At 72.3% G+C, this 112,274-nt stretch carries 103 protein-coding genes, 2 pseudogenes and 1 riboswitch (1 of these 106 running past the window's edge); of the genes and pseudogenes, 60 read left to right on the top strand and 45 right to left on the bottom strand.

The features are described from left to right. Positions 1-437: the 3' portion of a 3'-5' exonuclease gene (locus ACFWJW_RS05735; RefSeq protein WP_387235397.1), read on the top strand. The gene continues 283 nt to the left of window position 1, outside the view; only the last 437 of its 720 coding nucleotides appear in the window; its start codon lies beyond the left edge, outside the window; its stop codon occupies positions 435-437. Between the two features lie 50 nt (positions 438-487). Here the strand turns inward: ACFWJW_RS05735 and ACFWJW_RS05730 are convergent, their stop codons facing one another. Further along, entirely contained in the window at positions 488-1,378 is an 891-nt protein-coding gene (locus ACFWJW_RS05730; RefSeq protein ID WP_387235395.1) for an aminoglycoside phosphotransferase family protein, read from the bottom strand. A gap of 243 nt (positions 1,379-1,621) precedes the next feature. Between ACFWJW_RS05730 and ACFWJW_RS05725 the strand changes: the two genes are divergently transcribed. From ACFWJW_RS05725 to ACFWJW_RS05700, 6 genes are all read left to right on the top strand, one after another. After that, a complete protein-coding gene (locus ACFWJW_RS05725) occupies positions 1,622-2,563 on the top strand; it encodes a carbohydrate ABC transporter permease (RefSeq protein ID WP_387235392.1) in 942 nt (313 codons plus the stop codon). Next, complete coding sequence (locus tag ACFWJW_RS05720) at positions 2,560-3,498, top strand: carbohydrate ABC transporter permease (protein ID WP_387235389.1); 939 nt, start codon at positions 2,560-2,562, stop codon at positions 3,496-3,498. Before ACFWJW_RS05725 ends, ACFWJW_RS05720 begins: the two co-directional genes overlap by 4 nt. Further along, positions 3,498-4,817, top strand: a complete 1,320-nt coding sequence (locus tag ACFWJW_RS05715) for an ABC transporter substrate-binding protein (protein ID WP_387235386.1) — start codon at positions 3,498-3,500, stop codon at positions 4,815-4,817. Before ACFWJW_RS05720 ends, ACFWJW_RS05715 begins: the two co-directional genes overlap by 1 nt. A gap of 450 nt (positions 4,818-5,267) precedes the next feature. Then, a complete protein-coding gene (locus tag ACFWJW_RS05710; RefSeq protein WP_387235384.1) occupies positions 5,268-6,467 on the top strand; it encodes a S8 family serine peptidase in 1,200 nt (399 codons plus the stop codon). Positions 6,468-6,678: 211 nt separating this feature from the next. Next, positions 6,679-7,266 carry a TetR/AcrR family transcriptional regulator gene (locus ACFWJW_RS05705; protein ID WP_387235382.1) on the top strand — a complete coding sequence of 196 codons (588 nt, stop codon included), beginning with the start codon at positions 6,679-6,681 and terminating at the stop codon, positions 7,264-7,266. After that, a complete protein-coding gene (locus ACFWJW_RS05700) occupies positions 7,263-8,789 on the top strand; it encodes an MFS transporter (RefSeq protein ID WP_387235381.1) in 1,527 nt (508 codons plus the stop codon). Before ACFWJW_RS05705 ends, ACFWJW_RS05700 begins: the two co-directional genes overlap by 4 nt. Positions 8,790-8,899: 110 nt before the next feature. On the opposite strand, the gene ACFWJW_RS05695 is transcribed toward ACFWJW_RS05700, so the two are convergent. Then, complete coding sequence (locus ACFWJW_RS05695) at positions 8,900-9,982, bottom strand: glycosyltransferase family 2 protein (protein ID WP_387235379.1); 1,083 nt, start codon at positions 9,980-9,982, stop codon at positions 8,900-8,902. Between the two features lie 245 nt (positions 9,983-10,227). Here ACFWJW_RS05695 and ACFWJW_RS05690 point away from each other — a divergent pair, with 245 nt between their 5' ends. After that, positions 10,228-10,821 (top strand): DinB family protein, encoded by a 594-nt coding sequence (locus ACFWJW_RS05690; RefSeq protein WP_387235378.1) that lies wholly within the window; start codon positions 10,228-10,230, stop codon positions 10,819-10,821. A 174-nt stretch (positions 10,822-10,995) separates the two neighbouring features. Here the strand turns inward: ACFWJW_RS05690 and bla are convergent, their stop codons facing one another. Next, complete coding sequence (gene bla, locus ACFWJW_RS05685; RefSeq protein WP_387235376.1) at positions 10,996-11,904, bottom strand: class A beta-lactamase; 909 nt, start codon at positions 11,902-11,904, stop codon at positions 10,996-10,998. A 140-nt stretch (positions 11,905-12,044) separates the two neighbouring features. On the opposite strand from bla, the gene ACFWJW_RS05680 reads away from it, so the two are divergent. Next, positions 12,045-12,974, top strand: coding sequence for a LysR family transcriptional regulator (locus tag ACFWJW_RS05680; protein WP_387235373.1), 930 nt, complete (start codon positions 12,045-12,047; stop codon positions 12,972-12,974). Further along, positions 12,971-13,873 carry a serine hydrolase gene (locus ACFWJW_RS05675; RefSeq protein ID WP_387235370.1) on the top strand — a complete coding sequence of 301 codons (903 nt, stop codon included), beginning with the start codon at positions 12,971-12,973 and terminating at the stop codon, positions 13,871-13,873. The genes ACFWJW_RS05680 and ACFWJW_RS05675 overlap by 4 nt, the downstream gene beginning before the upstream one ends. A gap of 42 nt (positions 13,874-13,915) precedes the next feature. On the opposite strand, the gene ACFWJW_RS05670 is transcribed toward ACFWJW_RS05675, so the two are convergent. Beyond that, positions 13,916-14,392: a DUF1453 domain-containing protein gene (locus ACFWJW_RS05670; RefSeq protein ID WP_387235367.1), complete on the bottom strand. Its 477-nt coding sequence runs from the start codon at positions 14,390-14,392 to the stop codon at positions 13,916-13,918. Between the two features lie 70 nt (positions 14,393-14,462). On the opposite strand from ACFWJW_RS05670, the gene ACFWJW_RS05665 reads away from it, so the two are divergent. Beyond that, the gene (locus ACFWJW_RS05665) at positions 14,463-15,080 is read left to right on the top strand and encodes a TetR/AcrR family transcriptional regulator (RefSeq protein WP_387235364.1); all 618 of its coding nucleotides are present in this window, start codon (positions 14,463-14,465) and stop codon (positions 15,078-15,080) included. A gap of 138 nt (positions 15,081-15,218) precedes the next feature. Here ACFWJW_RS05665 and ACFWJW_RS05660 read toward each other — a convergent pair whose 3' ends face one another. Then, positions 15,219-17,714 carry a SpoIIE family protein phosphatase gene (locus ACFWJW_RS05660; RefSeq protein WP_387235362.1) on the bottom strand — a complete coding sequence of 832 codons (2,496 nt, stop codon included), beginning with the start codon at positions 17,712-17,714 and terminating at the stop codon, positions 15,219-15,221. 241 nt (positions 17,715-17,955) lie between these two features. Here ACFWJW_RS05660 and ACFWJW_RS05655 point away from each other — a divergent pair, with 241 nt between their 5' ends. The 3 genes from ACFWJW_RS05655 to ACFWJW_RS05645 all read left to right on the top strand — a co-directional run bounded on the left by ACFWJW_RS05655 (position 17,956) and on the right by ACFWJW_RS05645 (position 21,032). Beyond that, on the top strand, positions 17,956-19,659 hold the full coding sequence (locus ACFWJW_RS05655) for a sensor histidine kinase (RefSeq protein ID WP_387235359.1): 1,704 nt from the start codon (positions 17,956-17,958) through the stop codon (positions 19,657-19,659). Continuing rightward, positions 19,652-20,338: a response regulator gene (locus tag ACFWJW_RS05650; protein WP_387235357.1), complete on the top strand. Its 687-nt coding sequence runs from the start codon at positions 19,652-19,654 to the stop codon at positions 20,336-20,338. Before ACFWJW_RS05655 ends, ACFWJW_RS05650 begins: the two co-directional genes overlap by 8 nt. A gap of 217 nt (positions 20,339-20,555) precedes the next feature. Next, positions 20,556-21,032 (top strand): zinc-binding dehydrogenase, encoded by a 477-nt coding sequence (locus ACFWJW_RS05645; RefSeq protein ID WP_387235354.1) that lies wholly within the window; start codon positions 20,556-20,558, stop codon positions 21,030-21,032. A 170-nt stretch (positions 21,033-21,202) separates the two neighbouring features. On the opposite strand, the gene ACFWJW_RS05640 is transcribed toward ACFWJW_RS05645, so the two are convergent. Both ACFWJW_RS05640 and ACFWJW_RS05635 read right to left on the bottom strand, forming a co-directional pair. Beyond that, the gene (locus ACFWJW_RS05640; RefSeq protein WP_387235351.1) at positions 21,203-21,679 is read right to left on the bottom strand and encodes a hypothetical protein; all 477 of its coding nucleotides are present in this window, start codon (positions 21,677-21,679) and stop codon (positions 21,203-21,205) included. A gap of 60 nt (positions 21,680-21,739) precedes the next feature. Then, positions 21,740-21,868: a hypothetical protein gene (locus ACFWJW_RS05635; RefSeq protein WP_387235349.1), complete on the bottom strand. Its 129-nt coding sequence runs from the start codon at positions 21,866-21,868 to the stop codon at positions 21,740-21,742. Positions 21,869-22,122: 254 nt separating this feature from the next. Between ACFWJW_RS05635 and ACFWJW_RS05630 the strand changes: the two genes are divergently transcribed. Further along, the gene (locus ACFWJW_RS05630) at positions 22,123-22,734 is read left to right on the top strand and encodes an ATP-binding cassette domain-containing protein (protein WP_387235346.1); all 612 of its coding nucleotides are present in this window, start codon (positions 22,123-22,125) and stop codon (positions 22,732-22,734) included. Continuing rightward, positions 22,731-24,674: a YhgE/Pip family protein gene (locus ACFWJW_RS05625; protein ID WP_387235344.1), complete on the top strand. Its 1,944-nt coding sequence runs from the start codon at positions 22,731-22,733 to the stop codon at positions 24,672-24,674. The genes ACFWJW_RS05630 and ACFWJW_RS05625 overlap by 4 nt, the downstream gene beginning before the upstream one ends. Before the next feature lie 91 nt (positions 24,675-24,765). On the opposite strand, the gene ACFWJW_RS05620 is transcribed toward ACFWJW_RS05625, so the two are convergent. From ACFWJW_RS05620 to ACFWJW_RS05600, 5 genes are all read right to left on the bottom strand, one after another. Then, a complete protein-coding gene (locus ACFWJW_RS05620) occupies positions 24,766-25,473 on the bottom strand; it encodes a hypothetical protein (RefSeq protein WP_387235341.1) in 708 nt (235 codons plus the stop codon). Between the two features lie 49 nt (positions 25,474-25,522). Continuing rightward, the gene (locus tag ACFWJW_RS05615; protein WP_387235338.1) at positions 25,523-25,894 is read right to left on the bottom strand and encodes a hypothetical protein; all 372 of its coding nucleotides are present in this window, start codon (positions 25,892-25,894) and stop codon (positions 25,523-25,525) included. A gap of 27 nt (positions 25,895-25,921) precedes the next feature. Further along, complete coding sequence (locus ACFWJW_RS05610) at positions 25,922-27,415, bottom strand: zinc ribbon domain-containing protein (protein ID WP_387235335.1); 1,494 nt, start codon at positions 27,413-27,415, stop codon at positions 25,922-25,924. Between the two features lie 285 nt (positions 27,416-27,700). Then, the gene (locus ACFWJW_RS05605; RefSeq protein ID WP_387235332.1) at positions 27,701-28,447 is read right to left on the bottom strand and encodes a MerR family transcriptional regulator; all 747 of its coding nucleotides are present in this window, start codon (positions 28,445-28,447) and stop codon (positions 27,701-27,703) included. Positions 28,448-28,550: 103 nt separating this feature from the next. After that, positions 28,551-29,777 carry a cytochrome P450 gene (locus ACFWJW_RS05600; protein ID WP_387235330.1) on the bottom strand — a complete coding sequence of 409 codons (1,227 nt, stop codon included), beginning with the start codon at positions 29,775-29,777 and terminating at the stop codon, positions 28,551-28,553. A gap of 211 nt (positions 29,778-29,988) precedes the next feature. Here ACFWJW_RS05600 and ACFWJW_RS05595 point away from each other — a divergent pair, with 211 nt between their 5' ends. The 3 genes from ACFWJW_RS05595 (at position 29,989) to ACFWJW_RS05585 (ending at position 33,748) form a co-directional block, all read left to right on the top strand. Then, entirely contained in the window at positions 29,989-30,861 is an 873-nt protein-coding gene (locus ACFWJW_RS05595) for a dienelactone hydrolase family protein (RefSeq protein ID WP_387235327.1), read from the top strand. 373 nt (positions 30,862-31,234) lie between these two features. Then, positions 31,235-32,419, top strand: a complete 1,185-nt coding sequence (locus ACFWJW_RS05590) for a CaiB/BaiF CoA transferase family protein (protein ID WP_387235325.1) — start codon at positions 31,235-31,237, stop codon at positions 32,417-32,419. Positions 32,420-32,878: 459 nt separating this feature from the next. Further along, positions 32,879-33,748 (top strand): LysR family transcriptional regulator, encoded by an 870-nt coding sequence (locus ACFWJW_RS05585; RefSeq protein ID WP_387235322.1) that lies wholly within the window; start codon positions 32,879-32,881, stop codon positions 33,746-33,748. Between the two features lie 85 nt (positions 33,749-33,833). Here ACFWJW_RS05585 and ACFWJW_RS05580 read toward each other — a convergent pair whose 3' ends face one another. The 4 genes from ACFWJW_RS05580 to ACFWJW_RS05565 are packed head-to-tail and all read right to left on the bottom strand — an operon-like array spanning position 33,834 to position 37,399. Beyond that, entirely contained in the window at positions 33,834-35,069 is a 1,236-nt protein-coding gene (locus tag ACFWJW_RS05580; protein ID WP_387235319.1) for an FAD-dependent monooxygenase, read from the bottom strand. Continuing rightward, complete coding sequence (locus ACFWJW_RS05575) at positions 35,066-35,320, bottom strand: hypothetical protein (protein ID WP_387235316.1); 255 nt, start codon at positions 35,318-35,320, stop codon at positions 35,066-35,068. Before ACFWJW_RS05575 ends, ACFWJW_RS05580 begins: the two co-directional genes overlap by 4 nt. Then, on the bottom strand, positions 35,317-35,925 hold the full coding sequence (locus ACFWJW_RS05570) for a VOC family protein (protein WP_387235313.1): 609 nt from the start codon (positions 35,923-35,925) through the stop codon (positions 35,317-35,319). The genes ACFWJW_RS05575 and ACFWJW_RS05570 overlap by 4 nt, the downstream gene beginning before the upstream one ends. A 52-nt stretch (positions 35,926-35,977) precedes the next feature. Continuing rightward, on the bottom strand, positions 35,978-37,399 hold the full coding sequence (locus tag ACFWJW_RS05565) for an MFS transporter (RefSeq protein ID WP_387235310.1): 1,422 nt from the start codon (positions 37,397-37,399) through the stop codon (positions 35,978-35,980). A gap of 144 nt (positions 37,400-37,543) precedes the next feature. Here ACFWJW_RS05565 and ACFWJW_RS05560 point away from each other — a divergent pair, with 144 nt between their 5' ends. After that, the gene (locus tag ACFWJW_RS05560) at positions 37,544-38,446 is read left to right on the top strand and encodes a LysR family transcriptional regulator (RefSeq protein WP_387235307.1); all 903 of its coding nucleotides are present in this window, start codon (positions 37,544-37,546) and stop codon (positions 38,444-38,446) included. Between the two features lie 23 nt (positions 38,447-38,469). Here the strand turns inward: ACFWJW_RS05560 and ACFWJW_RS05555 are convergent, their stop codons facing one another. After that, positions 38,470-40,194 carry a class I adenylate-forming enzyme family protein gene (locus tag ACFWJW_RS05555; protein ID WP_387235304.1) on the bottom strand — a complete coding sequence of 575 codons (1,725 nt, stop codon included), beginning with the start codon at positions 40,192-40,194 and terminating at the stop codon, positions 38,470-38,472. A 571-nt stretch (positions 40,195-40,765) separates the two neighbouring features. Between ACFWJW_RS05555 and ACFWJW_RS05550 the strand changes: the two genes are divergently transcribed. The 4 genes from ACFWJW_RS05550 (at position 40,766) to ACFWJW_RS05535 (ending at position 44,073) form a co-directional block, all read left to right on the top strand. Continuing rightward, on the top strand, positions 40,766-41,575 hold the full coding sequence (locus ACFWJW_RS05550) for a hypothetical protein (protein ID WP_387235301.1): 810 nt from the start codon (positions 40,766-40,768) through the stop codon (positions 41,573-41,575). 57 nt (positions 41,576-41,632) lie between these two features. Continuing rightward, positions 41,633-42,331 carry an O-methyltransferase gene (locus ACFWJW_RS05545; RefSeq protein WP_387235299.1) on the top strand — a complete coding sequence of 233 codons (699 nt, stop codon included), beginning with the start codon at positions 41,633-41,635 and terminating at the stop codon, positions 42,329-42,331. Positions 42,332-42,393: 62 nt separating this feature from the next. Beyond that, a complete protein-coding gene (locus tag ACFWJW_RS05540) occupies positions 42,394-43,692 on the top strand; it encodes a 3-deoxy-7-phosphoheptulonate synthase (RefSeq protein ID WP_387235297.1) in 1,299 nt (432 codons plus the stop codon). A gap of 48 nt (positions 43,693-43,740) precedes the next feature. Further along, positions 43,741-44,073 carry a putative quinol monooxygenase gene (locus tag ACFWJW_RS05535; protein WP_386680971.1) on the top strand — a complete coding sequence of 111 codons (333 nt, stop codon included), beginning with the start codon at positions 43,741-43,743 and terminating at the stop codon, positions 44,071-44,073. Between the two features lie 73 nt (positions 44,074-44,146). Here ACFWJW_RS05535 and ACFWJW_RS05530 read toward each other — a convergent pair whose 3' ends face one another. Both ACFWJW_RS05530 and ACFWJW_RS05525 read right to left on the bottom strand, forming a co-directional pair. Then, positions 44,147-45,394: a DegT/DnrJ/EryC1/StrS family aminotransferase gene (locus ACFWJW_RS05530; RefSeq protein WP_387235294.1), complete on the bottom strand. Its 1,248-nt coding sequence runs from the start codon at positions 45,392-45,394 to the stop codon at positions 44,147-44,149. 147 nt (positions 45,395-45,541) lie between these two features. After that, positions 45,542-46,573 (bottom strand): LacI family DNA-binding transcriptional regulator, encoded by a 1,032-nt coding sequence (locus ACFWJW_RS05525; protein ID WP_387235292.1) that lies wholly within the window; start codon positions 46,571-46,573, stop codon positions 45,542-45,544. 149 nt (positions 46,574-46,722) lie between these two features. Here ACFWJW_RS05525 and ACFWJW_RS05520 point away from each other — a divergent pair, with 149 nt between their 5' ends. The 4 genes from ACFWJW_RS05520 to ACFWJW_RS05505 all read left to right on the top strand — a co-directional run bounded on the left by ACFWJW_RS05520 (position 46,723) and on the right by ACFWJW_RS05505 (position 51,731). Continuing rightward, positions 46,723-48,048 carry an extracellular solute-binding protein gene (locus ACFWJW_RS05520; protein ID WP_387235289.1) on the top strand — a complete coding sequence of 442 codons (1,326 nt, stop codon included), beginning with the start codon at positions 46,723-46,725 and terminating at the stop codon, positions 48,046-48,048. Beyond that, positions 48,045-49,046: a carbohydrate ABC transporter permease gene (locus tag ACFWJW_RS05515; protein ID WP_387235286.1), complete on the top strand. Its 1,002-nt coding sequence runs from the start codon at positions 48,045-48,047 to the stop codon at positions 49,044-49,046. Before ACFWJW_RS05520 ends, ACFWJW_RS05515 begins: the two co-directional genes overlap by 4 nt. Beyond that, entirely contained in the window at positions 49,043-49,891 is an 849-nt protein-coding gene (locus ACFWJW_RS05510; RefSeq protein ID WP_387235284.1) for a carbohydrate ABC transporter permease, read from the top strand. Before ACFWJW_RS05515 ends, ACFWJW_RS05510 begins: the two co-directional genes overlap by 4 nt. A gap of 178 nt (positions 49,892-50,069) precedes the next feature. Continuing rightward, positions 50,070-51,731: a glycoside hydrolase family 13 protein gene (locus ACFWJW_RS05505; protein ID WP_387235281.1), complete on the top strand. Its 1,662-nt coding sequence runs from the start codon at positions 50,070-50,072 to the stop codon at positions 51,729-51,731. An 80-nt stretch (positions 51,732-51,811) separates the two neighbouring features. On the opposite strand, the gene ACFWJW_RS05500 is transcribed toward ACFWJW_RS05505, so the two are convergent. From ACFWJW_RS05500 to ACFWJW_RS05430, 15 genes are all read right to left on the bottom strand, one after another. Further along, positions 51,812-52,582: a sirohydrochlorin chelatase gene (locus tag ACFWJW_RS05500; protein WP_387235278.1), complete on the bottom strand. Its 771-nt coding sequence runs from the start codon at positions 52,580-52,582 to the stop codon at positions 51,812-51,814. Between the two features lie 3 nt (positions 52,583-52,585). After that, a complete protein-coding gene (locus ACFWJW_RS05495; RefSeq protein ID WP_387235275.1) occupies positions 52,586-53,494 on the bottom strand; it encodes an ABC transporter permease in 909 nt (302 codons plus the stop codon). Further along, entirely contained in the window at positions 53,481-54,290 is an 810-nt protein-coding gene (locus ACFWJW_RS05490; protein WP_387235272.1) for an ABC transporter ATP-binding protein, read from the bottom strand. Before ACFWJW_RS05490 ends, ACFWJW_RS05495 begins: the two co-directional genes overlap by 14 nt. Positions 54,291-54,332: 42 nt before the next feature. Beyond that, a complete protein-coding gene (locus tag ACFWJW_RS05485; protein ID WP_387235269.1) occupies positions 54,333-55,442 on the bottom strand; it encodes an aliphatic sulfonate ABC transporter substrate-binding protein in 1,110 nt (369 codons plus the stop codon). Positions 55,443-55,654: 212 nt separating this feature from the next. After that, complete coding sequence (locus tag ACFWJW_RS05480; protein WP_387235266.1) at positions 55,655-57,010, bottom strand: sulfate adenylyltransferase subunit 1; 1,356 nt, start codon at positions 57,008-57,010, stop codon at positions 55,655-55,657. A gap of 2 nt (positions 57,011-57,012) precedes the next feature. Beyond that, positions 57,013-57,948 carry a sulfate adenylyltransferase subunit CysD gene (gene cysD, locus ACFWJW_RS05475; protein ID WP_387235263.1) on the bottom strand — a complete coding sequence of 312 codons (936 nt, stop codon included), beginning with the start codon at positions 57,946-57,948 and terminating at the stop codon, positions 57,013-57,015. Then, positions 57,945-58,478 carry an adenylyl-sulfate kinase gene (gene cysC, locus ACFWJW_RS05470; RefSeq protein WP_387235261.1) on the bottom strand — a complete coding sequence of 178 codons (534 nt, stop codon included), beginning with the start codon at positions 58,476-58,478 and terminating at the stop codon, positions 57,945-57,947. The genes cysD and cysC overlap by 4 nt, the downstream gene beginning before the upstream one ends. Before the next feature lie 20 nt (positions 58,479-58,498). After that, positions 58,499-59,200, bottom strand: a complete 702-nt coding sequence (locus ACFWJW_RS05465) for a phosphoadenylyl-sulfate reductase (protein WP_387235258.1) — start codon at positions 59,198-59,200, stop codon at positions 58,499-58,501. Continuing rightward, positions 59,197-59,385: a hypothetical protein gene (locus ACFWJW_RS05460; RefSeq protein ID WP_387235255.1), complete on the bottom strand. Its 189-nt coding sequence runs from the start codon at positions 59,383-59,385 to the stop codon at positions 59,197-59,199. The genes ACFWJW_RS05465 and ACFWJW_RS05460 overlap by 4 nt, the downstream gene beginning before the upstream one ends. Continuing rightward, entirely contained in the window at positions 59,382-61,079 is a 1,698-nt protein-coding gene (locus ACFWJW_RS05455) for a nitrite/sulfite reductase (RefSeq protein WP_387235252.1), read from the bottom strand. The genes ACFWJW_RS05460 and ACFWJW_RS05455 overlap by 4 nt, the downstream gene beginning before the upstream one ends. Before the next feature lie 214 nt (positions 61,080-61,293). Continuing rightward, complete coding sequence (locus tag ACFWJW_RS05450; RefSeq protein ID WP_350257049.1) at positions 61,294-61,377, bottom strand: putative leader peptide; 84 nt, start codon at positions 61,375-61,377, stop codon at positions 61,294-61,296. Positions 61,378-61,469: 92 nt separating this feature from the next. Then, positions 61,470-62,069, bottom strand: a complete 600-nt coding sequence (locus ACFWJW_RS05445; RefSeq protein ID WP_387235250.1) for a GNAT family N-acetyltransferase — start codon at positions 62,067-62,069, stop codon at positions 61,470-61,472. Positions 62,070-62,242: 173 nt separating this feature from the next. Beyond that, complete coding sequence (locus ACFWJW_RS05440; RefSeq protein WP_387235248.1) at positions 62,243-62,935, bottom strand: class F sortase; 693 nt, start codon at positions 62,933-62,935, stop codon at positions 62,243-62,245. Between the two features lie 261 nt (positions 62,936-63,196). Beyond that, positions 63,197-64,057 (bottom strand): LLM class flavin-dependent oxidoreductase, encoded by an 861-nt coding sequence (locus ACFWJW_RS05435; protein ID WP_387235245.1) that lies wholly within the window; start codon positions 64,055-64,057, stop codon positions 63,197-63,199. A gap of 219 nt (positions 64,058-64,276) precedes the next feature. Further along, positions 64,277-65,383, bottom strand: coding sequence for a helix-turn-helix domain-containing protein (locus tag ACFWJW_RS05430; RefSeq protein WP_387235242.1), 1,107 nt, complete (start codon positions 65,381-65,383; stop codon positions 64,277-64,279). Between the two features lie 153 nt (positions 65,384-65,536). Between ACFWJW_RS05430 and ACFWJW_RS05425 the strand changes: the two genes are divergently transcribed. The 4 genes from ACFWJW_RS05425 (at position 65,537) to ACFWJW_RS05410 (ending at position 68,210) form a co-directional block, all read left to right on the top strand. After that, positions 65,537-65,731, top strand: a complete 195-nt coding sequence (locus ACFWJW_RS05425) for a hypothetical protein (protein ID WP_386435562.1) — start codon at positions 65,537-65,539, stop codon at positions 65,729-65,731. A 783-nt stretch (positions 65,732-66,514) separates the two neighbouring features. After that, positions 66,515-66,868, top strand: a complete 354-nt coding sequence (locus tag ACFWJW_RS05420; RefSeq protein ID WP_387235239.1) for a radical SAM protein — start codon at positions 66,515-66,517, stop codon at positions 66,866-66,868. Further along, positions 66,838-67,425 carry an SPASM domain-containing protein gene (locus ACFWJW_RS05415; protein WP_387235236.1) on the top strand — a complete coding sequence of 196 codons (588 nt, stop codon included), beginning with the start codon at positions 66,838-66,840 and terminating at the stop codon, positions 67,423-67,425. The genes ACFWJW_RS05420 and ACFWJW_RS05415 overlap by 31 nt, the downstream gene beginning before the upstream one ends. After that, positions 67,422-68,210 (top strand): phosphotransferase, encoded by a 789-nt coding sequence (locus tag ACFWJW_RS05410; protein WP_387235233.1) that lies wholly within the window; start codon positions 67,422-67,424, stop codon positions 68,208-68,210. Before ACFWJW_RS05415 ends, ACFWJW_RS05410 begins: the two co-directional genes overlap by 4 nt. Positions 68,211-68,468: 258 nt before the next feature. On the opposite strand, the gene ACFWJW_RS05405 is transcribed toward ACFWJW_RS05410, so the two are convergent. Continuing rightward, positions 68,469-69,758, bottom strand: coding sequence for a GAF domain-containing protein (locus ACFWJW_RS05405; protein WP_387235230.1), 1,290 nt, complete (start codon positions 69,756-69,758; stop codon positions 68,469-68,471). A 271-nt stretch (positions 69,759-70,029) separates the two neighbouring features. Between ACFWJW_RS05405 and ACFWJW_RS05400 the strand changes: the two genes are divergently transcribed. Beyond that, complete coding sequence (locus tag ACFWJW_RS05400; RefSeq protein ID WP_387235227.1) at positions 70,030-70,452, top strand: hypothetical protein; 423 nt, start codon at positions 70,030-70,032, stop codon at positions 70,450-70,452. A gap of 203 nt (positions 70,453-70,655) precedes the next feature. Here ACFWJW_RS05400 and ACFWJW_RS05395 read toward each other — a convergent pair whose 3' ends face one another. After that, on the bottom strand, positions 70,656-72,299 hold the full coding sequence (locus ACFWJW_RS05395; protein WP_387235225.1) for an acyl-CoA dehydrogenase family protein: 1,644 nt from the start codon (positions 72,297-72,299) through the stop codon (positions 70,656-70,658). A gap of 18 nt (positions 72,300-72,317) precedes the next feature. Between ACFWJW_RS05395 and ACFWJW_RS05390 the strand changes: the two genes are divergently transcribed. Beyond that, on the top strand, positions 72,318-73,445 hold the full coding sequence (locus ACFWJW_RS05390) for a YihY/virulence factor BrkB family protein (RefSeq protein ID WP_387235222.1): 1,128 nt from the start codon (positions 72,318-72,320) through the stop codon (positions 73,443-73,445). Between the two features lie 198 nt (positions 73,446-73,643). Beyond that, entirely contained in the window at positions 73,644-75,035 is a 1,392-nt protein-coding gene (locus ACFWJW_RS05385; RefSeq protein WP_387235219.1) for an MFS transporter, read from the top strand. A 95-nt stretch (positions 75,036-75,130) separates the two neighbouring features. On the opposite strand, the gene ACFWJW_RS05380 is transcribed toward ACFWJW_RS05385, so the two are convergent. Then, the gene (locus tag ACFWJW_RS05380; RefSeq protein WP_387235216.1) at positions 75,131-76,102 is read right to left on the bottom strand and encodes a helix-turn-helix transcriptional regulator; all 972 of its coding nucleotides are present in this window, start codon (positions 76,100-76,102) and stop codon (positions 75,131-75,133) included. A gap of 102 nt (positions 76,103-76,204) precedes the next feature. Here ACFWJW_RS05380 and ACFWJW_RS05375 point away from each other — a divergent pair, with 102 nt between their 5' ends. Continuing rightward, positions 76,205-76,612 (top strand): DUF3224 domain-containing protein, encoded by a 408-nt coding sequence (locus tag ACFWJW_RS05375; protein ID WP_387235213.1) that lies wholly within the window; start codon positions 76,205-76,207, stop codon positions 76,610-76,612. Between the two features lie 137 nt (positions 76,613-76,749). After that, a complete protein-coding gene (locus tag ACFWJW_RS05370) occupies positions 76,750-78,426 on the top strand; it encodes a CocE/NonD family hydrolase (protein WP_387235211.1) in 1,677 nt (558 codons plus the stop codon). A gap of 42 nt (positions 78,427-78,468) precedes the next feature. Here ACFWJW_RS05370 and ACFWJW_RS05365 read toward each other — a convergent pair whose 3' ends face one another. Then, complete coding sequence (locus tag ACFWJW_RS05365; RefSeq protein ID WP_387235209.1) at positions 78,469-80,160, bottom strand: IclR family transcriptional regulator C-terminal domain-containing protein; 1,692 nt, start codon at positions 80,158-80,160, stop codon at positions 78,469-78,471. A gap of 175 nt (positions 80,161-80,335) precedes the next feature. Here ACFWJW_RS05365 and ACFWJW_RS05360 point away from each other — a divergent pair. From ACFWJW_RS05360 to ACFWJW_RS05330, 7 genes and pseudogenes are all read left to right on the top strand, one after another. After that, positions 80,336-81,136 (top strand): annotated as a pseudogene (locus ACFWJW_RS05360) (CoA transferase subunit A); the annotation flags it as partial. A gap of 231 nt (positions 81,137-81,367) precedes the next feature. Then, positions 81,368-82,129: a CoA-transferase subunit beta gene (locus tag ACFWJW_RS05355; protein WP_387235825.1), complete on the top strand. Its 762-nt coding sequence runs from the start codon at positions 81,368-81,370 to the stop codon at positions 82,127-82,129. Beyond that, positions 82,129-82,944: a protocatechuate 3,4-dioxygenase subunit beta gene (pcaH, locus tag ACFWJW_RS05350; protein WP_387235206.1), complete on the top strand. Its 816-nt coding sequence runs from the start codon at positions 82,129-82,131 to the stop codon at positions 82,942-82,944. Before ACFWJW_RS05355 ends, pcaH begins: the two co-directional genes overlap by 1 nt. Then, positions 82,944-83,591 carry a protocatechuate 3,4-dioxygenase subunit alpha gene (pcaG, locus tag ACFWJW_RS05345; protein WP_387235204.1) on the top strand — a complete coding sequence of 216 codons (648 nt, stop codon included), beginning with the start codon at positions 82,944-82,946 and terminating at the stop codon, positions 83,589-83,591. Before pcaH ends, pcaG begins: the two co-directional genes overlap by 1 nt. 55 nt (positions 83,592-83,646) lie before the next feature. Further along, positions 83,647-85,095, top strand: a complete 1,449-nt coding sequence (gene pcaB, locus ACFWJW_RS05340) for a 3-carboxy-cis,cis-muconate cycloisomerase (protein WP_387235822.1) — start codon at positions 83,647-83,649, stop codon at positions 85,093-85,095. After that, a complete protein-coding gene (gene pcaD, locus ACFWJW_RS05335) occupies positions 85,092-85,964 on the top strand; it encodes a 3-oxoadipate enol-lactonase (protein ID WP_387235202.1) in 873 nt (290 codons plus the stop codon). The genes pcaB and pcaD overlap by 4 nt, the downstream gene beginning before the upstream one ends. Further along, on the top strand, positions 85,961-87,148 hold the full coding sequence (locus ACFWJW_RS05330) for a 4-hydroxybenzoate 3-monooxygenase (RefSeq protein ID WP_387235199.1): 1,188 nt from the start codon (positions 85,961-85,963) through the stop codon (positions 87,146-87,148). The genes pcaD and ACFWJW_RS05330 overlap by 4 nt, the downstream gene beginning before the upstream one ends. 16 nt (positions 87,149-87,164) lie before the next feature. On the opposite strand, the gene ACFWJW_RS05325 is transcribed toward ACFWJW_RS05330, so the two are convergent. Beyond that, positions 87,165-88,160, bottom strand: coding sequence for a PP2C family protein-serine/threonine phosphatase (locus ACFWJW_RS05325; protein WP_387235819.1), 996 nt, complete (start codon positions 88,158-88,160; stop codon positions 87,165-87,167). 330 nt (positions 88,161-88,490) lie between these two features. Between ACFWJW_RS05325 and ACFWJW_RS05320 the strand changes: the two genes are divergently transcribed. The 6 genes from ACFWJW_RS05320 (at position 88,491) to ACFWJW_RS05295 (ending at position 93,809) form a co-directional block, all read left to right on the top strand. Then, complete coding sequence (locus ACFWJW_RS05320; protein WP_387235197.1) at positions 88,491-89,552, top strand: NAD-dependent epimerase/dehydratase family protein; 1,062 nt, start codon at positions 88,491-88,493, stop codon at positions 89,550-89,552. 79 nt (positions 89,553-89,631) lie between these two features. Next, positions 89,632-90,351: a glycosyltransferase family 2 protein gene (locus ACFWJW_RS05315; RefSeq protein WP_387235194.1), complete on the top strand. Its 720-nt coding sequence runs from the start codon at positions 89,632-89,634 to the stop codon at positions 90,349-90,351. Next, positions 90,348-91,016, top strand: a complete 669-nt coding sequence (locus ACFWJW_RS05310) for a DUF2064 domain-containing protein (RefSeq protein ID WP_387235192.1) — start codon at positions 90,348-90,350, stop codon at positions 91,014-91,016. Before ACFWJW_RS05315 ends, ACFWJW_RS05310 begins: the two co-directional genes overlap by 4 nt. Continuing rightward, entirely contained in the window at positions 91,013-91,783 is a 771-nt protein-coding gene (locus ACFWJW_RS05305) for a class I SAM-dependent methyltransferase (protein WP_387235189.1), read from the top strand. Before ACFWJW_RS05310 ends, ACFWJW_RS05305 begins: the two co-directional genes overlap by 4 nt. A gap of 25 nt (positions 91,784-91,808) precedes the next feature. Then, positions 91,809-92,243 carry a VOC family protein gene (locus ACFWJW_RS05300; protein ID WP_387235186.1) on the top strand — a complete coding sequence of 145 codons (435 nt, stop codon included), beginning with the start codon at positions 91,809-91,811 and terminating at the stop codon, positions 92,241-92,243. A gap of 147 nt (positions 92,244-92,390) precedes the next feature. After that, entirely contained in the window at positions 92,391-93,809 is a 1,419-nt protein-coding gene (locus tag ACFWJW_RS05295; RefSeq protein WP_387235183.1) for a hypothetical protein, read from the top strand. Between the two features lie 27 nt (positions 93,810-93,836). Here the strand turns inward: ACFWJW_RS05295 and ACFWJW_RS05290 are convergent, their stop codons facing one another. Next, the gene (locus ACFWJW_RS05290) at positions 93,837-94,088 is read right to left on the bottom strand and encodes a hypothetical protein (protein WP_042160019.1); all 252 of its coding nucleotides are present in this window, start codon (positions 94,086-94,088) and stop codon (positions 93,837-93,839) included. Positions 94,089-94,306: 218 nt separating this feature from the next. Beyond that, a complete protein-coding gene (locus tag ACFWJW_RS05285; protein WP_387235180.1) occupies positions 94,307-95,500 on the bottom strand; it encodes a serine hydrolase domain-containing protein in 1,194 nt (397 codons plus the stop codon). Positions 95,501-96,036: 536 nt separating this feature from the next. Between ACFWJW_RS05285 and ACFWJW_RS05280 the strand changes: the two genes are divergently transcribed. Together ACFWJW_RS05280 and ACFWJW_RS05275 are read left to right on the top strand one after the other, a co-directional pair. Beyond that, positions 96,037-96,654 carry an isochorismatase family protein gene (locus ACFWJW_RS05280; RefSeq protein ID WP_387235816.1) on the top strand — a complete coding sequence of 206 codons (618 nt, stop codon included), beginning with the start codon at positions 96,037-96,039 and terminating at the stop codon, positions 96,652-96,654. A 132-nt stretch (positions 96,655-96,786) separates the two neighbouring features. Beyond that, the gene (locus ACFWJW_RS05275; protein ID WP_387235177.1) at positions 96,787-97,170 is read left to right on the top strand and encodes a VOC family protein; all 384 of its coding nucleotides are present in this window, start codon (positions 96,787-96,789) and stop codon (positions 97,168-97,170) included. A gap of 55 nt (positions 97,171-97,225) precedes the next feature. On the opposite strand, the gene ACFWJW_RS05270 is transcribed toward ACFWJW_RS05275, so the two are convergent. Further along, a complete protein-coding gene (locus tag ACFWJW_RS05270) occupies positions 97,226-98,044 on the bottom strand; it encodes a lipase family protein (protein WP_387235174.1) in 819 nt (272 codons plus the stop codon). A gap of 239 nt (positions 98,045-98,283) precedes the next feature. Here ACFWJW_RS05270 and ACFWJW_RS05265 point away from each other — a divergent pair, with 239 nt between their 5' ends. The 6 genes and pseudogenes from ACFWJW_RS05265 to ACFWJW_RS05240 all read left to right on the top strand — a co-directional run. Continuing rightward, a complete protein-coding gene (locus ACFWJW_RS05265) occupies positions 98,284-98,670 on the top strand; it encodes a hypothetical protein (RefSeq protein WP_387235171.1) in 387 nt (128 codons plus the stop codon). A 108-nt stretch (positions 98,671-98,778) separates the two neighbouring features. After that, entirely contained in the window at positions 98,779-99,345 is a 567-nt protein-coding gene (locus tag ACFWJW_RS05260) for a (2Fe-2S)-binding protein (protein ID WP_387235168.1), read from the top strand. Then, positions 99,342-100,337: an FAD binding domain-containing protein gene (locus ACFWJW_RS05255; RefSeq protein ID WP_387235165.1), complete on the top strand. Its 996-nt coding sequence runs from the start codon at positions 99,342-99,344 to the stop codon at positions 100,335-100,337. Before ACFWJW_RS05260 ends, ACFWJW_RS05255 begins: the two co-directional genes overlap by 4 nt. 66 nt (positions 100,338-100,403) lie before the next feature. Beyond that, entirely contained in the window at positions 100,404-102,554 is a 2,151-nt protein-coding gene (locus ACFWJW_RS05250; protein ID WP_387235162.1) for a xanthine dehydrogenase family protein molybdopterin-binding subunit, read from the top strand. A gap of 140 nt (positions 102,555-102,694) precedes the next feature. Beyond that, positions 102,695-103,249 carry an ATP-binding protein gene (locus ACFWJW_RS05245; RefSeq protein ID WP_387235159.1) on the top strand — a complete coding sequence of 185 codons (555 nt, stop codon included), beginning with the start codon at positions 102,695-102,697 and terminating at the stop codon, positions 103,247-103,249. Between the two features lie 70 nt (positions 103,250-103,319). Then, a pseudogene (locus ACFWJW_RS05240) lies at positions 103,320-103,472 on the top strand (MFS transporter); the annotation flags it as partial. Positions 103,473-103,516: 44 nt separating this feature from the next. On the opposite strand, the gene ACFWJW_RS05235 reads toward ACFWJW_RS05240, so the two are convergent. Then, a complete protein-coding gene (locus ACFWJW_RS05235; RefSeq protein WP_387235156.1) occupies positions 103,517-104,419 on the bottom strand; it encodes a class I SAM-dependent methyltransferase in 903 nt (300 codons plus the stop codon). Positions 104,420-104,645: 226 nt separating this feature from the next. Between ACFWJW_RS05235 and ACFWJW_RS05230 the strand changes: the two genes are divergently transcribed. Beyond that, a complete protein-coding gene (locus ACFWJW_RS05230) occupies positions 104,646-106,703 on the top strand; it encodes a phosphocholine-specific phospholipase C (protein ID WP_387235153.1) in 2,058 nt (685 codons plus the stop codon). A 60-nt stretch (positions 106,704-106,763) separates the two neighbouring features. Here ACFWJW_RS05230 and metE read toward each other — a convergent pair whose 3' ends face one another. Further along, positions 106,764-109,088 carry a 5-methyltetrahydropteroyltriglutamate--homocysteine S-methyltransferase gene (gene metE / locus ACFWJW_RS05225; protein WP_387235150.1) on the bottom strand — a complete coding sequence of 775 codons (2,325 nt, stop codon included), beginning with the start codon at positions 109,086-109,088 and terminating at the stop codon, positions 106,764-106,766. 172 nt (positions 109,089-109,260) lie between these two features. Further along, positions 109,261-109,448, bottom strand: a riboswitch (cobalamin riboswitch). A 186-nt stretch (positions 109,449-109,634) separates the two neighbouring features. On the opposite strand from metE, the gene ACFWJW_RS05220 reads away from it, so the two are divergent. Beyond that, positions 109,635-110,693, top strand: a complete 1,059-nt coding sequence (locus ACFWJW_RS05220; RefSeq protein WP_387235147.1) for an aldo/keto reductase — start codon at positions 109,635-109,637, stop codon at positions 110,691-110,693. Between the two features lie 97 nt (positions 110,694-110,790). On the opposite strand, the gene ACFWJW_RS05215 is transcribed toward ACFWJW_RS05220, so the two are convergent. Further along, entirely contained in the window at positions 110,791-111,921 is a 1,131-nt protein-coding gene (locus tag ACFWJW_RS05215) for an Ig-like domain-containing protein (RefSeq protein WP_387235144.1), read from the bottom strand. Positions 111,922-112,274 lie beyond the last annotated feature (353 nt).

Genomic DNA, 112,274 nt, shown 5'->3' with positions numbered 1-112,274 from the left:
CGCTGGTGGTGATGAATGCGCGCTATGACCTCTCGCTGCTGGACCGCGAGTGCCGCCGCCACGGCCTGCGCACCCTGACCGAACGCCTCGGACACGCGCCCGCACCGGTCATCGACCCGCTCGTCCTGGACAAGCATGTGGACCGCTACCGCAAGGGGAAGCGCGCCCTCCAGGCACTCTGCGGTCACTACGGCGTCCCGCTGGACGGCGCACACGAGGCGGGCGCCGACGCGGCGGCCGCGGCCGGCGTCGCCCGGCGCATCGGGGAGAAGTACCCGGCCGTCGCCCTCCCGTCGCCCCGTGCGCTGCACACCCTCCAGGAGCAGGCGGCCGCCGAACAAGCCACCTCGTTCCAGGCGTATTTGCGGCGCTCCGGCGACCCCCGGGCGATAGTCGAGCCGGCCTGGCCGCTGATCCCGTACCAGGCCGGCGTCTGAGCGAGAGCGGCCCGGCCGGGCCGCAGGGCGGGCCCGTCAGGCCGCCCCCCTCAGAAGGGATACCACCGCACCGTCGCATCCTTGTCGCGCAGTGAGGCGATTCGGCGCCGGAACTCCTTGGCGGCCGCCGGGTTTCCGGGCGCGTGCTGGGAGACCCAGGCGCAGCTGGCAGTTTCCCGCGATCCGCGCAGCACGGCGCAGCCCTCCCAGTCCCGTACGTCCCAGCCGTAGACGGACACGAAGGTGTCGTAGGCGTCGGCGGGCAGGCCGTAGCGGTCCCGGCTGAGCGCCATCACGACCAGATCGTGTTCCCGCAGATCGGAGGAGAAGGTTTCCAGGTCGACCAGCACGGGGCCGGCGGGCCCGACATGAATGTTGCGGGCCAGGGCGTCGCCGTGGATGGGGCCGCGGGGCAGATGCGGTTCCAGGGCCGTGGCGGCGGCCGCGAAGGCATCCCGCCGCCCGCGCAGATACTCCGCGTCCGATGCCGGCACGGCGTCGCCGGCCAGCCGCAGCCAGCGCTCGACACCGCCGAGCAGTTCGCGGCGGGGGAGCGCGAACGGCGGCTCCGGCAGCGCGTGCACCAGCTTCAGCAGCGCGGCGAGATCGTCCGGACCGGCGGGGCGGACGGCCTCCGGCAACCGCTGCCAGTAGGTCACGGGATGTCCGTCCGCCAAGGTCGCCACGGGCTCCGCGGCCCGTACGGCCGGTACGCCCTCGGCGGCCAGCCATTGCGCCACGCCCAGTTCCCGCTCGGCCCGCTCCAGGAGTTCGGCGCTGCGGCCCACCCGGACGACCGGTCCGTGGTCGCCGAGGGCGAAGACGGCGTTCTCGCCGAGGGAGAGCAGTGCGGCGTCGGCGGCGGCCTCGGGGTGCCCGGCCGCGGCCAGCACGTCCCGGGCGCGCGCCTCCGTGAAGGCGGCGGGGCTCGGTTCGGTCATCGGGATGCCTCCTGGTGCATGGACGCGACCAGTGTCGCAGGTAGGGGCCGCGGCCCCGGAAGGTATCCCGCGGGGGGCCGTGCCGGAATCGGCCGGGGACCTTGACGGGGGTGCGGGCCGTCACGACGATGACGGCGGCCGGGCACGGCCGACGGGGGGAAGAGGGGGAGCGATGGCAGCAGTGTCCACGGCGGGGGCATCCGGCACCGGACCGTCCGCGCCGCGTCGTGCGGAGCCGCTCCCATGACCCTGGCGACCACACCCCGGCGGCCCACCGCACCGGCCGCGGACCGCGCCGCCCGGCCCCGGCGCGGCCTCGGCGCCTGGTTCCTCGTGCTGCCCGCGCTGCTCCCGATCCTGGTGCTGAGCGTGGGACCGCTGCTGTACGGCATCGGGCTGGCGTTCACCGACGCCCAGTCGGGCCGGACCCAGGCCACCCGCTTCGTGGGGCTGCTGAACTTCTCCGATCTCTTACAGGACTCGCTGTTCTGGGACTCGTTCCGGATCGGCCTGATATGGGCCTTCGGCGTCACCGTCCCGCAGTTCCTCCTCGCCCTCGGCCTGGCCCTGCTGCTCCATCTCGATCTGCGGCTGCGCTGGCTGGCCCGGGCGCTCGCGATCATCCCGTGGGCGATGCCCGAGGTCGTCGTCGGCATCATGTGGCGGCTGGTCTACCACCCGGACGCCGGCATCCTGAACGAGACCCTGCGCGGCCTGGGACTGTCCGGCGCCGGCGACGGCCGGGACTGGCTGAGCGGACTGGCCACCGCGCTGCCCGCGGTCCTCGTCGTCGGCGTCTGGGCCGGGATGCCACAGACCACTGTCACGCTGCTGGCCGGTCTCCAGAACGTGCCCCGCGAACTGCACGAGGCCGCGGCCATGGACGGCGCGGGCGCCTGGCGCCGCTTCCGCACCGTCACCTGGCCCGCCCTCCGGCCCATCGCCCTCGCCGTCACCGCGCTCAACTTCATCTGGAACTTCAACTCCTTCGCCCTGGTCTTCGTCCTGACCGACGGCGGCCCCGGCGGCCGGACCAGACTGCCGATGCTGTTCGCCTACGAAGAAGCCTTCCGCTACGGGCAGTTCGGATACGCCGCCACGATGGGCCTGGCGATGGTCGCGGTGATCTCGGTCCTGCTGGCCGTCTATCTGGCCGGCCGGCTGAAGGGGGACGACGACCGGTGAGCGCCCCCGAACGGGCCGACGGCAGCCGCGGCAGCAGCGTCCCGCGCGACGCGGGAAGCGTCCGTACCCGACGACGCAACGGCGGCCCGCCGCGGCGCCGCACTCCACGCCGCACCGCCACCCGCACCGGCCAGTACGCCGCCCTCCTCGGCTATCTCGCCTTCCTCGCCTTCCCCTTCCTCTGGCTGCTCTCCACCGCCTTCAAGCCACCGCGGGAACTGGGCAGCCCGCACCCCACCTGGATCCCTGAGGCGCCGACCCTGGAGAACTTCCGGCAGGCTTTCGCACAGCAGCCGCTGTCGGCGGCCGCGGGCAACAGCCTGCTGGCCGCGGCGGTCTCCGCGCTGCTGGCCATCCTGCTGGCGACCCCGATGGCCTATGTCCTGGCCCGCGTCCGCAACCGCCTCTCGCGGGCGGCCACCGGCTGGGTCGTGATCAGCCAGGCATTCCCGCTGGTGCTGGTGATCATCCCGCTGTTCCTGATCCTGAAGGGGCTCCATCTGGTGGACTCCCGGATCGGTCTGATCATGGTCTATGTGGTGTGGTCGCTGCCGTTCGCCCTGTGGATGCTGACCGGCTATGTCCGGGCCGTCCCAAGGGAGTTGGAGGAGGCGGCGGCGATGGACGGCGCCGGCCGGCTCCGTACGCTCGTCTCGGTCACCGCACCGCTCCTCGCGCCCGGCATCGTCGCCACCGCGCTGTTCGCCTTCATCACCGCCTGGAACGAGTTCTTCTTCGCCCTGGTCCTGCTCAAGTCCCCGGAGAAACAGACGCTGCCGGTCGTGCTGACCCACTTCCTGGGCGCCGAGGGCGTCGCCGACCTCGGCCCGCTCGCCGCCGCCGCGCTTCTGGCCACCCTTCCGAGCCTGCTGCTCTTCGCCGTCATCCAGCGGCGGATCACCGGTGGGATGCTCGCCGGGGCGGTGAAGAGCTGATGCGTCACGACCCTCCGCCCGGACGCCGTGTCACCCGGCGGGGCCTGCTCGCCGCGGCCGCCGCGCTGCCGGCCGCGGCCCTGCTGCCGGGCTGTTCCGACGACCGCCGGCGGTCGGCCGGCGGCCCGATCACCCTGCGCTTCCAGTCGCTGGCCTGGCAGCAGGACTCACTCAAGGTCAACAAACAGCTGGTCGCCGAATGGAACCGGCAACGCCCCGACATCCAAGTGCAGTACGTCCAGGGCGCCTGGCCCACCGTCCACGACCAGCTGCTGACCTCCTTCGAGGGCGGCGAGGCCCCGGACATCATCCATGACGCCTCCGACGACCTCGCGGACTTCGCCTACGGCGGGGACCTCGCCGACCTCACCGCCCTCCTCCCGCCGCGCCTCAAGCGCGACATCCCGCAGCGGAGCTGGGAGACCGGCACCTTCGACGGCCGCATCCACGGCGTCCCGTTCCTCCAGGAACCACGGGTGCTGATCGCCAACCGCACCAAGCTGCACCGGTCCGGCGTCCGCATCCCCACCCCCGAACACCCCTGGACCTGGCCGGAGTTCGAGGAAGCGGCCCGGCGGCTGACCCGCGGCACCACCTACGGCGTCGCCTGGCCGCTGAAGGAACCCGTCTCCGCCACCCTCAACCTCGCCCTGTCCACGGATGGCCGGATCTTCCACCGCCGCCGCGACGGCACGGTGGAGGTGCGCTTCGACGCCGTCGACCAGAGGGTGCCGCGCACCCTCCATGACCAGGTCAACGTCGCCCGCAGCGCCTCCCGTTCGACGCTGGGCATGGGCGGTTCCGACACCCTCCCGGGCTTCTTCGCCGGACGCTATGCGATGGTGCCGCTCGGCTTCTCCTACCGTCAGCAGATCGTCCAGCAGGCACCCAAGGGCTTCGACTGGACGGTGCTGCCCGCTCCCAAGGGCACCGCCCTGGACCAGGGCGTGAGCCCGCAGACCCTGTCGATCGCCGAGGACTGCCCGTACAAGGAGGAGGCGATGGCCTTCATCGACTTCTTCCTCAGCCCGCCGAACATGGTCCGGCTCGCCCTGGGCGACTGGCTGCTGCCGACGGGTCAGGAGGCGCTGAGGGATCCGGCGCTACGGGTCGCCCGATATGACTGGGCGACCGGCACCGCACTGGCGGACTCGCTGCGTTCCGCCCCGGCCCAGTCCGTCCGTGGATATCCGGAATGGAAGGACAAGATCGCCACCCCGGGCCTCCAGGAGTACTACAGCGGCGCCATTGGCCTGGACACCCTGCGGAAGCGGCTCGTCGAGGACGGCAATCTGGTGCTCGCCCGCTACCAGCGCTGAGCGCATGCGGAGAGGTATATCGGCGCACGGCCCTGAGTGCGCCGTGGCGGCTTGCCGGCGCTGCCGTTCCGCCCCAACTGGTCCTGCCGCACTCCGTATTGGGAGTGACGCGCCTCTCGTGCCCACCGGAGCAAGCGGCACCGGGTATCTGCACGCCGCCCCGGCACACCGTTCACCGCTCCGCCGCACCGTTCACCGTCCCGCCACTCTCTATTGCGTGAACGTAAACGGAGTTGAGTCCCTCCGGTTCAACTCCTGGGCCACTTTGACCACTTCTGAAACATTTCCCATTTCAGGGCCCTTGTTGCTTATCTCACACGCCCCGGCTGGCCTTGAATTGAACTCATCAATCAGACAGGGTTTCGAGCCAGTCCGACGCAGATCTTCCGGTCTCTTCGGGCTATTGCGCAACGCTTTCCCCCCACACCACGAACGAGGAGAATCCTCGCAATGGCTCACAAGCGTTCCAGCAAGAAGCGGCTCATCACGGCGATATCCGCCGCAGTTGCCGCCACTGGTATCGCCGCCGTCACCGCGGTCACCGCGGGCGCGTCCCCGGCCGCCGAAGGCAAGATCTACGGAGCCGAGGCCAAGGGCGCCGTGGACGGCAGCTACATCGTCATGATGAAGAAGTCGATCCGTACGACGCAGAGCGGCGACCTGGCCGACAAGTACGGCGGCAAGGTCAAGCGGAACTACTCCTCCGCCATCGACGGCTTCTCGGCGACCGGTCTCAGCACCGAGGAGGCCAAGCAGCTCGCCGCCGACCCGGCCGTCGACAAGGTCGTCCAGAACAAGAAGTTCCACATCAGCGAAGCCCAGGCCAACCCGCCGTCGTGGGGCCTGGACCGCATCGACCAGGAAGACACCAAGGGCGACAAGAAGTACAACTACCCCGACAGCGCGGGTGAGGGCGTCACCGCCTACGTCATCGACACCGGCGTCCACATCAAGCACAAGGACTTCGGCGGCCGGGCGTCGTACGGCTTCAACGCCGTTGACGGCAGCGACAAGGCCGAGGACGACAACGGCCACGGCACGCACGTCGCGGGCACCATCGGCGGTACCGAGCACGGCGTCGCGAAGAAGGCCAAGATCGTCGGCGTCAAGGTCCTGGACGGTCAGGGCTCCGGCACCACCGAGCAGGTCGTCGCGGGCATCGACTGGGTCACCAAGAACCACAAGGGCCCCTCGGTCGCCAACATGTCGCTCGGCGGCGGCGCGGACGAGGCGCTCGACGCGGCCGTGAAGAAGGCCATCGACGCCGGTGTCACCTTCGCCGTCGCGGCGGGCAACGAGTCCTCCGACGCGGGCCAGGGCTCCCCGTCGCGGGTGAAGGAAGCCATCACCGTGGCCTCCAGCACCAAGGAGGACGAGCAGTCCGACTTCTCCAACTTCGGCAAGGTGGTCGACCTTTACGCCCCCGGCTCCGACATCACCTCGGACTGGAACGACGGCGCCACCAAGACCATCTCCGGTACGTCCATGGCGACCCCGCATGTCGTCGGTGCCGCCGCGGTCTACCTGGCCGGTCACAAGGACGCCAAGCCGGCCGACGTGGCGAAGGCCCTGACCGACGGTGCCACGCCCGACAAGATCACGAACCCGAGCGAGGGTACGCCCAACAAGCTGCTGAAGGTCGTCGAGTAATCATCTGACTTCCTCAGCTCCACCCGCCGGCCGTCGCGCTCGCCCCCACGGGGCGCGGCGGCCGGCGTCGTTGTGTCTTCCGTGACGCGATGCGCGGGCGGTTCCGGTGGGGCGGGTGCGGCGACGGGGTCCCCTCCCCGGCCCCCCGACCCCGGCCGCCGTCGCCGAGCCCGCGTAGACAGTGTCTACTACCATACGGTAGACAGTGTCTATGAGTGATCAAGACGCGGCGGGCCTGCGCGCCCGTTTGGTGCAGGCCGGAGTCGACCTGCTGGCCGAAGAGGGCGTGCAGGCACTGTCGTTGCGGGAGATCGCCCGCCGGGCCGGGGTCTCCCATGGGGCTCCACGGCGCCATTTCCCGACCCATCTGTCCCTGCTGTCCGCCATCGCCCGCCAGGGATTCGCCGATCTGGCCGACAAGGTCGCAGCGGAGGTCGACGGCCACCGGACGGACCCCCGCGCCCAGCTCATGGCCCTGGGGCGCGGCTACCTCGACTTCGCGCTGACCCACCCCGGCATGTTCGAGCTGATGTTCCGTCACGACCTGCTGGAGAGCAACCATCTCGGCCTCCGGGAAACCAGCCTGCCGCTCTTCCAGACCCTCGTCGACCTCGTCTCCCGGGCGCAGCCACAGTCCGATCTGCCGCCACCGGTGATCGCGGGCGCCCTCTGGAGCAACCTGCACGGCATCGCCCAACTGTGGCGATGGGGCAGCCTCCCACTCGCCACGGGGGCCGACGATGTCGAGCCGCTGCTCCGGGCCGCCCTGGACGCGCACCTCGGGCCGGCGGGCCGATGACCACCCGACGCCTGCAACGCCTCGTCCTCACCGGCAGTATCACCGGGGCCGTGATCGTCGCCCTGGACGGCACCGCACTGACCGTGGCGCAGCCCGCCCTCCAACGGGATCTGCACGCCTCGTTCGGGCAGGTCCAGTGGACCAGCACCGGCTATCTCATCGCCGTGGCGAGCCTGCTGGTCTTCGCCGGCCGGCTCGGCGACCGCTACGGCCACCAACAGCTCTTCGCCCTCGGAATCCTGGGCTTCGGCGCCACCTCGGCGGGAATCGGCCTGGCACCCGGCGTCGGCTGGGTGATCGGACTACGGGTGGCCCAGGGCATCTTCGGCGCACTGCTGCAACCCGCCACCCTGGGAATGCTCCGGGCCACCTATCCACCCGACCAACTCGGCATGCCCCTCGCCCTGCGCACCAGCGCCATCGGCCTGGCAGCCGCCACCGGGCCGGTGCTGGGCGGCGCGCTGGTCGCACATTGGGGGTGGCGGGCGGTCTTCTTCCTCAATGTGGTGCCGGCGTGTCTGATCGGGGGGCTGGCGTGGGCTGTTCGGCGGGCTGTCCCTGTCCCTGTCCCTGTCCCTGCCGCCGTGACCTCAAGGGCCGTGACCGTCAACACCGCCGGGCCCACTGCCGCCGGAACTACCGCAACTGGCGGCGTCCGTACCGCAGATGGCACCGCAGATGGCCTCGACCTGCCGGGTGCCTGTCTCCTCGCACTGGCTCTGGTGAGCCTTGTGCACACCCTTGTCGCCCTTCCGGAATCCGGCTGGACGGTGGTCACCGCACTGGGCGGGGCCGCGGCCGCGTTCGCCTGCGGCGCCTTCATCCGGCACGAACGCCGCACCGCGAGCCCCCTGGTCCCCCTCTCCGTGGTCGGTTCGGCCACCATCGCCTCGGCTCTCGCCGTCCTGCTCTCCGCCTCGGCGGCGCTTTTCGGCACGCTCTTCGTCAGCACCTACTTCCTTCAGGACGTCCTCGCGATGGACCCGATGGAGAGCGGTCTGCGAGTGCTGCCCCTGGCCGTGCTCATGGTGCTGAGCGCCCCGGCCTCGGCCGTACTACAGCGCCGGTACGGCCCCCGCCGGACGACCGTGACGGCGATGACGCTCCTCACGCTCGGGGTCTTCGTGCTGTCCCAACTCGACCGGACCTCGACGGCACCGGCCATCGGCGCGGGATTCCTCCTACTGGGCGCCGGCTTCGGCACGGTGATGGTCACGGCCACGGCCGTCATCGTGCGCCATGTGTCCACGGCCCACGCCGGAGTAGCGGGCGGACTCCAGCAGACCGCGATGAACATCGGCCCGACACTGGGTGTCGCCACCGCCACCATGCTGGTGACCCTCATGACCCCCGCCACGGGCGACCACTCACCCGGCGGACCGCACTGGACCGCCGAAGCCTTCCGCTCCGCGATGGGCCCCACCCTTCTGACCCTGGCGGCCGTCGCCGCAATCGGCGGCCTGGCCGCGGCCAGACTCCCGCGACGCCCGGCCGACGGCGATTCCCGGCAGCGGCCCGCGTAAGCATCGCCAGTGTGTCGTCGGCGGCGGGCGCGTTGCCCAGCTTCACGGGCCGGCGGGTGGAGGCGGCGTCGTCCGGAGCTCGGCCGGCGGGCGGCCTCGACGCACTGGGCCTATGCGAGCGCCGCCCGAACTGGCGCGGTGTCGGCCCGGCCTTTCTCGTAGACCGTGAGGCCCCGTGACAGGTGGAGCGGCACCAGGAGTAGTTCCACGATGAGGGCCTTCCAGGCGTAGACGAGGTTGACGGCCTTGGTGGCGTAGACGCAGGGGATGTTCAACAGGACGGTGGCGAGCGGGAGTTTGCGGCGGTGGGCGGCGTAGAGGAGTGGTGGTGTTGTCAGCAGGAGTTCGGCTCCGGCCCACCAGAGGAAGGCGAGCGCCGGTGGTTGATCGGTTGTCGCGGTGAGGACGAACGGCGTCGCCCACCACAGGGGTGCGGTGAGGATCTCCAGGAGGGCGAGGAGGACCCAGAGCGCCAGCAGGGGTTTGTGGAGGATCAGTTGGCCGAGGTGGAGCCGGACGTTCTGGCAGAAGCCGGCCATCCAGCGCCAGACCTGTTTGCGGAGATAGGTGAGGTCTTCCGGATCGGCGGCCAGGGCGACGGCGTCGGAGACGTAGACCGCGCGTCTGCCCGCGATCTGCTGGGACCACGTGAAATCCATGTCTTCGACGATGGTTCGTTCCGGGAAGCCGCCGAAGGCCATCAGATCGTCGCGCCGGAAGATGGAGCAGCAACCCGAGCAGACCATGGGGCTGTTGGCGCGGGCCTGGATGGGGCGGTGCCAATGGAAGCCGAAGAGATATTCGGTGGAGCGTCCGCGTTCCCAGAGTGTGCGGGTGTGGCGGGTGCGGACCGTGCCCGCGGCGACCGCGACGCCGGGGTCGTCGAAGACGGGTAGGACGGTTTCGATGTAGTCCGGCGCGAGGACGGTGTCCGCGTCGACGGCCAGGACGAGGTCGGTGGTGCATTGGGGCAGGGCGTAGTTCTGTGCCTTGGCCTTGCTGCCGAGGTTGCGGGGCGGGCGGAGCACACTCACTCCGTGTGCCGCGGCCACCTCCCCCGTACGGTCCGTGGAGGCGTCGTCCACGACCAGGACCCGGTCAGGCGGGACCGTTTGAGAGGCGAGGGACTCCAGCGTGGCCGGGAGCCCTTCCTCCTCGTTGTGCGCGGGCACGATGACGGTGATGGTGTGCATGTCGTTCTCCCCCTGTCTTGCGGATCGCGCTGACTACGACCGTGAGCAGTCCGATCACGCCGTAGACGATGGTGCTGATGCCGATGAACGGCAGTCCTCCGTGCATGTCGCCGACGGTAGGGGAGGTGGTGCCCGGCGTGGTTCCGGAGGCACCCTCCTGTGGATAACTCGCGCAGGGGGATGGGGCGTCGCGGGATTCCGCCGCGAGCGGTGGATGGCGAGCGTGCGAGCGGCAGACTGGGCCCATGAATCCATCGGATGCCAAGGCTGACCTTCGCTTCTATCTTCAGTCCGCCCGCGATGCCCTGTTGTGGAAGCTCGACGGGCTCTCGGAGTACGACATCCGCCGCCCGTTGACCCCGACCGGCACCAATCTCCTGGGCATGGTGAAGCACGTGGCCAGTGTGGAGCTGGGCTACCTCGGCGACACCTTCGGACGGCCGGCCGGCGAGCCGCTGCCCTGGCTCGAAGACGGTGCCGAGACCAACGCGGATATGTGGGTCACCGCCGACGAGTCACGCGAGTACATCGTCGAGCTCTACCGCCGGGCGTGGGTGCACGCGGACGCGACGATCGACGCGCTGGAGCTGGACACGATAGGCAAGGTGCCGTGGTGGCCCGACGGCAAGGACGAGGTGACGCTGCATCATGCTGTGGTGCGGGTGATTGCCGATACGCACCGGCACGCCGGCCATGCCGACATCCTCCGGGAACTCATGGATGGTGCCGTGGGGATGAACGAGGGCAACGACAGCATGGCGTCGGGTGATTCGGCCTGGTGGGAGAACTACCGAAGCCGACTGGAGCGGGCGGCCAAGGAAGCCGACCGGGACGCGTAAGTTCAGGGCGGGGGCTCCTGGGTGACGCCGCGCGCCGGCCGGCCCGAACCCTCGTCACGGCCGTCCCGGCGCCCGCACGCCACAGCCGTCCCCGCACCCGGCGTCCGGGCCCGCGCCCCGCAGCCGTCCCCGGCGCCCGCGCCCCACACCCGCTCCCGGCGTCCCCCGGCCCCCCTACGACACCCTCTCCGCCACCACCGACGCCGCCTGCGCGATCAACGCGTCGTCATGGTCCGCGTTCTTCTGGGTGCGGTTGGACATGATCGCTACGACGATGGGGGCGGCGTGCGGTGGCCAGACCACGGCGATGTCGTTGCGGGTGCCGTAGGTGCTGCCGGCGCCGGTCTTGTCGCCGACGAGCCAGGTCTTGGGCATGCCGGCCTTGATGAGCTTCGCTCCGGTGGTGTTGGTCTGGAGCCACTTCGCGAGCTGTGCGCGTTCGCGCCCGGGCAGGGTGTCCCCGAGGACGAAGGCGCGCAGGTCCTTGGCGAATGCCCGGGGGGTGGTCGTGTCCCGGGTGTCGTTCGGGGCCCAGTCGTTCAGTTCCGGCTCGCGGCGGACCATCCGGGTGGTGTGGTCACCCAGCTTCTCCAGTACGGCGTCGAGGCCCTTGGGGCCGCCGATCGAGTCGAACAGCAGGTTGGCGGCGGTGTTGTCGCTGTAGCGGACGGCGGCGTCACACAGGGCGCGCAGGGTCATCCCGGTGTCGACGTGCTTCTCGGTGATGGGGGAGTTGGGGACCAGATCGTCGCGGGAGTAGGTGATCACCTTGTCCATGCCGGGCAGTGAGTACTTTTGCAGCACCGCGCCGGCGGCCATCGCCTTGAAGGTGGAGGCGTGGGCGAAGCGTTCGTCCTGGTGGTAGGCGATCTCGCGGCCGGTGCCGGTGTTGATCGCGTACACCCCGAGCCGGGCGTCGAACTTTCGCTCAAGGTCCTTGAATGCCTGGGCGGATGACTTCGGTGTCGCGCTCGCGTGCGCTGCTTTGGTGGTCGGGGAGGGGGCGCCGCAGGCGGTGAGCGGGACGAGGCTGAGGGCGGCGAGCGCGCCGATGAGGAGGCGCCGGGCTCGGGTGTGGGGCATGTCAGATCCTTTGGAAGTCCCGGGCGCGCAAGGCGCACGGGGAAAGGGTGGCGGCCGGCCCTGCGCCGGGTGGCCGCCGTTGCCGTGACCACCCTCGCGTTCCGGCATCTATGCAGTCCAATGCGCTCATGAGGGTTTCCATGCCGAAATCGCATAGGGTGTGGCGCGTGGATCTGGTGGGAGCGTGCCGTGCGTTTGTCAGCGTGAGCGAGCGCGGCAGTTTCACCGTCGGAGCGGCCGCCGCGCGGATGTCGCAGTCGGTGGCCAGCCGTCGTGTCGCCGCCCTGGAGGAACGCTTCGGTGAGCGGCTCTTCGAGCGAACGGCGCGGCGGGCCGTGCTCACGCCCTTCGGCCGGGACATGCTGCCGGCCGCCAGACAGCTGGTGCTCGCGGCCGATGTCCTTCAGCATGAGGCGGAGACCGCCAAGCTCAAGCCGTGGCGGCTCGCGGTGCCCGACATCTGCTCCACCGCTGGTCTCGCCCGCCTCATCGCCGACGCACGAGGTCACGGCGTCACCCTCGATCTCCGCGCCGCGGCACCGGCGGAGCGGGCCGAGCTGCTGCACTCCCAGCAGGTGCGGGCCGCCCTGCTCGCCGTCCCGCGGGACGAGGCGACCTGGTCCGTGCCGCTCGGGCTCGCCGGTGCGCAGGATCCGGGAGGCAAGCGCCTCTACGTCGAGACGCTGCGCTTGGGGCGCGCCGCGCTCGGCGAGCCCCGCCGTATCTGGATCCAGCCGGAGGACGATGTGCCGCATATCCGTGACCCGTTGACGCGACTGCGCGATGCCGTCGGTCTGCGGCCCGCCCAGCTCGTCGTCGCGGCGGACCACACGACCGCCGCGGCCGAGGTGCTGTGCTCGCGCGATGTGCTGCTCTGCTCGCCCGCCCAGGCCCGGGAACTCGCCCTGCACTGGCGTCCCCTCGGCGAGATCACCCTCACCCGGGGGTTCGCCCTTGCCACTGCCGTGGCCGGCCACCCGGACCATATCCGTGCGCGTCTGGGCGACGAGATCGCCCGCTGTCTCGGCGCCGACGAGGGCGTCGGGGCGCCGGGCGCGGTGGTGACATGAGCACCGAGGCACTGCTTCGCGAGATGCGTCAGCGGCTGCGCGACGGCGGCCTGCACGGCTGCTTCCTCGTCCGGGACCTGCATACGGGACAGGAGCTGGGCATCGAGCCGGACACCCAGCTGCCCGCCGCTTCCCTGGTGAAGATCCCGCTGGCGCTGGCGACACTGGAACGCATCCGGCGCGGCGAGCTCGACGGATCGACGATGCTGACGGTGGAACCCGGGCGGATCACCTCGCCCGGTCCGACCGGGCTGAGCCGCTTCCGTCATCCGGTCCGGATCGCGATCGATGACCTGCTCTACCTCAGCACCTGCGTGAGCGACGGGACGGCCGCGGACGCGTTGTTCGCCCTCACCCCGCCTGCTCAAGTCGCCGGGATCATACGGGAGTTCGGGATCCAGGGCGTCTCCGTCCGGCACACCACGCGCGAGCTGACCGAGACCCCCGTGGAACGCTTCGGTGCCGCGGAGGCGCATCTCGCCTACGCGCTCGCCATTGAGGCCGGCACGAGCGGGCGCGGCCACCGGGTGCCGCAGCTCGATGTGACCCGTGCGAACTCCGGCAGCGCGCGCTCGTACGTCGAACTCCTCCAGGCGCTGTGGACACCGTCGGCGATCCCCCCGGAGGTGGCCGGGCGCGTCCGCGGCCTCATGGCGGACAATCTGCTGCGGCAGCGCATCGCCCCGGACTTCAGCTCGGACGCCTCCACTTGGTCCTCCAAGACGGGCACCCTCCTCAACCTCCGCCACGAAGTCGGGGTCGTCGAGCACTCCGACGGCCAGACCTTCGCCATCGCCGCCCTCACCGAGTCCCTCGTCCCGGCCGGCACCCAGCCCGATGCCGATGCCCTCATGGCTCATGTCGCCCGCACCCTGCGTGATCACCTCCGGCAGCTCTAGGTGTGTTGTCCGGCAGATGCGGGCGCGGGGTACGGCGATGAGTCAGCGTGTACGTGGTGGGGCGAAGGGGATCCCCGAAGCCATGCCGCGATGGCCGACCATGAGGGACTCGCCGAGGAAGCTCAGGCCGATCGAGAGCTGGATGGAGCGTGCGTTCTCGTGCATGCCCATCTTCACTGCCAGGACGCTGAAGCCGGCCGTGAGTGCCAGGGTGCCGATCACGGTGAGGAAGGTGCGGCCGGTGTATCGCTGCCACAGGACGCCTCCCTTGTCGACGAGCTGAACGGTGGCGCCGCGGAGTGCGCCGAGTGCCGCACCGAGGAGGCCGCCCGTGAGGACCCAGGTGAGGTCGGTGCCGGTCAGATCCGTCTTCTTGACGAGGGACAGGATGCCGATCCCGATCAGGATCGCCGGGGCCACGAAGAGGTCCTTTGCGTTGACCGGTTCACCGGTCAGCCGTTTGATCACGACGGCGATCACGACCACCGCGACGATCGCGGCGAGCAGCCAGGGGTTCACGCGGATACCACCCAATCTTTATAGCACGACTGAGTTAAAAAATTTAGCTCAGTCGTGCTATAAAGGCAATGTGCCAAAGATCGTCGATCCCGTGGCCCGTCGTAGGGCGGTGGCGCAGGCGGCCCTGTCCGTCGCCGCCCGGCAGGGGCTGGAGCATGCGTCGCTGCGCAACGTCGCCGATGAAGCCGGACTCGCCATCGGCTCGGTCCGCCACTACTTCGCCGACCACGACGAGTTGATGACCTTCACGATGAGGGAGCTCAGCCGGCGCATCGGCGACCGCATCCGCACCCACGCCGAGCGGCTGCTGGATCCCGACGGCGGCATGGACCGCCGGGCCGGAACGGAAGAGCTCCTGGCCGAGTTCCTCCCCCTGGACGAGGCCCGCCGCCGGGAGTCCGCGCTCTGGCTCGCCTTCACCACCGCCGCACTCACCCGCCCCGAACTACGGCCCTGCGCCGCCGAGATGCAGGCCAACCTGCACGCCCTGATGTCGCGCGTGCTGCACGAAGCCCGGTGCGCCGGTGGACTGCCGGACGGCATGGACGTCGAACTGGAAAGCACGCGACTGGCCGCCCTCCTCGACGGCCTCAATCTCCAGGCGACGCTGCTGCCGGACCGCTATTCGCCGAAGCTGCTCCGGCAGGTACTGCGACGGCACTTGGACGCGCTCAGGGCCGGCAGCTGAGCTCCGGCCAACGTGTTCAGCCCGTACTTCCGCATGCTTCGGAGGCGTCAACGGTTCGCCGATCACCCCGTCGGCGCTTCCTCACGGTTCGCCACCCCCTAGGAGTCACCCCCCCTAGGAGCCCCCCCAGGAGTCCCCCTAGGTGCCGCCCCCTGGCGCGCCGTCCCGGTGCGCCGGCCCGGGGCCGTACTCGGTGAGCAGCAGGGCGATGTCGTCGGCCCGGTACGAGGAGCCCCGGGCGTTGTGCAGCAGCCGGTCGGCGAGTTCGTCCAGGGAGTCCGCGCGGGCGTGGGCCAGGGAGGAGCGGAGGCGGTCGATGCCCACGTCGATGTCGGCCCCGGGCTCCTCGACCAGGCCGTCCGTGTAGAGGGCGAGGACGGATCCCGGCGGGAGGTCGACCGGGGTGGCGGGGTAGTCGCTGGTGCGTTCCACGCCGAGGAGCGGGCCGATGTCGAGGTCGAGAACCTCGGTCGTGCCGTCGGGGCGGCGGAGCAGCGGCGGGGGGTGGCCGGCGGTGACGGCCTGGGCGTGGTGGGTGCGGGCGGCCACGTGGAGGCAGCAACAGCTGGCCAGCAGCCCGGGGTCGAGGTCGACCAGGGTGCGGTTGACGCCCGCCATCACCTCGCCGGGGGTATGGCTCACCGCCGTGAACGCCCGCACCGCGCTGCGGAGTTGGGCCATGGTGGCCGCGGCGGCGATGCTGTGCCCCTGCACGTCGCCGATGATGAGCGAGACCCCGTCACCGGTGGGGATGGCGTCGTACCAGTCGCCGCCGATGTCCATGCCGCTGGTGCCGGGCAGATAGCGCGCGACGGTGCGGATGCCGGGGATCACGGGCAGCCGGTGCGGCAGGAGCGCCTGCTGGAGGCCGCGGGCGATGGCGAATTCCGAGTCGTAGAGCTTCGCGCGTTCCAGGGCCTGGGCGATCAGCCCGGCGAGGGCGGTGAGCACGCCGCGGTCCTTCTCGGTGAACCGGTGGTTCCGGTCGAAGCCGAGGACACAGGTGCCGACCGGGTGGCTGGAGGCGATCAGCGGCAGATACGCCCAGGAGTTCACCTCGCCGGTGGGGGTGCCCGGATAGTTCCGGGTGAGGTCCTGCCGCGATTCGATGAAGAGCGGAGCGCCGGCGGTCAGGGCCTCCGTTCCGGGCAGCCGGGCGTGCAGCGGTGCGCCCTCCAGCCCGTCGAGGAAGTCTTCGTGGCGCCCGGTGTGGAAGAGCCGGTGCATCGTTCCGTGCCGGACCACGTAGACGGCCAGCTGCTGGCCCCCGAAGGCGGGGAGGAGCTGGTCGGAGACGACCTCGCAGACCTGGCGGGTGGTGACCGCCTCGGTCAGCGCGCTGCCGAGCTGGAGGACGTGGTGCATCACTCCCAGCCGCGTCGGGGTGGCGGCGGCCGGCTCGGCCGTGGACGCGGGCGGTGCCGGGGCCGAGGGGGGATGGCCGAGGGGTACCACCCGGCCGGTCACGCCGTCCGCTTCCGGATGGAGCGAGAAGGCGAGCCAGTGGTCGGGCGCCTGGCAGGCGAGGAAGGAGGCCGGTGCCTGCGAGATCATCGCGGACCGGTGCCGGGACTCGACGTCGGGGTCGGACAGCCACGGCAGCGCGTCCCAGAGAACCCGGCCCAGCAGCTCGTCACCGGACACGTCCAGCTGCCGCAGGGCGGTGTGGTTGGCGTAGGTGACCCGCCCGTCGGGGGCGAGGGAGAACAGCCCGTCCCGCAGCCGTTCGACCGCCGCGACGGCCGCGCTGCCGGCCCGGCTGTCGACGACCGCGCCCACCAGCTGGCGGCGGCCCGGCGGGTCATCGGTCTCCAGGACGCGGGCCCACAGCTCGACCGTGCGGTACCCCTCGCCGCCGCCCCCGCGCTCCCGTACGCGCAGGCGCCGCGCGGTGATCCGGCGGCCCCCGGCGGCTGCCTCCCGGGCCGCGGACAGGAAGCCGGCGAGATCGCCGGGGTGCAGGCAGGCGGCCAGCGAGGTGGCCTGCCCGTCGAACGTACGGGGGTCGCGACCGAAGATCGCGCAGAGCTCGTCGTCCCCGCGGAAGGCGCCGGAGACGAGGTCCCAGCCGAACAGGCCGACCCGTACGGCCGGGGCGGAGGGCGCCGGGATCTCGACGGGAACCGTCTCCGGGGCGCAGTCCACCGGATCGCCGGTACGGGCGCGGAGCGCGGCGAGGGAGCCCCCGAGCCGGCCGGCGACGGTCCGTACGTGCCGGCGCCGGGCCCGGGACAGCCCTTCGCTGCCGGGTGACGCCGCCCAGACGACCGCCAGCGCCCCGAAGGTTTCCCCGCCCGCGCCCACCGGTACGGAGCAGGAGCCGAAGGCGTACGGCAGCGCCACCGCGAGCTGCGGATAGCGGCGCATCGTCTCCTCGGCGTTGGCCAGGTGGACGGTGCGCCCGGAGCGGTACGCCGTGGCGAGCGGGATGGGGCTGCTCACCGGGATCAGGCGCCAGCCACCCAGCAGGGAGGGCGGCACCCCGTACGCCGCGGCGAGCACGATCGACCGGCGGTCGCGGGAGCGGAGGAAGACGCTGGCCGCGTACGCGCCGGTTCCTTCGACGGCTTCAACGGCGGCCGCGGCGAGCAGATCCGCGCGCTCCGCCGTCTCGCCGACGGTCATCCCGCGCATACCTCCAGTGTGCGCATGAGTCGGCCCACCGGCCCAGAGCGGCAACTCAGGGAGATGTCCGGGTCACAGCCCGCACTCCCGCCGCGCCGGGGCGCCCTCCGGCCCGCACCCTGCCCGTAGTGGTCCCGCCTTTGGGGCCGCTGTCTTCGGGCCGCGGCCCCGTGGCCTCTGTCTTTGGGCAGAGGCGGCTCCCCCTCAAGAAGCAGGGAAGCCCCGGGCGGAGCCCCCGATAATCGTCGTCATGTCCTCCAGTGCCCCGCCCGAGACCGAGCCCACCGCTTTCCGCAGCCTCTTCGCGGGGCCGGGGGAGCAGGTGCGGTGGCTGGTGTGGCGGGCGGTGGGCGAGGCGGTGGTGGCCGCGGCGCTGGTGCTGCTCGTCCACGAGGGGGAGGTGGGGATCGAGGCCAGGCTGGTGGGGGAGGCGGCGGGCCTGGCGGCTCTCGGCATCGTGCTGGTGCTGGTGCGGCGCCGGTTCCCGGCGGCCTGTCTGGTCGGGCTGGCGGCGCTGATGGGGGCGGTGCCCTCGGTGGCGCTGCTGACCGCGGTGGCCGCCTACACCGCGACCCGGCAGCTGAGGACGCCACGGCAGCGGGCCGGGGTGCTGCTGGGGGCCGCCGCGCTGACGATGCTGGTCGGCGCGCTGCTCGCTCCCGCGCTGGAGGTGGGCAGCAGTCTGTTCGGCCTGGCGCTGGGTGCGGTGCTCGCCGTCAGCACGGTCATCGTGCCGGGGCTGGTCGGTACCGCCGCCGGGCAGCAGGACCGGCTGCTGCGGGCGCTGCGGGAGCGCGCGGCCGCCGCCGAGGAGGCGCGGCGGCTGGCCGAGAGCGAGTCCCGGATGCGCGAGCGGTCGCGGATCGCCGCGGAGATGCACGATCTGGTCGGGCACCGGCTGAGCCTGGTCTCCCTGCACGCGGGCGGGCTGGAGATGGCACTGGAGAAGGCGGCGCCCGAACTGCGGGACGAGGCCGCCGTGGTACGCCGCGCCACCCGGGACGCGATGCAGGAGCTGCGGGCGGCGCTGGGGGTCCTCGGCCCCCTGGAGAGCGACACCGGCACCGGCGCGCTGACCGACGCGACGGGCACCCGGGCGGACATCGAGGCGCTGGCCGAGGAGTCGCGCCGGGGCGGCATTCCCGTCGAGCTGTGCTGGGAGGGGCCGGATCTGGATGCCCGGCAGGCCCGGGTGCGGCGGGCGGTGCACCGGGTGGTGCGCGAGTCGCTCACCAATGTGCACCGCTACGCGGCCGGGGCACATGTCACCGTTGCCGTCCGCCACACCGGCGAGCGGGTGGTGGTGCGGGTACGCAACGGCGTTCCGCCCACCCCGCCCGCCGCCGCGACGGGCCTCGGCTCCGGACGCGGGCTGGCCGGGCTGCGGGAACGGGTGGCGCTGCTCGGCGGAGAACTGGCGGCCGCGCGGACGCCCGGTGGCGGCTTCGCGGTCGCCGCCGACCTCCCCGCCGACCCCGGGCCCGGCGCCGAGCCGACGGACGCGCGGCCGGACGCCGGTGGCCCGGTCGTTGCCGACGAGCCCGCCGGCCGGCTCTCCGCCCTCCAGCGGCGCGCCGTCGGCGCCGTCATCGGGCTGCTCGGCCTGACCGGTGTGCTCGCGATGGTGCTGTTCGGGGTCCTGCTGGTGGCCCATTCACGGTATGACCTCGCGTACGAGCGCCCCGAACGGCCCCGGGTGGGGATGACGAAGGAGCAGGTCAAGCGGGCCGTGCCACCGGACGACGGGGCCTCGCGGGCGGCCGCCGAGGGGCATGAGCCGCCACGGCCGCCGGCCGCCACCGACTGCCTGTATCCGTACGTGAGCGAGGATGCCGAGGGCGGCCGGCTGCCGATCGTCCGCTACTGCTTCCGGTCCGACACCTTGATCGCGATCGACCGCTTTACCGTTCCGATGGTGACCGAACCTCATGGTGGGAGCAGGACGCATGACTGACTACGCCAACTCCGCGCTCTCCGGGCCGGCTTCCGCGATCCGGGTGCTGCTCGCCGACGACGAGGAGATGGTCCGGCACGGCGTCCGGCTGATCCTCCGGCACGCCGAGGGCATCGAGGTGGTGGGGGAGGCGGCCAACGGCGCCGAGGCCGTCCGGCTCGCCGCCGAGGACCGGCCCGATGTGGTGCTCCTCGACGTCCGGATGCCCGTACTCGACGGGCTCGCGGCCGTCGAACCGCTCACCGCCCTGGACCCCGCGCCGCAGGTCGTCATGCTCACCACCTTCGGCGACGAGGAGAACGTCCTGCGGGCCCTGCGGGCGGGCGCCACCGGCTTCCTGCTCAAGGACGAGGGCCCGCAGGAGCTGATCCGCGCGGTACGGGCCGCGGCCGCCGGGGACGCGGTGCTCTCGCCCGGTGTCACCGGGACCGTCGTCCGGCGGATGCTCGGCGGCGGCGGGCCCCCCGTCCCGGACCGCAGGGTGGCGGGGCTGACGGACCGGGAGCGGGAGGTGCTGGTGATGCTGGGCGAGGGGCTGTCGAATCTGGAGATCGGCGGCCGGCTCGGCATCGGGGTGGGGACGGTCAAGACCCACGTCGGCTCGATCCTGGGGAAGACGGGGTGCGGCAGCCGGGTGCAGGCGGCGGTGCTGGCGCACCAGGCCGGACTGATGGGCTGAGGTCCGGCCGTGGTCCGTGCTGGCGAGGGCGCGGCCAGGCTGCGCGCGATGCAGCCGAGCTGAACCAAGGGGCGGGCCCCCGGCCACCGCACCACGGCGTGCCGTGTCGGCCGAACGGGCGAAGATGCCGCGACCGGCTGTCGCCGGGCCCGGTCCACGGGAAGGGCGAGGGCATGAGTCCCCCGCAACGCCCGTGCCTGACGACAGGCCATCCGACATGCTCTCCACCGGATTCGTCGCCGCCGAACACGCGGAACTCCAACTCGGCGAGACCGTCGCGGTCTTCGCGCAGGGCGCGGTGGGGCCGTCGGCGACGATCGGCTGCCGCCTGCTCGGCGCCGGCCTGATCATCGCCGTCGAGTCGGTCCCTGCCCGTCAGGAACTCGCCCGCCACTTCGGCGCCGACCTGATCGTCGACCACACCCGGTGCGACCCGGTCGAGCGCATCCTGGAGCTGACGGACGGCCAGGGAGTCGACGCCGCCATCGAGGCGCTCGGCGCCCCGCAAACCTGGGAGGCGGCCTTCCGGGTCACCAAGCCAGGAGGGCGCATTTCCCACGTCGGCTACCACGGGGAGGTGCGAGAGCCACTGAAGATCCCCCTGGAGCCGTTCGGATACGGCATGTCGACAAGCAGCTGTACGGCGGCTTCAACCGCGGAGGCCGCGGCTGGCTTCGACGCATCTTCCGTCTGATGGAGACGGGCAGGGTCGACCCCACACCCATGACCACCCACGAATTCAGCTTCGACGACATCGAAGAAGCCTTCCGGATGATGGCCGCGAAGGAAGGGGGCATCATCAAGCCGCTGATCCACTTCTAGGCGGAGGGGTGAGTAGTCATTCCCACTCGCCCATGCAACCGCTCAGTCGTACTGCCGCAGTTCTCCCGGCCGTTCGAAGTAGAAGCCCCGTGGCCCCTCAGACTCACCGGCGCCCCCGCAGAGACAGGGCGCCGGCCGTCCATCGACCAGCTTGCTGCCGTTGACGACGGGCTTGCCGTCAAAGCGGCGACCGGCGAAGCCGAAGATGTGCGTCCCCCGGCCCAGCCGCATCATTCCCGCGGTGACCTGCGCCGCCGGCACCGGCCGGCCACCGGCCACGAGACGGATGAGAACGAACAGGTTCAGCTTTTCCCGCGCGGCAGGGCCGGCCCACAGCGCGACGATCACCGCCGCCTCGTCCCGGTCCGGGATGCACCCCCGCACGCAATACGGCTTGGCCAACGGCGCGTCCGTGTAGTGGCGGAGCGCAGCGGCAACGGCCCGCTGCGCCCGGGAGAGACACGAGGACGAGCAGGTCATTGGCTGCCCTTGGACGGACATGTCTGTCTGCACCCCCATGCAGTCCTCATCGATGTCGACGACAGTGATGATCTCTCGCCGCCGGGGCCGGTGTCACGCTCAGAGCGACGGCCAGCCGAACAGCAAACTCGCGAAGAGACTGAAAATCCACAGCACGGCGAGCGCGGCGACCACGCCGAGGACACCTATCCCGATGACAACGGCCTTTGCCCCAGTGGTATTTGCCATGGCTCCATCATCTCCCTTGCCTCATGAGGCGCGGACGACGGGGTGCCGGGCGACGCCTGCGCCGAGCTCTCCAAGAGCGGACGGCGCCGCTGTTTTCCCGCCCCCAAGTGAAGAGCGTCACAACTTGCCCCACACACGGGTGAGTTGGGCGGCTCCCGGCTAGGCGCTGAGGCATGGCTGTGGATGGGGTTGAGGTGGTGGCACGTGGGGTGAGCGTGCGGGGGGCGCGTGGGCCGGTGTGTGAGGGGGTGGATGTGGAGGTGCCGGCGGGTGGGCTGCTGGCCGCTCATGGGGCGGCCGGGTCGGGGCGTACGTCGCTTCTGCTGGCGCTCGCCGGGCGGATGCGGCTGTCCGGTGGCGCCGCTCGGGTCGGTGGGTATGTGTTGCCGGCCGAGGGGCGGCGGGTGCGCCGGGTGGTCGCCGTCGCGCGGGCGGCGCCGGCGGTGGCTCTCGAAGGGCGGCTGCGGGTGCGGGAGGTGATGGCCGAGCGCTGTCTGACCAGCCCGGGGGTGACCGAGCGGGGTATCCGCGCGGTCTTCGAGAGGCTGGAGATCGCTCCGAGGGAAGCCGAGCTGGTCGAGGAACTGGGGGCGGCGGAAGGGGTGTTGCTGGCGACCGCGCTGGCGCTCGCCGAGCGGCCGGGCGCGCTGGTGGTGGACGATGTGGACGACGGGCTGCCGCCCGAGGCGCAGGGGCGGGTTTGGCAGGCCCTGCACCGGGTGCGGGACGACGGTCCCACCGTGCTCGCCGGCTGTCTTCGTCCGCCCCCGTCCGCCCCCGGTCTGATCACGTTGCGGTTACCGCAGCGCAGCCGGGACCGTCTGCCGGCCGGGCCGGCCGTGCGCCGAGAGGACGCCGCCATATGAGGGCCGTCAAGCTGGCGATGCTGGAACTCCGGCGCTTCCGCGGGCCGATGCGCCGGCTGGTGCCCGTGCTGCTCTGTCTGGTGCCGCTGCTGTACGGCGCCATGTACCTCTGGGCGAACTGGGACCCGTACGGCAAGACCGACCGGATGCCGGTCGCCGTCGTCAACCAGGACCAGCTGGCGCATGCCCCGCAGGGCCGCCGGGTGAACGCCGGTGACCAGCTGGTACGGCAGCTCAAGGCGTCCGGCACCTTCGACTGGCGGTTCGTCGGCGCGGACGAGGCGCGGGACGGGCTGGAGCACGGCCGCTACTTCTTCACCATCACCGTCCCGTCCGACTTCAGCCGCAAGCTCGCCACCGGGGCCGACGCCCGCCCGCAACAGGCCGGCATCCGGATCGAACTCAACGACGCCAACAACTACATCGCCGGCATCATGACCGAGGTGGTGCAGAACAAGCTCCAGGAGCAGGTCAACTCCGCCACCCACGCCGCCTATGTACGCGGCGTCTACGGCGAGTTGTCGGACGTGCGCGACAAACTGTCCACCGCGGCCGACGGCGCGCACCGGCTGGTGGGCGCCACCCGCGTGGCCCAGCAGGGCACCTCCACGGTCGCGTCGGCGACCTCCACACTGCGCGACGGTGCCGACGGGGTCTCCGCCGGGGCGAGTCAGATCGCCCGTGCCGCCGGACAGATCGACGATCTCACCGGCCGCCTCGACCGGGCCGCCGCCGACCGCCTGCCCGGAGCGGCCGCCGCCCTGGTGACCACCGCCCGGCTGACCACCGACGGCCTGGACGCGGTGCACACCGCCACCTCCGCCACCCGCAAGGGCACCGCGCGTGCCGTGGCGGACCTCGACGAACTCGCCGACGCCCACCCCGAATTACGGAACGACCCCGCCTTCCGCGCCGCCCTGAAACACGCACACGACCTGGACGCGACCGCCACCTCCCTCGACGGCCGGGCCGCCGCCGCGGAGAACAACGCCCGGCGCTCCCTGCGTGCCGCCGAACGCCTCCAGGGCGACATCGGTTCGCTCCAGCGCGCGGTGCTGGCCCTGCACACCCCGGTCCGTCTCGTCGACACCGGCTCCCATCGCGCCGCTGACGGGGCGCACGGTCTCGTGGCGGGGCTGGGCACCTTGGAGAAGGGCTCGGGAGCGCTGCGGGCAGCCGCCGACCAGGCCCACGACGGTGCCTCGGATGTCTCCCGCACCGTCGACGACGGACTGCACAAGATCCCGCGGACCAGCCCCGACCAGGTCGCCCACGCCGCCGAAGTGCTGGGCACACCGGTCCACATCGACCGGGGAAATCTGCATCCGGCCGGTGTCTACGGACGCGGTCTCGCCCCGTTCTTCTTCGGGATCGCCCTGTGGGTGTTCGGCCTCTTCGCCTATCTGCTGCTGCGTCCGCTCAACACCCGTGCCCTCGTCGGCCGGGTCGGCGCGTTCACCACCGCCGTCGCGGGCTGGCTCCCGGCCGCGGTGCTCGGCGCGGTGGGCGCCCTGGTGCTCTACGGCGTGGTCGATCTCGCCCTCGGGCTCAGTCCCGTCCACCGCTTCTGGACGGTCGCGCTCCTGGTCACCGCGGCAGCGGCGTTCGTCGCCGTCGATCACTGTCTGCGCACCCTGTTCGGGGTGCCCGGCGATGTCCTGTCACTGGTCCTGCTCATCCTCCAGCTCACCGCCTCCGGCGGGCTCTATCCACTGCCCACGGAGCCGGCCTTCTTCCAGCTGCTGAACCCACTGCTCCCGATGACCTACCTGGTCGACGGACTGCGGGTCACCGTGTCGGGCGGGCTCACCACGCATCTCGCGGCGGACTTCGCCGTCCTCTTCGGCTTCACCGCCGGCTTTCTCGCCCTGACGGCCCTCGCCGTACGGCGCCAACGGGTGTGGACGGTCGGGCGGCTTCATCCCGATGTCGCCCTGTGAGGGCCCTGGCCGAGCAGCGCTCCGGCCCGCCCCTTCCCCGTCTCTCCGTTCGCGCGGAGGGCGGAGGCAGAGAAGGAGCGGGCCGGGGCGGTCACCGCTGGGAGATGTCGGCGCTGACGATCGCGCCGTCGGACACCATGTAGGTGCCTTGGTACACCCGTACCGAGCCGTCGGTCTGGGTCGCGCGGAGGACGGCGCTGACCTGCCCGGAGCTGCCGTCGTTCACCGCGCTGAGTTCGATGTTCACCGTGGTGCCGAAGCCCGACTTCCACTGCGCGTACGAGGTGCCCCCGATGTTCTTGCCGCCGAGGTCCCAGGCCGCGGAGAAGTCACCGGCGTTGATGTCCCGGTAGTACTCCTCCACGACCGCGCTCGCGTTGTCGGGGGACGGCGAGAGGTCCGACGGGGTGGGGGAGGGGTAGTCGGTCGGCGGCAGGGTCTCGGTGTAGGTGGGCGGCACGGAGTAGCTGTCGGTCGGGGGCGGGGAACCGATGGCCGGGTCCGGGGTGGGGCTGGTCGAGGCGAGGGCGCCGACCGTCTCCTCGTCCGGGGAGCCGTCGGACGAGGAGAGCACGATGACGGTCGCGCCGCCCGCCACGATCAGGGCCGCCACCACCCACAGCAGCCACTGCGGGAGGATGGTGGGCCCCACGCGGACGTAGCCGTGCCCGGTGCCCCCGACGGGCTGACGGGTGCCGGCGGGCGCCCCGGTCTCGCGCGGCGTACCGCAGCTCGGACAGAACGTCGCGGCGGCGTCCTCATGGAGCGCGCCGCAGTGTGTGCAGGACGGCATGGTCATCTCCCCCCGTTGTCCTTGGTGTTCCCGGACCCGGCCTTCGTCGGACCGGCTACAGCCCGTGGACCGCCTCTTCGATCGCCACCGCCAGAGTGGCCAGGGCGGTGAACCCCGGCACCGCGCCCACGAGCGCCCTGGCGAACACCTTCAGCTTGCCCTTGCGGGGCGCCTCCGACGTGGCCTCCTCGCGGGCGTCCTCGGCGGCCTCGATCAGGTCGTCCCGTTCCGGGTGCTCGGACCGGCCGAGCTCGTCGATCAGCCGGGTGAGCAGCGCGTCGAGGCCCTGGGGCTGCGGCCGTGACCCGTCGCCGTACTGGGTCAGCCCGCTGTCCCGGACCTCCGCCTTGGCATTCCTGCCGCTGGCCACGGCGTTGCCGACGACATTCGAGCCGCCGGTGGCGATGATCCCGTCGTTCCTGCGCATGGGAATTCCTCATTTCTTCTCGGCCGGTCAGTCCAGTTTGAGCAGCGGGATCTTGTGGATGATGTTCATCGCGGTCCGGGACCGGTCGCCGGAGGCGACCGCGCTGGAATCCACCCGCGATCCGTGGGACGCGATGATGCCGTTGTTGATGATGGTCTGCTGACGCTGGATCAGCTCGCCCGCGTCGATACCCCGCGCTTCGGCGAATTCGACGAGTGCGTCCAGGACCCGCTTTTCCACCGTCTTCAGGACCATGCCGCTGTCGGCCTTCTGGAAATGCCGCTGGTGGTGCGTGGCGGCGGCTTCCCGGCGGACGCTCTGCCGTGCCCCGTAGTCGAATCGGCGCAGCCTGGTGATCAGCTTGTGCTGACGGCGCAGCCGCCGGGACATCCAGGAGTCGGGGGAGAATCCCGAGATCGCGCGCACGGGGGAGGCCAGCAGGATGAAGAAGGTGCTGACCGCGGTCTCCGAGACCAGCTTGGCGAGCTCGCCCACGGCCGGCCGGGGCATGAGGGTGTCGATGATCCGGTAGCGGTCCAGCAGCGGGAACAGCACCGTCGGGACGGCTTCCACGAAGAGGTTGGAGTCCGACCGTACGAAGCGCAGAAAGAGCGAGGTGACCAACTCGCCGCCCCAGCCGGTGGAATGCACGGCCAGATACGGGCGGGCTCCTTCCTCGGGTTTCCGCTTCAGTGTGTCCATCTGGTCGAACGGAATCCGGGACACCGGCCGGCCGAGGGGATCCGGCAGAAAGCGGGTGTCTCCCAGGAGGGTCGAGCCCTCGGTGAAGAGCCGCTCCTCGATCTCCAGACAGGGCAGCGCCAGCGTGCCGACCCGATCGGCGATATGCGCATAGAGCTCCGTCACATCGAATTCCTCCGGCTCGCCTTCCGGCCGGCTCGATGTGGTGACGTCGAATGTCAGGGACCACGAATCGAGTTCGGTCCCGTAGCCGATGAACGGTGAATAGCCGCTGTACGTGGTGACGTTTCCGTCGGCGTACTCGCCGATCTGGCGCAGGCGCAGCGCGATGTCGTTGTTGAGCAGCGGCGGCGCGGCCGCCGGGTCGAAACGGTCCGGGCGAAGGCTCTGGAGGTGGCGTCCGTACTTCGTGGAGAGCTCGAAGGAGAACACCGTCACCCAGGAAAGGAAGAGCACCAGCAGGGTGAGCCCGCTCTCGGCGGCCCCGAACGTGAAGACGAAGGCCAGCAGGAACAGGACGGCGAGCACGAGATCCCGGCTGTGCCGGCGGGCGTTGGCCAGATAGGCGTGCCGCAGCACCACGGGAATGTCGCACGCCGGGGCCGGCGCCACCCCGAGATGGGGTTCGGCGGCGACCTGTTTGATGAGCGATCCGGCGTAGGCGCGGTCCAGGTAGGCGGCCGCACACAGGTATCTGGTCAGGTCCCGGCCGTTGCCCCAGCGCGGGACGGTGGCGCGGCGGTCGGCCGGCCGCTCCGCGAGCGGCACCGCGGTCGCGGCAGGCGGCGGAGCACCGGCGGGCTGCTGCGGCAGCGTCACGGTCGCCGCACCGGCCTCCAGGGCAGCACCGCAGGTACTACAGAACGCGGCTCCCGGAGCGGTGCCCCGGCCACATCCGGGGCATGTCGTCGTATGCGTCATCGCTTCCCCCCACACATGAGCCCGGCTCACGTCCAACTAGTGGAGCACAAGAGGAATCTGAGAAATTGTCAGAGTCACCCTTCGAGGCAGGACCGTTACAGATCCGGAACGGGCAGGGCCGCTGCGCAGGTGCGCCCGCCCCGGTCGGTGGGGACGGTGCCGGGGAGGGGGTCGGGCCGGTGCCTAGGGTTCTGCCCTGACCTGTCCGGCGGTCCGGCGCTGCTGGGCGCGGTGGGCGAGCACACCGAGGATCCGTTGCCACGCCGGTGATGCCTCGACGACCCGGGAGAATGCCAGCGCCGCGTTCCCTTGCTCGCTGCTGTCCCGTGCGTGGTCGATCTCCCAGTTGTCCAGTTCATCGATGAGCTGGTCCACGCGGGGATCGTGCGGATCCCAGTCGATCGACTGATCGCAGGCGAGATACAGGCGCGTCGTCTCGGGGTCGTCGAAGCTGGCGGCCTTGTCCTTGATCGCCTGCGGCATGGACTCCGGGTCCAGTGCCTGGAGCAGGATCCACACATCCCGTTCGAGCCGCACGGTCCGTTCGCTGACCCCGAGAGCGCGCATCCGGTTCAGGTTGGCGACCACCCCGGCAGGCAGGACGAGCCCTTCGCCGCTGGCCAATTCGGTGATCCGGCGGCGGTGCTCGGTGAGCTGGTCGATCTTGCGCTGCAATTCCGCGTCGATGTCGTCGACGGCCGCGGCGAATTCAGCCGGCTGGGCATGCAGCAGCGCGTCGATACGGGCCAGTGGCACCCCGGCGTCGGCGAGGGTCCTGATCCGGATGAGGTCCACCGCCGCTTGCGCGCTGTAGCGGCGGTAGCCGGAGCGATCGCGTTCGGGCTCCGGCAACAGGCCGACGTGGTGGTAGTGGCGAACGGCGCGCACGGTCACGCCGGCGGTCGCCGCGAGCTGGCTGATCGTGAGCATCGTTCCCCTCCGGTCTTCGGGCCACGTGGACGGGCCGAGTCTAAGACCTGGCCCGGGGAACCGTGCGGGTGTTCCCCGCTGTGCGACGTGCTCGGCCGAGCCGCTACCGGGGCGTCTCCGTCCAGGTGACCGGCAGTTCGTGGACGCCGTAGATGTTCATGTCGGTCCTGAGCTTCACCTCGCCGGCGGGTATGGCCAGCTGGAGGGTCGGGAAACGGCGCAGCAGTCCGTCGAAACCGGCGCGCATCTCGATGCGGGCCAGTTGCTGGCCCAGGCACTGGTGGATGCCGTGGCCGAAGGAGAGGTGACCGCGGGCCCGGCGGTGGATGTCCAGGGTGTCGGGGTGGTCGAAGCGCTCGGGATCGTGGTTGGCGGCCAGCAGCGAGACGACGACGGTCGATCCCTTGCCGATGGTTTCCCCGCCGAGCTCGATGTCCTCGGTGGCGTAGCGATAGAAGATGTCGGCAACGGACAGGTACCGCATGAGTTCCTCGACGGCGTCGGGGAGCAGGTCCGGGGCGGCGCGGAGTGCGGCCAGCTGCTCGGGGTGCTCCAAGAGCGCGAAGGTGCCCAGGGCCAGCATGTTGGCGGTGGTCTCGTGGCCCGCGAGCAGCAGCAGGAAGGCGATGCCGGTCAGCTCCTCGATGGTGAGGTCGTCATGGCGGGCCAGGTCGGACAGGATGTCTTCACCGGGGGTGGCGCGTTTGCGCATGACCAGTTCGGCGAGGTAGGTGGTCATCGCGCCGTACGCGGCCATCTTCTCGTCCAGGTGCTGGTCCTTGACCAGGAACTTGGCGGAGTTGACCTGGAAGTTCTCCCGGTCCTCGTAGGGGACACCGAGCAGTTCGCAGATGACCAGCGAGGGCACCGGCAGCGCGAACTCCTTGACCAGGTCGACCGGCGGGGTGCGGCGCGCCATCTCGTCCAGTTGCCGCTCGGCGATCTCGACGATGTGCTCTTCGAGCTGTTTCATGCGTCTGACGGTGAAGGCGCCGGTCAGCTTGCGCCGCAGCCGGGTGTGGTCCGGCGGGTCCATGGCGACGAACAGGCCCGGCACCTGCGGGGACGGCTCGGTGGCGGCGGGCATGCCGGGGGTCTCGTACGGCACGTGGACGATGCCGAGGTCCTGGCGGGAGCTGAACCGGGTGTCGGCCAGGAGCTGGCGGACCGCCTCGTAGCCGGTGACGAGCCAGCCCTCGTGACCGTCGGGGAAGACCAGGGGACTGACCGGGCGCGCCTCGCGCAGCCGGGTGATCTGGCGGGGCGGGGCGAAGGGGCCCGCATCGCGCTCCATGGGGAGGCCGTGCGGGATGGCAACCGTTTCACTCATGGGGTTTCCTTTCGTGGCGGCCGTTGTGGCCACCTCGTCATGCGCCAAGGCTCCAACCCTGACGCACGGTCAAGGTCAACCTTTCCTGCTCTACGCACGGCGTGCGCGGGTAGTCTCGCGCTGGTGCGGCGCCGGGCGTGGGCGAGGTCGCCCCGGCCGGGAGCGGCATCGAACAGCCTCCGAGCAGCGACTGACCGAAGCGGTGGTATCCATGGCAGATCATGACCTGACCGGTTTCGAGCGGGGCACCTTCACCCACGACGGCACCACCCACCGGATTCTGCGGCGCGGCGCCGGCCCCGCCGTGATCGTGCTGGCGGAGATACCGGGAATCACGCCCAAGGTGCTGGAGTTCGCGGAACGCGTGGCCGCGATCGGCTGTACCGCCGTGCTCCCGGTGCTCTTCGGCAGACCCGGCCGCGATGCCGATCCCGCCCACATCGGCCGGCTGAAGGCCGGATTCCATATGGCCTCGTCCATAGGGAAGGTGTGCGTCAGCCGGGAGTTCACCGTGCTGGCCACCGGGAAGTCCTCCCGCGTGGTGACCTGGCTGCGGGCCCTGGCCGCGCACGAGCACGAGCGGTGCGGCGGCCCCGGCGTCGGGGCCGTCGGCATGTGTCTCACCGGTGGCTTCGCACTGGCCATGGCCGCCGACGAGCGCCTTCTCGCCCCCGTCCTGTCCCAGCCGTCGCTGCCGCTCGCCCTCACCAAGAGCCGGGCCGGCGGCATCGACATCTCCGCCGAGGACCTCGCCACCGTCCGGGGGCGCTGTGAGCGCGAGGGTCTGCGGGTCATCGGGCTCCGGTTCCGCGGGGACCGGCTGGTGCCGGGCGACCGGTTCGCCTTTCTGCGCCGCGAACTCGGCGAGGCGTTCACCGCCGTCGAACTCGACGACTCCGCCGCGAATCCCCACGCCGTGCCGTCCCCGCACTCCGTACTGACCGAGCACCTCATCGACGAACCGGGCCAGCCGACCCGCGCGGCGCTGGACGAGGTACTCGACCTCTTCCGTAAGCGGCTGCTGGGGCAGCAGCACGGCCCGGCGGTGGAGACACCGGCCGTGGAGGGGGAGGGAGAGTTCTGAGCGCCCTCGGCGGGCCGTCGCTCCACTAGGGGCGCGGCTACGGGACCCGCCGTACGGGCCTCAGACGGGTCCGGCCTCCGGGAGCGAACTGCCCTGCGGGTCGGCGAGGAAGGCCGCGACCAGCGGGCCGGCCTGGGCACGGGTGGAGGCGTGCAGGTGCGGAGTGTCGTCGGTCATACCGTTCCTCGGGTGGGCGGCGTCGGCGGCGATGCCCATGCCGGCGGAACAGCGGTCAGCGGGGCAGCGCGGCGCCGGGATGCCGTAAGTCTTCACGATGACACCGGCCCGGTGGCGCTCATCGGGTGCCGGACCGCATCCTTCCCGCAGCAGCCGCCGGGCCGCCCCGTTCCCCTCAGTCCCTGGAGGTCACCGTATGACCGAGCTTCCGCTCTCCGGCATCACCGTCGTCAGCGTCGAGCAGGCCGTGGCGGCTCCCTACGCCACCCGTCAGCTGGCGGACCTCGGCGCCCGGGTGATCAAGGTGGAACGCCCCGGGGACGGCGATTTCGCCCGCCGGTACGACACCACGGTGCAGGGGCAGTCCAGCTACTTCGTGTGGCTCAACCGGTCGAAGGAGTCGCTGACCCTGGACCTGAAGTCGGCGCGTGGGCGGGAGATCCTGGAGCAACTGCTCGCCGGCGCCGATGTGTTCGTCCAGAACCTGGCCCCGGGCGCGGCCGGCCGGCTCGGTCTGGACGCGGCCGCTCTCGTGGCGCGGCACCCCGTACTGATCCCCTGCACCGTCTCCGGCTACGGCACCACCGGGCCGTGGGCCGACCGTAAGGCGTACGACCTGCTCATCCAGTGCCAGACCGGTCTGGTGTCGCTCACCGGAACCGCCGGGGAGTCCGCCCGTGCGGGGGTGTCGGTCGCCGATATCGCCGCCGGGATGTACGCCTACTCGGGCATCCTGACCAGCCTGTACACCCGGGCGGTCAGCGGTGTCGCGCGGGCCGTGGAGGTCTCCCTCTTCGAGGCGCTGGCCGAATGGATGCAGCAGCCCGCCTACTACACCCGGTTCGGCGGCACCCAGCCGCCGCGCCTGGGCACCCAGCACGCGACCATCGCGCCGTACGGGGCCTACCCCGCGGCCGACGGCCAGGAGGTGCTGTTCTCCGTCCAGAACGAGCGCGAGTGGGCCGCGCTGTGCGAGCAGTTCCTGGAGCGGCCGGACCTGGTGGACGATCCGCGTTTCGCCACCGGCCCGGACCGGGTCACGCACCGGGACGCGCTGAACGAGATCGTGGCCGAGCGGTTCCGGCGGTCGGACAGCCAGGAGGTGACCAAGCTGCTGGACGCCGCGGGCATCGCCAACGCCGGGGTCAACAGCGTCGCGCAGTTCCTCGACCACCCGGTGCTCCGGGAGCGGGACCGCTGGCGCGAGGTGCCGATACCCGGCGGGAGCGTGCCGGCGCTCCTGCCGCCGGTCGACCTGGCCGGCACCGACCCGCGGATGGACGCCGTTCCCGCCGTCGGCGCACACACCGAGGCCATCCTGGCCGAGCTGGGACACGACGCCGAGGGAATCGCCCGCCTCCGCGCCGACCACGTCGTCTGACGCAGCCCCCGCCGCCCGCCGGCACCGGCGACCGTGGGATCAGGTTCCCGCGCCCCTTGGGTAGCGGAATGGTCAAGTTCGGCGGACAAAAGGGGCATTGAGCTCGCGCGATGGAGCATTTTTCCGTCGCACATCTGATCGATCATGTAAAGATTGGCTTGTTCATCGCATCGGAGATGGAGACACACGGGGGCTGGGCTGTGTTCTGTCGTTACGCAAGTCCGTCCGGGGGGAATCCCGGGAGCGCGTCGGTAACGGGCAGCCCGCTTTCCGGAGGGCGTATCCCCCACATTTTTGCGCCGCCCCACATTTGATCACCGCATCCGCCGAAAGGGCGGGAGCAGGCGGCACATTGCCGGATTCGGCGCCGCCCGCGCGGTGAATGACGCATGCCGCAAGGTGTTTGGACCGTACGCGTGCCCTGGCTTTGGCCATACCTCCGGGATCAGGTGGTAGACCGTGTTGCAGCGTGACATCGAAGTGAAACTCCTGCGCACCCTCATGGCGGTTGTCGATGAGAATGGATTTGCTCGCGCCGCACAGACCCTGCATGTGACACAGCCGACCGTGAGCCAGCAGATCCAGCGCCTGGAATCCATTATTCAGGCGCCGTTGTTCCAGCGCGCCAAACGGCCGTTACGGCTCACCCCGGCCGGCCGGGAGGTGGTGGCGCACGCCCGTCGCGTCATCCTGCTGAACAATGAAGTCCTCAGCAAACTGTCAACCCTGCACAGCCAGAAATCGTTCAGCATGGGCTGCTCGGTCCACTTCGCCGACGGACTGCGGAGCATGCTCAGCCAACTGGCGGTGGAGCGGCCGCACCTGCGGTGCGCGATGGCCACCGGCCTCAGTGCCGTGCTCGCCGATCAGCTCGCCCAGGGGGAGCTGGAGGCGGCCCTGCTGCTGGGGACGGAAACCGCGCGCTGCGAGACGCTCGGCAGGCTGCGGCTGGCGTGGTTCGGAGAGGTGCCGCTCGTCCCGGGGGACCGGTTCCCGGTGGCGCTGGTCAGCGAGCGTTCCGCACTGAGCATCCGGATCGTCGACACCCTCGCCGAGCGCAACCTCCCCTGGCGTTCCGTGCCGTGGTGCTCCGATCCGCTGTCGGTCCGCGCCTCCGTGCAGGCCGGGCTGGCCTACACGGCCCTGCCCGCGGACACCCACCACAACCACCCCGCGCTGCGTCCCGCGCCGCCCGGCGCCCTGGGCCCCGCACCGGAGCCGCTGCCCGTCTATCTGGCCTTCGCGTCCTCGGCGCCCGAACCCGTGGTCGACGCGGCGCGGGCGGTGGCCCGCGCGACACTCAAGGGCCTGCCGCTGTCCCCGCCGTGACGGTCCCAGCTTTGACCGTCGCCCTCCTGGTGCGACGGCCGCATGGCCGGCCGGTTCGGCCGGCCATGCGCCGGAGCCGGTCCGGTCAGTAGGCGGTCCGTGCGGCCCCGCGGGCCGCCAGCTTCGGGCCGTACGGAGCCGAGTCCAGCCAGGCGCCCGCCTTGAGTCCGGCCGTGGCCACGGCCGCCGCGGCCCGCCGCCGCAGCCAGACCGAGGGCCGCTGCGCCAGCATGTGCTCCAGGGCCGCGCTCGCACAGGCACGGTTGTAGCCGGCCGCCTCCTTGCGCTCCTCGCCGAACCGGACGATCTCCGCTTCGGCCGCCCCGGGATCACCGGCCGACAGCGCCGCCCGGGTGGCGCCCACCGCCCGGATCGCGTCCGGGATGCTGGAGTTCATGCCCCGGGCGCCGAACGGGGCGAACAGATGGGCCGCCTCACCCGTCAGCAGCACCCGGCGGTGCGCGTCGGTGAACGTGGCGGCCACCTGCTGGGCGAACCGGTAGGTCGACACCCAGCGCACCCGCTCGCCGTACGACGCGGGCAGCACCCTGGGGATCCAGCGGCGCAGCCCCTCCGGGGAGATGAACCGCTCCGGGGCGTCGTGCACCTGGAGGTTGAGGTCGACCCGCCAGCCGCCGGCGAACGGCACGATCAGGACGTTCCGGCCGCCGACCCCCGGGTGGTGGTAGTGGAAGACCCGTTCGAGCGGCACCGGGTGGGCGGGGTCGTCATCGAGGTCGACCACCACGAAGGTGTTCCGGGAGCGCGGGCCCTCCAGGGGGCTGCCGATGGCGGACCGCAGCGCGGACCGTGACCCGTCCGCCGCGATGACGTAGTCCGCCTCCCACTTGACGCCCGTGGAGTCCACCAGCCGCACCCCGTCCGGGGAGCTCTCGGCCGAGGCCACCTCCACACCCCAGTGGAACTCCACCCCGTGTTCCCGGCACGCGGCGGCCATCAGGTCCTCGGTGTGCACCTGCGGAAGACTGGTGAACGGCGGCAGCCCGTCGCGGCGCAGCGGCGGGTAGGTCCGGGTGTAGATCTCCTGCCCGGCCCAGAACGACCGCTTGGTGGCCCACATCAGGCCACGTCCGGCGATCTCGTGGCCGAGCCCCGGGCTGACCCGCTCCAGTGCGCGCAGTGACGCTCCGTGCAGGTAGGCGGCGCGGCTGCCCGCCCGGACCGTGTCCCGGGTGCGCTTCTCCAGGACCACCGCGGGCAGGCCGGCGGCGCGCAGCGCCAGCGCGGCGCTGAGTCCGGCCGGGCCGGCGCCGACGACCAGCACCGGATGCCGGGTCGCCGCGGCGTCGGGGGTGCTCATGCCCCCTCCTGGACGAGATGGAGGGTGTCCGGGGTGAAGGACACGATGCGGCCGTCGAGGCCGCCGGTCAGCAGGGCGTGCCACAGCGCGGTGCGCATTCCGGTCTCCTCGCGACGGAGCACGATCTCCTGCTCCGTAGTGGACAACTCCAGGTAGTCGCCGGTCCTCCGGACCGCCATCCCGGCGGTCCGGGCGGTATGGACCACGGGTTCGAACTCCGGCACGTCGAGTACGTACACCGCGAGCGTCACGCGCCTGCCACCTCCGCGTTCTTCCGTATCAGCTCCGCCTTCCGCTGCCACAGCGCCTGCGCCGAGGGGCGCGGGGACCCGGCGACGTCGGTGAGCGCGGCGAGCGTCAGCTCCGCGTCCCGGGCATCGATCGCGGACATCTCGCGGAGCGGTCTGGTGATCTCCAGCTGGATGCCGTTGGGGTCGTCGAAGTAGATCGACTCGATCAGCTCGTGCCCCAGTGGCCGGGTGACCCGCACCCCGTGCGCCTTCAGCCGGTCCCGCCAGGCCAGCAGCTCCTGCTCGGTGTCGACGTGGAAGGCGACATGGCGGGAGCGGTGCATGAGGTCGCTCGGCGCCGCCTCCTCCGGCAGGCCGAAGTAGTAGAAGAACGCGATCCGGTTCCCCCGGCCCATGTCGAAGAAGAAGTGCACGAAGTCCGGATAGTCCTCGGTGACCCAGCCCGTCGCGGTGATCGCGTGCACCAGGGGCATCCCCAGTGCCTGGGTGTAGAACGCGTGGGTCGCCCGCGGGCGCCAGGTGACGAAGGCCAGATGGTCGACGCCGTCCAGGCGCAGACCCGGCTGACCGGTCCGGGGAACCGCGGACGGTGATGGGGTTGCCAATGCTCCTCCTAGTAGGGGCAGAACGGCCCGGACCGGTGCTGCCGGGACGGCGTCAGCGGGCCGGGGAGGGGGTGCGCCCCCGCAGCCCGGTACCGGCGATGACCGCCCCGAGCAGCAGGGCCAGCCCGCCGACGACCAGCGCCCAGCGGGTGCCGCCCGCGTTGGACGAGGCCAGGTTGAGGACCACGCCGAGGACGGCCACACCCAGTGAGGCGCCGACCTGACGGGCGGAGTTGAGCGCGCCGGCGCCGATTCCGGCCAGTTCGGCGGGGACCGAGCCGGCCATCCCGGCGACCAGGGCGGGCAGCGCGAAGGAGACGCCGAATCCGAACGCCAGCAGACCCACCACGGTGGCCACCAGCGCGCCGGTCGCGTCGCCGGTGAACGGCGCCTGGAGCAGCGCGCCGACGCCCATGAGCACGAAGCCGATGGTGGCCGGACGGCGCGGCCCGATCCGGCCGACCAGGCGCCCGGTGAAGATCGGGTTGAAGGCGGTGGGCAGGGTCAGCGGAAGGAACGCGAGACCGGCGCTGAACGAGGAGTAGCCGCGGCTGTCCTGGAAGAACAGCGAGAGCACGAACAGCAGCCCGGACAGACCGAAGTTGGCGAGCAGACCGGAGGCCAGCGCGGCGGAGAAACCGCGGCTGCGGAACATCCGCAGCGGGAGCATCGCCGCGTCACCGGCCCGCCGCTCGGCGACGACGAAGACCACCGCCGCGACCACCGCCACCGCGAAGGCGGCCGGCACACCGGCGGCCGACCAGCCCTTGTCCGGGCCCTCGATCAGTGCGTACACCAGCGCGGCCAGCGCCAGTACGCCGCTGAGCTGCCCGGTCAGATCGAGGCCGCTGCGCTGCTTGCGCGCGGTCTCCGGGGCCAGCCGCACCGTGATCACCAGGCTGACCAGCGCCAGCGGCACATTGATCAGGAAGATGGTGCGCCAGCCGACGGTGTCGGTGAGCACGCCGCCCACCAGCGGTCCGGCGGCGAGTGCCGCACCCGTGATGGCCGCCCAGGACCCCACCGCACGGGCCCGCTCGGCCGGGTCGGTGTAGGCATTGGTGATCACCGCCAGGGAGGCCGGCAGCAGCAGCGCACCGGCCACGCCCAGGGCCAGCCGCAGCACCACCAGCGCGTCCAGGGTCGTCGCGGCCGCCGAGACGCCGGACAGCACACCGAACGCCACCAGGCCCCACAGGAAGATCCGCCGGCCGCCGTAGCGGTCCGACAGCCAGCCCGCGGTGAGCAGCAGGGCGGCGAAGGTGATGGTGTAGCCGTTGGTCACCCACTGGAGGCCGCTCAGCCCGACGTGCAGGTCCCGGGCGATCGCGGGGAGCGCGACCGAGACGATCGTCATGTCCAGCAGGACCATGAAGTAACCGAGCGAGAGTCCGATCAGTAAGGTGCGCGAGGGCTTACCGCTCCGTGCCGCATCGGCGACGGAAGCCCCCTGTGGTTCCGCCTGCGTTGCCATGTGATTCTCCTCGGTTTCAAAAATCGCCATTTCCGCCGCCTGGGCCGCATCACCGGGGCGGGCCGAAATCATTCAACCGGACGCGGAAGGGGAATTGACGGTGGTGACGAAGGGAATGCCCTATGGTTAACATCGGCCCAGCCGATGGGTCCTCAACTGGGGGTCATGCGCGTGGAGTTACGACATCTTCGGACGTTCGAAACGGTTGCCCGGACACTGAGCGTCACACAGGCGGCCCGCGAGCTGCACTATGCGCAGTCCAGTGTCAGTGACCAAATTCAGGCGCTGGAACGCGAATTGGGAGTCGAGCTGCTCGACCGGTCGCAGCGCCGGATTCGGCTGACTCCACAGGGGTCGGTCCTCTCGGAGTACACGAACCGCATCCTCAAACTGCTGGAGGAGGCGCGCTGGGCGGTCTCGCGGCCCGGCTCGGAGCTGGCGGTCGGCGCGCTGGAGACCGTGGGCCTGCATCTGCTGCCGGATGTGCTCTCGCACTACCGCTCGCTGTACCCGCAGGCGCGGGTGCGGGTGGGCCAGGACAACCGCGGCGAGCTGTACAAGGCCGTGCGCCGGGGCGACCTGGATCTGTGTCTGACCTTCGGCGACCCGCCCGCCGACGCGGGCCTGCGCTTCGAGACGCTGGCCGAGGAACCGCTCGTGGTCATCGTGCCGCCGGCGCACCATCTGGCCGCCCGGGGCCGGGCCGGCCTGGAAGAGCTCGCCAGGGAAGCCTTTCTGGCCACCGAGCGGGGCTGCGGCTTCCGGGAGATGTACGACAGCTCGTTCGGGGCCGCGCCGTCGCAGGAGCCGATCGCGGAGGTGTCGGGCATCGGCACCCTCGGCGCGTGTGTCGCGGCCGGCATGGGCTGCGCGCTGCTGCCGCTGATCTCGGTACGCGGCCAGGCCGCCCGTGGCGAGGTGGCCGTCGTGGAGGTCGGTGACACCGATTTGCGCACGACGGTGACGATGACCTGGCTGGACCGCAACTCCACGAACCCGAACCTCACCGGCTTCCAGGCGGTGCTGCGCAAGCAGCTGGGCAGCTGACAGCGGGCCGTTCCGTCTCCCGGTCACCGCTCGGCCGCCTGCGGTTCCGGCGCGGGCGGTGCCACGGGGGCGGGCTGCCGCGGCTGCGCAACGGGCCGCTGCGCAGCGGGTGACGGCGCCTCCGGTGACCGCACCGCCGGCGGCAGCGGGATCGTCCTCAGCCGGGCCCGGGCGATCTTGCCGGTGACCGTGGTCGGCAGCCGGTCGACGATCACCAGCTGTTCGGGCAGCTTGTAGGTGGCCAGCCCCTTGCCGGACAGATGCCCGGTCACCTCGTCCAGCGTCAGGGCCGCCCCCTCGCGGAGCGCGGCCAGCAGACAGGAGCGCTGGCCCAGCCGCGGATCGGGCCGGGCCACGACCGCGTGCTGGGCCAGCTGTGGCAGATCGTTGAGCAGCTCCTCCACCTCCAGCGCGCTGAACTTCAGACCGCCACGGTTGATCAGCTCGTCGGCGCGTCCCCGGTAGCTCACCGAACCGTCGGGGTGGAGGGCGGCCAGATCGCCGGAGCGCAGCCAGCCGTCGGCGGTGAGCGCGGCCCGGGTCAGCTCCGGCGCGTGGAGGTAGCCGCGGAACATGTAGGGGCTGCGGTACTGGAGTTCGCCGGTCTCGCCCGGGGCGGCGGGCGCGCCGTCCCGGCCGCGCACCCGGACCTCGCCGCCGGACACCGGCCGTCCTATGGTGGCCGTCGCCTCGGGCGGGTCCCCGGGACGGGTGAAGGTGCCCGCACCGATCTCGGTCATCCCCCACTGCACGATGATCCGCACACCCAGCGTCCGCCGTACGCGCGCGGCCAGCTCGCGCGGCACCGGTGCGCCGCCGGTGCGCACCTCCCGCAGCCCGGCGGGCGCCCGGTCGGTCGGGTTGTCCTCCAACAGCGCGGTCAGATCGCGTAGTTGGGCCGGTACCGCGAACGCCGCGGTGGCCGAGGCGGCGTGCAGCGCGGCGAGGAAGTGCCGCGGCTCCCATCCGTCGAACAGCCCGACCCCGCCGCCGGTCACCAGGGCCAGATGCACCGACAGCAGCCCGAACGCATGGCTGAGCGGGCTCGCGGAGACGACGGTGTCTCCGGGGCCGAGGCCGCCGTCGGCCGCGACGGCGGCGGCGTTGCCGAGCAGCCCGCCGTGGCTGTGCACACACAGCTTCGGCCGCCGGGAGGTGGTTCCGGAGGAGGCGAGCAGCACCAGGGGGGTGTGCGGGTCCCGTGGGCGGTCCGGAAGCTCCGCGACCGGGACCGGCGGGCCGGTGAGCAACTCCGCCGAGTCCGGCAGCCCGGGGTGCTCGGGGCGGGGCAGACCGGGGCCGGCGGATCCGCCGCCGGAGACCCAGATCCGGCGCAGCGAGGGGCACCGCTCGCGCAGGGCGCAAAGCTCCGCCACGCGGTCCCGGCCGCGGTAGCCGTCCCGGGCCACCAGCGCGGCGGCCCCGGCCTGTTCGACCAGCGACCGCACCTCGTGGGCACCGTAGGCGGAGTGCAGGGGCAGCAGCACCATGCCGAGCCGGGCGGTGGCCGCGTGCAGCACCACCAGCTCCCAGCAGTTCGGCAGTTGGGCCGCGAGCACCTCACCGGCCCGGAGTCCCTGCCGGTGCAGGGCGCCGGCGGTCCGTTCGGCCGCCAGCAGGCAGTCGCGCCAGGTCCGGTGGCGGAGCCCGTCCCATATGGCGGGGCCGATACGGCGGGCGGCGGCCCGCTCCAGAGCTTCGGTGAACGTCAGAAACGTGCTGGGCGATTCCGGATGCTGAGCGTTCACGAGGATCCTCCGTCTACGGCAGAACGAAACACTCGCTGCCTTGCCGACAGGGATTCTGGGCGGCCGGTGCGCGGAACGTCCAGACAATGCCAGATAAGAATTCCTGATGCCGGCCGGCCGGTAAGGCGGCATAAAAAATCCCTATCCGAGGCGCAACCGCTGACGCCGGCCGCTCTTTTTCATAGCGCCGCACAGCTTTGTTCGGGCCGGCCGATACGGTCCATCGGACGGGCCGAACTTCGGCGCCTCCGGTGCACAACTGAGCGCCGGTGCGGGGCAGATGGGGCGCGGCAGGTGGCCACCGGGGCCGCCGGGGCAAAGAAATCTCAATAACGAAGGGCGGTACTCCGCTTCGCGGCGGGGTCGGCACGGGGTTCGGGCACCACCGATCGGCGGCGCCGATACCCGCCATCGAAAAGGCCGAAGCGCGCTGTTTTCGCTGGCCGTCCGGTACGTTTCCGGGGTTCGAGGAATGCGGAACCCGCACTTTTCACTTTCGCGGTCGTTTTCCGCTTGCCGGGCGAACGAAATTCCCCACAGAATGCCGACGGCCCCGATACAGGAGGTATCGATGTCCGTTGCCCACCCTTCCGGAACAGCAAAGGAACGGCTGCGCCCCGGCGCGGAATTCACCGGGGACGGTGCGTTCTCCGGCGCCGATCTGCGGCGGCTGGACGACGCGATCCGCGACGCCCGGCTCGCTTCGACGGCGTCCGCGTCCACGCTGCTCGCGCAGGTGGCGGCGGGCGGCGAGGCCGTCGCGCTGACCGAGCAGCACTGTGTGTTCGACCACTGCGCGGTGCTGCTGTTCCCCCGCACCCTCACCGCGGGACTGCGCCACCTGGAACGGCGCGGCCTGGCACCGCTGCCGACCGTGCCGAGCACCGTGGTGCGCCGCCGGCTGAGCACCCGCCACGGACTCGACCCGGCCGCGTGCCAGGTCCACATCACCCGGCTCCGCCTGGAGTTACCGAACGGCCGGCGGCAGGCCGCGGTCGAGGTGTTCCTCTTCCCCCGCGACAGCGCCGGGTTCGACCGCCGGGTCGAGGAGTCGGAGGCCGCGCACGGTTTTGAGCACCACACCGCGTTCGTGGTGCCCCGCCCGAGCCCGCCGCTGCTGGCCCGACTCGTCACCGCCTGGCGTACCGAGGCCGGCCTGCTGTGGGAAGGGGGCGGCCACAACCCCCACGAGGGCGGCCCCCAGGGCTCGACCGTCATGTACTTCGTCCGGGACCACGCATGGCCGTCCCCGCGCCGCCGCTTCGAACTGCACTGCGCCGGCGACCTGCGGGACTTCACCGCCCGGATCGCCAAGGAGACCGAGGCCGTCGACCGCGCCTATGCCGACTGGCGCCGCACCATCCACGACGGACCCCGCTGACCACCGGGCCCGGCCCGAGACCGACGCACCCGTCCGCACACCCCTTCAGGAGACCCCGTGTTACGGAACGACACCCTGGGCCCCAGGAATCTGACGCTCACCCCCGAACTGCACAGCTATCTCCTCGCTCAGGGCAGGATGACGCCCGATCCGGTCCTCGCCGAGCTGATCGAGCACACCCGAGCCGCCGTACCCGACCAGGCACACATGACGGTCGCGCCCGAGGAAGGCGCCCTGCTGACCTTCCTGGTGCGGCTGCTGGGTGCCCGCCGGATCGTCGAGGTGGGGACCTTCACCGGGTACTCCTCGCTCTGCCTGGCGCGCGGACTGCCCGCCGACGGCACGCTGATCACCTGCGATGTCTCCGCCGAATGGACCGCCCTGGCCCGCGACTTCTGGGCCCGCGACGGGGTCGCCGACCGGATCGAGCTGCGGCTCGGTCCGGCCCTGGACACCCTCCGCGCCCTGCCGCCCGAACCGCACCTGGACCTGGCGTTCATCGACGCCGACAAGCCCGGCTACATCGGCTACTGGGACGAGCTGGTGCCGCGGCTGCGGCCGGGCGCGCTGCTGCTGGCCGACAACACGCTCTTCAGCGGCCAGGTGATCGACGCCGACCCGGGCGAGAAGCCCGCCGCCATCCGCGCGTTCAACGAGCACGCCCGCAAGGACGACCGGGTCCAGCTCGTCATGCTGCCGGTGGCGGATGGGCTGACGATGGCCCGCCGGCTGCCGCCCGGTGAGTCGCCGGTCTGATGGAACCCACCAGCCATGCGACGGCCAGTACGCCACCGGCACCGGCCGGCAGGAGGACACAGATGACGGGGGCGACCCGGTCCGGCTACCCGCTGCCCTCGCTCACCGCCGAGGGCCCCTACGTGGAACTCGACGAGGACTGCCCCTGGGACCTCGCCGCGGCCCGGCAGCAGCCGGACTGGGGCGACCCCGTCCAGGCCGCGGCCATGCGCGCCGAACTCGCCCAGCTGCCCGGCCTGGTCACCTGGGAGGAGGTCCGGCTGCTGCGGACCCTGCTCGCCGAGGCCGCGACCGGTCACTACCTGGTGATCCAGGCGGGCGACTGCGCGGAGGACCCGGCGGAGTGCGAACCGTCGGCGGTGCTGCGCAAGGCCGGGCTGCTCGACGCGCTCGCCGGGGTGATGACGGCCGGGACGGGCAAGCCGGTGGTGCGCATCGGCCGGATCGCCGGGCAGTTCGCCAAGCCGCGCAGCGCCACCACCGAAACCGTCGACGGCCGGGAACTCCCGGTCTACCGGGGGCACTTGGTCAACAGCCCGGAGCCCACCCGGTCCGCGCGGCGGGCCGACCCGCGGCGGATGCTGGACTGCTACCACGCCGCCTTCCGCGCCGTGACCTGTCTGCGGCAGCGCACCAGCGCCTGGGCACCGCCCACCGGCGCACCGGTGTGGACCAGTCATGAGGCGCTGGTCTTCGACTACGAGCTGCCGCTGCTGCGGCGGACCGCCACCGGCCACACCCTGCTGGCCTCCACCCATCTGCCCTGGATCGGGGAGCGGACCCGGCAGCCGGACGGCCCGCACACCATGATGCTGGCGCAGGTGGCCAACCCCGTCGCCTGCAAGGTCGGGCCGACGACCCGGCCGAAGGACCTGCTCGCCCTGTGCGCACGCCTCGACCCGGGGCGCGAGCCCGGCCGGCTCACGCTCATCGCCCGTATGGGAGCACCGGCGGCCGGTACCGCACTGCCGCCCCTGGTCTCCGCCGTGCGCCGCGCCGGCCACCGCGTCGGGTGGCTGTGCGACCCGATGCACGGCAACACCGTCACCTCGCCGGGCGGTGTGAAGGTCCGGGCGGTGCCGACGGTCGTCGCCGAGGTCCGGGCCTTCCTGGAAGCGGTCACCGGCGCCGGCGGAACCCCCGCCGGACTGCACCTGGAAACCACTCCTTACGACGTCACCGAGTGCGTCTGGGGAGACGACCCCGCGGACATCGACGCCGAACGGGCCGCCGGCCCGGCCCGGCACGCGTCCCACTGCGACCCCCGCCTCAACCCGGCGCAGGCCGTCGAGGTGGCCCACGCGTGGGCGAACCCGCCCGCGCGGACCCCGGCATACGCGGCGGGCTCGGCGCTCGGCTGAGCCCGCGCGGCGCGTGCGTACCCATCCCTCCTGGAAAGGAACGACACCATGAGTGAGACCGTCATCCGCACCGACGACGGCACCATTGCCATGATCAATGTCTTCGAGGTCGCCCCCGAGAACCAGCAGGAGCTGGCCGACGTACTGAGCGAGGGCGCCGAGAAGTTCATCCGGCACCGGCCGGGCTGCGTCTCGGTGAACATCCTGCCCAGCACCGACGGCAAGCGGCTCGTCTACTACGCCCAGTGGCGCACCAAGGCCGACATCAAGGCGACCATGGCCGACCCCAATGTCCAGGTCTACCGCGACAAGGCAGCCGAACTGGCCAAGCCGGACCCGCACGCGTACACGGTCTTCGCCGTCCACCACCCGGAGAGCTGACGGCCTCGACGCCGGCCGCCGCCCACACCCAGGGGCGGCGGCCTCGCGCGTCCCGGCCGGGGCCCGCTCCTCTCTACCGGGGCCCGCAGACCGTCGCCGGCATCGCCGCCGGGGCCGGCACCCCGCCGTTCAGCTCCGCCAGCGCACCGTCCAACGCCTCGATCAGATAGTCCTGCTGATGCGGCGTCAGCATTGCGTGGCAGGGCAGATTGAGGTGCTGCTCGAACCAGCTGCGTTCGGCGACCGGGCACTCGCCGCGCAGATGCCCGCGCTGGCGCCATTGCGGCAGCAGATGCTGCGGGAAGTAACGCAGCTGGATCTCCACGCCCCTGCGGTCCAGGGCCAGGACGAGCCGGTCGCGCAGCTCCTGGTGGTCGGCCAGGCAGGTGTAGAGGTGGTAGGAGTGGGCGCTGTGCGCGGGCGCCGACTGCGGGGTGAGGAACGGGTAGCGGGAGAGCACCTCGTCCAGCCGCCCGGCGAGCGCCCGCCGCCGTGCCACGGCCGCCTCGACCCCCGCGAGCTGGGCCTGCCCGAGGGCCGCGACCACCTCCGGCATCGTCGCGTCACCGCCGGGCCGCCGTACGAAGCCACGCTGGAGGGGCGTGGCGTACGAGGTTCCCGGCAGCCCGGCCGGCGCGGGCCGCGGGTGCGCGGTCCGGGCGTCCCCGTCGGGGGCGCGCAGCCGGCGCAGACGCTCCGCCCAGTCGTCCCGGTCGCAGGTGATCAGGCCGCCCTCGCCCAGCGCGGTGCTGGACTTGGCGTTCCGCAGGCTGAAGGTGGCGAGGTCCGCCAGGGACCCGGGGCTCCGGCCGCGGTAGCGGGCGCCCAGCGCATGCACACAGTCCTCCAGCACCAGGAAGCCGTGCCGCCGGGCCAGGGCCATCACCGTGTCCATCTCGGCGGGGCAGCCGCCGTAATGCACCAGCAGCAGGGCCCGGGTGCGCGGGGTGATCAGCGCCTCCAGCACGGCCGGGTCGAGATTGAGGGTGATGGGGTCGATATCGCAGAACCGGACCCGTACGTCATGGTCGAGCAGCGGCTGGACGGTGGCGCGGTGCGTCTGCGGGGTGGCGATCACCTCGTCGCCGGGGGCCAGATCGAGCATCCGGATCGCCATCTGGAGGGCGACCGCTCCGTTGTTCACCGAGATCGCGTGCCGGCTGCCGACCGAGGCGGCGAAGGAGCGCTCGAACCGTTCGCGCCGGGCGCCGGCCGGCAGCGGTGTGCTCTCGTGGACGAGCTCGGCCAGCACGGCGGCCTCGGTGTCGGTCGACAGACTGCCCCGCTTCCCCCAGGGCACGAGGTAACTCTTGTCCAGCATCGGTTCCCCCCGGATCGTCTCTGGGTGCACCGAAGAGGTGCAGTCCTATGACAGTCGAGGGGCAGCCGCCGGTGAAGAGTCAGCGGCGGTCAGCAAGGTCAGTTAGGTCAGCTTCACGGCAACTGCGCGGCACCGCCCGCGCAGCGTTCAGCTCCCCGCGGGCGGCGGCGCCGTGCTGCCGCGCGGGACGAGTTCGGTCGGCAGCACGATATGGCGCTGGTGCGCGCCGTCGGAGTCGTCGATCACCGACCGGGCCAGGTGTACGGCGGTGCGCCCGATCTCGGCGGCGGGCTGGGCCAGCGTCGTCAGGCCCAGGACCCCGGCCATGACATGGTCGTCGAACCCCATGACCGAAACCCGGCCGGGGACCGGGACGTTGGCCTCCCGCAGCGCCGCCAGCAGCCGGAACGCGAAATCGTCGGTCTCGGCGAACAGCGCGGTCGGCGGGTCCTGGAGGCTCAGCAGCCGGCCCACCGCCGCGCCCATCCCGCTGCCCTTCCAGCCCGGCACGCTCATGATGAGCGCGTCGTCCCGCTCCAGACCCGCGTCGGCGAGGGCCCGCAGATGCCCGGCGAGCCGGTTCTTGCTGCTCCAGGCGAAGCCGGTCTCGTCGGACGTCTGGAGGAAGGCGATCCGCCGGTGCCCGAGGTTGAGCAGATGGCGGGTGCCCCGCAGCGCGGCGTCCGCGTCGTCCACGTAGACACTGGGGCGCCCCTCGGCGTGCTGGCTGACGAAGACGAGCGGCATGCCCAGGTCGTCCAGGCGGGCCCGCTCGGCGGGGGTGAGCGCGAAGCTCACCACGAGCAGCGCGTCGGCATTGCGGCGGGCGGGCAACCGGTCGAAGAAATCGGCGCGTTCGCGCACATCGGCCACGCTGTAGACCAGCAGGTCGAGACCCGCCTCGCGCAGCGCGGGCGCCATACCGGACAGCGTCGCGCTCAGGAACCACGACTCCAGATGCGGGAGGAGTACGGCGACCCGGCCGGTGCGGCCGGTCACGAGACTGGAGGCGCTGCGGGTGATCGCGAAGGACAGCTCGCGGGCCGCCGCCTCCACCCGGGCGCGTGTGGTGTCCGAGACCGTCGACAGTCCGCGCAGCGTGCGCGAAACGGTGGATACCGAAACCCCCGCCCGATGGGCCACATCGGCCATCGTGGCCTCGCTCTGAGCTGAGGACATGCCGGGACGCTAGCACAAAAAGGCGATGACAGCGTTGCCAGAAGATCCCCAAGGGAAATCTGTTGTTCACGACCCGTTGACCTGGTGACAAGGCCACTTCTAGCCTGCAAGCGCTGTCATCGATGGCAGCCAAGACGTGAGGAGCACTCATGGCCTTGAGCCGCAGAACCCTGCTCGCGGGCGGTCTCGCCGCCGGAGCCGGGCTCACCAGCGGTTGCGCGGGCAAGCCCTTGGACACCCTGCTGACCCAGGCTGCCCACGTCCCGCGTACCCCGGCCACCCTCGTCTGGTGGGTGTCCGAAATCCCCTCCCGGAACGGCCCGGTGGTGGCCGACCTGATCATCCGGGCCTTCGAGCGCCGCCATCCGCACCTCCGTGTCCGGAAATCGAACGCCCTCAGCACCACCGACGGCAATCGCGCCGCGGTCACCACCCAGCTCGCCGGAGCCTCACCCACCCCCGACGTCTACCTCGGCGACACCACCTGGCCGGCCCAGTTCGGCGCCAACTCCCTTGCGCTGCCCGTGCAGACACTGCTGCCCAAGGACTTCTGGAAGGACTACCCGGCGGCCCTGCGCCGGGTCAGCGAGTACCGCGGATCCGTGTACGCGCTGCCCTTCTTCACCGACAACTCCTTCCTCTTCTACCGGAAGGACCTGCTGGCCAAGCACGGTCTGCCGGTGCCCCGCAGCTGGGAGGAGCTGCTGCGCACGGCGCGCACAATCCAGCGGGCCGGGGACGCCGCCTACGGCTTCCTCTGGCAGGGCTCCGTATCGGAGTCGCTGACCTGCAATGTCACCGAGTTCCTGGCCGACGCCCAGGCCCCCGTACTGGACGAGGCGGGGCGGGTGGCGCTGAACGGGCCGGGCGCGGAGCGGGCCTTCGCGCTGATGCGGGAGTTCACCGAGACCGGGGTCACGCCCCGTACGGTCACCACCTACGTGGAGGCGGACTCCCAGGACGCCTTCACCGGCGGCCGCGGCGTCTTTCTGCGCAACTGGTCCTACGCCTGGGGCAACGCGGCCGACCGGGCGGTCTCCAAGGTGGCCGGCCGGGTCGGCGTCGTACCCCGCCCCGGCTTCGACGGCGACGGTCCGCGCGGGGTGAGCTGCGCCGGCGGCTGGAGCAACTTCGTCAATCCCAACTCCCAGCACCTCGGGGCCGCGGTCGCCTTCGCCCGCTTCTGCGCCGGAGAGGAGGCGCAGATGATCCTGCTGAAGCACGCCGGGGTGATTCCGGCGCTCGAAGGCGTACTGACCCGGCCGGAGGCCCGCCGGGTCGGCGATCCCACGCTCACCCGGGCCAAGGAACTGCGGCTGGTCGCCCGGCCGGTGCAGACCCCTTACTACCCCCAGGTCAGCAAGGCGCTCTACACCCAGGCCAACGCCGTGATCGGTGGCCGGACCACGCCCGCCCGGGCCGTGCGCGCGGCCCGCGCCGACATCCGGACCGCACTGGAAGGCAGGGCCCTGTGAATGCCGTTACCTCCTCCGCGACCTCCTCCGCGACCGTCCCGCGGGGCCCGGCCCCGCAGGCCGGACCAGGCAGCGGGGCCGTACCGCGCGGCGACGGCCCGGCCCGGGTGAGCCGGCGCGGACGGGCGCGCACCGGCTGGTTCTTCGCCTCGCCGGCGCTGCTCACCATCGCCGCCGTGACGGTCTTCCCGGTGCTCTTCTCGGTGCTGCTCAGCTTCGCCGATGTCCGCCTGGAATACGGCGGGTTCAGCATCCAGTCCCTGACGGGCGACCATTACGCCGCCTTGCTGAGCAGCCCGGAATGGCGCCACGCGCTCCTCTTCACCTTCGGCTTCACCGCCGTGACCGTGCTGCTGGAGCTGGTGCTCGGCACCGCGGCGGCGCTCGTACTGGAACGGCTGGGAGCCGCCCGCGGCTGGGTGCTGGCGGTCCTGCTGCTGCCCTGGGCGCTGATCAATGTCGTCGCCGCCCAGTTGTGGGGATATCTCTTCAACGGCACCTACGGCGGGCTGACCTGGCTCTTCGAGCAGATCCTCGGCCATCAGCCGGACATCCTCGGGCAGCCCGCCTCCGCCATGGGCGCCATGGTGGTGGTCGACGTATGGAAGACCACGCCCTTTGTCGCGATTGTCGTTCTCGCCGGACTGATGCTGATTCCCGGTGATGTCTACGAGGCGGCGGAGATCGACGGCGCCGGCGCCTGGACGACGTTCTGGAAGGTGACCCTGCCGCAGCTGCGGCCGATCATGGCCATCGCCGTCCTCTTCCGCATCCTCCAGGCGTTCGGCATCTTCGACCTGCCGTTCGTCCTGACCCAGGGAGGACCGGGCACCGCCACCGAATCCCTGGCGATCCTCGGCTACAAAACGCTCTTCCAGAACCTCGACATCGGCCGGGGCGCGGCGGTGGCCACCACCTCCGCGGTCATCGTGATCGGCTGCTGTCTGCTCTTCCTGCGGGTCTTCCGGACGCAGGCCGACGAAGGAGGGCGGGCATGAGCCGCCGTACACCGGCATCCGGTATCCGCCGGTACCTCAACGCCGTCAACCTTGGCGGTCTGGCGATCGTCGTGCTGTCGACCCTGCCGCTCTACTGGATGATCACGTCGTCCTTCAAGGGACCGGGCGAGATCAGCGCCGCCCCGCCCAGCCTGGTGCCGGAATCGGCGACGCTCGGCAACTACGTGGAGGCGTTCGTCCGCAACGGCATCGGCCGCTACCTGCTCAACAGCGTGCTGGTGGCCTCCGTTTCCACGGCCGCCGTGCTGGGGCTGTCCTTCTTCGCGGGGTACGCCCTGGCCCGCACCCCGCTGCGCGGCCGCGGCGCCATCATGACGATCCTGCTGATGCTGTCCGTCTTCCCGCCGATCGCGCTGGTCGTGCCGCTGTTCCTGCTGGAGCGGCAACTGGGGCTGCTCAACAGCTACGCCGGGCTGATCGTGCCCTATGTCGCGCTCAATCTGCCGTTCGCCATCTGGATCATGCGCAACTACCTGGTCGGTATCCCCCGTGAGCTGGAGGAGGCGGCCACCGTCGACGGCGCGGGTCCGCTGCGCACCGTCCTGACCGTGATCGCGCCGCTGGCCCGGCCGGGGCTGTTCACCGCGGGCATCTTCACCTTCACCGCGACCTGGGCGGAGTTCCTGCTGGCGCTGACCTTCAACAGCGAGGACGGCCACCGCACCGTGCCGGTCGGCATCGCCCTGTTCACCAGCCAGTACACGGTTCCCTACGGGACGCTGTTCGCGGGGGCCGTGGCGGCCACCGTCCCGATCGGCGTCCTGGTCATGATCTTCCGCCGCTCGATCGTCTCGGGCATGACCTCAGGGGCGGTGAAGGGATGACCCCGGCCCCCGCGCCGGCCACCCCGCCGCACCCGACCCGGCGCCACGCAGCGCCGTACCCTCCCCCAGCTACCGCTGGGAGGTGCCCTCACCCCAGTTACCGCTGGGAGGTGCCCCCACCCCAGCTACCGCTGGGAGGTGCCCCCGTGCGTCCGCTACCGCCCCGAAAGGCAGCCACGTGACCCCTCATCACCTCGACCCCGCCCGCGACACCACCGACTGGTGGCGGCAGGCCGTCGTCTACCAGGTGTACCCGCGCAGCTTCGCCGACTCCGACGGCGACGGCATCGGTGACCTCCCCGGCATCACCTCGCGGCTGCCCTACCTCGCCGGCCTGGGCGTGGACGCCGTCTGGCTGAGCCCCTTCTACCCCTCGGAGCTGGCCGACGGCGGCTATGACGTCGCCGACTACCGCGATGTCGACCCGCGGCTGGGCACCCTCGACGACTTCGACGCCATGGTGGCCGAGGCGCACCGCCTGGGCCTCAAGGTGATGGTGGACATCGTGCCCAACCACTCCTCCCACCAACACGAGTGGTTCCAGGAGGCGCTGCGCGCCGAGCCCGGATCCGCCGCGCGGGAGCGCTATGTCTTCCGCGAGGGCAAGGGCGAGCACGGTGAACTGCCGCCCACCGACTGGATCTCCTGCTTCGGCGGCCCGGCCTGGACCCGGCTGCCGGACGGCTGGTGGTACCTCCACCTCTTCGCCCCCGAGCAGCCCGACTTCAACTGGGACAACCCCGAGGTCCGCGCCGACTTCCGGCAGACCCTGCGCTTCTGGTCCGACCGCGGCGTCGACGGCTTCCGGGTCGATGTGGCCCACGGCCTGGCGAAGGACCTGGCCGCGCCGCTCCGCGACATCGGCACCGTCGAGGGCTACACACCCGGCGACCTGCCGGAGGACGGCAGCCACCCCTTCTGGGACCGGGACGAGGTCCATGACATCTTCCGGGACTGGCGCAAGGTCTTCAACGAGTACGACCCGCCCCGGGTCGCCGTCGCCGAGGCATGGGTGCGCAGCTCCCGCCGTACCGCCTACGCCACCCCGCAGGAGCTCGGCCAGGCATTCAACTTCGACTTCCTCAAGGCCCCGCTGGACGCGGCGGAGCTGCGTGCCTCCATCGACACCGCGCTCGCCGACGCGCGGGCGGCCGGGGCGACCGCGACCTGGGTGCTCTCCAACCACGATGTGATCCGGCACGCCTCCCGGTACGGCCTCCCGGCCGGCCGCGACGAAGAAGCCTGGCTGCTCTCCGACGGCCAGGAACCCGTCCTGGACCGGGAGTTCGGCCTGCGCCGGGCCCTGGCCGCGACCCTGCTGATGCTGGCGCTGCCCGGCTCGGCCTACGTCTACCAGGGCGAGGAACTGGGCCTGCCCGAAGTCGCCGAGCTCTCCCGCGACAGCCTCCAGGACCCGGTGTGGACCCGGAGCGGCGGTGCGCTGAAGGGGCGGGACGGCTGCCGGGTGCCGCTGCCGTGGCGGCGCGCGGGCAGCTCGTACGGATTCGGCAGCGGCGGCTCCTGGCTGCCGCAGCCCCAGGGCTGGGGCGCGCTGTCCGTCGAGGCACAGGAGGGCGTGGCCTCCGCACCCCTGGAGCTCTACCGCACGGCGCTGGCCACCCGCCGCCGGCTGGTGGCCGACGAGGCGCTGGAATGGGCCGGCGGGACGACGGCTCCGGGCACCCTGCACTTTTGCCGCTCGGGCGGCTGGGAGTGCGTGGCCAACCTGTCGGACGAGCCCCGGCCGCTGCCGGCCGGTGAGCTGTTGCTGAGCTCCGCGCCGGTCACCGGCGACCAGCTGCCGCCGTGGACGACGGTCTGGCTGCGCACCGCGCGCTGAACCGCCGCCAGGGCCCCGTCGTCGAACTCCCGTCTGCCCGAGGCCAGGCGGGAGTTCGATGACAGCCCTGAGGGGACCCGTCAGGCGCTCAGCGCCGTCAGGTCCCCTCGGGCGCGTGCCCGGAGCGCCTCGTCGTAGCGCCGTACCAACAGCCGGGCCAGCTCGGGCGCCGGGCCGAGGACGGGGGCGAGGAGGTCGGCGCGGGCCTCGCGGGCGCCGGCCGCGATCCGGTCCGGGAGGAATCCGGGCGCGATGACGTACGGGGCCACGGCCACCCGCCGGACGCCCTCGGCCCGCAGCGCCCGCACGGCGTCCGCGGTGCGGGGCAGGGATGCGGAGGCGAACGCAGGTCGCACGGCACACCAGCCAGCGGTGTGCCACCACTCCCGCGCGATTTCAGCGAGCACTGCGCCCGCCTCCGGGTCGGAGGAGCCCGCCGAGGCCAGCACGACCCCGGTCGAGCGACGGTCACCGGGCCGCAGCCCGGCCTCCGCCAGCCGGCGTTCCAGCGCGGCGGTCAGCAGGGACGACGGGCCCAGCACTCCGGCCTGCCGGATGGTCAGCAAGGGCAGCCGCGCGGCCGCCTCCCGCAGCACCGCCGGGATATCGGACTTGGCGTGGAAGGCCCGGGTCAGCAGGAGCGGCAGCGCCACCACGTTCCGCGCCCCCTCGGCCGCCAGGCGCTCCAGCACCCGCGGCACCCGGGGGGCGTTGAAGTCGAGATAGCCGACCTCGACGCGCAGCCCCGGACGCAGCGCCCGGACCCGCGCGCAGAGCGCGGAGACGGTCGCCGCGTGCCGCGGATCGCGGCTGCCGTGGGCGATGACGAGAAGCGTGGGGCGGGCGTCCATGGGTCAGCTCTTCACCAGGAGGCCACGGCTGCGCAGCACCCGGCGCTCGACCGGGGCGAAGATCAGCAGCTCGATGCCGATGCCGACGATGAGGATGAGCAGGATCGCGGACAGCACCCAGGACATGTCCTGGAGCTCACGGCCCTGCTCCAGCAGCTGGCCCAGACCGGTGCCCAGATCGGGCGCGTTCACGATGAGCTCGGCGGCCATCAGGGAACGCCAGGAGAACGCCCAGCCCTGCTTGAGCCCGGCGATATAGCCCGGCAGCGCGGCCGGCAGCAGCACATGACGGACCCCGGCGAGGCCGGTGGCGCCGATGGTGCGGCCCGCCCGCAGGTAGAGCGGGGAGATCTGGTCGACGCCCGCCACCAGTCCGTTGGCGATGGACGGGATCGCGCCGAGCAGCACCACCGCGTAGATCGTGGCGTCGCTCAGCCCGAACCAGATGATCGCGGCCGGGACCCAGGCGACCGAGGGCAGCGACTGGAGCCCGCTCAGGATCGGTCCGATCGCGGCCCGGACGGCCTTGACCCGCGCGACGACCAGCCCGAGCAGCGTGCCGAGGACCACCGAGGCCAGAAAGCCGAGGGCGCCGCGGGAGACGCTGGTCCACACGAAGCTCAGCAGGGTGCCCTCCAGCCACTTCTGCTGGAGCGAGCGGCCGACCTCGACGGGGCTCGGCAGCAGGTAGTGCGGCTTGAGCGCGAAGTGGTAGGCGAGCTGCCACAGGGCGAGCACGATCGCGATGGCGATCAGCGGGGGAAACGCCTTCGAGGCGGCGGTGCGCAGCCACGGCTGCCGGTCGACGACCCTGGATTCCAGGGCGTCGAGCCCGGCCTCCAGACCGGCGAGGTCGCCGGAGCCGTCCCCCTCGGCGGCGGTGGCCGGGGCCTTGGTCTCAGTGCTGGCCATGGCGGCGGATCTCCCCACGGAGCTGTTCGGTGATCTCGATGGAAAGGTCGGCGACCGCGGCGTCCTCGATGCGGCGCGGCTGCGGGATGTCCACCCGCCACTCCCGCGCGATCCGCCCCGGACGCGAGGACAGCAGGATCACCCGCTCGGCGAGCCGCACGGCCTCGCGGACGTTGTGGGTGACGAAGAGGACCGAGAGGTTCGTCTCCCGCCAGATCCGGGTCAGCTCGTCGTGCAGCACATCGCGGGTGATCGCGTCGAGCGCCGCGAACGGCTCGTCCATCAGCAGCAGTTGGCTGTCCTGGGCGAGCGCACGGGCCATCGCGACCCGCTGGCGCATCCCGCCCGACAGCTCGTGCACCCGCTTGCCGTGGGCGCCCTTGAGCCGGACGAGTTCGAGCAGCCGCTCGGCCTCCTCGCGGCGCTCCGCGCGCGGCACCCCGCGCAGCCGCAGCGCCAGTTCGATGTTGCGGCCCGCGGTCAGCCACGGGAACAGCGCATGTTCCTGGAACATCAGGGCCGGCCGCCCGCCCGGCGTCTCGATCGCGCCGGCGGACGGCGCGTCGAGACCGGCCACGAGGTTGAGCAGGGTGGACTTGCCGCAGCCCGAGGCCCCCAGGATGCAGACGAATTCGCCGGGCGCCACATCGATGCTGATGTCGTCCAGGACATGCTGCTGTGCGCCGGCGCGGCCGAACGACTTCGAGACATGGTCGATGCGGGCCGCGTACGGCACGGTGGTGCCCGTGTCCGCCGTGGCGGGCGGCTGCTTGGTGAGCGTGGTGGTGGTCGTCATCGGTGTCACCTCCTGGGGGAGTGCGGGTGCTGCGGGCAGGGGCTACTTGCTGCCGAGTCCGGCGTCGTCGACCGGCGGCTTGCCTTCCGACTTGAGCACCTTGTTCAGCAGGGTGAGGTCGTAGATGCCCTTGAGGTCCGGCTTCTTGAGCAGGCCCGCCTTGACGGCGTGGTCGGCCTCCTCCTGGAGGGTGGCGGCCAGCGGGTCATCGGTGACATCGACGTTCTTGAACGCCGGGTCGATGACGTTCTGCGGCAGTGCCTTGCCGGCGACGTCCGAGGAGGCGAGCTTGTCGTTGAGCGTCTTCTTCGCCTCGTCCGGGTGCGAGCGGATCCAGGCGTTGGTCTTCACCGAGGCCCGCAGCACCGCCTCGACGGCCTTCGGGTGCTCCTTGAGGAACTTCTGCGAGACGATCATGTTCGTGATGACGAACTTCCCGTCCTTCCACAGCTTCTTCTCGTCCAGGATCGACTTGCCGCCCTCGGCGACGAGCTTGGAAGCGGTGGGCTCGGGCACCCAGGCGGCGTCGATGGCGCCCTGCTGGAAGGCCGTGGGCGTCACCTTGTTGTCGGTGCGCTGGACGGTGACATCACCCTTGCCGGTGGTGGGGTCGACCTGGTAACCCTTGCCGGCCAGGTAGTTGAGCAGCGCGACGTCCTGGGTGTTGCCCAGCTGCGGCGTCGCGATCGTCTTGCCCTTGAGGTCGCCCAGGCTCTTGACCTTCTTGGGGTTGACCACCAGCGAGACACCGCCGGAGGCCGAGCCCGAGATGATCTTCAGGCTCTTGCCGTGCGACTTGGCGTAGCCGTTGATCGAGGGGGAGGGGCCGATCCAGCCGATGTCGATGGCGCCCGAGTTGAGCGCCTCGATCTCGGCGGGGCCCGCGTTGAAGACGGAGGACTTCACCTCCGTGCCGCCCAGTTCCTTCTGGAACCGGCCGCTCTGGAGGCCGACCAGAGGAGTGGCGTGCGTGGTGTTGCCGAAGTACCCGATCGTCAGGTGATCGAGCCCGTCGGTCTTGGCGCCCTTGGGGGCGACACCGGCCGCGGTGTCCTTCTTGGCCTCGGAGCCGTAGCCGCAGGCGCCCAGCGCCCCGGCCAGGAGCGGAACGGTTGCTGCGGCCGCCAGCAGGCGGTGTCGAACGGCAGACACGGGAGGATGTCCTCTCGGAGGGCCGGGCGGGGTGCGCCCTCTAGGGCGCGCCCGGCGGAGCTGTGGATCTTCGGAAGGGGGGCGTGGGGGGTACGGAGTGGAGCATCGTCAGCGCACACATCGGCCGACTCCGCCCTGCCCACTGCCCAGGGCGCCGCTGCCGATGCGGCCGCCCTCCTTCGCGAAGGTCGAGAACACGTCTTTGAGCATGCTCAGAAGTCCCATCCCTCGTCGTCCGCCGCCTCGGCCGAGGCGGCCTCCTCCGCCGCCTCCGCGAAGGCGGTGCCCGCCATGCCCGCGGTCAGCGTCGTCCCGTCGGACGGGTCGATCAGCAGGAACGAGCCGGTGCGGCGGGAGTCGGCGTAGGCGTCCAGCGCCAGCGGCTCCGCCGTGCGCAGCACGATCCGCCCGATGTCGTTGGCGGCCAGCTCACCGGGCGCCGGGTGCTGCGAGAGGTCGTCCAGGGTCAGCCGGGACGGGATGTCCTTGACGATCGCCTTGACCGTACGGGTGGTGTGCTTGAGCAGCACCCGCTGGCCGACGGTCAGCGGACGGTCCGCCACATGGCAGACGGTCGCCTCGATGTCCTGCGAGACGCCCGGCGCGGTGGCCGTCGGGGCGATCAGGTCGCCGCGCGAGACGTCGATGTCGTCGGTGAGCCGGACGGTGACCGACTGCGGTGCCCAGGCGACGTCCACGGCCTGGCCGAGCGCGTCGATCGCCTCGATGGTGCTCGTACGGCCCGAGGGCAGCACGGTGACGGCGTCGCCGACGCGCAGCACACCGGAGGCGATCTGGCCCGCGTAGCCGCGGTAGTCGGGGTGTTCGGCGGTCTGCGGACGGATCACGTACTGGACCGGGAAGCGGCCGGGGTCCTCCGACGGGTCGGCGACGACGGCCACGGTCTCCAGGTGCTCCAGCACGGTCGGGCCGCCGTACCAGTCCATGTGGGCCGACGGCGTCACGACGTTGTCGCCGGCCAGCGCCGAGATCGGGATCGCGGTGATCTCCGGGACGCCCAGCGAGGCCGCGTAGGTCGTGAACTCCTCGGCGATGGCGGCGAAGACGGGCTCGGCGTAGTCGACCAGGTCCATCTTGTTGACGGCCAGGACCACATGCGGGACGCGCAGCAGGGCGGCCACCGCGGCGTGCCGGCGGGTCTGCTCGACGACGCCGTTGCGGGCGTCGACCAGCACCACGGCCAGCTCGGCGGTGGACGCGCCGGTGACCATGTTGCGGGTGTACTGCACATGCCCGGGGGTGTCCGCCAGGATGAAACGGCGGCGCGGGGTGGCGAAGTAGCGGTAGGCGACATCGATGGTGATGCCCTGCTCGCGCTCGGCGCGCAGCCCGTCGGTCAGCAGCGCCAGGTCGGGCGCCTCCTGCCCGCGGTTGCGGGAGGCGTGCTCGACGGCCTCCAGCTGGTCGGCGAGCACCGACTTGGAGTCGTGCAGCAGCCGGCCCACCAGGGTGGACTTGCCGTCGTCGACGGATCCGGCGGTGGCGAAACGCAGCAGCGAGGTGGCACCCGCGTCAACGGCGTCGATCGCGTCCGTGTTCGTACTCATGGTTAGAAGTACCCCTCGCGCTTGCGGTCCTCCATGGCGGCCTCGGACATCTTGTCGTCGGCCCTCGTCGCGCCCCGTTCGGTGAGCCGTGACGCGGCGATCTCCGTGATCACGGCCTCGATGGTGTCCGCGTCGGAGTCGACGGCGCCGGTGCAGGACATGTCGCCGACCGTGCGGTAGCGCACCTGCCGGGTCTCCAGGCTCTCGCCGTCCTTGGGGCCGCCCCACTCACCGGGCGCCAGCCACATACCGTTGCGGGCGAAGACCTCCCGCTCGTGGGCGTAGTAGATGGCGGGCAGTTCGATCTTCTCGCGGGCGATGTACTGCCACACGTCCAGCTCGGTCCAGTTGGACAGCGGGAAGACCCGGACGTGCTCACCGGGGGAGTGCTTGCCGTTGTAGAGCTGCCACAGCTCGGGGCGCTGCCGGCGCGGGTCCCAGCCGCCGAACTCGTCGCGCAGCGAGAACACCCGCTCCTTGGCGCGCGCCTTCTCCTCGTCCCGGCGCCCGCCGCCGAAGACCGCGTCGAAGCGGCCCTTGTCGATGGCGTCCAGCAGCGGCACGGTCTGGAGCGGGTTACGGGTGCCGTCGGGGCGCTCGCGCAGCTCACCGCGGTCGATGAAGTCCTGCACGGAGGCGACGTGCAGCCGCAGCCCGTGCCGCTCCACCGTGCGGTCGCGGTAGTCGAGCACCTCGGGGAAGTTGTGCCCGGTGTCGACGTGCAGCAGCGAGAACGGCACCGCGGCCGGCGCGAACGCCTTCAGCGCCAGGTGCAGCATGACGATGGAGTCCTTGCCGCCGGAGAACAGGATCACCGGCCGCTCGAACTCCCCCGCCACCTCACGGAAGATGTGCACCGCCTCGGACTCCAGGGCGTCCAGGTGCGACAGCGCGTAGGGGTTGTCGAGATCTTCGGTCACGGCAGCGATGGTGCTCATGCCAGTCCCCTCTCCGTGAGCAGCGTGTGCAGCGCCGCCGCGGACTCCTGCACGGTCTGGGTGTGCGACTCCAGGCGCAGATCGGGCGACTCGGGAGCCTCGTACGGGTCGTCCACACCGGTGAGCCCGGAGATCTCGCCCGCCGCCTGCTTGGCGTACAGGCCCTTCACATCCCGCTCGGAGCACACCTCGACGGGCGTGGCCACATGCACCTCCAGGTACGCGGTGCCCTCGCTCTGGTGGCGCTTGCGCACCGCCTCGCGGCTGTCCGCGTACGGCGCGATCACCGGCACCAGCGCCTTGACACCGTGGCTCGCCAGCAGCTCGGCCACGAAGCCGATGCGCTGGACGTTGGTGTGCCGGTCAGCGCGGCTGAAGCCCAGGCCCGCGGACAGGAACTCGCGGATCTCGTCACCGTCGAGCACCTCGACCCGGTGGCCCTCGCCGCGCAGCCGGCCGGCCAGCTCGTGCGCGAGGGTCGTCTTGCCCGCGCTCGGCAGACCGGTCAGCCAGATCGTGGCGCCCGTCATGGATATCTCCTGATGCTCGGTCATCCGTGCAGCCCGCACTCGGTCTTGTTGCTGCCGGCCCAGCGGCCGGCCCTGGCGTCCTCGCCCTCCAGCACCCGGCGGGTGCAGGGCGCGCAGCCGACGGAGGCGTAGCCGTCCGTCAGCAGCGGGTTGGTGAGCACACCGTGCTCGGCCACGTACGCGTCCACGTCGGCCTGCGTCCAGCGGGCGATCGGCGACACCTTCACCTTCTGCCGCTTCGGGTCCCAGCCGACGACCGGGGTGTCCGCCCGGGTCGGCGACTCGTCCCGGCGCAGCCCCGTCGCCCAGGCGTCGTACCGGGCCAGGCCCTCTTCGAGGGGCTTGACCTTCCGCAGTGCGCAGCACAGGTCGGGGTTGCGGTCGTGCAGCTTCGGGCCGTGCTCGGCGTCCTGCTCGGCCACCGTCTGACGCGGGGTCAGGGTGAGGACGTTGACGTCCATCACCTCGGCCACCGCATCACGCGTTCCGAGGGTCTCGGGGAAGTGGTAGCCGGTGTCCAGGAAGACCACGTCCACGCCGGGGAACGCCCGCGAGGCCAGATGCGCGACGACCGCGTCCTCCATCGAGGAGGTGACGCAGAAGCGCGGACCGAAGGTCTCGGCGGCCCACGTGAGGATGGTCAGTGCGGGCGCGTCCTCCAGGTCGCGGCCCGCCTGCTCGGCGAGCTGCTTCAGGTCGGCTGCGGTGGTAGCGGTGGTCACGACTCACCTCCGTCGGGTGCGGCAGGGGACTTGCCGGCCTGCCCCTGGGCCAGCAGGCCCAGGAACTTCAGCCGGAACGCACGGCTACAGGACCGGCATTCCCAGGCTCCATGGCCTTCTTCGGAAGGCTGGAGGTCCTCGTCCCCGCAGTACGGGCAGTAGAACGGCGCCGCACGCTCGCTCATTTGAGGGCACCCTCTTCCGCCCGGGCCGCCCAGGTGGCGAACCGCTCGCCCTCCTCGCGCTGTGCCTCGAAGTTGCGCAGCACCCGCTCGACGTAGTCGGGGAGTTCGTCGGCGGTGACCTTCAGCCCGCGGACCTTGCGGCCGAAGCCGGCCTCCAGGCCCAGCGCGCCGCCCAGGTGCACCTGGTAGCCCTCGACCTGGTTGCCCTCGTCGTCCAGGACCAGCTGGCCCTTGAGACCGATGTCCGCGACCTGGATACGGGCGCAGGCGTTCGGGCAGCCGTTGAGGTTGATGGTGACCGGCTCCTGGAAGTCCGGCATCCGCCGCTCCAGCTCGTCGATGAGCGAGGCGCCGCGGCCCTTGGTCTCGACGATGGCGAGCTTGCAGAACTCGATGCCGGTGCAGGCCATCGTGCCGCGCCGGAACGGCGAGGGGGTGACCTGGAAGTCCAGCGCCTCCAGCCCGGCGACCAGCGAGTCGACCTGGTCCCGCGTCACATCGAGGATGATCATCTTCTGCTCGACGGTGGTACGCAGCCGGTCGGAGCCGTGCGCGGCGGCCAGTTCGGCGATCTTGGTGAGGGTGGTGCCGTCGACCCGGCCGACGCGCGGGGCGAAGCCCACGTAGAAGCGGCCGTCCTGCTGCTCGTGCACCCCGATGTGGTCGCGCCACTTGGATGCCGGCTCCTCGGGCGCGGGACCGTCCACCAGCTTGCGCTGGAGGTACTCGTCCTCCAGCACCTGGCGGAACTTCTCCGGGCCCCAGTCGGCCATCAGGAACTTCAGCCGGGCGCGGGTGCGCAGCCGGCGGTAGCCGTAGTCACGGAAGATGCCGACGACACCGGCCCAGACGTCCGCGACCTCGTCCAGCGGCACCCAGGTGCCCAGGCGCTGGGCGAGCTTGGGGTTGGTGGACAGCCCGCCGCCGACCCAGAGGTCGAAGCCGGGGCCGTGCTCGGGGTGGACGACGCCGACGAAGGCCACGTCGTTGATCTCGTGGACCACGTCCTGGACCGGCGAGCCGGAGATCGCGGTCTTGAACTTGCGCGGCAGGTTGGAGAATTCCTTGCTGCCGATGTAGCGGTCGTGGATCTCGTCGACGGCCGGGGTGCCGTCGATGATCTCGTCCGCCGCGATACCGGCCACCGGGGAACCGATGATCACGCGCGGGCAGTCACCGCACGCCTCGGTCGTGGAGAGCCCGACGGCCTCCAGCTTCTCCCAGATGGCGGGGACGTCCTCGATGCGGATCCAGTGCAGCTGGATGTTCTGCCGGTCGGTGATGTCCGCGGTGCCGCGGGCGTACTCCTCGGAGACCTCACCGATGGCACGCAGCTGGGCCACGGACAGCCGCCCGCCGTCGACGCGGACCCGCAGCATGAAGTACCGGTCGTCCAGCTCCTCCGGCTCCAGGATCGCGGTCTTGCCGCCGTCGATCCCGGGCTTGCGCTGGGTGTACAGCCCCCACCAACGCATCCGCCCGCGCAGGTCGTTGGGGTCGATCGAGTCGAAACCGGCCTTGGAGTAGATCGTCTCAATGCGTGTCCGCACATTGAGACCGTCGTCGTCCTTCTTGAACTGCTCATTGCCGTTGAGCGGCGTGAAGTGGCCAACGGCCCACTGGCCCTCACCGCGGTGGCGTCCGGCCTTGCGGCGGGTCGTGGCAGCTGCGGGGACTTCGGAGGAGGCGGCCATGGGTGTACGTCCTTCTGGGCGGGCTCAAGGGATCGGGACAGGTCGCCGGGCACCACGATGACCTGCGCGGAGACACCGAAAGGCGGCGCGTGACAACGCGTCGGGGGAGGTCTGCGGGTCAGGGGGTGTCAGCGCGTCCGCGACGATGGGGACGGCGTGAAATGCGGTGCTGCTGGGTGCTGCTCAGGGGCCGAAGTCCCTGATGAAGGCAGCCTCAGCCCGCCCGACAAATGGCGCTGGACATGCGGCCGAGGTCGACGTGCCGCCGACTCACCAAGGCAATTCCAGCTCGAGACATGACGGAAGCCTGGCACGTCGCTCTCCGGCCAGTCCACCGTCATCCAGAATCTGGACACCTCTGTCCCGCATCGCGAGACAGTGTGTTGTCGGTCACCCTCCGGCGGGCGCACCGGACGTGAGCGGACCCGCACCGGGCCAGGGCCCGGGAGCGGCCGTCTCGGGCTCCTCGGTCACCGTGGTCTCGTACAGCCGGAAGCCGCGCCGCTGGTAGTTCGCCATCGCGTGCGGCCCGTCCAGGCTGCATGTGTGCACCCAGACCCGCTTGGTCGGCGCCCGCCCCGGCCACCGTTCGGCCAGGTCCCAGGCCCGCTCGATCCCGTACGCGAGCAGATGTCCGCCGATCCGGCGCCCCCGGAACGCCGGGAGGAGCCCGAAGTAGGTGATCTCCACGGAGCCGTCCGCCCCGCCCGCCAGCTCGATGAACCCGGCGGGCGTGCCGCGCTCGTACGCCACCCAGGTCTCCACGCCGGGCCGCCCGAGGAACTCCGCCCACTGGGCGTACGGCCAGGTCAGCCGGTCGGTCCAGGTGATGTCCCCGCCGACCGCCGTATAGAGGAAGCGGCTGAATTCGGGCGACGGCACCTCGGAGCGGGCGATGCGGACGCTCTGTCCGGCCGGCGGCTCCTGGGCGGGGGACGCGTCGGCGGGCGAGGTCTGTTCGAGGTACCAGGTGGTGACCGAGAGGCTCATGGGGTCAGGACATCACACCGGCCCCGGACCAGGGGCCGCCCGGCGGGGGAAAGCGGGGCGCCGAAGGGGCGGCAGCGGAGCGCTCCGGACCACCTCGAATCGTCCCGGATCGTGAGACGCCGGTTCACTTCGTGGTGCGGCGCCGGGCCGCCGGACCTCCTCGCTCCCCGGTGTCACCGGCCGTCCGGTGGCTCTCCCTGGCCGGATCCCGTCATCCGGGCGAAGACCACCACATTGCCCGCGTAACCGGAACCCGCCGCATAGGGGCCGCCGCAGGTCAGTACGCGCAGCTCGGGGCGTCCGGTGGTGCCGTAGACCTTCCGGGAGGGGAACTTCCGCTTGTCGAAGACCTGGATGCCGTAGACCTCGAAGACCGCGGTCCGGCCGTCCTCGCGGGTCACCCGGATCGTCCGGCCCTTCTCCAGGGCGCCCAGCCCGTAGAAGACCGCGGGCCCGATCCGGCTGTCGACGTGGCCGACGAGGACGGCGGTGCCGTTCTCCCCCGGGGTCGGGGCGTGCGCGTACCAGCCCGCCAGCCCGGGCTCCTCGGCCGGCGGCGCCACGATGCGGCCGTCCCCGTCCAGGCCCAGCGGCATCAGCGGCGCCGACACATCGAGCGACGGAATCGCCACCCGGGAGGGGGCGGAGCGGGGCAGCGGCGGCGGCGCGGGGCCGTCGGGCGGAAGGTCACCCGGGAAGAGCGCCGAACCGGCTCCGGGCTGCGGCGGCCCCGCCGGCTCCCCGGTCAGGCCCTGCCGCACCATGCCGAGGCCGACGAGACCGACCAGCGCCAGCACGCCCCACCGGGGCCGGCGCGGGGCCGCCGGATTCCCGGGCGCCGCTTGCGGCGGGCCTGGCGGGCTCATCACTCACCTCCGGGTAGCCGCACGCCCGGCAGCGAAGGGTCCGCGCGGTCGGCAAAGCCGGGGCACACCATCCAGGGTCGGTCCGGCTCGGGCCCGGCAGCGACAACAGCCGGCCGAACGGGTGGCGGCGCCGGAGCATCGCGCCGCCCACCCGCTCCACCGTCGCCGCCCGGCCCGCTCCACCGTGCCCGGGACCCGTCGTACGGTCGGCGGGCGGGCGCCCCTGGAGGACACCGCCCGCCGAACGGCCCCTACAGCCGGCTACTCGTCGTGGAACACCGCACCGGCCAGCCGCTCGACCTGGTCCGGATCCGGGGCCCAGCAATAGAGCATCACCTCGTCCGCGCCGACCTCTCGGCAGACGGCCACCGCCTCACGGATCCGGTCCCCGGTGGTGAGGAGGCCGTTCACCACGTGGTCGGCGAAGCTGTGCGGCGCGTAGTAGGCGCGCACTTCCGCGCGGGCGCGGTCGAGGGTCGGCTGCGGGCCGAGCGCGACATTGACCTGGGCCAGCAGCCGCGGACGTCCCGTACGGCCGGCCCGGTCCCAGGCGTCCTCCACCTGACGGAAGAGTCCGCCGATCTGCCGGGGCGGCAGTGCGGCACCGAGAAAGCCGTCGCCGAAGCGGGCCACGCGCTCCATCACGGCGGGCACGAAACCACCGAACAGCACCTCGGGCCCGCCGGGCCGTGCCGGGGCGGGGCCGATCGGCCCGACGTCCGCGGAGAGCGGCTCACCGGACCAGAGCCGCCGCATCGTCGCGAGCTGCGTGTCGAGCCGCCGGCCGCGGGTGCGCAGGTCGACGCCGGTGGCCAGATAGTCGTCCTCGCGGCCGCCGATGCCGATGCCGAGGGTGAAGCGGGAGCCGGACAGCAGATCGAGGGTGGCGGCCTGCTTGGCGAGCAGCGCCGTGCGGTGCAGCGGGGCGAGCAGCACCTCGGTCTGGAGCCGGATCCGGGAGGTGGCGCCGGCCAGGGTGGCCAGCGTGACGAGCGGCTCGGGGTTGCCGAACACCAGCCGGTCGAGGAGGGCGACGGTGCTGAACGGGGTGGCTTCGGCGCGCCGGGCCCAGCTCAGCAGCTGTGCGGGATCGCCGATGGGAAGGCCAAGACCTACGGACATGGTGGGTGTCCTCCAGAAGGGCATGCGGGCATGCGTGATCACGGATTGTCGTGTCGCCCGCTCGTTCGGCTCCGCGCGTGCGATACGCGCGAGCTGCTCCCGTTCTGCGACGGCCTTCTGGAGAGCTGATTCAGAGCACGGTCACCTTACGAGAGGGCCGTACGGCACCGCATCCGGTTTTTCCGCCCGTCGTACGGCTCGCCCCGCGCCGATGACCCCCTACGCCTCAATCTCTTCCATGAGCATGCGAAGCGTCAGGCTGTGCTTCTCGGGGGGCAGAGCCTCCATCGCGGCACGAGCGTAGGCAACACCGCCGGCCTTGTCGCCCGAGCGGGCGAGCATGAGCCCGCGGTGCATCTCAAGGTGAGTGGCAAACCGAGGCAGCTCTGCTGGTAACTCCCGCCGCGCAGCGTCCTGGGCGTCAACGGCAGTCTTCTCGTCACCGAGTCGGGCAGCCAAAAGGGACGTGAAAACGTTCATGCGCCAGTACGGCACCGCGTAGTCAGAGGTCTGCTCGTAGGAAGCGGCCGAGTCGAAGACTCGCCGCCCATCGGCCAGCAGATTCCGCGCCTGGGCGTGATCTCCCCGGATCGCGGCAGCGTGCGCCTTGCCCATGACGGCGTTGAGAAGTCCGAGGGACGGCCGCTTGCCGCTGATGGCGATCGCTTGGTCGGCGAGCATGTCAGCAACGCCCAGTGAGGCGCCCTCGTAGCCGAGTGCGATGGCTGCCCGGCCGCGTACCCACACCCGCGTTTGCTCGTCGTCGGATTCGTCTGCCGCCTGGGCCGCCATCCGGTACCACGACACGGCCTTGCTGCCGTCGCTGCCCGGGAACGTCTTGGCGTACAAGGTCATCAACCGGCTGGCCACCGACCACAAACGGGGATCGTCCAATTGCTGTTGCACTACGACGAGTTCACCAGAAACGCGGCGTTGGATGTCGCCGGCGCCCAAGGACATGTACTCGGTGCCGTAGGTGGAGAGTTTGCCTTCCCAGTCGTCGGCGCTCGGACCGCCTTGGAGGCGAGCGGCGAAGCCGCTGGTGAGTAGGTCGGATGCCACCACTGGGGCTATGGCTGTGGCCGCGGCATTGAACAGGAAGTTGCGTCGGTTCACTTCACCCTCAAGGACGGCTAGAGGTACATCCAGCACAGAGGACAGGCAAGCCAGATAGAAGTCACCCGGCACCACCTTGGAACATTCCCAGCGGCTGATGTACTCCCGGGTCAGCGAAGTGCCATGCCGATCGTTGAGTGCGGTTGCCAGCCTGCCCTGACTCCATCCTCGCGCCTCGCGCAATCCTCTGATCAAGTCCCCGATAGCCATCAACCCATCTTGCCCCTATAGCTGCCCCTGCTGGAGCAACTTGGGCGCCGCCTCTGTGCACTTGCCCCTAAGAATGCCACTGGCTGGACACGCAGCGTCGCGGGATGGTTACTCCACCGATGAGGCAATGAGGCCCGTAGGGGAGATGTTGACGTGACGTACCGAGTGGGGGCCTACGTGTGGGACGAGGCCCGCGCCAAGGTCGGCGTGGTGATGGACGAACGCTGGGGTGAGGTGCAGCTTCGTCCGGTCGGCGGTGGCACGGAGTGGTCGGCCCAGAGACGGGCGCTCCGGCTGGCGACCGGGGACGAGAAGGCCGCGGCCGGCGTCTGCGCCAAGTCCACATGACTCGGCTTCTCGTCCGCTGCGACCTGTGCGTCGCCCTGAACCGGGGCTGGAGTCGCGCATGGGGCGCATGCGATAACGAGTTGGCCGCGGCCTGCACGGACGTGTTGCGTTGGGGCCACGTCGATGCCCACACGCACGGAGAACGTGAGCGTCCACCGCTCGTCGCCACCCGTGACGGAATCATCCACATCCCAGCCACTGAGCAAGTGCCGGCGTGCCCGGATTCGTGCGCCATCTGCGCGGGGAAGGGACGCCCCGTATTCGAGGAATCCGCCTATGTGGCCCTTGCCTGACCATATGTTTCCTGGCCCTCGTCAAAGGCGTTGCCCGGCCAGGAAATCGCTGCGGCCCAGCCGGGCCGAGATGCAGATGTTCACCTACCACCAAGTTGAGGTCTGCGAGCCCGACCAGAGGTGGGCGCGTTGCGAGCTGAGACACCGGCACAAGGGGCTCCACTACGCGCACGTGGAGACGGAGGGCAGGACGCTCTGGTGGAAGCGTCGGCACAAGAGGAAATAGACGCCCCGGCCCGGCCACACGACATCCCCCGTGCAGTGGTCCGGGCCGGGGAGCCCCGCACCACCGGCAACGCCACCCGCCGGGGTGTGGAAGTGGTCGCCTGGGCGCACACCCCGCCGCGTCCAGGCGACCCGCACAAGAACGAAGTGCGAGACCCGAGTGGAGGGTTACCGGAGGTCCGTACAGGCTCCCGCTCAGCGGTGACACATCCTGAGGCGGGTGATGGGAAGCACGTGCTCGATCACACGAGAAGGAGTCACGACAGTGTCAACGATCTCCAGTGAGTCAGCATTACCGACCGAGCAGCAGACCGCGACGAAGCTGCTGTGGCTGGACCTGACACGGAAGTGTCAGCTGGCGTGCAAGCAGTGCTACAACGCGTCGGGGCCCGACGGGACGCACGGAAGCATGAGCCGCGAGAACTGGCTCAACGTCCTGGACCAGGCCGCCGCGTGCGGCGTCGAGCGGATTCAGTTCATCGGTGGCGAGCCCACCATGCACCCGCACTTCGCGGAGCTGGTGGACCATACGCTGAACGTCGGTCTCCACGTCGAGGTGTACAGCAACTTGGTGCACGTCTCCAACGAGTGCTGGAGGTTTTCCAGCGCCACGGTCTGAGTCTGGCCACCTCGTACTACTCGGACCAAGCCGAGCAGCACAACGCGGTGACCGGCCGACCCTCCCACACCCGCACCCGCGGCAACATCGAGCGGGCCGTGCGGCTGGGCATTCCGCTGCGGGTCGGCATCATCGACGGCGGCAATGGACAGCGGGTCGACGAGGCCCGCGAGGAGCTTGCGGCGATGGGCGTCAGCCGCATCTCCGTCGACCACGTCCGCCCCTTCGGGCGCGGAGCCGAGGGCCGGGCCCCGGAGGCCACCAGCCTCTGCGGCCAGTGCGGGACCGGCCGGGCCGTCATCAGCCCCACGGGCGAGATGGCCCCGTGCGTCTTCTCCACCTGGATGGGTGTCGGCAACGTCCAAGAAGCTCCCCTGGCCTCTATCCTCAACGGCACCGCCATGAGCGACGCCACGAAGTCCATCCGGCGCGCGGTCGGTCGGGGCGGGGACGAAGACGACGACAACAGCGGCGACAGTAGCGGCAGCTGTGGCCCCGTGGGCGACGGTGAGTGCTCGCCGGGGTATCCCAGCAGTTCGTGTAGCCCGAGGAGTTGAGCCCCATCGACAACGAGGCCCTATGGACACTCGTGCGGCCGTACACCGGTGAACAGTATGAGGTTCAGTCGACCACGCGAGGGAACGGTTCCGACGTCACGGCTCTGGTCCACTGCGACGAAGGCCCTGTCTTCGTCAAAGCCTGCCGGAACAGTCCAGGAGGCCGGCGCGCTTCCATCATTCGGGAACGGTTGGTGAATCCGTACGTTCGACCCGTCTCACCGGCCTTGCAGTGGCACGCGGAGGATGACGAGTGGATCGCTCTCGGCTTCGAGTTCATCGAGGGGAGATCGTCGGACTTCACGCCCGAATCTCGCGACCTTCCCGATGTCGTCGGCATCGTCGAACAAATCGGGGAACTGCCACTCCCCGGCGAGGCCGACGAATGGCAGGAGACGCGTTGGGACCGTTTCGCAGACGAGGCCGACACCCAACTGTTCCGGGGTAAGACGCTGTTGTTCACCGACGTCAACCCGGACAACCTGATGATGGGGTACGGGCGGGCGTGGGCGGTCGACTGGTCATGGCCAACTCACGGGGCCGCCTTTATCGACCCATCGTGCCTGATCGTGCAGCTCATCGCTGCCGGACACACGCCCGAGTCGGCCGAGCACTGGGCGGGTAGCTGCAAGGGGTGGACCGATGCGGACACGCGGGCAATCGACGCGTTCGCCGCAGCCACCGCACGCATGAACCGTGCCTTCGCCGATCGCAACCCGGACGCGTCCTGGCTCGGTGCGATGGCGGACGCAGCACAAGCGTGGGTGGACCACCGCGCGCGATAGGTCACGGATGCTGTCCTGCTGGACGGAGCCAGCAGGAACGCAAAGATGCGCCCCCATCCTGCTTCCAGGGTGGGGGCGCGTCCTTTGGACCAGCCGGTGACCGACGGGTGTTCCTCGGAGCCGACACGCTTGACCCCCGGCATCGGCCTGCATCACCACCCGGCCCGCGCGGCCGCCCGGCGGTCCCTCGGCCCCGCCCGGCTGCTCCTCCGGACCGAGTCGGCCGCCCCGCCGGCCATCCCCGCCCGGCCCGCGCCCTCACCCCCGCCGCGCCGCCGCCACCGCGGGTGCCAGGGACTGCGGCAGCAGATGGACGGGCTGCGGTGGCAGTCGGAGTTCCACCTCCACCCCGTCCGCGAAGCGGTAGGGCCGGTGGGCCAGCACGCTCGCGAGATGCCGGCGGAGCCGGGACAGCTCCGCGCGCACCGTGACCGTACGGCTGTCGTCGCCGAACAGGTCCCGGGCGAGTTCGGCGGCGCTGCGCCCCTGTGGATGCGCGGCGAGCACGAACAGCAGCTCGGCATGGCGCGGGGTCAGCTCGTGCGACCAGCTGCCGGCCGGTCCGCTGACGGTGACCGTCGAGCCGTCCCGGCCGCTGACGTCCAGCACCACCCGGCTCGGTGCGAGGTCCCGCTCCCGCTGCCCGATACGGATCAGCCAGCCGCCGGGCAGCGGCTCCAGGGTGCACATGCCGTAGCGCGGCAGCCACAACGGCCCGGCCTCGGGCGACTTGGGCAGTGCCACCCGGTCCGGCGGGGTCAGGCCCGTCACCCCCACCACCCAGCCGTGCGGGTCGACGGCCAGTGCCCGTCCGCCGATCCGTGCCAGCACCGGCGCCGCGCTCGACCGCAGCCGCTCCAGGGAGAGGTGGTGGCGGGTGCGCAGCTCGCCCTCGGCGAGCCGGGCGACCGCGGACACCAGCGAGAGCGTCGTGGGGTGGAAGCCGGGCGCCGGGCCGCTGACGTCCACCGTGCCCAACAGCCGCCCGTCGCGCGGGTCGTGGAGCGGCGCCGCGGCACAGGTCCACTGGTGGTGGCTGCGGACGAAGTGCTCGGCGGAGTGCACCAGCACCGGCCGGCGGGCCACCAGGGCGGTGCCGATGGCGTTGGTGCCGACGACGTCCTCCGTCCAGTCGGCGCCCTTGTCGAAGCCCAGCCGGTCGGCCATCCGGCGGACCGGCGCGCTGCCCTCCCGCCACAGCACCCGGCCCTCGGCATCGGTGACCACCATGATCTGCTGGGCGGCATCGGCCGCCGCCAGCAGCCCCTCGTTGAGCACCGGCAGCACCGGGCTCAGCCGGGAAACCTGCCGACGGTGCTCCAACTCCGCGACGGACAACGGGGTTTGCGGCTGCTCCCCGTCCGGGTCCACGCCCGAGAAGCGGGCCCGGCGCCAGGACTCGCCGATGACCGCGCGGGGCGCGTCGGACGGGGCGTCGGACGGTGTCCCGCCCGTGAGCGCGGCCTCCCGGACCGTGGCGAGGCGGTGGGCGGTCACGCGGATGTCCTGGGCCGACCAGATGGCACTGTCGATCGGTCTCTCGCTCACACTGCTCTCCGTTGCGCACTGTCCCCGGGTGCTGCCCGTCGTGCCGTCACCAGGCCGTCCTGGAAGGGTCATTGTTCAGGTCCGGACCGGCGCACTGCAACGGACTGCAACCGTTGTGGCCTATGACGCGTTCCCGGGAATCTTGGCGGAGCGGCCGATGGTGCCCCGCCACCGCGGGTTCGCCGGACACCCGTCGGGGAACCACCGGTGAGGGCCGGGGATGCCATCGGCCGCCGGTGCGATGTCGGCAGTGCGGGGGAGGGGGCGCACCATGAGGGCCGCTGCCCCGCGCGTGGTGGTGATCGGAGCCGACGAGGGGACCCGCGTCGTGCGTGCCGGCCGGCTGGCGGAGCACTACGCGATTCCCCGGCTGCCCGCGGTCGACCTGCTGATCCGGCGTCAGCGGCTGCCCGCCGACGGCTATGTCGTCGACGGCGCCCCGCAGCTGCTCGACCGGGTGGCCGGCACCGGCGGCCTGCTGCCCGCGCTGGCCTTCGCCGACCTCGTGGTCCTGCTGGACGGCGCGGAGTGGAGCGGTGCCGACGAGGCCGGCCGGGTGCTGCGCTACTACGAGGCGCGCGGGGTGCTGGTGGCGTTCCCGCCGGACGCGCCGGACGGCGACCTCGTCGTGGCCATCGACGCCGCGGTGCGCGGGCGCAGCGCGGACCCGCCGGAGCGCCCCGGCCGCCCCTGAGACCGGGGAGCGGTGCCGGGTCGGCGCGGCACCGCTCCCTGACCGGCGCGGCGGCGGTAACCCCCTGTCCCCGTCGCTCCGCGCGGCCGACGGCCCGGAGACGACGGGGAGCCGCCGCCGCGTCGCTGCACCGGCCGGGCCCGCGGGGCCCAGCAGTCACCGGCCGGGCCCGCGGGGCCCAGCACGGCCGGCCCGGCGGGGGCTCAGCAGTCGATCACCGGCCGGGCCCGCTCCACCACCGTGGCGAGATCCAGGGTGTGCGGCAGCGTGCCGAACGCCGCGCCCGCGTCGCCGCCCAGCCGGGAGGCGCAGAACGCATCGGCGACCTCGGACGGTGCATGGCGCACCAGCAGCGACCCCTGGAGCACCAGCGCCATCCGCTCCACCAGCCGCCGGGCCCGCGCCTCGATGCCCTCCAGGTCGGCGAGTTCGGTGAGCATCCCCTTGATCGCCCGGTCCAGCCGGTGGTCCGCGCCGCGCGCCGCCCCGACCTCGGTCAGGAACGCGTTCAGCGCCTCGGGTTCGCGCCGCAGGGCCCGCAGGACGTCCAGTGCCTGGACATTGCCGGCGCCCTCCCAGATCGAGTTGAGCGGCGCCTCCCGCAGCAGCCGTGGCAGCCCCGACTCCTCGACATAGCCGTTGCCGCCCAGGCACTCCAGCGCCTCCGCCACCATCGGCGTGCACCGCTTGGTCACCCAGTACTTCGCCGCCGGGACCGCCAGCCGCAGGAAGTGCCGGTCCCGCTCGGTGCCGCCGTCGTACGCGGCCGCCAGCCGCAGTGCGAGCGTGGTCGCCGCCTCCGACTCCAGCGCCAGATCGGCCAGCACATTGCGCATCAGCGGCTTGTCGATCAACCGGCCGCCGAACGCCTCCCGGTGGGCGCTGTGGTGAACGGCCTGCGCCACCGCCTGCCGCATCACCGCCGCGGAGGCGCTGACGCAGTCCAGCCGGGTCGCCGCGACCATCTCGATGATCGTCGCCACCCCGCGCCCCTCCTCGCCGACCCGGCGCGCCCAGGTCCGCCCGTCGAACTCGACCTCCGCCGAGGCGTTCGAGCGGTTGCCGAGCTTGTCCTTGAGCCGCTGGATGAGGAAGGAGTTACGGGTGCCGTCCGGCAGCACCCGCGGCAGCAGAAAGCAGGTGAGCCCTCCGGGGGCCTGGGCCAGCACCAGGAAGGCGTCCGACATCGGCGCCGAACAGAACCACTTGTGTCCGGTCAGCACATACTCGCCGGGTGCGGCCAGCGGCTCGGCGCGGGTGGTGTTGGCCCGTACGTCGCTGCCGCCCTGCTTCTCCGTCATGGCCATCCCGGCCAGCGCGCCGCCCTTCTCGGCCACCGGCCGCAGCTCCTGCTCGTACACCGGGGAGGTCAGCAGCGGCTCCCATTCGGCCGCCAGCTCCGGCTCGGCACGCAGCGCGGGTACCGCCGCATGGGTCATCGACACCGGACAGCCGTGCCCCGCCTCGGCCTGCGTCCACACGATGAAGCCGGCGGTGCGGCGGACATGGCCGTCCGGCCGGGACCAGGCGCCGGTCAGACCGGAGGTGACGGCGTGGCCGAGCAGCCGGTGCCAGGCCGGGTGGAACTCCACCTCGTCGATGCGGTGGCCGAAACGGTCATGGGTGCGCAGCACCGGTGGATGCCGGTCGGCCTGTTCGGCCCAGTGCCGGGCGTGCTCGGAGCCGGCCGCCCTGCCCAGCGTGCCCAGCTCTTCGCGGACCTCGTCGAGCCGCTCGGCGGCGATGTAGCGGGTGATGCCCTCGGTGAGGGCCGGGTCGTTCGCGAAGACGTCGTAGCCGACCAGCGGCGGGGGCTGGTTCGTGACCGTGTGAGTGGTGGCTGCCATGCCGGATACGGTAAGGAGGTGCAGCCGGAGAACGAACCAACCGAGCGGCCCGCGGGCCGTCTGACCAAGGCCCGAGCCCTCTACCGCAACGTTTCCAAGCGCCGGCTCGCCTGGCTCCTGCTGAAGGACACCGTCAACTCCTGCATGAAGTACCGGGTCACCGGTCTGGCCGCCGAGGCCGCGTTCTGGAGCCTGCTGTCGTTGCCGCCGCTGATCCTGGGGCTCCTGGGTGTGCTCGGCTATACGGACGCCTGGATCGGCCACGACACCATCAACAGCGTCCGGCAGCGCATCCTCGACGGCGCCGGCACCGTGCTGTCCGACAAGGGCGTGAACGAGATCGCCCGGCCGCTGCTCAACGATGTCTTCACCGGCCGCCGCCCGGACGTCATCTCCTTCGGCTTCGCCATCGCCCTGTGGTCCGGCTCCCGGGCGATGAATGTCTTCGTCGACACCATCACCATCATGTACGGGCTCGACGGGCGGCGCGGCATCGTCAAGACCCGGCTGCTGGCGTTCGTGCTCTACCTCGCCGCGCTGCTGGTCGGCGCCGTCGCGCTGCCGCTGATGGTGGCCGGCCCCGACACCGTCGTGAGCTGGCTGCCGGCCAGCGAGCATGTCATCCGGGCGCTGTACTGGCCGGTCGTCCTGCTGCTGTCGGTCGCCTTCCTCACCACCCTCTACCACGCCTCCGTACCGGTCCGTTCGCCCTGGCCGGAGGACATCCCCGGCGCGGTGGTCGCGCTCGGCATGTGGCTGCTCGGCAGCTTTCTGCTGCGGCTCTACCTCACCTCGACGGTCGAGGGGCCCACGATCTACGGCTCGCTGGCCGCGCCGGTCGCCGTGCTGCTGTGGATCGGGGTGTCCGCCTTCGCGGTGCTGGTGGGTGCCGCGATGAATGCCTCGCTCGACCGGGTGTGGCCGTCGGTCGCCACGGCCGCGGCGCGCGAGGAGATCGCCCGGCGGATGGCCGCGAAGACCGGGGCGACGCCGGACACCGGCGAGGCGGACGGCGCCGCGGCGGACGACGAGGGCCGCGAGGGCCAGGGCGAGGGTCACGGGGACGGCCACGGCGAGGGCCACGGCGAGGGCGGTGACGGCCGCGCGGGCGGCGGCCAGGGCCGGGGCGACGGCCGCGACGGCTGACCCGGCGTCACTCGTCCGGCCGCATACGGCCGCCTACGTCCGCACACGGCCGCGGTGCGCCGCGCGCGACGGCGCGGGAAGCCCTGCACGATGCACGATGCGCGAGCCATTGACACCCACCGAACCCGGGCAGATGATCCTTGCCGACCGTTCGGCGAACGAAAGTTCACCAGGCGAACTTCCCGCTGGTATCGCACCGTGATCCGTGAATCCGAGGTCCCCATGTCTCCCACCGGCACGTCCTCCACCGGTCTTCCGCCCTCCGCCGCCCGCGGCCACACCTTCCGTTCCGTCGCACCCGTCCTGGCGCTGTGCTGGCTCGCCGTCTTCTTCGACGGGATGGACGTCAGCATCTACGGCGCCGTCATGCCGCATATGCTCGACGACCCCGCATTCGGCCTCACCCCCGCGATGGCCGGCACGATCGGCAGCTGGGTCACCCTCGGCATGCTGATCGGTGCGCTGAGCACCGGGACCCTCACCGACTGGCTCGGCCGCCGTCCCGTCCTCGTCGCCGGGGTGCTGGTGTTCTCCGCCGGTTCGGCGGCGTGCGCGCTCGCCGGCTCGCCCGGCCTGTTCGGCGCCGGACGCTTCCTCGCCGGTCTGGGGCTCGGCGGCCTGATGCCCATCTGCCTGTCGATGGTGATGGAGTTCGCGCCGCGCGGCCGGGCCGCCCTCGCCACCGGGCTGCTGATGACCTCGTACCACGCTGGCGCCATGGGTGCGACGGTCCTGGGGCTGACGCTCGCCCCCACGCACGGCTGGCGGTGGGTGTTCTGGGTCGGTGCGCTGCCCGCGTTCGTCGCCGCCCCGCTGCTGCTGCGCCTGCTGCCGGAGTCGCCCGGTGTGCTGCTCGCCAAGGGCCGTACCGCCGAGGCCGCGGCGGTCGCCGGCCGCTACGGCATGGCCCCGCCCGTCCTCGCCGACGCACCGGCCCAGGGCGCCAAGGGCCGCCTCGCCTCGGTCCTCGCCCTCTTCCGCCCCGGCGTCCGCCTGGCCACCCCGCTGCTGTGGCTCGCCTCGTTCTGCGGCCTTCTCCTGGTGTACGGCGTCAGTACCTGGCTGCCGCAGATGATGCGCGCCTCCGGGTACGGCCTCACGTCCTCGGTCAGCTTCCTGTTCATCATCAACGCGGGCGGGATCGCCGGCCTGCTGATCGCCGGCCGCCTCGGCGACCGCTACGGCCCGGTCCGGATCTCCGCCCTCTGGTTCCTGCTGACCGCCGTCGGCGCCCTGCTCCTCGGGGCGCGGCTGCCGCTCGGCGCCACCTACGTGGTCGTCGCCGTCACCGGCGTCTGGCTCTTCAGCGCACAGGTGATGGTGTACGCGGCCACCCACCGCGTCTATCCGCCCACCGAACGGGCCACCGGCCTCGGCTGGGTCACCGGCATCGGCCGCACCGGCGCGGTCGTCGGCCCCTGGCTCGGCGGCGTCCTCGCCGCGACCGCCAACAGCCAACTCGGCTTCACCGTCTTCGCGTTGGCCGGTCTGCTGGGTGCGCTCGCCATCGGCGCGGTACCGCTCGCCCGGCGCCTCGGGCGCCCGGCGGCTAGCGCGTCGGTGCCGGAGGTGGCCGGCGTGGAGCGGTGAGCGGGAGGCCGCCCGGGTCCGGGTGCCGGGACGCCGGCCCGGTACGCGATGCCGGCGCCGCTGCCACGACCAGGAGAGCAGCGCCCAGGACGGGTTCAGGGTTCCGTCGCGTAGCGGTCCGCGAGTACGGCCACGGCCTGGGCGAGGGCCTGCCGCAGTGCGGAGGGGCCGAGCACCTCTGCCTCCGTGCCGAGCCTGAGCAGGTCGCTGACCGCCACGGCGGTCCCTTCGACCGGTAGCTCCACCTGTACCCAGCCCTCGTGGTCCGGCGGCCCGGCGCTCTCCAGGGCCCGTGCGCCCGCGGCGCCGAACTGCGCCGGTAGCAGCCGCTGCGCCAGGGGTGAGATCCGCAGCCGTGCGGTTCCCTGGTGCAGCGTGGCCTCCAGGCGGCGGGAAGCCTCCTCCCAGTAGGCGGCCAGGGCGAATCCGGCCGGCCGCTCGAAGTGCTCTCCGGTGAGGTCCACGGCCAGGAACCGTGCCATCCGGTAGGTCCGTACGGCCCCGTCCGCAAGCGCCGCCAGGTACCAGAGGCCGCCTTTGAGGACGAGGCCGAGCGGATGGAGTTCCCGGTGGATTTCACCGCTCCAGCGTCGGTAGTGGACACGGAGCATCCGCTGCTCCCACACCGCTTGCGCGACCGACGCCAGATGGGGCGCCGGATCGGCGTCCCGGAACCAGGCGGGCGCATCCAGGTGGAACCGGTCCTGCATGCGGCGGGTGCGCTCGGCCAGTTCGGCCGGGAGAGCGGCCTGCACCTTCAGCTGCGCGGTCGCCAGCACCGCGCCCAGGCCCAGCTCCCGCGCCGGCCCGGGCGCTCCGGCGAGGAAGAGCGCGGCGGCCTCGGCGTCGGTGAGCCCGGTCAGCCGGGTGCGGTATCCGTCCATCAGGCGGTAGCCGCCGGCGGGCCCGCGGTCGGCTCGGACCGGGACTCCCGAGGCGAGCAGCGCCTCGATGTCCCGGTGGACCGTACGGACCGACACCTCCAGTTCCGCCGCGAGTTCGGGAGCGGTCATCCGCCCGCGGTTCTGGAGCAGCAGAAGCAGGGAGAGAAGCCGGTCGGCACGCATCCGGAGATTGTCCCGCGTACCTGACAGGAGGTGTCAGGTACGGCCCTCAGGCTGGCCACGCACCGCACGCAAGAACCCGTGCGGCCGACCGAGAGGACCTCCATGCCCGTGCAGACCACCGGCCAGTTCACCTTCGCCAACTGGGAGGAGAGGGCGGTCGGTTCGAGTGAAGTGAGCCCGAGGATCGCCCACGCCTCCGTCACCAACACCTTCTCCGGCGGCATCGAGGCCGTCGATACCACCTGCGAATACAGCATCGTCTACGTCACGGAGAAGACCGGCACCTTCACCGGTATGGAGATGCTGGCCGGGCGGCTCGACGGGCGGGAAGGCGCCTTCGTCGTCGAGGAACGCGGCTCGTTCGGTGCCGACGGCTCCGTGCGCTGCACCTTCGAGGTCGTGCCCGGAAGCGGCACCGGGGAGCTGACCGGGCTGCGCGGGACCGGCGGTTTCACCACCGGACCCGGCGCCTCGTCCGTCCCCTACACCTTCCGCTACGACCTGGACTGACCCCGGGCGCCGCGCACCGTCGCCGCGTGCGCGCCCCCGAGGGCGGCCTCATGTCCCGCTCCGGCGCCCGGAGTTGTGGAAACCAGTCGGGCGTCCGGTATTCTCGTGCAACGTACGAGAATAGGTGAGGGGAAGACATGACGCCACACACGCATGACGTCGTACCGAGGTCCCACTGGGCCGCGCCGTCCGGGAAGCCGCCGTTGTCCTCGCGGCTGATGCGGGCGACCTGGCGCGGACTCCCGGCCAAGCAGCACGAGGTCGGCCGGGAGCCGGGCCTTGAGGTGCCGGCCGCGGACGGCAGCCCCCTGCGTACGGATCACTACTTCCCCCGTACGAAGGGCGACTTCCCCACCCTGCTCGTCCGCTCGCCCTACGGCAGGGGCGTGCCCTGGTCGCCCCTGTTCGGTGTGCTCTTCGCCGAACAGGGCTTCCATGTGGTCCTCCAGAGCTGTCGTGGCACCGCCGGGTCGGGCGGCCGGTTCGACCTCTGGCGCAACGAGGCCGCCGACGGTCAGGCCACCGTGTCCTGGCTGCGGCAACAGCCCTGGTTCAACGGAACGCTGGGCACCATCGGCCCCAGCTACCTGGGATATGTCCAGTGGGCGCTCGCCCTGGACCCGCCGCCGGAGCTCAAGGCGATGGTGGTCCAGGTCGGGCTGCACGACCCGCATGCCCTCTTCCACGCGGGCGGTGGGTTCCTCCTGGAGAACGCACTCGCCGTCGGCGTCGGCATGACCTACCAGCACCAGGGGATGCTGCCCCTCGTGCGGGCGACGCTGCGCCTCCAGCGCCGGATGCGCGCCATCACCGGCGCACGGCCGCTGCGCCGGGCGTATGAGTCCGCCCTCGGTGAAGTGCCGTGGCTGGACGAGGTGATGAGCCACCCGGACGCCGAGGACCCGTACTGGCACGGTGCGTCCGTGGCGGAGGCGGCGGAACGGCTGAGCGTGCCCACCGCGCTGATCACCGGGTGGCACGACGGGCTGGCCGACCAGACCTTCCAGCAGTTCGCCCGGCTGCGGCGGGCCGGATGTGCGTCGTCCCTGCTCGTCGGCCCCTGGACGCACACCTCCGCGATGCAGCAGGGCTGGCCCGAGGTCTTCGCCGAGAGCCTCGCCTGGCTGCGTGCGCATCTGTGCGGCGACCCCGCCGGGCTGCGCCCCACCCCCGTACGGGTCCATGTCGGCGGCGAGGACGCCTGGCGGGACCTCGACGACTGGCCGCCGGCCCCCGCCACGACCGCCTGGTTCCCGGCGGAGAACGGCGCGCTCAGCGGGCAGTCACCGGTGGTGGACGGCCCGTTGGCGTCCTTCCGCTACGACCCGGCCGATCCCACCCCGTCCGTGGGCGGGCCGTCGGTGTCCCGCGGCGCCGGCGTCGGTGACAACACCGCCCTGGAGGCGCGGGACGACGTCCTGACGTTCACCGGCCCGCCGCTGACCGAGCCCGTCGATGTCGTGGGGCCGGTCTCCGCGCGACTGCGGATCGCCACCGACACCGGCCACACCGAGGTCTTCGCCCGTCTCTGCGACGTGGACGCCCGGGGCCGGTCCAGCAACGTCTGCGACGGGCTGACGCGGGTGCGGACGAGCGGGGAGACCCCCTCGGAGGCCACCGTGCCGATGAGCTCCACGGCCCATCGTTTCGCCGCCGGGCACCGGATACGCCTCCAGATCAGCGGCGGCGCCCATCCGCGCTACGCCCGCAGCCCCGGCACCGGGGAATCGTCGGTCGAGGCCACCCGGCTCGTGCCGGTACGGCTCACCCTGCACACTGGATCGGTGCTGACGCTGCCTCAGGGGACCCCGTAGGGGACGGCCGGGGCGGGACCCCGTAGGGGAGTGCCGGGGCGGTCACTGCACCGGAATCCGTGTGTACCGCCCCGCCACCCACAGATCGGCCTCGATGCCGGCGGCGGCGGTGCGCAGGGCGGGCAGCAGGGCCTCGCGGGCCTCGTCGGGGGAGCGGCGGGCCGCGTGGGTGGAGACGTTGACGGCGGCGACGACCCGGCCGGTGCGGTCGTGGACGGGGACGGCGAGCGAGCGCAGGCCCTCTTCGAGCTCCTCGTCGACCAGGGCGTAGCCCGCCGAGCGGGCCTCTTCCAGGAGCGCGCGGAGCCGTTCGGGGTCCGTCACGGTGTGCCGGGTGAGCGGCTCCGGGCGCAGGCGGGCCAGCCGGGCGGAGCGCTCGGCCGGGGGCAGTCCGGCGAGCAGCACCCGGCCCATGGAGGTCGCATACGCCGGAAAGCGGGTGCCCAGCGTGATGTTGACGCTCATGATGCGCACGGTGGGGACCCGGGCGACGTACTGGATGTCGTCGCCGGAGAGCACCGCCATCGAGGCGGAGTCGTGCACCCGCTCGACCAGCGAGGCGAGATGGGGCCGGGCGATGTCGGGCAGGGTGAGGCCCGAGAGGTGGGCGAAGCCCAGCTCCAGCACCTTCGGCGTGGGGCGGAAGAGCTTTCCGTCGGTGGCGAGGTAGCCGAGGTGTTCCAGGGTGATCAGGGCCCGGCGGGCGGTGGCGCGGGCCAGGCCGGTGGCCTCCGCCACGGCGGTGAGCGGGAGCGCCGCGCGGCCGGTGCCGAAGGCGGTGAGGGTGATCAGCCCACGGGCCATCGATTCGACGAATTCCGGGCCCAGTTCATGCTTGGACGCGCGCATCCAGGTGGCGTGGGACGGGCCGGGGGCAGCGTCGGGGACCGGGCCTTTCCGGGGCGCCCGTAGCGCGTCCTCCATGGCGGAGACCGTCTCGCGCAGACGGGGGAGCACCGCGCCGGGCAGCGCGTCCGCGCTCAGCCGGCTGGTGTGGCTGACGACGCTGAGCGCACAGACCGGGCGGCCTTCGGGGTCCTGTACGGGCACGGCCACGGCCACCAGCCCCGGCTCGATGAGCTGATCGTCCAGGGACCAGCCGGCGGTGCGGGCGGCGGCCACCCGTGCCACGAAGTCCGCGCCCGGTGCGGCGCCGTCCGCCGCGTCCTCGGCGCGCCGCGGCGGGACGGCCGGGAAGCCCGCGTCCGTCGGGTCGGCCGCCCGGCGCGCCCGCCACCGCTGCCAGTCCGCCTCGTCCCAGCCGTCCGCGAACAGCGCGCCCGGCGCGCCCCGCTCGGCGGGCAGCAGATCGCCGATGCGGAAGGCCAGCGACATGGCGCGGCGGCGGGTCGCCTGGTGGACGAAGCGCACCCCGTCGCCGTCCGGCACCGCCAGCGAGACCGATTCGTCCAGCTCGTCGGCCAGCCGGTCGGCGAGCGGGCCGAGCCGGTCGGGGAGTTCGGAGGCGGCGAGGTAGGCGTTGCCCAGCTCCAGCAGCCGCGGCGCGAGCACCGCGTCCCGGCCCTCGGTCCGTACGTAGCCGAGCCGGGTGAGGGTGCTCAGTACCCGGTCCACGGTCGAGCGGGCGAGGCCGGTGTCGCGCACCAGATCGCCGACGGACCGCCGCCCGCCGCCGGCCGCCAGCTCCCGCAGCACGGACAGGCTGCGCATCAGCGGCCCCACCGCCTCCGGTGGCGGCGGCGCTGACGGGGCGGTGGCGGCGGGGTGGGTCATGGCCTCTCCCTGGAGCGTCGATCTCGTCGGAACCGTACCCGGCGCACCGTTGACAGGGCCGGGGACCGGGGCCAAACTCAGGACCACGGCATTATGAACTTAAGTTCACTATGCGAACAACCCGCCGCGGGGCGGCTCTTGAGGCCCGGCCCCGGGATGACCCGAGGGCGAGGACATGGCCGACATCCGTTCCCTGCGCGAGGCCGTCGCGGAGCTGATCCATGACGGCGACACCGTGGCGCTGGAGGGGTTCACCCACCTCATCCCGTTCGCCGCCGCGCACGAGATCATCCGGCAGGGCATCAAGGACCTCACGCTCGCCCGGATGACCCCCGATGTCGTCTACGACCAGCTGATCGGCGCGGGCGCGGCCCGGAAGCTGGTCTTCTCCTGGGGCGGCAACCCGGGCGTCGGTTCGCTGCACCGCTTCCGGGACGCGGTCGAGCACGGCTGGCCCGCCCCGCTGGAGATCGACGAGCACAGTCACGCCGGGATGGCCAACCGCTATGCCGCGGGCGCGGCCCGGCTCCCGTTCGCGGTGCTCCGCGGCTACCGGGGCAGCGACATCCCGGCCCGTACGCCCACGGTCTCCACTGTCGTCTGCCCGTTCACCGGTGAGGAACTGGCCGCCGTCGCCGCCCTCAATCCGGATGTCACGGTCATCCACGCGCAACAGGCGGACCGGGCCGGCAACGTCCAGCTGTGGGGCCTGACCGGGGTGCAGAAGGAGGCGGCCCTCGCCGCCCGGCGCGTCCTGGTCACCGTCGAGGAGATCGTCGGCACCCTGGAGCCGCGCCCCGGCTCCGTCGTCCTGCCCGCCTGGGTCGTCGACGCGGTCGCGCTGGTCCCCGGCGGCGCCCATCCGTCGTACGCGGCCGGCTATTCGGTCCGGGACAACGCCTACTACCGGCAGTGGGACGGCATCGCCCGGGACCGGGCGGCGTTCGGGCGGTGGCTGGCGGAGTGCGTGCGGGGGGAGGGGGACGGGGCGCGGGGAGCGGCTGTGGGGGACGGAAGCGTGGGTTACGGAGACGGTGACGGGGTCGGTGACGGGGTCGGGGCCGGAGTCGGGCCTGGGGCCGGGGGCGCCGCCGCCGCTCCGGCCGGCACCCCTGAGCGCGCCCCCGGTTCCGCCCCTGAGCGCGCCCCGGAGACCGTCCCCGACCGCACCCCGGAGGCCGCCCCCGACTGCACCCCCGACGAGCTGATGGAGGTCAATGCCGCCCGTGCGCTCGCGGGGGCGCGGACCTGCTTCGTCGGGATCGGGCTGCCCAGTACGGCCGCCAACCTCGCCCGCCGTACGGTCAATCCAGAGCTCGTGCTGGTTTATGAGTCCGGCACCCTCGGCTCCAAGCCGACCCGGCTGCCGCTGTCCATCGGGGACGGCGAACTGGCCGACACCGCGGACTCGGTGGTGTCGGTGCCGGAGATGTTCAACTACTGGCTACAGGGCGGCCGGATCGACGTGGGCTTCCTCGGTGCCGCACAGGTCGACCGGTTCGCCAATATCAACACCACCGTCGTCGACCGGGGCCCCGACAGGCCGGAGGGGCGGCTGCCCGGCGCGGGCGGCGCCCCCGAAATCGCCGCCAACTGCGGGCAGGTGCTGATGGTCCTGCGGCACCGCCGCCGCAACTTCGTCGGGGCGCTGGACTTCGTGACCACCCTCGGCCACGGTGCCGGCCCCGGCGACCGGGCGGCGCTCGGACTGCCCGGCGCCGGTCCGACGGCGGTCATCACCGACCTCGGCGTGCTGCGCCCCGACCCGGACACCGCGGAACTCGTCCTCACCGAGCTGCATCCGGGAGTGACGGTCGATCAGGTCCGGGCGGCCACCGGCTGGGACCTCAGGGCGGCCGACCGGATCGGCGTCACGGACCCGCCCACCGCCGCCGAACTCGCCGCCCTGCGGGCCCTGAAGGCGGCCGCCGCGGACGCACCGCCCCGCCACTCCCGGAAGGACGCCTGATGCCCACCGCACCCCCGCCCCGGCCGGCGCCCGCCGCCCCGCCGCTCCCCACCCCGGCCGACATCAGCCGGGAGATCGCCGCCCGGCACGCCGCCGCCGAACGGGAGCGGGCGGCGGGCGCCCCGGCCCCGGACCACCCCGCCCGGGACTTCGCCCCCTACCGCAGCAGCACCGCCCGCCACCCCCGCCGCCCGCCGGTGGAGATCGACCATCTCACCGACCCGGAGGCCGTGGAGCTCGGCGGCCCCGTCTTCGGCGTCACGGACGTCACCGACCTGGACGCCGACCTCACCCGGCAGCACACCGGCGAACCGCTCGGCGAACGCATCACCGTCACCGGCCGCGTCCTGGACCGCACCGGCCGCCCCGTACGCGGCCAGCTCGTCGAGATCTGGCAGGCCAACGCCGCCGGTCGGTACGCCCACCGGCGGGATCAGCATCCGGCCCCGCTCGACCCGCACTTCACCGGAGTCGGCCGCTGTCTGACCGATGACACGGGCCGGTACGCGTTCACCACCGTCAAGCCCGGCGCCTACCCCTGGCGCAACCACCACAACGCCTGGCGCCCGGCCCATATCCACTTCTCGCTCTTCGGATCGGCCTTCACCCAGCGGCTGATCACCCAGATGTACTTCCCCGGAGACCCGCTCTTCCCCTACGACCCGATCCTCGCCTCGGTCACCGACTCCACGGCCCGCGCCCGCCTGGTGGCCACCTACGATCACGAACTGACCGTCCCCGAGAGGTCCTTGGGCTACCGCTGGGACGTGGTCCTGGACGGCCCGTCCGCCACCTGGATCGAGGAGGGCCGCTGATGCCCCGCGCCACCCCCCGCCACGACCGGTCCGGCGCCCCGGCCGGATCGCTCGCCCCGACCCCCGCACAGACCATCGGCCCCTTCTACGGCTACGCCCTCCCGTTCCCCGGTGGCGGGCAGATCGCCCCCGTCGGCCACCCCGGCACGGTCACCGTGCACGGCTGCGTACGGGACGGGGAGGGCGCCCCGGTGCCGGACGCGCTGCTGGAGTTCTGGCAGGCGGGCCCGGACGGTGGCCGTACGGGCGCGCCCGGTTCGCTGCGCCGGGACCCGGCCACCGGCGCGGTCCTCGGCCGCAACGGGGTGGACTTCACCGGCTTCGGCCGGGTCCCCACCGACGCCGACGGGCGCTACGCCGTCCACACCCGGCCGGCCACCGCCCCCGCCGGGCGCCCGGACGCCGCGCCCTACCTCGCCGTGTGCCTCTTCGCCCGCGGTCTGCTCCACCACCTGTTCACCCGCGTCTACTTCCCCGGGCAAGCGGCGGACCGGCCCACCGACCCGCTGCTCGCGCGGCTTCCCGCGCAGCGCGCGGACACCCTGCTGGCCCGCCCCGACGGCCCCGGCCGGTACCGCTTCGACATCCGGCTCCAGCGGTCGGCGGACGGCACACACGAGGAGACGGTCTTCCTTGCCTACCGATGACCTGCCGTGCCGCGCACCGGATACGGCGGCACAACAGCCGGACGAGTCAGCCGACTTGGGGCTGCTGGCGCCGTCCTGGGCCGGCTCCGCCGTGGCCGCCGCCACCGGTGACGCCGGATATCTGCGGGCCCTGCTCGACGCCGAGGCCGCGCTGACGCGTGCCCAGGCCGCCCTGGGACTCGCACCAAAGGCCGCGGCCGCCGCCGTCACCGCCGCGGCCGCCGAGACCCACCGCTACGACCCCCGGGCCCTCGCGCTGCGCGCCCGTGCCGCGGGCAACCCCGTGGTCCCGCTCGTCGCCGACCTGACGGCCGCCGTCGCCGCCCGCGACCCCGAGGCCGCCGCCTACGTCCACCGGGGCGCCACCAGCCAGGACATCCTGGACACCGCCACGATGCTGGTCTGCGCCCGCGCCCTGGACACCGTGCTGCCGGACCTCACCCGCACCGCCGCCGCGCTGCGCCGCACCGCCGCCGAGCACCGCGACACCCCCATGGCGGGCCGCACCCTCACCCAGCACGCGGTGCCGACCACCTTCGGCCTCAAGGCCGCGGGCTGGCGCGGCCTGGTGCTCGACGCCCATGACCGGCTGGCGTCCGTACGGGCCGCGCTGCCGGTGCAACTGGGCGGCGCGGCCGGCACCCTCGCGGCCTTCCACGCCTACGCGGCGGACGACGGCCCGCCGCCCGCTCCCGACCTGGGGGCCCGGCTCCTCGCCCGCTACGCCGCCGAGACCGGGCTCGCCGCACCGGCCCTGCCCTGGCACACCCTGCGCACCCCGGTCGCCGATCTCGCCGGTGCGCTGGCCTTCACCGCGGGCGCCCTCGGCAAGGCGGCCGCCGATGTCCTCACCCTCTCCCGCACGGAGCTCGGCGAACTCACCGAGGGCAGCGGCGGCGGCTCCTCCGCCATGCCGCACAAGACCAACCCGGTGCGCGCCACGCTCATCGCGGCCGCCGCCCGGCAGGTCCCCGGGCTCGCCGCGGTGCTGTACGGCGCGCTGGCCGCCGAGGACGAACGCCCGGCCGGCGCCTGGCACGCCGAATGGCAGCCGCTGCGGGACGCCTTGCGGCTGACCGGCGGCGCGGCCCGGGACGCCGCCGTACTCACCGCGGAACTGCGCGTCCACCCGCACCGGATGCGGCAGAACCTCGACGCGACCGGCGGTCTGATCGTCACCGAACGCCTGGTCGCCGCCCTCAGCGCGCTGACCGGCCGCGCCGAGGCCCGCCGCCTCCTGGACACGGCGGCCCGGCGCACCGCGGAGCGGGGCATCGCGCTGCCGGCGGCGCTGGACGAGGTGCTGCACGAGGCTCCGCCCACGGCCCGTGACGGGGACCGGCCCGCCCCGTCCGGCGCCCCGGCCACCCCGCGCGAGGCCCCGGCCCTGTCCCCGTCGCGGCTGCGCCAACTCCTCGACCCCACTGGCTACCTGGGCTCCGCCGGCGCCCTCGTGGACCGTGCACTGGAACGCACCGAGCACCACCCACAGGAGTCCGCATGACCCAGCCGCCCGCCACCCCGCTCCCGCACCACACCGCGGACGGTTCCGAAGACGCCCCGCCGCTCCTCCTGGGCCCCTCGCTCGGCACCTCGCTCGCCGTCTGGGACCCCCAACTCCGGTCCCTGGCACGGCACCACCGCGTCATCCGCTGGGACCTCCCCGGCCACGGCGGCACCCCCGCCGGGGTGCTGGGCGCCGGGCCCGCCCCCACCACCACCGTCCCCGGCCTGGCCCGGCTGGTGCTCGGCCTCGCCGACGCCCTGGGCATCGACCGGTTCGCCTACGCCGGGATCTCGCTCGGCGGCGCCGTCGGGGCCTGGCTCGCCGCCCACCACCCCGAGCGGATCGCCTCGCTCGCCCTGCTCTGCTCCTCCGCACGGTTCGGCGAGCCGGCGGGCTGGCACGAACGGGCCGCGCTGGTGCGGGAAACGGGCCTCGGACCGATCGCCGACGCCGCCGCCGGCCGCTGGTTCACCCCGGCCTTCGCGGGCACCCCGCAGGCCCGGGCGCTGGTCGGGGCGGTGCGCCGGACGGTGACGCCCGCCGGCTACGCGGCCTGCTGCGACGCCCTCGCCGCATACGACCTGCGCGCCGGCCTGGCCCGGATCACCGCCCCCACGCTCGTCGTCGCGGGCCGCGACGACCCGGCCACCCCGCCCGCGCACGCCCGCGAACTCGCCGACGGCATCGCGGACGCCCGCCTGCTGGAGCTGCCCGGCGCCGCCCATCTCGCCAACGTGGAACGCCCCGCCCCGGTGCGGGACGCCCTCCTCGCCCACCTCGCGGCCCACCCGGACCACGGTTCCCCGGCCGCGGCCCCCGGCCCCGGCGCACCCGCACCCCACCCCGCGGAAGGAACGGCCCAGTGACCCACCCCCGCCACACCACGGTCGGCATCATCGGCGGCGGCCCGGCCGGGCTGCTGCTCGCGCGGCTGCTGCACCGCTCCGGCATCGACTGCGTCGTCCTGGAGAGCCGCGACCGCTCCTATGTCGAACGGCGCCAGCGCGCGGGCATCCTGGAACAGGGCACCGTCGATGTGCTGCGCGCCTGCGGGGCGGGGGCGCGGATGGACCGGACGGGCCTGGTCCACGACGGCATCGAGCTGCGCTGGAACCGGCGCGCCCACCGCCTCGACTTCCCCGCGCTGACCGGCGGCCGCCGGGTCATGGTCTACGCCCAGACGGAAGTGGTGAAGGACCTGATCGCCCTCCAGCTCGCGGACGGGCCACCGCTGCTGTTCGGGGCGCGGGCGCTCGCGGTGACGGGCGCGGACACCGGCCGCCCCGCCGTCCGCTACCACCACCAGGGCCGCGAGCAGACCCTGACCTGCGACTACGTCGTGGGCTGCGACGGCTTCCACGGTGTGGCCCGGGAGGCCGTACCGGAGGGCGTCCGCCGTACCTACACCCGCGGCTACCCCTACTCCTGGCTCGGGGTGCTCGCCGAGGTCCCGCCCTCCCACGAGGAGCTGATCTACGCCCACTCCGCACGCGGCTTCGCGCTGTTCAGCATGCGTACGCCGACCGTCAGCCGGCTCTACCTCCAGGTCCCCAACGGCACCGATCCCGCCGACTGGCCCGACGAGCGCATCTGGGACGAACTGGAGGCCCGCGCCGCGATCGACGGCCCCTGGAAACTCGCGCGCGGACCCCTCAGCGCCAAGGCGGTGCTGCCCATGCGGAGTTCGGTCACCGAACCGATGCGGTACGGACGGGTCCTGCTGGCCGGCGACGCGGCGCACATCGTGCCGCCCACCGGGGCCAAGGGCCTCAACCTGGCCGTCGCCGATGTCACCGTCCTGGCCCGCGCCCTCGACCAGTTGCACCGCACCGGCTCCACGGACCTGCTCGACGCCTACTCCGACACCTGTCTGCGCCGGGTCTGGCGCGCCGAACACTTCTCGGCGTTCATGACGACGACCCTGCACACCGCCCCGGACCAGAGCCCGTTCGACACCCGGCTCCAGCACTCCCAGCTCGACCGGATCGCCGGCTCGCCGCATGCCGCCGCGGAGCTGGCGGAAAACTACACGGGGCTGCCGCTGGGCTGAGGCCCGTTCACCGGCTCTACCGGTAGCGGACCAGCAGCATCGCCGCGTCATCGTGCAGCGGCCCCTCGACATGCTCGACCAGGTCCTCGCGCACCGAGCGCAGCGCGGCCTCCGGGTCGGGGTCCTTGAGCAGCGCGGCGCGTTCGTCGAGGGGGTAGAAGCGGTCCGCCGCGTCACGGGCCTCGGTGACCCCGTCGGTGTAGAAGAGCAACTGGTCGCCGGGGGTGAACGGCACCTCGTAGGGGGCCGGGGCGGCGGCGCCGTGCAGGGTGAGGCCGAGCGGCAGGGCGCGGTCGGGCGGGGACGCGAAGCCGACCGTGCCGTCGGGGCGGACGACCAGCGGCGCCGGATGGCCGAAGTTCAGCAGGGTGGCCCGCGGACCGTCACCGATCTCGGCGAGCACCGCCGTGACGAACCGTTCCCCGGACAGATGGCGGTTCAGCGCCCGTTCGACCCGTTCGCCGACGGCCGGCAGATCCGGTTCGTCATGTGCCGCCTCCCGGAACGCCCCCAGTACCACCGCCGCGCTCTCCACGGCCTCCAGGCCCTTGCCCTGCACATCGCCGACGATGATCCGCACCCCGGCGGGCGAGGTCACCACCTCGTACAGATCACCGCCTATCCGGGCCTCGGCCACCGCCGAGGTGTACGAGACCGCGATCCGCAGCGGGCCCGCGCCCCGCGGCACCGGGCGCAGCAGCACCCGCTGGGCGACCTCGGCGATCGAGCGGACGCTGGCCAGTTCGGCCTCCCGCCGCTGCCGCATCACCGCGGCGGCCACCCCGGCCGCGGTCACCCCGGCCACCGACAGCAGGGCGGTCAGGCCGCGCCGGCTCTCGAACAGCTCGCTGTGGACGCCCAGGACGAGGCAGAGCACGAACGCCGTCAGGCCGACCACGGCCGTCCGCCGCCAGCCGCCGACCAGCCCCGCGAACGCCGGGCCCAGCGACACCAGGGGCAGAAAGCCGACCCCCGGGCCCGCGGTCAGATCGACCGTGGTGACCACGGCCATGACCGCGTACGGGAGCACGGCCAGCGCGCGGGCGCCGGTCCGCTGCTCCCCTTCGTCCACGGCCAAGGTGTTCTCCGACGGTGTCAGGTGAAGTGATCGGGCAAGAGGGCCGTCGGCCGCCGGAATGTCCGAAAGCGGCCCCCGGCCCTCGAACTGAGCATAGGCAACATATGCCGTACCGAAATACCTCGAATGCGTGCTGTTACCGAATCGCAGTGGCACCGCCCGCCCGGAAAGCACCCCCGCCGGACCGGCCGCGGATCTTACGGACCCATGACGCGCCGTCCCGAACACGGGCCGGAACGCGCCGCCGCGTCTAGCGTCACCGGCATGCGTGTACTGGTCACCGGCGGCGCCGGATTCATCGGATCGCAGGTCGTCGAGGCGCTCCTGGCGCGCGGGCACGAACCCGTCGTCCTCGATGCGCTGCTGCCCTCGGCACACCCCGAACCCCCGCCCCCGCGCCCGGGGGAGCGACGCATCGTCGCCGACGTACGGGACCGGACGGCCGTCGACGACGCCCTGCGGGGCGTGCACGCGGTCTGCCACCAGGCGGCGATGGTGGGCCTCGGCAAGGACTTCTCCGATGCGCCCGACTACGTGGGCTGCAACGACCTGGGCACGGCGGTGCTGCTGGCCGCGATGGCCACGGCCGGGGTGCGGCGGCTGGTGCTCGCCGGGTCGATGGTGGTCTACGGGGAGGGGCGCTACACCTGTGCCCGCCACGGGGTGGTGCGGCCCGGCCCGCGGGCGGTGGCCGACCTGGCCGCCGGTCGGTTCGAGCCCCGCTGTCCGCACTGCGGCGCGGAGTTGCGGCCCGGCATGGTCGGCGAGGACGCCCCCACCGACCCGCGCAACGTCTACGCGGCCACCAAGCTCACCCAGGAACATCTGGCCGCCTCCTGGGCGCGCGCCACCGGCGGCCGGGCCGTCGCGCTGCGCTACCACAACGTCTACGGGCCCGGGATGCCGCGCGACACCCCGTACGCCGGGGTCGCCTCGTTCTTCCGCTCGGCGCTGGCCCGCGGTCAGTCGCCGACGGTCTACGAGGACGGCGGCCAGCGGCGTGACTTCGTCCATGTGCGGGATGTCGCGGCGGCCAACGCCGTGGCACTGGAAGCCCTGCCGGACCGGCCCGCGGGCGCCCTGACCGCCTACAACACGGGCAGCGGAGTGCCGCACACCGTCGGCGAGATGGCGCGGACCCTGGCCGCGGCGTGCGGAGGCCCGGCGCCCGTGGTGACGGGGGAGTACCGGCTCGGCGACGTACGGCACATCACCGCGTCCTCGCACCGGATCGCCGAGGACCTCGGCTGGCGGGCGGCCACCGGATTCGCGGCGGGGATGACGGAGTTCGCCCGCGAGGGCATGCGGGCGGCCCCGGCGGGATGACCCGCATGCCGTGCCGGCCGCCGTCCCCGCCCGCACCCCCCCAACTCCCCTTGTCCGCCTCTGATACGCAGGTGAACGCGTGAGCCACTACCCACCCCCCGTCCGCCGGCCCGCCCTGGTGGACGTCGTACTGCCCTGTCTCGACGAAGCCGCCGCGCTGCCCTGGGTGCTGTCCCGCATCCCGGCCGGCTGGCGGGCGATCGTCGTCGACAACGGCTCCACCGACGGCTCCGCCGAGGTGGCCCGCGATCTGGGCGCCACCGTGGTGCACGAGCCGCGCCGCGGTTTCGGCGCCGCCTGTCACGCCGGACTGCTCGCCGCCGACGCGGACATCGTCTGCTTCTGCGACTGCGACGCCTCCCTCGACCCCGCGCTCCTCGTCCCGTTCGTGCACGCGGTCCACGACGGCACCAGCGATCTGGTGCTGGGCCGCCGCCGTCCCCAGGGCCGCGGCGCCTGGCCGCCGCACGCGCGGGCCGGCAACATCGTGCTGGCCCGGATGCTGCGCCGCCGCACCGGACTGCGCCTGCACGACCTCGGCCCGCTGCGCGCCGCCCGGCGCACCGCGCTGCTCGGACTCGGCCTCACCGACCGCCGCAGCGGCTACCCGCTCCAGATGGTCGTCCGGGCCGCCGACGCCGGCTGGCGCGTCGAGGAGCGCGCGGTGCCCTACCGGCCGCGCACCGGCCGTTCGAAGGTCACCGGCACCTGGCGCGGCACCTGGCACGCGGTGCGCGACATGCGCGCCGTTCTCCGGCAGCCGCCGCTCGCACCCCGTACGGAGGAGACGGCCCGATGATCCTGCCCGCAGTCTCTCCGGCGCCGGCCGGTCCCACCACGGTCCTGGTCATCGCCAAGGAACCGGTGCCCGGCCGGGTCAAGACCCGGCTCACCCCGCCCTACACCCCGGACGAGGCCGCCCAGTTGGCCGAGGCCGCGCTGTACGACACCCTCCGGGCCGTACGCGCCATGCCCGCCCGGCGGCGGGTGCTCGTCCTGGCCGGCCGCCCCGGGAGCTGGCTGCCGGCCGGCTTCGACGTCCGGCCGCAGTGCCCCGGTGGCCTCGACGAGCGACTCGCCGCGGCCTTCGCCGGCAGCACGGGCCCGACCCTGCTCCTCGGCATGGACACCCCGCAGATCACCCCGCAACTCCTCGCCCCGGCACTGGAGTCCGGTGCCTGGGACGGCTGCGACGCCTGGTTCGGGCCGGCCGAGGACGGCGGCTTCTGGGCGCTCGGCCTGGCCACCCCCGACCCCCGGCTGCTGCGCGGCGTGCCGATGTCCACCGAGCACACCGGCGCCGCCCAGCGGGCCCGGCTGACCGCCGCCGGACTCCGGGTGCGGCAGCTGCCGCCGCTGCGCGATGTCGACACCGCGGACGACGCACACCACGTCGCCTCCGCCGCACCCGCCGGCCGCTTCGCCGCCACCCTGGCCCGGCTGTCCCCGGTCACCGCACGATGAGCACCACCGTGCCGCCCACGACCCACCCCGACCGGCGCGACACCGTCTCCTGGGGCGCGGACCCGTACGCCGACGCGCTGCGCAGCGGCCGCGGCCCGCTCTTCCTGCGCCGCAGTGACGGCTGGCTGCTGCCCTTGGAGGTCGAGCGCTGGTGCGCGGGAGCGGACGCCGCCGATCTGTCGGCGCTGCGCCGCTGCGCGGGCAGCGTCCTCGACATCGGCTGCGGCCCCGGCCGGCTGGTCGCCGCGCTCGCCGCGCAGGGCCGGCGGGCCCTCGGCATCGACGTCAGCGCGGCCGCGGTGGCCCGCACCACCGCCATCGGCGGCACCGCACTGCACCGCTCGGTCTTCGACACCCTCCCGGGAGAGGGAACATGGGACACCGCCCTGCTCCTCGACGGCAACATCGGCATCGGCGGCGACCCGCACGCCCTCCTCGCCCGCACCGCCGAACTCCTCGCCCCGCACGGCCTGCTCATCGTGGAGACCACCCCGGCAGACGTCGACGAACGGGTCCAGGTACGGGTCGAGGGCAGCTCCCCCACCCACCACCCCCTGGACGCCCCCTTCCCCTGGGCCCGCGTCGGCACCCCCGCACTCCTCCGCTACGCCTCCGCCACCGCCTGGACCCCCACCGAACAGTGGACCGCACCCCACCCGGCCCACCAGGCCCCGGACACCGGGCGCTGCTTCGTGGCGCTGCGACGCGGCGGTGGGGTCGCGGGAGCGCGGCCCGCGCGACGAAGTGACATCCCAGGGGCTCGGTGACAGCACGCGCCGCTATGGTGTGCCGATGACGTCGATCAAGCAGTTCCAAGTCACCTTCGACTGCGCAGAACCTGAGCGCGTCGCTCGCTTCTGGTGCGAGGTGTTGGGGTACGTCGTACCGCCGCCGCCGAAGGGGTTCGCCACGTGGGACGACTTCGACCGCTCGCTGCCGGCTGAGCAGCAGGGTTCGGCGTTCGCCTGCATCGACCCCTCAGGCGTGGGCCCGCGGCTGTTCTTCCAGCGCGTTCCCGAGGGCAAGGTCGTCAAGAACCGGGTTCATCTCGATGTGCGGGCCGGCACCGGGCTGGTGGGGGAAGAGCGCCTCGCCACACTGGAGGCCGAGTGCGCACGACTGGTCGCGCTCGGCGCGGTATGCGTGCGGGTCATGCGAGCCGATGGGTTCAACGAGTCGTGCATCGTGATGCAGGACGTCGAGGGCAACGAGTTCTGCCTCGACTGAGGGCCGCGCACAGGTCCCGAGGTCAGGGCCCCGACTCGGAGCCGGATCAGGCAAGACGGGACACCGCCCGTCCGCCAAATCTGACGGATCGATGACGCCCCCGCCGCCGCCCGCCCGTTGCCGCCCTGGGGCGCCTAGCGTGCGGGCGTGACCTCCTGTGAGACGCCCCGTGTGACCTCGGAAGAACGCGCCGCGCGCCGCCTCGATCTGGTGGCGGCCGCGGCCGGTGCACTGCTCGTGGTGGCCGCCGCCGTCGTCGGTACCGTCATCGAGCGCGCCAACGGCAGCCTGCATGTCAACTGGCCCCCGCTGTACGCCTCGTGGTCCCCGCATCTGGGGCCCGGTACCCCCGCCGCGGTCGTGATCGCCGTGCTCGTCATCGTCCACGGGCCGCCGCTCGCGGCCCGGTTGCCCTGGCGGCGGCTCGTCGTCCTGGGCTGGGCGGGTGCGCTGGCCTGGACCGGGGCGCTGGCGATGATCGACGGCTGGCGGACGGGGATAGCCGGGCGGCTCACCACCGCCTACGAGTACCTGACCGTCATCGACCGCTTCGACGACCTCGGGCCGGCGCTGCGCGGCTTCACCCACCACATCCTCAACAACGCCCCGGACCACTGGCCCGCCCATGTCGCCGGGCATCCGCCGGCCGCCGTGCTCACCTTCGTCGGTCTGGACCGCATCGGGCTGGGCGGGGGCGGCTGGGCCGGCCTCTGGTGTCTGATCGTCGGCACCTCCGCCGTGGCCGCGGTGCTGATCGCGGTGCGGGCGCTGGCCGGTGAGCCGATCGCCCGGCGGGCCGCCCCGTTCCTCGTCCTGGTCCCGTCGGCCGTGTGGGTGGGCACCTCGGCGGACGGCTATTTCGCGGCCGTCGCCGCCTGGTCGCTGGCGCTGCTCGCCCTCGCCGCCACCCGCCGTACCTTCCCCCAGCTACCGCTGGGAGGTGCCCCCATACCGGCCGCCGCCGCCCTGGCCTCCGGGCTCCTCTTCGGCCTGACCTGCTACCTCTCCTACGGGCTCACCCTGATCGCGCTGATCGCCGCCGCGGTGCTCTGGCTCGCCCGGACCGTGCGCCCGCTGCCCCTCGTGGCGGCCGGGGCGGCGGCCGTCGCCGTCGCCTTCACCCTGGCCGGTTTCTCCTGGTGGGAGGGGTACCTCCGGCTGGTCGAGCGCTACTACCAGGGCGCCGCCGCGGTCCGCCCGTACGCGTACTGGGTGTGGGCCAATCTCGCCTGCACCGTCCTGATCATCGGGCCCGCGACGGTGGCCGCGCTGCGCCGCGTGCTCGCGGCGGCCCGCACCGCCGGGCGCGGCCTCCGCCCGTCCGTCGGCCCGCCGCGGGACCCCGCCGGCCGGCTGGTCGTCCTCGTGCTGGCCGCGCTGCTCGCCCTGCTCGTCGCCGACCTCTCCGGGATGAGCAAGGCGGAGACCGAACGGATCTGGCTGCCGTTCGCCGCCTGGCTGCCGGCCGCCTGCGCCCTGCTGCCCACGGCCCGGCGGCGGGCATGGCTGACCGCCCAGGCGGCACTCGCCCTCCTGCTCAACCACCTGCTGCACACCGGATGGTGACGCTATGTCAGATATCGAGGAAGAGGCTCAGGCGAGGTAGGGGCGGGTCGAGTTCACCCGGCCGGGGCGCAGGATCCGGATCGGGCCGCGGTTGCAGGAGGGGCAGTCGGCGCGGGTCAGCGGGGAGGCGACACGGACGCCCCGGGTGAAGTAGTCGGCGCGCCGGTGGCCGGCCAGATCCGTGGTGTGCCGGATCTCGTACTCCTCTTCCCAGCCGTGTCCGCAGTGCAGACAGACGAACGCATACGCCTCGTGAACCGTCTCGGTGTCCCGTTCCATGATCACCACACCCTTTCCCCGGGCCACGGCGCTCCCGCCAGGACCGGATGCATGCCGCACCTCCCATTATTGCGCTCGGTCACGGGGATGGCGGGGCAAGATTTCCGGGCCGCGCGGAAGCCACCGCACGGCTCGTGACCAGGCACGATGCCGGCACCGGAACCCGGCGGTCGCGGGTGGCCGCCGCCGTGACCGGAGGGACGGCACCCGGCCCGGTCTCAGCTCCGGTTCCGCCCCAACGCCTGGTACACCGCCCGGACCAGCCCGGCGTTGCGCGGGTCCTGGCCCGTCGTGCCGCCGCCGTACTTGTTCATGGTGTACGCGTACGACAGCCGGTTCTCCGGATCGGCGAAGGCGAAGGAGCCGCCCGCGCCACCGTGCCCGAACGCCCGCGGATTGGGGCCCGCCTGGCCCTGGTGGTTGAGCATGTAGCCCAGGCCCCAGCGGTGTTCGTACCCGGCCGGGGCGAGCGCGTCGATCGTCAGATCACGCTCGCCCGGCCGGCTCTGCGACCGGCGCATCGCCTCCAGGGTGCCGCGCCGCACGAGCGTGCCGGTCGCCAGCGCGCCGTAGACCGTGGCCAGCCCGTGCGCACCGGCATGGGCGTTGCCCGCCGGGATCTCGGCCGACCGGTAGGCGGCGCTGTTGACATCGCCGGTGGGGATATACGTCAGCGCCAGCATCACGATGGCCAGCGGATGGTCGGCGAGCGACCGGAACGGCGGCCTCGGCGCACCGGGGAACTGCTCGGCGAGCCGCGCCTCGTCCAGCTGCCCGACCATCTCGGCGCAGCGGGCGTGCTCCTCGGCGGGGGTGCCGATGAACACCCGGGCCCCCAGCGGACCGGTGATCTCGCTGCGCAGGAACGAGCCGAGGGACTGCCCGGTGATCCGCCGGACGACCTCGCCCACGAGGTAGCCGAAGGTCACCGCGTGATAGCCCTGCGCGGTGCCCGGCTCCCACCACGGCGGGGTGGCCGCCAGGACGGCGCACACCCGGTCCCAGTCATAGGCGTGCCCTGCGGGCAGCGGCTCCCGGGGCGCGATCAGACCGGCCCGGTGGCTGAGCAGCCAGCGCACAGGTATGTCCTCCTTGCCGGCCTGCCCGAACTCGGGCCAGTACCGGCTCACCGGCGCGTCGAGGTTCAACTCGCCCCGGTCCACGAGGAGATGGGCGCACAGTGCGGTCATCCCCTTGGACGTCGAGTAGACATTGACCAGCGTGTCGCGCTCCCAGGGGCGGGTCCCGGCGGCGTCCGCGTGCCCGCCCCACAGGTCGACCACCGCCTCGCCGTCCACCGTCACCGTGACCGCCGCGCCGACATCACCGTGCTCGCTGAAGTTCCGCTCGAACGCGTCCCGTACGCCGGTGAATTCCGGTGCGCAGTGGCCGTTGACGGTGGCTGGCTCCACGGTGGTCTCCTCGCGTCGTCCCGGTGCGGTCATCCCGTGCCTCCGTACGTCCGTACGGCGTTCCGTACGGATGATCCGTCCAGGTCGATGCCCGTGGCAACGATGTGCGGCCGGACGGCTCAGCGGCGCGTGTCCGGCGCATGTCGGGTGTCCTGGCGGGCCGTCGGCCGGGGCCACGTGCCGCGCGGCGGATGCGGCGTACGGATCGTTTCGGCAGCTCAGCGGTAGTCCGTGCACGACTGGCGACCGGCGCGGCCGGGCGTGACAGCGGCGGCGGACGGCCGGGGCGAGCGGGCCGGCGAGGCCGGGCGCATGGCTGAATTCCGCCGCGACGGGTGAGCTGTTGGCCGCCCGGCCCGCACCATGGTCATCGTGACGGCGGGGGAGAGCGTGCGGCGAGGGGGAGGGGGAGCGTGGCGATGACGGAGGGTGCGGTGGCGATGGCGACGAGCGTGGGGGCTGCGGAGGTCACGACGACCGCGACCGAGGTGGCGGAGACCGCGACCGAGGCGGCGGAGACTGCGACCGCGAGCGAGGTGGCGACCGCTGGTGACGCTGCACGGCCGGTCGAGGCCGGGGGCTCGCTCCTCCCCGTCGAGGCCCTGCTGCTCGTCGACCTCCAGACGGGCTTCGTCGCGGGGGACGAGGCGGTGCCCGACGCGGCGCGGGTGCTCGACCGGAGCCGTGAGCTGCTCTCCCGGGCCCGCGCCGCGGGGGCACTGGTCGTCCATCTACAGAACGACGGTGAGCCCGGAACCATCGATGAGCCCCACACCCCGGGCTGGGAACTCCATCTGCCCGTGGCGGCCGGGCCCCGCGAGACGGTCATCCGGAAGACCCAGGACGACGGCTTCGCGGGCACCGGGCTCGGTGCCCTGCTCGATGACGCCGGAGTCGAGTCCCTGGCGCTCTGCGGGGTGCTCTCCGAGATGTGCGTCAGCGCCACCGCCCGGACGGCCCTGGCCCGCGACTTCCGGGTCGTCCTGCCGCATGACGCCCACGCCACCTACGACATCCCGGCGGCCCCCGGCATCAGCGAGCGGGTGCCGGCCGCGCTGTCCTCGCGGGCCGCGGAGTGGGCGCTGGGCGACGAGATCGAGATCGTCGCCCGGACCGCCGAGGTCACCTTCACCGCCGCCCGCCCCGGCGCATGACCCTTCCCCCTCCCGACCGGCGTACCGTCTGTCACCCCGGCCGCTTGCCTCCTTCCCACCCCGACCGATGAATCGGCATGCCGGGCGCGGTCCATCTCAGCGACCACACAGGCCACACCCCTGGAGGACGCCATGTCTGCCACCTCATCCGCCGCCCCCGCCGCCGTCCAGCCGATCATCGTCACCCCTGACCTCGACCGGCTCCAGGCTTTCTACCGCGAGCTGGTCGGAGCCGAGGAGTTCACCCGGGTGCCCGAGGAGGGCCCGGTCTTCTTCGTCGGGCTGCGGGTCGGCGGCTCGGAGCTGGGCATCGTGACGGACCCGAATGTCGAGACCGGCACCCCGACCCGGATCCTGCTCAGCATCGCGGTCCAGGACGTCGATGCCCTGCTGGACCGGGTCGGGCCGCTCGGCGGAACGGTGCGGGGCCCGGCCACCGACATGCCCTGGGGGCAGCGGGTCGCCCACATCCAGGACCCGGACGGCAACGCGGTCAACCTCACCCAGCCGGTCTGACCCGGGGGGGGGCGGCCGGTCCGGGCGGGAGGGGTACGGACGCCCGCCCGGCCGGTCAGTTCTGGTTCTTCTCCAAGGCGTTGACGTACGCGGCCATGAAGTGGTCCCGGACACCGTCGGAGGCGGGCGCGAGCAGATCGGCGGTGAGGCCCTGGGCGCGGTCCACCAGGCCGCTGAGCAACGGCATGGTGTGGTGGAGGGCGCCCTGCGCGTCGATGTAGCGCAAGGCGGAGACATGGTGGAAGGCGGGCTCCGGGGGCAGCTGCGGCACGATGTCGTTGTTGTTGACGAAGCGGTACATGCGGTCGGAGAAGGCCGTGTTGAACTCCTTGGACAGCTGCCGGTCGCAGGTGCGCGGCTGGCCGAAGGTGTAGACGCCGTTGGCCGTCACATGCGGCTCCTCGAAATGCAGCCGCGCGCCGGCCAGCATCGCCAGCGCCCCGCCGAGGCTGTGGCCGGTGAACCACACCGTCTGGCGGTTGTCGCGGAACGCGTCGACGGCGGCGCGGACCTGCGGCCAGACGGACTCCAGCGCCTCCCCGAAGCCGTAGTGGACATAGCCCTTGCCGCCGGGGCCGGGCCACGGCGGCGTGGTGGCGTCGGACAGCCAGTCGCGCAGCTTCACCGGCTCCGTGCCCCGGAAGCTGGTGATGATCATGCTGTGCCCGCCGAGGGTGTACGCCTGGGTGTCCTCCAGCGGGAACGGCGGGCGGAACGTGGTGTGGTGGTGGCGCACCCGGTCGAAGCCCCATTCCCGGGCGGTGGCTTCGATGGTCTGCTCGTCCTTGTAGGCGAGCTCGGAGGCGCGCGCCATACAGAGCGCATGGCGGACGGTGTAGCCGGTGGCTTTCTGGTCGATGGTGGCACTGGTCAACGAGGGCTCCTCTGGCTTGGGTCGACGAGGGCTGTGGCGAGGGTCGAGCGCTGCGCCTGAGGAAGCTCCGATCACAGAACGCTCGCGCTGACTACACAGCGTAATCTCTCGATCGGGTGGCCTGCGGGTGCCGCCCGTTCAAACCACTCGTTCGTGCCTCCGGTCGCACACACCGGGCCGCCGGGCGAGCCTGGAAGCGTTCAGCCCCCGGAGGAAGGCCCACGACGGAAGGCCCCACAGTGAACAGCGCGGATCAGGCGGCACACACGGAACACGTATCGGCCGAGGTGATGGTGGAGCTGGAGAGCTGCGCGACGCAGGACGCGCACGCCGTCTTCAGCGCGCTGCGTACCACCTTCACCTCCGACCGGGCGGCGGACGACGTGCCCGAGGAGGTGGCCGGGGCGGGGTCGACCGTGTGGACCTCGACCTTCGACGTGAGTGAGCGCAAGGCCGCGGCCGAGCCGCGCCGGCTGACCGCGCCCGTCATGGTCAGCCTCCAGGGCGGCTACTGGGCGGTCGACCAGCTGTGCAAGGGGCTGGAGTCCGCGTTCGCCGTGCGCGTCCTCGGGATGGCCGCCGGAGACCAGGAAAAGGAAGTCGAGCTGCGGCTGGAGACCCGCTAGCGGTCACCGGCACTCCTGCGGCGGCCGGACCCGCACGGTCCCGGCGCAGGACACGTCCCAGGCCCACGGCAGCCGCCCCCGCGGCCCGGATCGGAAAGGCATGAGCGAGTGGAGCCCACCCATCATCCGCAGGAGCCCGGCGGTGCGCCGTCGGCGGACGGCGCACAGTCCTCGCTGGTGCTGCACCTCAACGGAGTGACGCAGACGCTGACCGTGGACCACCGCACCACGCTCCTGGACCTGCTCCGCGAACGCCTCGGCCTGACCGGCGCCAAGAAGGGCTGCGACCACGGCCAGTGCGGCGCGTGCACCGTGCTCGTCGACGGGCGGCGTGCCAACAGCTGTCTGCTGCCGGCCGTGGCCCAGGACGGGCGGCGGATCACCACGGTCGAGGGCCTCGCCGAGGGGGAGCGGCTGCACCCGCTCCAGCAGGCTTTCCTGGAGCGGGACGCCCTCCAGTGCGGCTACTGCACCCCCGGCCAGATCTGCTCGGCGGTCGGGGTGCTGGCCGAGGCGGCGGCCGGCCTTCCGTCCCACGTCACCCCGCCCACCGCGGACCCCGGCGCGCCCGTCACGCTCACCGACGACGAGATCCGCGAGCGGATGAGCGGCAACCTCTGCCGCTGCGGCGCCTATCCGCGGATCGTCGAAGCGGTCCGGGAGGTGGCGCCGTGAAGCCGTTCGGGTATCTGCGGGCGACCAGCGTCGAGGAGGCCGTACGGGCCGCGGCCGGGCAGCCCGGCGCCCGTTTCCTCGGCGGCGGCACCAACCTCGTCGACCTGATGAAGCTGGGGGTGGAGACGCCGCGGCTGCTCATCGACGTCACCCGGCTGCCGCTCGACCGGATCGAGGAGCTGCCGGACGGCGGGCTGCGGATCGGTGCGATGGTCCGCAACAGCGATCTCGCCGCGGCGGCCGCCGTCCGCGACCGCTACCCGGCGCTGTCGCAGGCGCTGCTGGCCGGCGCCTCGGGGCAGCTGCGGAACATCGCGACCACCGGCGGCAATCTGCTTCAGCGCACCCGCTGCCTGTACTTCCAGGACATCACCAAGCCCTGTAACAAGCGCGTCCCCGGCACCGGTTGCCCGGCCCGCGAGGGGGTGCATCGCGATCTCGCCGTACTGGGCCACTCCGATCACTGCGTGGCCACCCAGCCGTCGGACATGGCGGTGGCGCTGGCCGCCCTCGACGCCGAGGTCCTGCTGCACGGCCCCGACGGGGAGCGGACCGTGCCGGTGACCGACTTCCACCGGCTGCCCGGTGACAGCCCGGAGCGGGACACCGAGATCCGGCCCGGCGAACTGATCACCGCCGTCCGGCTCCCGCCCGCCGCCCCCGGCACCCGCTCGCGCTACCGCAAGGCCCGCGACCGCGCCTCCTACGCCTTCGCGCTGGCCTCCGTCGCCGCCGTACTGGAGGTGCGGGAGGGCACCGTACGGCACGCCGCCCTCGCGTTCGGCGGGCTCGCGCACCGGCCGTGGCGCGCCCGCGCCGCCGAAGAGGTGCTGCGCGGCGCGCCCGCCACCGAGGACACCTTCGCCCGCGCCGCCGACGCCGAACTCGCCGCCGCCCGCCCGCTGCGCGACAACGGCTTCAAGGTCACGCTCGCCCGCAACCTGGCTGTCGGCGTGCTGGCCGGGCTGGCTGTCCCTGCCGATGACCACTGACCACACCACGACCGCCAGGACGCCCCTGCCCCCTCCGCCCCAGCCCCCGATCCAAGGACGCGCGCCATGAGCCCCGAATTCCCGCTCGGCCCCCTCCCGTACCCCCTGGGCGCCCCGCTCGTCCGCCGGGAAGGCCGGGAGAAGGTCACCGGCACCGCCCGGTACGCGGCCGAACACACCCCGCCGGGCTGTGCCTACGCCTGGCCGGTGCCCGCGACCGTCGCCCGCGGCCGGGTGACCGCCGTGGACACCGCGGCGGCGCTCGCCCTGCCGGGCGTGTACGCGGTGCTGACCCATGAGAACGCGCCCCGGCTCGCGGACGTCGGCGATCCGACCCTGTCGGTGCTCCAGGACGACCGGGTCCCGCACCGCGGCTGGTACGTCGCCCTCGCCGTCGCCGACGGCCTCGAAACCGCCCGCGCCGCCGCCGGGGCCGTCCGCGTCCGCTACGAAACCGCCCCGCACGACGTCCTGCTGACCGCCGACCACCCCCGGATGTACGACGCCGAGACCGCCAACGGCGGCTATCCGGGAACCCGCGAACGCGGCGACTTCGAGGGGGCGTTCGCCGCCGCGCCCGTCACCCTCGACGCCACGTACACCGTGCCGCCGCTGCACAACCACCCCATGGAGCCGCACGCCTCCACCGCCCGGTGGAGCGACGGCCATCTGACCGTCCACGACACCAGCCAGGGCGCCACCAAGGTCTGCGAGGACCTCGCCGCGCTGTTCCGGCTGGACCGCAGCGAGGTCACCGTGGTCTCCGAGCACGTCGGCGGCGGCTTCGGCTCCAAGGGGACGCCCCGCCCCCAGGTCGTCCTGGCCGCGATGGCCGCCCGCCACACCGGGCACCCGGTCAAACTGGCCCTGCCGCGCCGGCAGCTGCCGGCGGTCGTCGGCCATCGCGCACCCACCGTCCAGCGGGTCCGCCTCGGCGCGGGCGACGACGGCGTCCTCACCGCCCTCGCCCATGAGGCGGCCACCCACACCTCCACCGTCACGGAGTTCGTCGAGCAGGCCGCGGTCCCGGGGCGCGTCATGTACACCTCGCCGAACAGCCGCACCGTGCACCGCGTCGTCCCGCTCGACGTACCGACGCCCTCCTGGATGCGCGCACCGGGCGAGGCCCCCGGGATGTACGCCCTGGAGTCGGCCGTCGACGAACTCGCCGTCCTCCTGGACATCGACCCCGTCGACCTGCGGATGCGCAACGAGCCGGACACCGAGCCGGACAGCGACCGCGCCTTCAGCAGCCGTCAGCTGGTCGGCTGTCTGCGGGAGGGCGCGGAGCGCTTCGGCTGGCTGCCCCGGGACCCCCGGCCCGGCGTCCGCCGGGAGGGCGATCTGCTGCTGGGCACCGGTGTCGCGGCCGCCACCTACCCGGTCTACGTCGCCGCCTCCTCCGCCGAGGCGCACGCCGCCACCGACGGCGGTTTCCGCATCCGGGTGAACGCCACCGACATCGGCACCGGCGCCCGCACCGTGCTCGCGCAGCTCGCCGCCGGTGTCCTGGCCGTGCCCGAGGAGCGGATCCGGATCGAGATCGGCAACAGCGATCTGCCGCCCGCGATGCTGGCCGGCGGTTCCGCGGGCACCGCGTCCTGGGGCTGGGCCGTCCACAAAGCCTGTACGGCGCTGCGGCACCGGCTCCGGGACCACGTCGGACCGCTCCCGGCCGACGGGCTGACCGCCGCCGCCGACACCCGCCGGGAGACGGCCGAGGGCTCCCCGTACGCCCGGCACGCCTTCGGCGCCACCTTCGCCGAGGTCCAGGTCGACACCGTCACCGGAGAGGTCCGGACGCGGCGGCTGCTGGGCGTCTACGCGGCCGGCCGCATCCTCAACTCCCGTACGGCGCGCTCCCAGTTCATCGGCGGCATGACGATGGGGCTGGGGATGGCGCTCATGGAGGGCAGCGTGCTGGATCCCGCGTTCGGTGACTTCGCCGAGTGCGATCTGGCCTCGTACCACATTCCGGCCTGCGCCGATGTGCCGCTGATCGAGGCGCACTGGCTGGAGGAGGAGGATCCCCACCTCAACCCCATGGGCAGCAAGGGCATCGGGGAGATCGGCATCGTCGGCACCGCGGCGGCCCTCGCCAACGCCGTCCGGCACGCCACCGGGGTCCGGTTCCGCGACCTCCCGCTCACCCCGGACAAGGTCCTGCCGCGGCTGGTGGACCGGCCGGGGGAGGGCCGGGCCGGCGGACTCCACTGAACCAAGATCAGTTGCGGAACCCGCCCGGCCGGGTCACCATGACAAATGACCCATACGTGATTATTGCTCACTCTTCGTGTTTCGGGGTTCGTTGGTCCAACGAGGTGAAGGGCGTGAGCCTCGCGGTGAGGAGCCACGACATGACACTTCCCAGCGACCGGCACTACACGGTCGAACTGCATGCTTCGGCGGAGCGTGTGCCGCAGATCCAGCGGATTCTGGCCGCGCACCTGCGGTACTGGGATCTTGAGCTGCATATCCCGCCCGTATGCCGGGGAGTGGCGGAACTCCTGACCAACGTCCATCGCCATATCGGCCCGGACGCGCCGTGCGTCGTCGAACTCCGCTGGACCGGCCGGCACCTCACGGCCTCCGTCGCCGACCAGGGGCCGCGGCTGCCGAAGTTGCTCAGCGCGGGCGGCGGCGGGCTCTCCAGAGTGGCGGCGCTGAGCGACAGTTGGGGCACCTGTGGCACCCCGGACGGCAAGGTCATCTGGTTCACCCGCCGGGTCGAGGCGGCCCGCAAGACGCCGCTGACCAGCCGCACCCCGCTGCGCAGCGTGCCCGACGCGAAGGGCCAGCCGGCGGTGCCGCCGCCCGTGCCGGCCGAGCCGCTCGCCGAGCCCGTACGGGAAGCCGTCGCCGAGACCGGCGCCGAGACTCCCGCGGCCTCGTCCGAGGCGTCGCTGGTCTGACCCGCCGCCAACGAAGCGCCGTCAACGAAGTGGCGAGGTGTTGACGCCGACCGCGGTCGCGCCTCGCCCGGACACCATCGTCCGGCTGTCCGGTAACCGCCTGGTCGCGACCCACTACGGGCTCTACAACACCATCTGCGGTATCGGCATCACCCTCGGGAATCTGCTCACCGGCGCCCCACCGGACGCCTCCCGGTCCGCCGGACTGCCCGCCCCGCCTTGGGATCGCCCTCCCGGCCCCTCACCGGATCCGGGCCGTCGAGCCGGTCATCGCCTCCGGGCCGTCACCAGCCACGCCGCGCTGCCGAGCGTGACGCCGTCGGAGCCCTGGTGTTCGGCCAGGGCATCCCGCAACGCGGTCACCGTCTTGGCCCGCGCTTCCGCACTCGCCTCGGCGAGCATCGCGCGCGACCCCGGCATGTCGAGTTGGTAGGCCACCACGTCGTCCGGATCGGGGCCCATCCACATCGGCTCGTCGACGGCGCTGATCGTGACCTCGTCGAATCCCGTGCTGTCCAGCAGCTTCTTGATCCGGTCGGCGTCGGCGAGTGAGAACGGGCCCGGGGCGCCGGGCGCATCGAGCTCGGGCAGCTGTACATACGGGGCGATGGCGTCCATCGGCACCGTCAGATAGGCATTGTCCCGCAGGCTCCGCCAGCACAGGAACGCCAACTGTCCGCCCGGACGCAGCGCTCGGGCGATATTCGCGAACGCCGCCTCCGGGTCGGCGAAGAACATCACCCCGAAACGGCTGATCGCGATGTCGAAGGCGCCGTCCTCGAAGCGATGGACCTGGGCGTCCCCTCGCTCGAAGGTGATCTGCGGCAGTCCGGAGCCCGCGGCCTGCTTCCGGGCCGCGGCCAGCATCGGCGCCGACACATCGACGCCGAGCACCGACCCCTCGGCGGCGGCCCGCGCCGCCTCCAGGCTGGTCCCGCCGCTGCCGCATCCGATGTCCAGCACCCGGCTGTCCGCCCGGATCCCGGCCGCCGCCATTAAGTGCGGGGTGAGCAGGCGATACCGTGCCTCCTGCCTTTCCCGCTGCTGGACCCAGTACCGTCCGTCGTCCCCGTTCCAGGTCTCGGCCTGCCCGGCGTTGCCCGCCGCGATCTCGTCGGGCAGCGGTGTCCCGCCGTCCCCGGCCACGGCCTGATCCTTACCCTGTCTCATTATTCCCCCTTGTGTGAAATGTTCGCGGGTGGCTGTACGACGTCGCCGACCAGGGAGTTCGTCGCACGTACCCCGATGTGCCATACCTGCGACACCCCCCCTTCCCTGGCGCTCGTTCCTCTTGGAACACTCTGCTGACCGTGGTTCCGCACCACTCCTCACACAACCGCACACCAACACCCGTCATTTCGGCAACTCCCCCACAAGCGAAGAGGTTCCCAGCCCCATGCCTGAATTGAATCGCCGGCGTTTTCTCCAGATCGCCGGCGCCACCGCCGGTGCCTCGGCCCTGACGAGCAGCATCGCCCGTGCCGCAGCCATCCCCGCCAAGCGAAGCTCCGGATCCATCAACGACATCGAGCACATCGTCGTCCTGATGCAGGAGAACCGTTCCTTCGACCACTACTTCGGCTCGCTCAAGGGCGTACGCGGCTTCGGTGACCCGCGTCCGCTCGTCCTGGAGAGCGGGAAGTCCGTCTGGCACCAGCCGGACGGCGACAAGGAGGTGCTGCCCTACCACCCGGACGCCGAGGACCTCGGCATGCAGTTCATCGCCGGCCTCGACCACGACTGGGCGGGCGGCCACAAGGCATGGAATAACGGCAAGTACGACAACTGGATCGCCGCCAAGACCGCCGGGACGATGGCCCATCTGACGCGTAAGGACATCCCGTTCCACTACGCGCTCGCCGATGCGTTCACCGTCTGCGACTCGTACCACTGCTCGTTCATCGGGGCGACCGACCCCAACCGCTACTACATGTACACGGGTCACGTCGGCAACGACGGCAAGGGCGGCGGCCCGGTCCTCGGCAACGAGGAGGAGGGGTACGACTGGACGACGTACCCGGAGCGGCTGGAGAAGGCCGGGATCTCCTGGAAGTTCTACCAGGACATCGGTGACGGCCTGGACGCGGACGGCAAGTGGGGCTGGATCGACGACGCCTACCGCGGCAACTACGGCGACAACTCCCTGCTCTTCTTCAACCAGTACCGCAACGCCAAGCCCGGCGACCCGCTCTATGACAAGGCCCGCACCGGCACCAACGCCAAGGAGGGCGACGGCTACTTCGACCGGCTCAAGGCCGATGTGAAGGCCGACAAGCTGCCCAAGATCTCCTGGGTCGCCGCCCCCGAGGCATTCTCCGAGCACCCCAACTGGCCCGCGAACTACGGCGCCTGGTACGTCTCCCAGGTGCTGGACGCGCTCACCTCCAACCCCGAGGTGTGGAGCAAGACCGCGCTGTTCATCACCTACGACGAGAACGACGGCTACTTCGACCACGTCCTGCCGCCCTTCCCGCCGGCCTCCGCCGACCAGGGCCTGTCGACCGTGGACACCACGCTCGACAGCTTCGGCGGCAACGCCAAGTACTCCGCGGGTCCCTACGGCCTCGGCCAGCGCGTCCCGATGCTCGTCGTCTCACCCTGGAGCACCGGCGGTTTCGTCTGCTCCGAGGTCTTCGACCACACCTCCATCATCCGCTTCATGGAGCGCCGCTTCGGCGTCCACGAGCCGAACATCTCGCCCTGGCGGCGCGCCATCTGCGGCGACCTGACCTCCGCCTTCGACTTCGGGCTGGAGAACACCAAGCCGGCCTCGCTCCCCGCCACCGACGGCTACCAGCCGCCGGACAAGGAGCGGCACGACAGCTATGTGCCGAAGCCGCCGGCCAACCCCGTGCTGCCCAAGCAGGAGCCGGGCTCCCGCCCCGCCCGCCCGCTGCCGTACGAGCCGCTCGTCGACGGGTCCGCGACCCCGTCCACCGGCCGCTTCACCCTCACCTTCAAGAGCGGCGACAAGGCGGGCGCCTGCTTCACCGTCACCGCGGGCAACCGCACCGACGGCCCCTGGACGTACACCACGGAGGCCGGCAAGAAGATCTCCGACACCTGGAACACGTCCTACTCCAAGGACGTCTACGACCTGTCCGTCCACGGCCCGAACGGCTTCCTGCGCACCTTCAAGGGCAACGGCAAGAAGACCGGGCCCGAGGTGACCGCCCGCCATGACAAGACGGCCGGCCGCGTCGTACTCACCCTGACCAACCCCGGCCGCACCGACTGCCACCTCACCGTCACGCAGGCTTACGGCGGCCCCGCCGAGACCTACCCGGTCCGGGCGGGCGCCACCGTCAAGAAGTCGGTCGACCTGCGGGCCAGCAAGCGCTGGTACGACCTGTCGGTCACCTCTGACACCGACCCCGCCTTCCTGCGCCGGTTCGCCGGCCATGTGGAGACCGGCGAGGTCGGTGTGAGCGACCCGGCGATCATCACCGGCTGAGCCGCCCACGACGGGCCGGGACCGGCGCCCCCACGGGTGCCGGCCCCGGCCCGCACGGCGTCAGGAAGCCCCGCCGGGCAGCCCGCCGCGGACCTCCCGGGCCGCGGTGACCAGGTTCTCCAGGGCCTCCCGCACCTCCGGCCAGCCACGGGTCTTCAGACCACAGTCCGGGTTGACCCACAGCCGCTCGGCCGGAATCGCGGCAAGTCCCTTGCGCAGCAAGGCCGTTGCCTCGGCCACGTCCGGGATGCGCGGCGAGTGGATGTCATAGACCCCGGGCCCCACCTCGCGCGGGTAGCCGGCCGTGGCGAGCTCCGTGGCGACCTGCATATGGGAGCGGGCCGCCTCCAGGCTGATGACATCGGCGTCGAGGTCCTCGATGGCCCGGAGGATGTCACCGAACTCCGCGTAGCACATATGGGTGTGGATCTGGGTGTCCGGACGGGCCCCGCCGGTGGTGAGGCGGAACGCCTCGGTGGCCCAGGCCAGGTACGCGGCGTGGCCGGCCGCACGCAGCGGCAGCGTCTCGCGCAGCGCGGGCTCATCGACCTGGATGACCGAGGTGCCCGCCGCCTCCAGGTCGTTCACCTCGTCGCGCAGCGCGAGCGCCACCTGGCGGGCGGTGTCACCCAGCGGCTGGTCGTCGCGGACGAAGGACCAGGCGAGCATGGTGACCGGGCCGGTGAGCATGCCCTTGACCGGCCGCTCGGTGAGCGACTGGGCATAGCGGGTCCAGCGCACCGTCATCGGCTCGGGACGGGAGATGTCCCCGGCCAGGATCGGCGGCCGGACATAGCGGGTCCCGTAGGACTGCACCCAGCCGTGCTGGGTGGCGAGATAGCCGGTCAGCTGCTCGGCGAAGTACTGGACCATGTCGTTGCGTTCCGGTTCACCGTGCACCAGGACGTCGATCCCGGCCTTCTCCTGGAAGGCCAGCACCTCGCGGATCTCCGCCGAGATCCGCTCCTCGTACCCCTCGGCGTCCAGCCGCCCGGCCCGCAGCTCCGCCCGCGCCGTGCGCAGCGCGGCGGTCTGCGGGAACGAGCCGATGGTGGTGGTCGGCAGCAGCGGCAGCCGGAGGTGCGCGCGCTGGGCGGCGGACCGCTCGGCGTACGGCTGGGATCGGCGGCCGTCGGCCTCGGTGACGGCCGCGGCGCGGGCCCGCACCGCCGGGTCACGGGTGAGCGCCGAGCCCGCCCGGGAGGCCAGGTCCGCGCGGCTGGCGGCGAGTTCGGCCGCGATGGCGCCGGTGCCCCGGGACAGACCGCGCGCCAGCGTCACGATCTCCGTGGTCTTCTGCCGGGCGAAGGCCAGCCAGCGGGCGATCTGCGGGTCGATGTCCCGCTCGGCCCCGGTGTCCAGCGGGACGTGCAGCAGCGAGCAGGAGGACGACACATCGACCCGCTCGGCCAGTCCGAGCAGCGTGCCCAGGGTCGCCAGCGACTGCTCGTAGTGGTTGATCCAGATATTGCGGCCGTTGACGACGCCGGCGACCAGCCGCTTGCCGGGCAGCCCGCCGACCGCCGCGAGATCCTGGAGGTTGCCGGCCGCGGGGCCGGTGAAGTCCAGCGCCAGGCCCTCGACGGGCGCCTTGGCCAGCACCGGCAGCGCCTCGCCCAGCCGGTCGAAGTACGAGGCGACCAGCAGCTGCGGGCGGTCGGTGAGCGCACCGAGGTCCCGGTAGGCGCGGGCCGCGGAGTTCAGCACGGCGGGGGAGCGGTCCTGCACCAGCGCCGGCTCGTCCAGCTGCACCCAGCGGGCGCCGGCCGCCCGCAGATCGGCGAGCACCTCGGCGTAGACGGGCAGCAGCCGGTCGAGCAGCGTCAGCGGATCGAAGCCGGCCGCGACGCCGGGCGCGGGCTTGGCCAGCAGGAGGTAGCTGACGGGCCCGACGAGGACCGGCCGCGCGGCGAGTCCGAGGCCGAGTGCCTCGGTCAGCTGGGCGACCTGCGCGGCGGAGTCCGCGGCGAAGACCGTGTCCGGCCCCAACTCCGGGACGAGGTAGTGGTAGTTGGTGTCAAACCACTTGGTCATTTCCAGCGGCGCCACGTCCTGGGTGCCGCGGGCCATCGCGAAGTAGCCGTCCAGGGGGTCGGCGGCCACCGCGGCGCGGTGCCGCGCCGGGATCGCGCCGACCATCACGCTGGTGTCCAGGACGTGGTCGTAGTACGAGAAGTCGCCGGTCGGCACCTCATGGACGCCGGCCTCGGCGAGCTGCCGCCAGTTGGCGCGGCGCAGACCGGCGGCGGTGGTACGGAGCGCGTCGGCGCCGACGCGGCCCTTCCAGTAGCCCTCGATGGCCTTCTTGAGTTCACGGTTCGGCCCCTGACGGGGGTAGCCGTGCACGGTCGCTCGTGCTGCCGCGGCTGCGGACCTGCTGGTCACGGAACTCTCCTTCGCGAGTCTGTCTCCATGGACCACGGGACAGTCGGGGGCGCGAAGGAACGGCAAACCCGGCGGGACCCGGCGCTCTTCCGCCGGCCGTGCCCGCCCGATGTGTCCGCCGACCCGCCCTCGAGGTCACCGAGATCACCCCGCACACCGGTCGCGCGGGGGCACTGGCAGGTCTTCGGACTCGCGGGCACATCCGCCGAAGGCGGACATCTACTGGCCGTCGCTTCCCAGACCCGGCCGGGCCCAGTGCGTATGACGGCGGTCGTTCCCACTCACCGCTGCGGGGCAGTCCCGGAATTCCACCGGGTTCCCTCTTGCGACGCGCCTGCCTGGCGGGCAGGGCGAACCAGTTGCACGCGCCAGCCTAGGCGCTGCCGCCCGCGGGGGACACCGCCACCGGACCTCCCATAGGTGACATCGGCCACCGCCGGGACGGCAACGCGCCCCCGCCCGCGGTGCCGTGGCTTGCCCTGGAGTGCGCTCCAGCTCCTAGCGTGGGCGCACGACTTACCGCTGTCGCTGAACGAAGGGAACCTCGTGCGCTACACACTGTTCGGCAGGACCGGTCTGCGGGTGAGCGAGCTGAGCCTGGGCGCCATGACCATGGGCGACGACCGGGGCCAGAGCGCCGCCGAGGACACCAGCGGCCGGATCCTGGACGCCTACACGGACGCGGGCGGCAACTTCATCGACACCGCGAACATCTACACCGGCGGCGCCTCCGAGCGGATCCTCGGTGGGCTGCTGGAAGGCCGCCGGGACCGCTTCGTCCTGGCGAGCAAGTACACCTGCATGACCCACCAGGGCGATGTGAACGCGGCGGGCAACCACCGCAAGAACCTGGTGCGGTCGGTGGAGGCGAGCCTGGACCGGCTGCGCACCGACCACCTCGATGTGCTGTGGGTGCACGCCCGGGACAACTTCACGCCGGTGGAGGAGGTCATGCGGGGGCTCGATGACGTGGTGCGCTCGGGAAAGGTGCTCTACATCGGGGTGTCCGACTGGCCCGCCTGGGAGATCGCGCAGGCCAACACCCTTGCCGAACTGCGCGGCTGGACCGCGTTCGCGGGCTCGCAGCTGCGCTACAACCTGCTGGAGCGGACGCCGGAGCGGGAGCTGCTGCCGCAGGCCCGCGCCTTCGATCTGGCCGTGCTGGCCTGGGCACCGCTCGCGGCCGGCAAGCTCACCGGCAAGTACCGCCGCGGGGAGACCGGCCGGCTGGCCACCGCGGACGACGGCGCCACCCCGAACCACCTTGAGGAGGAGACCCTCACCGCGGTGCTGGAGGTCGCCGAGCAGGGCGGCTGGAGCCCCGCACAGGTGGCCCTGGCCTGGCTGCGCAGCCGGCCCGGCAACATCATTCCGATCATCGCGGCCACCAAGGAGAGCCAGCTGCGCGACAATCTCGGCGCCGTCGACCTCACCCTGGACGCCGACGCGCTGGACCGGCTCGACCGGACCAGCGAGGTGCCGCTGGGCTTCCCGCACGACTTCCTGCGGCAGCCGGGCGTCATCGAGAACGTCTACGGCGACCGCTGGGCCGAGATCGAGGACCGGCGCTCCACCCACCGCCGTACGACGAGCGACATCCGCTGACCGGACGCCGCAACGCGGGTCGCCCCAAAGCCGGACGCCGCCGCCTGAGCAGTCAGGCGGCGGCGTCCGTTCGGCTACCGCGGGAGCGCGGGCCGGGTCAGCGCAGCGCGCTGCGCTGCTGCCACTGCTGCCAGCTCTCCTGCCAGACCTCCAGGCCGTTGCCGACGTCGGTCTTGTTGGTGTTGGTGGTGTTCTTGACCTCGACCGTGGAGCCGATGGTCAGGAAGTCGTAGGCCCTCTTGGCGTCCGAGGTGGTCATGCCGAAGCAGCCGTGGCTGTTGTTCTCCACGCCGATCGACTTGTTCCACGGGGCGGAGTGCAGGAACGTCCCGGAGGCGGTGAGGTGGGTGACCCACTTGGAGTCCAGCATCCACTCGCTGCCGTGGCCGATGGTGGCGGAGTCCATGGTCTCGGCCGCGTTCTTGCTGCGGACGGTGTGCACCCCGCCGCGGGTCGGGTCCTGCGGGGAGCCCGCGGAGCCGGAGATGGTGCCGACGCTCTTGCCGTTCTCGTACATCGTCATGGTGTGCGAGGGGACGTCGATGACGGCCTTGTGGTCGGCGCCGATGGTGAAGCCGAAGTTGTAGTCCCGCGCGAACCAGCCGCCGTCACCGGAGTTGATACCGGACAGCGCGCCCTTCACGGAGACCTTGGTGCCGGACGGCCAGTAGTCCTTGGGCCGCCAGTCGATCCGGTCCTTGCCGGAGTAGTCCTTGACCCAGCCCCAGGAGCCCTCGACCTTGGGCTGGGTGGTGACCTTCAGCGCCCGCTCGATCTCGGCCTGCCGGTCCTTGGCCACCGGGTTGTCGAAGAGGATCGAGACCGGCATTCCGGTGCCCACGGTCTGGCCGCCGGACGGGGTGTTGGTGAGCTTGTTGACCTTGCCGGCCTGCTCCGTGGTGAACTTCGAGGTGGCCGAGGACTCCTTGCCCCCGTCGGACTTGGCCTTCGTCCGCACGGTGTACGTGGTCCCCGGCATGACCTTGCCGTCCGACTTCCAGGCCGCGCCGTTGCCGGAGAGCTCTCCGGCGACCTTGCCGCCCTTGTCGTTCTCGACCTCGACCGAGGTGAGCTTGCCGCCGTCGGCCCGTATGGATATCTGGGAGCCGAGCTTGGCCGGGGTCTTTCCGGCGGCCGGGGTGACGGTCACCTTGGTGGCCGGCTGGTCGGCCTTCGACGCATCGGCGCCGCCGCCGCACGCGGTCAGCAGCGCGGCAGCCGCGGTCACGGCGGGTATCAACCGGGCGGAGTGGCGACGTGGTCCGGCGAGCACGGGGATCCCTTCACAGCAGAACAACTGACAGTGGCGGAGCCCGGGCCCGTGAGGGGAGGACCGTCAAGGGACGCCAATGCCCCCGCCGCATAAGCAGAGGGGCTGTTCGCTGAAGTGGTTGTCTCGTGCACCGGAGAAATAGGACACAGTTCGATATCGGGGCGGGAAACCGCGACGGCGGGGGGGCGGGCCGGCGCCCCCCCCCCCCGCCCGCGCCCCCCGCGCCGCCCCCCGCCCCACCGCCGCCGCTCGTAAGGCGCGGGGGTCCACCGCGACCTACACCGCGCTCTCGTCCGGCCGTTCAGCGC

Source organism: Streptomyces sp. NPDC127097 (assembly GCF_042724075.1).
In the GTDB taxonomy this organism is placed as follows: domain Bacteria; phylum Actinomycetota; class Actinomycetes; order Streptomycetales; family Streptomycetaceae; genus Streptomyces.
Note: the sequence above shows the minus strand (reverse complement) of the source record. Positions and strands in the feature narration are given on the sequence as shown.

What these genes read in the sequence shown, in the direction of transcription:
- ACFWJW_RS05480 (WP_387235266.1), bottom strand. Translation starts at nt 57,010, where the DNA reads ATGAGTACGAACACGGACGCGATCGACGCCGTTGACGCGGGTGCCACC.
- ACFWJW_RS05605 (WP_387235332.1), bottom strand. Translation starts at nt 28,447, where the DNA reads ATGCTCACGATCAGCCAGCTCGCGGCGACCGCCGGCGTGACCGTGCGC.
- ACFWJW_RS05250 (WP_387235162.1), top strand. Translation starts at nt 100,404, where the DNA reads ATGAGCCCCGAATTCCCGCTCGGCCCCCTCCCGTACCCCCTGGGCGCC.
- ACFWJW_RS05650 (WP_387235357.1), top strand. Translation starts at nt 19,652, where the DNA reads ATGACTGACTACGCCAACTCCGCGCTCTCCGGGCCGGCTTCCGCGATC.
- ACFWJW_RS05440 (WP_387235248.1), bottom strand. Translation starts at nt 62,935, where the DNA reads ATGAGCCCGCCAGGCCCGCCGCAAGCGGCGCCCGGGAATCCGGCGGCC.
- ACFWJW_RS05495 (WP_387235275.1), bottom strand. Translation starts at nt 53,494, where the DNA reads ATGGCCAGCACTGAGACCAAGGCCCCGGCCACCGCCGCCGAGGGGGAC.
- ACFWJW_RS05310 (WP_387235192.1), top strand. Translation starts at nt 90,348, where the DNA reads ATGATCCTGCCCGCAGTCTCTCCGGCGCCGGCCGGTCCCACCACGGTC.
- ACFWJW_RS05445 (WP_387235250.1), bottom strand. Translation starts at nt 62,069, where the DNA reads ATGAGCCTCTCGGTCACCACCTGGTACCTCGAACAGACCTCGCCCGCC.
- ACFWJW_RS05705 (WP_387235382.1), top strand. Translation starts at nt 6,679, where the DNA reads ATGAGTGATCAAGACGCGGCGGGCCTGCGCGCCCGTTTGGTGCAGGCC.
- ACFWJW_RS05690 (WP_387235378.1), top strand. Translation starts at nt 10,228, where the DNA reads ATGAATCCATCGGATGCCAAGGCTGACCTTCGCTTCTATCTTCAGTCC.
- ACFWJW_RS05460 (WP_387235255.1), bottom strand. Translation starts at nt 59,385, where the DNA reads ATGAGCGAGCGTGCGGCGCCGTTCTACTGCCCGTACTGCGGGGACGAG.
- ACFWJW_RS05275 (WP_387235177.1), top strand. Translation starts at nt 96,787, where the DNA reads ATGTCTGCCACCTCATCCGCCGCCCCCGCCGCCGTCCAGCCGATCATC.
- ACFWJW_RS05400 (WP_387235227.1), top strand. Translation starts at nt 70,030, where the DNA reads ATGAGGGCCGCTGCCCCGCGCGTGGTGGTGATCGGAGCCGACGAGGGG.
- ACFWJW_RS05450 (WP_350257049.1), bottom strand. Translation starts at nt 61,377, where the DNA reads ATGTCTCGAGCTGGAATTGCCTTGGTGAGTCGGCGGCACGTCGACCTC.
- ACFWJW_RS05600 (WP_387235330.1), bottom strand. Translation starts at nt 29,777, where the DNA reads ATGAGTGAAACGGTTGCCATCCCGCACGGCCTCCCCATGGAGCGCGAT.
- ACFWJW_RS05620 (WP_387235341.1), bottom strand. Translation starts at nt 25,473, where the DNA reads ATGACCATGCCGTCCTGCACACACTGCGGCGCGCTCCATGAGGACGCC.
- ACFWJW_RS05535 (WP_386680971.1), top strand. Translation starts at nt 43,741, where the DNA reads ATGAGTGAGACCGTCATCCGCACCGACGACGGCACCATTGCCATGATC.
- ACFWJW_RS05675 (WP_387235370.1), top strand. Translation starts at nt 12,971, where the DNA reads ATGAGCACCGAGGCACTGCTTCGCGAGATGCGTCAGCGGCTGCGCGAC.
- ACFWJW_RS05635 (WP_387235349.1), bottom strand. Translation starts at nt 21,868, where the DNA reads ATGGCAAATACCACTGGGGCAAAGGCCGTTGTCATCGGGATAGGTGTC.
- ACFWJW_RS05290 (WP_042160019.1), bottom strand. Translation starts at nt 94,088, where the DNA reads ATGGAACGGGACACCGAGACGGTTCACGAGGCGTATGCGTTCGTCTGT.
- ACFWJW_RS05715 (WP_387235386.1), top strand. Translation starts at nt 3,498, where the DNA reads ATGCGTCACGACCCTCCGCCCGGACGCCGTGTCACCCGGCGGGGCCTG.
- ACFWJW_RS05395 (WP_387235225.1), bottom strand. Translation starts at nt 72,299, where the DNA reads ATGGCAGCCACCACTCACACGGTCACGAACCAGCCCCCGCCGCTGGTC.
- ACFWJW_RS05365 (WP_387235209.1), bottom strand. Translation starts at nt 80,160, where the DNA reads ATGACCCACCCCGCCGCCACCGCCCCGTCAGCGCCGCCGCCACCGGAG.
- ACFWJW_RS05525 (WP_387235292.1), bottom strand. Translation starts at nt 46,573, where the DNA reads ATGTCCTCAGCTCAGAGCGAGGCCACGATGGCCGATGTGGCCCATCGG.
- pcaG (WP_387235204.1), top strand. Translation starts at nt 82,944, where the DNA reads ATGCCCCGCGCCACCCCCCGCCACGACCGGTCCGGCGCCCCGGCCGGA.
- cysC (WP_387235261.1), bottom strand. Translation starts at nt 58,478, where the DNA reads ATGACGGGCGCCACGATCTGGCTGACCGGTCTGCCGAGCGCGGGCAAG.
- ACFWJW_RS05655 (WP_387235359.1), top strand. Translation starts at nt 17,956, where the DNA reads ATGTCCTCCAGTGCCCCGCCCGAGACCGAGCCCACCGCTTTCCGCAGC.
- ACFWJW_RS05560 (WP_387235307.1), top strand. Translation starts at nt 37,544, where the DNA reads ATGGGTCCTCAACTGGGGGTCATGCGCGTGGAGTTACGACATCTTCGG.
- ACFWJW_RS05730 (WP_387235395.1), bottom strand. Translation starts at nt 1,378, where the DNA reads ATGACCGAACCGAGCCCCGCCGCCTTCACGGAGGCGCGCGCCCGGGAC.
- ACFWJW_RS05380 (WP_387235216.1), bottom strand. Translation starts at nt 76,102, where the DNA reads ATGCGTGCCGACCGGCTTCTCTCCCTGCTTCTGCTGCTCCAGAACCGC.
- bla (WP_387235376.1), bottom strand. Translation starts at nt 11,904, where the DNA reads ATGCCCCACACCCGAGCCCGGCGCCTCCTCATCGGCGCGCTCGCCGCC.
- pcaD (WP_387235202.1), top strand. Translation starts at nt 85,092, where the DNA reads ATGACCCAGCCGCCCGCCACCCCGCTCCCGCACCACACCGCGGACGGT.
- ACFWJW_RS05370 (WP_387235211.1), top strand. Translation starts at nt 76,750, where the DNA reads ATGACGCCACACACGCATGACGTCGTACCGAGGTCCCACTGGGCCGCG.
- ACFWJW_RS05245 (WP_387235159.1), top strand. Translation starts at nt 102,695, where the DNA reads ATGACACTTCCCAGCGACCGGCACTACACGGTCGAACTGCATGCTTCG.
- ACFWJW_RS05540 (WP_387235297.1), top strand. Translation starts at nt 42,394, where the DNA reads ATGACGGGGGCGACCCGGTCCGGCTACCCGCTGCCCTCGCTCACCGCC.
- ACFWJW_RS05680 (WP_387235373.1), top strand. Translation starts at nt 12,045, where the DNA reads ATGCCGAAATCGCATAGGGTGTGGCGCGTGGATCTGGTGGGAGCGTGC.
- ACFWJW_RS05700 (WP_387235381.1), top strand. Translation starts at nt 7,263, where the DNA reads ATGACCACCCGACGCCTGCAACGCCTCGTCCTCACCGGCAGTATCACC.
- ACFWJW_RS05430 (WP_387235242.1), bottom strand. Translation starts at nt 65,383, where the DNA reads ATGGCTATCGGGGACTTGATCAGAGGATTGCGCGAGGCGCGAGGATGG.
- ACFWJW_RS05565 (WP_387235310.1), bottom strand. Translation starts at nt 37,399, where the DNA reads ATGGCAACGCAGGCGGAACCACAGGGGGCTTCCGTCGCCGATGCGGCA.
- ACFWJW_RS05660 (WP_387235362.1), bottom strand. Translation starts at nt 17,714, where the DNA reads ATGCGCGGGATGACCGTCGGCGAGACGGCGGAGCGCGCGGATCTGCTC.
- pcaH (WP_387235206.1), top strand. Translation starts at nt 82,129, where the DNA reads ATGCCCACCGCACCCCCGCCCCGGCCGGCGCCCGCCGCCCCGCCGCTC.
- ACFWJW_RS05530 (WP_387235294.1), bottom strand. Translation starts at nt 45,394, where the DNA reads ATGCTGGACAAGAGTTACCTCGTGCCCTGGGGGAAGCGGGGCAGTCTG.
- ACFWJW_RS05235 (WP_387235156.1), bottom strand. Translation starts at nt 104,419, where the DNA reads ATGAGACAGGGTAAGGATCAGGCCGTGGCCGGGGACGGCGGGACACCG.
- ACFWJW_RS05375 (WP_387235213.1), top strand. Translation starts at nt 76,205, where the DNA reads ATGCCCGTGCAGACCACCGGCCAGTTCACCTTCGCCAACTGGGAGGAG.
- ACFWJW_RS05550 (WP_387235301.1), top strand. Translation starts at nt 40,766, where the DNA reads ATGTCCGTTGCCCACCCTTCCGGAACAGCAAAGGAACGGCTGCGCCCC.
- ACFWJW_RS05595 (WP_387235327.1), top strand. Translation starts at nt 29,989, where the DNA reads ATGGCAGATCATGACCTGACCGGTTTCGAGCGGGGCACCTTCACCCAC.
- ACFWJW_RS05490 (WP_387235272.1), bottom strand. Translation starts at nt 54,290, where the DNA reads ATGACGACCACCACCACGCTCACCAAGCAGCCGCCCGCCACGGCGGAC.
- ACFWJW_RS05590 (WP_387235325.1), top strand. Translation starts at nt 31,235, where the DNA reads ATGACCGAGCTTCCGCTCTCCGGCATCACCGTCGTCAGCGTCGAGCAG.
- ACFWJW_RS05645 (WP_387235354.1), top strand. Translation starts at nt 20,556, where the DNA reads ATGCTCTCCACCGGATTCGTCGCCGCCGAACACGCGGAACTCCAACTC.
- ACFWJW_RS05355 (WP_387235825.1), top strand. Translation starts at nt 81,368, where the DNA reads ATGGAGGTCAATGCCGCCCGTGCGCTCGCGGGGGCGCGGACCTGCTTC.
- ACFWJW_RS05325 (WP_387235819.1), bottom strand. Translation starts at nt 88,160, where the DNA reads ATGGCCGTGGTCACCACGGTCGATCTGACCGCGGGCCCGGGGGTCGGC.
- ACFWJW_RS05580 (WP_387235319.1), bottom strand. Translation starts at nt 35,069, where the DNA reads ATGAGCACCCCCGACGCCGCGGCGACCCGGCATCCGGTGCTGGTCGTC.
- ACFWJW_RS05230 (WP_387235153.1), top strand. Translation starts at nt 104,646, where the DNA reads ATGCCTGAATTGAATCGCCGGCGTTTTCTCCAGATCGCCGGCGCCACC.
- ACFWJW_RS05615 (WP_387235338.1), bottom strand. Translation starts at nt 25,894, where the DNA reads ATGCGCAGGAACGACGGGATCATCGCCACCGGCGGCTCGAATGTCGTC.
- ACFWJW_RS05455 (WP_387235252.1), bottom strand. Translation starts at nt 61,079, where the DNA reads ATGGCCGCCTCCTCCGAAGTCCCCGCAGCTGCCACGACCCGCCGCAAG.
- ACFWJW_RS05300 (WP_387235186.1), top strand. Translation starts at nt 91,809, where the DNA reads ATGACGTCGATCAAGCAGTTCCAAGTCACCTTCGACTGCGCAGAACCT.
- ACFWJW_RS05695 (WP_387235379.1), bottom strand. Translation starts at nt 9,982, where the DNA reads ATGCACACCATCACCGTCATCGTGCCCGCGCACAACGAGGAGGAAGGG.
- ACFWJW_RS05710 (WP_387235384.1), top strand. Translation starts at nt 5,268, where the DNA reads ATGGCTCACAAGCGTTCCAGCAAGAAGCGGCTCATCACGGCGATATCC.
- ACFWJW_RS05520 (WP_387235289.1), top strand. Translation starts at nt 46,723, where the DNA reads ATGGCCTTGAGCCGCAGAACCCTGCTCGCGGGCGGTCTCGCCGCCGGA.
- ACFWJW_RS05640 (WP_387235351.1), bottom strand. Translation starts at nt 21,679, where the DNA reads ATGGGGGTGCAGACAGACATGTCCGTCCAAGGGCAGCCAATGACCTGC.
- ACFWJW_RS05435 (WP_387235245.1), bottom strand. Translation starts at nt 64,057, where the DNA reads ATGTCCGTAGGTCTTGGCCTTCCCATCGGCGATCCCGCACAGCTGCTG.
- ACFWJW_RS05500 (WP_387235278.1), bottom strand. Translation starts at nt 52,582, where the DNA reads ATGGACGCCCGCCCCACGCTTCTCGTCATCGCCCACGGCAGCCGCGAT.
- cysD (WP_387235263.1), bottom strand. Translation starts at nt 57,948, where the DNA reads ATGAGCACCATCGCTGCCGTGACCGAAGATCTCGACAACCCCTACGCG.
- ACFWJW_RS05725 (WP_387235392.1), top strand. Translation starts at nt 1,622, where the DNA reads ATGACCCTGGCGACCACACCCCGGCGGCCCACCGCACCGGCCGCGGAC.
- ACFWJW_RS05320 (WP_387235197.1), top strand. Translation starts at nt 88,491, where the DNA reads ATGCGTGTACTGGTCACCGGCGGCGCCGGATTCATCGGATCGCAGGTC.
- ACFWJW_RS05625 (WP_387235344.1), top strand. Translation starts at nt 22,731, where the DNA reads ATGAGGGCCGTCAAGCTGGCGATGCTGGAACTCCGGCGCTTCCGCGGG.
- ACFWJW_RS05510 (WP_387235284.1), top strand. Translation starts at nt 49,043, where the DNA reads ATGAGCCGCCGTACACCGGCATCCGGTATCCGCCGGTACCTCAACGCC.
- ACFWJW_RS05305 (WP_387235189.1), top strand. Translation starts at nt 91,013, where the DNA reads ATGAGCACCACCGTGCCGCCCACGACCCACCCCGACCGGCGCGACACC.